The organism is Rhizobium sp. BK251 (genome assembly GCF_004345245.1).
Taxonomy (GTDB): Bacteria; Pseudomonadota; Alphaproteobacteria; order Rhizobiales; family Rhizobiaceae; genus Rhizobium.
Genome location: NZ_SLUQ01000005.1, coordinates 230,687 through 342,185, shown reverse-complemented (window position 1 = coordinate 342,185; position 111,499 = coordinate 230,687). Strand labels below are relative to the sequence as shown.

Annotated in this window: 115 protein-coding genes and 2 tRNA genes (2 of these 117 cut by a window edge); 60 read left to right on the top strand and 57 right to left on the bottom strand. The window is 62.5% G+C overall.

Annotation, left to right across the window (positions count from 1 at the left end):
• Together EV286_RS14470 and EV286_RS14465 are read left to right on the top strand one after the other, a co-directional pair.
• Nucleotides 1–894 carry the 3' portion of an aldo/keto reductase gene (locus tag EV286_RS14470; protein ID WP_132957835.1) on the top strand. 57 nt of this gene lie to the left of the window's left edge, so only the last 894 of its 951 coding nucleotides appear in the window; its start codon lies off the left edge, out of view; its stop codon occupies nucleotides 892–894.
• Between the two features lie 26 nt (nucleotides 895–920).
• The gene (locus EV286_RS14465; protein WP_132957834.1) at nucleotides 921–1,364 is read left to right on the top strand and encodes a GNAT family N-acetyltransferase; all 444 of its coding nucleotides are present in this window, start codon (nucleotides 921–923) and stop codon (nucleotides 1,362–1,364) included.
• Here the strand turns inward: EV286_RS14465 and EV286_RS14460 are convergent.
• Complete coding sequence (locus EV286_RS14460; protein ID WP_132957833.1) at nucleotides 1,354–1,971, bottom strand: hypothetical protein; 618 nt, start codon at nucleotides 1,969–1,971, stop codon at nucleotides 1,354–1,356. The genes EV286_RS14465 and EV286_RS14460 overlap by 11 nt on opposite strands.
• A 154-nt stretch (nucleotides 1,972–2,125) precedes the next feature.
• On the opposite strand from EV286_RS14460, the gene EV286_RS14455 reads away from it, so the two are divergent.
• From EV286_RS14455 to EV286_RS14445, 3 genes are all read left to right on the top strand, one after another.
• Nucleotides 2,126–2,620 (top strand): ferritin-like domain-containing protein, encoded by a 495-nt coding sequence (locus EV286_RS14455; protein ID WP_132957832.1) that lies wholly within the window; start codon nucleotides 2,126–2,128, stop codon nucleotides 2,618–2,620.
• Between the two features lie 226 nt (nucleotides 2,621–2,846).
• Nucleotides 2,847–3,140, top strand: a complete 294-nt coding sequence (locus EV286_RS14450; RefSeq protein WP_132957831.1) for a hypothetical protein — start codon at nucleotides 2,847–2,849, stop codon at nucleotides 3,138–3,140.
• A gap of 79 nt (nucleotides 3,141–3,219) precedes the next feature.
• Complete coding sequence (locus EV286_RS14445; protein WP_132957830.1) at nucleotides 3,220–3,594, top strand: nuclear transport factor 2 family protein; 375 nt, start codon at nucleotides 3,220–3,222, stop codon at nucleotides 3,592–3,594.
• 30 nt (nucleotides 3,595–3,624) lie between these two features.
• Here the strand turns inward: EV286_RS14445 and pheT are convergent, their stop codons facing one another.
• The 5 genes from pheT to infC all read right to left on the bottom strand — a co-directional run bounded on the left by pheT (nucleotide 3,625) and on the right by infC (nucleotide 8,832).
• On the bottom strand, nucleotides 3,625–6,048 hold the full coding sequence (gene pheT / locus EV286_RS14440) for a phenylalanine--tRNA ligase subunit beta (protein ID WP_132957829.1): 2,424 nt from the start codon (nucleotides 6,046–6,048) through the stop codon (nucleotides 3,625–3,627).
• A gap of 14 nt (nucleotides 6,049–6,062) precedes the next feature.
• Nucleotides 6,063–7,145 (bottom strand): phenylalanine--tRNA ligase subunit alpha, encoded by a 1,083-nt coding sequence (gene pheS / locus EV286_RS14435; RefSeq protein ID WP_132957828.1) that lies wholly within the window; start codon nucleotides 7,143–7,145, stop codon nucleotides 6,063–6,065.
• Nucleotides 7,146–7,285: 140 nt separating this feature from the next.
• A complete protein-coding gene (gene rplT, locus EV286_RS14430) occupies nucleotides 7,286–7,690 on the bottom strand; it encodes a 50S ribosomal protein L20 (RefSeq protein ID WP_132957827.1) in 405 nt (134 codons plus the stop codon).
• A 40-nt stretch (nucleotides 7,691–7,730) separates the two neighbouring features.
• The gene (gene rpmI / locus EV286_RS14425) at nucleotides 7,731–7,934 is read right to left on the bottom strand and encodes a 50S ribosomal protein L35 (protein WP_003570998.1); all 204 of its coding nucleotides are present in this window, start codon (nucleotides 7,932–7,934) and stop codon (nucleotides 7,731–7,733) included.
• A gap of 358 nt (nucleotides 7,935–8,292) precedes the next feature.
• Nucleotides 8,293–8,832: a translation initiation factor IF-3 gene (gene infC, locus EV286_RS14420; protein ID WP_132958066.1), complete on the bottom strand. Its 540-nt coding sequence runs from the start codon at nucleotides 8,830–8,832 to the stop codon at nucleotides 8,293–8,295.
• Between the two features lie 182 nt (nucleotides 8,833–9,014).
• Between infC and EV286_RS14415 the strand changes: the two genes are divergently transcribed.
• A complete protein-coding gene (locus EV286_RS14415; RefSeq protein WP_132957826.1) occupies nucleotides 9,015–9,818 on the top strand; it encodes an alpha/beta hydrolase in 804 nt (267 codons plus the stop codon).
• A 208-nt stretch (nucleotides 9,819–10,026) separates the two neighbouring features.
• Nucleotides 10,027–10,626: a transglutaminase-like cysteine peptidase gene (locus tag EV286_RS14410; RefSeq protein ID WP_132957825.1), complete on the top strand. Its 600-nt coding sequence runs from the start codon at nucleotides 10,027–10,029 to the stop codon at nucleotides 10,624–10,626.
• A 150-nt stretch (nucleotides 10,627–10,776) separates the two neighbouring features.
• Here the strand turns inward: EV286_RS14410 and mbfA are convergent, their stop codons facing one another.
• Nucleotides 10,777–11,760, bottom strand: coding sequence for an iron exporter MbfA (gene mbfA / locus EV286_RS14405; protein ID WP_132957824.1), 984 nt, complete (start codon nucleotides 11,758–11,760; stop codon nucleotides 10,777–10,779).
• Between the two features lie 170 nt (nucleotides 11,761–11,930).
• Between mbfA and EV286_RS14400 the strand changes: the two genes are divergently transcribed.
• Entirely contained in the window at nucleotides 11,931–12,398 is a 468-nt protein-coding gene (locus EV286_RS14400; RefSeq protein WP_132957823.1) for a truncated hemoglobin, read from the top strand.
• 43 nt (nucleotides 12,399–12,441) lie between these two features.
• Here the strand turns inward: EV286_RS14400 and recX are convergent, their stop codons facing one another.
• The 4 genes from recX to EV286_RS14380 all read right to left on the bottom strand — a co-directional run bounded on the left by recX (nucleotide 12,442) and on the right by EV286_RS14380 (nucleotide 15,210).
• Nucleotides 12,442–12,996 carry a recombination regulator RecX gene (gene recX, locus EV286_RS14395; protein WP_132957822.1) on the bottom strand — a complete coding sequence of 185 codons (555 nt, stop codon included), beginning with the start codon at nucleotides 12,994–12,996 and terminating at the stop codon, nucleotides 12,442–12,444.
• Nucleotides 12,997–13,003: 7 nt separating this feature from the next.
• Nucleotides 13,004–14,029 carry a histone deacetylase family protein gene (locus EV286_RS14390; RefSeq protein ID WP_132957821.1) on the bottom strand — a complete coding sequence of 342 codons (1,026 nt, stop codon included), beginning with the start codon at nucleotides 14,027–14,029 and terminating at the stop codon, nucleotides 13,004–13,006.
• Between the two features lie 73 nt (nucleotides 14,030–14,102).
• A complete protein-coding gene (locus EV286_RS14385; RefSeq protein WP_132957820.1) occupies nucleotides 14,103–14,621 on the bottom strand; it encodes a GNAT family N-acetyltransferase in 519 nt (172 codons plus the stop codon).
• A 19-nt stretch (nucleotides 14,622–14,640) separates the two neighbouring features.
• On the bottom strand, nucleotides 14,641–15,210 hold the full coding sequence (locus EV286_RS14380; RefSeq protein ID WP_132957819.1) for a helix-turn-helix domain-containing protein: 570 nt from the start codon (nucleotides 15,208–15,210) through the stop codon (nucleotides 14,641–14,643).
• A 118-nt stretch (nucleotides 15,211–15,328) separates the two neighbouring features.
• Here EV286_RS14380 and lepA point away from each other — a divergent pair, with 118 nt between their 5' ends.
• Nucleotides 15,329–17,161 (top strand): translation elongation factor 4, encoded by a 1,833-nt coding sequence (gene lepA / locus EV286_RS14375; protein ID WP_132958065.1) that lies wholly within the window; start codon nucleotides 15,329–15,331, stop codon nucleotides 17,159–17,161.
• A gap of 11 nt (nucleotides 17,162–17,172) precedes the next feature.
• Here the strand turns inward: lepA and EV286_RS14370 are convergent, their stop codons facing one another.
• Entirely contained in the window at nucleotides 17,173–17,853 is a 681-nt protein-coding gene (locus EV286_RS14370) for a hypothetical protein (protein ID WP_165932845.1), read from the bottom strand.
• 486 nt (nucleotides 17,854–18,339) lie between these two features.
• Here EV286_RS14370 and EV286_RS14365 point away from each other — a divergent pair, with 486 nt between their 5' ends.
• Together EV286_RS14365 and EV286_RS14360 are read left to right on the top strand one after the other, a co-directional pair.
• Nucleotides 18,340–18,537: a hypothetical protein gene (locus EV286_RS14365; RefSeq protein ID WP_132957817.1), complete on the top strand. Its 198-nt coding sequence runs from the start codon at nucleotides 18,340–18,342 to the stop codon at nucleotides 18,535–18,537.
• A 105-nt stretch (nucleotides 18,538–18,642) separates the two neighbouring features.
• Nucleotides 18,643–20,034, top strand: coding sequence for a hypothetical protein (locus EV286_RS14360; RefSeq protein WP_132957816.1), 1,392 nt, complete (start codon nucleotides 18,643–18,645; stop codon nucleotides 20,032–20,034).
• Nucleotides 20,035–20,050: 16 nt separating this feature from the next.
• On the opposite strand, the gene EV286_RS14355 is transcribed toward EV286_RS14360, so the two are convergent.
• The 5 genes from EV286_RS14355 to EV286_RS14335 all read right to left on the bottom strand — a co-directional run bounded on the left by EV286_RS14355 (nucleotide 20,051) and on the right by EV286_RS14335 (nucleotide 25,657).
• Nucleotides 20,051–20,854 (bottom strand): potassium channel family protein, encoded by an 804-nt coding sequence (locus EV286_RS14355; protein WP_132958064.1) that lies wholly within the window; start codon nucleotides 20,852–20,854, stop codon nucleotides 20,051–20,053.
• A 92-nt stretch (nucleotides 20,855–20,946) separates the two neighbouring features.
• Complete coding sequence (locus EV286_RS14350; RefSeq protein WP_132957815.1) at nucleotides 20,947–21,654, bottom strand: type 1 glutamine amidotransferase; 708 nt, start codon at nucleotides 21,652–21,654, stop codon at nucleotides 20,947–20,949.
• Between the two features lie 90 nt (nucleotides 21,655–21,744).
• The gene (locus tag EV286_RS14345; RefSeq protein ID WP_132957814.1) at nucleotides 21,745–23,697 is read right to left on the bottom strand and encodes a hypothetical protein; all 1,953 of its coding nucleotides are present in this window, start codon (nucleotides 23,695–23,697) and stop codon (nucleotides 21,745–21,747) included.
• Between the two features lie 37 nt (nucleotides 23,698–23,734).
• Complete coding sequence (locus tag EV286_RS14340) at nucleotides 23,735–25,048, bottom strand: hypothetical protein (RefSeq protein WP_132957813.1); 1,314 nt, start codon at nucleotides 25,046–25,048, stop codon at nucleotides 23,735–23,737.
• A gap of 156 nt (nucleotides 25,049–25,204) precedes the next feature.
• The gene (locus EV286_RS14335; protein ID WP_132957812.1) at nucleotides 25,205–25,657 is read right to left on the bottom strand and encodes a DoxX family protein; all 453 of its coding nucleotides are present in this window, start codon (nucleotides 25,655–25,657) and stop codon (nucleotides 25,205–25,207) included.
• 190 nt (nucleotides 25,658–25,847) lie between these two features.
• Here EV286_RS14335 and EV286_RS14330 point away from each other — a divergent pair, with 190 nt between their 5' ends.
• Nucleotides 25,848–26,141 (top strand): SelT/SelW/SelH family protein, encoded by a 294-nt coding sequence (locus tag EV286_RS14330; protein ID WP_132957811.1) that lies wholly within the window; start codon nucleotides 25,848–25,850, stop codon nucleotides 26,139–26,141.
• A 4-nt stretch (nucleotides 26,142–26,145) separates the two neighbouring features.
• On the opposite strand, the gene EV286_RS14325 is transcribed toward EV286_RS14330, so the two are convergent.
• A complete protein-coding gene (locus EV286_RS14325) occupies nucleotides 26,146–26,592 on the bottom strand; it encodes a BA14K family protein (RefSeq protein WP_207909839.1) in 447 nt (148 codons plus the stop codon).
• 311 nt (nucleotides 26,593–26,903) lie between these two features.
• On the opposite strand from EV286_RS14325, the gene EV286_RS14320 reads away from it, so the two are divergent.
• Nucleotides 26,904–26,990 (top strand) — tRNA-Leu (locus EV286_RS14320).
• Between the two features lie 50 nt (nucleotides 26,991–27,040).
• Here EV286_RS14320 and EV286_RS14315 read toward each other — a convergent pair.
• Together EV286_RS14315 and EV286_RS14310 are read right to left on the bottom strand one after the other, a co-directional pair.
• Entirely contained in the window at nucleotides 27,041–27,445 is a 405-nt protein-coding gene (locus EV286_RS14315) for a hypothetical protein (RefSeq protein WP_132957809.1), read from the bottom strand.
• 115 nt (nucleotides 27,446–27,560) lie between these two features.
• Nucleotides 27,561–29,159, bottom strand: coding sequence for a GumC family protein (locus EV286_RS14310; RefSeq protein WP_132957808.1), 1,599 nt, complete (start codon nucleotides 29,157–29,159; stop codon nucleotides 27,561–27,563).
• A gap of 190 nt (nucleotides 29,160–29,349) precedes the next feature.
• Between EV286_RS14310 and EV286_RS14305 the strand changes: the two genes are divergently transcribed.
• The 11 genes from EV286_RS14305 (at nucleotide 29,350) to EV286_RS14255 (ending at nucleotide 43,861) form a co-directional block, all read left to right on the top strand.
• Entirely contained in the window at nucleotides 29,350–30,381 is a 1,032-nt protein-coding gene (locus EV286_RS14305; protein WP_132958063.1) for a glycoside hydrolase family 5 protein, read from the top strand.
• A gap of 68 nt (nucleotides 30,382–30,449) precedes the next feature.
• A complete protein-coding gene (locus EV286_RS14300; protein WP_245500708.1) occupies nucleotides 30,450–31,709 on the top strand; it encodes a hypothetical protein in 1,260 nt (419 codons plus the stop codon).
• Nucleotides 31,710–31,742: 33 nt separating this feature from the next.
• On the top strand, nucleotides 31,743–32,750 hold the full coding sequence (locus EV286_RS14295) for an acyltransferase (protein ID WP_132957807.1): 1,008 nt from the start codon (nucleotides 31,743–31,745) through the stop codon (nucleotides 32,748–32,750).
• 220 nt (nucleotides 32,751–32,970) lie between these two features.
• The gene (gene purU / locus EV286_RS14290) at nucleotides 32,971–33,855 is read left to right on the top strand and encodes a formyltetrahydrofolate deformylase (protein ID WP_132957806.1); all 885 of its coding nucleotides are present in this window, start codon (nucleotides 32,971–32,973) and stop codon (nucleotides 33,853–33,855) included.
• A gap of 151 nt (nucleotides 33,856–34,006) precedes the next feature.
• The gene (locus tag EV286_RS14285) at nucleotides 34,007–36,934 is read left to right on the top strand and encodes an aminotransferase (RefSeq protein ID WP_132957805.1); all 2,928 of its coding nucleotides are present in this window, start codon (nucleotides 34,007–34,009) and stop codon (nucleotides 36,932–36,934) included.
• Between the two features lie 480 nt (nucleotides 36,935–37,414).
• Nucleotides 37,415–37,609 (top strand): hypothetical protein, encoded by a 195-nt coding sequence (locus tag EV286_RS14280; protein WP_132957804.1) that lies wholly within the window; start codon nucleotides 37,415–37,417, stop codon nucleotides 37,607–37,609.
• 221 nt (nucleotides 37,610–37,830) lie between these two features.
• The gene (locus tag EV286_RS14275) at nucleotides 37,831–38,838 is read left to right on the top strand and encodes a P1 family peptidase (RefSeq protein ID WP_132957803.1); all 1,008 of its coding nucleotides are present in this window, start codon (nucleotides 37,831–37,833) and stop codon (nucleotides 38,836–38,838) included.
• Between the two features lie 204 nt (nucleotides 38,839–39,042).
• Nucleotides 39,043–40,572 (top strand): ABC transporter substrate-binding protein, encoded by a 1,530-nt coding sequence (locus EV286_RS14270; RefSeq protein WP_132957802.1) that lies wholly within the window; start codon nucleotides 39,043–39,045, stop codon nucleotides 40,570–40,572.
• A 49-nt stretch (nucleotides 40,573–40,621) separates the two neighbouring features.
• A complete protein-coding gene (locus EV286_RS14265; RefSeq protein ID WP_132957801.1) occupies nucleotides 40,622–41,569 on the top strand; it encodes an ABC transporter permease in 948 nt (315 codons plus the stop codon).
• Nucleotides 41,570–41,571: 2 nt separating this feature from the next.
• A complete protein-coding gene (locus EV286_RS14260) occupies nucleotides 41,572–42,429 on the top strand; it encodes an ABC transporter permease (RefSeq protein WP_132957800.1) in 858 nt (285 codons plus the stop codon).
• Nucleotides 42,430–42,466: 37 nt separating this feature from the next.
• Nucleotides 42,467–43,861: an amidase gene (locus EV286_RS14255; RefSeq protein WP_132957799.1), complete on the top strand. Its 1,395-nt coding sequence runs from the start codon at nucleotides 42,467–42,469 to the stop codon at nucleotides 43,859–43,861.
• Between the two features lie 13 nt (nucleotides 43,862–43,874).
• Here EV286_RS14255 and EV286_RS14250 read toward each other — a convergent pair whose 3' ends face one another.
• From EV286_RS14250 to EV286_RS14235, 4 genes are all read right to left on the bottom strand, one after another.
• Nucleotides 43,875–44,114, bottom strand: coding sequence for a hypothetical protein (locus EV286_RS14250; protein WP_132957798.1), 240 nt, complete (start codon nucleotides 44,112–44,114; stop codon nucleotides 43,875–43,877).
• Nucleotides 44,115–44,182: 68 nt separating this feature from the next.
• Nucleotides 44,183–45,040, bottom strand: a complete 858-nt coding sequence (locus EV286_RS14245; RefSeq protein WP_132957797.1) for an NlpC/P60 family protein — start codon at nucleotides 45,038–45,040, stop codon at nucleotides 44,183–44,185.
• A 10-nt stretch (nucleotides 45,041–45,050) separates the two neighbouring features.
• Complete coding sequence (locus EV286_RS14240) at nucleotides 45,051–45,401, bottom strand: MarR family winged helix-turn-helix transcriptional regulator (RefSeq protein WP_132957796.1); 351 nt, start codon at nucleotides 45,399–45,401, stop codon at nucleotides 45,051–45,053.
• A 101-nt stretch (nucleotides 45,402–45,502) separates the two neighbouring features.
• A complete protein-coding gene (locus EV286_RS14235) occupies nucleotides 45,503–46,894 on the bottom strand; it encodes a M17 family metallopeptidase (protein WP_132957795.1) in 1,392 nt (463 codons plus the stop codon).
• Nucleotides 46,895–47,055: 161 nt separating this feature from the next.
• On the opposite strand from EV286_RS14235, the gene EV286_RS14230 reads away from it, so the two are divergent.
• Nucleotides 47,056–47,865: a tetratricopeptide repeat protein gene (locus EV286_RS14230; RefSeq protein WP_132958062.1), complete on the top strand. Its 810-nt coding sequence runs from the start codon at nucleotides 47,056–47,058 to the stop codon at nucleotides 47,863–47,865.
• Between the two features lie 180 nt (nucleotides 47,866–48,045).
• On the opposite strand, the gene EV286_RS14220 is transcribed toward EV286_RS14230, so the two are convergent.
• From EV286_RS14220 to EV286_RS14180, 9 genes are all read right to left on the bottom strand, one after another.
• Nucleotides 48,046–49,032, bottom strand: a complete 987-nt coding sequence (locus tag EV286_RS14220; protein ID WP_132957793.1) for a type II secretion system F family protein — start codon at nucleotides 49,030–49,032, stop codon at nucleotides 48,046–48,048.
• A gap of 13 nt (nucleotides 49,033–49,045) precedes the next feature.
• On the bottom strand, nucleotides 49,046–50,053 hold the full coding sequence (locus EV286_RS14215; RefSeq protein WP_132957792.1) for a type II secretion system F family protein: 1,008 nt from the start codon (nucleotides 50,051–50,053) through the stop codon (nucleotides 49,046–49,048).
• Between the two features lie 11 nt (nucleotides 50,054–50,064).
• The gene (locus EV286_RS14210; protein WP_132957791.1) at nucleotides 50,065–51,552 is read right to left on the bottom strand and encodes a CpaF family protein; all 1,488 of its coding nucleotides are present in this window, start codon (nucleotides 51,550–51,552) and stop codon (nucleotides 50,065–50,067) included.
• A gap of 32 nt (nucleotides 51,553–51,584) precedes the next feature.
• A complete protein-coding gene (locus EV286_RS14205; RefSeq protein ID WP_132957790.1) occupies nucleotides 51,585–52,862 on the bottom strand; it encodes a CpaE family protein in 1,278 nt (425 codons plus the stop codon).
• Between the two features lie 30 nt (nucleotides 52,863–52,892).
• Nucleotides 52,893–53,618, bottom strand: coding sequence for a CpaD family pilus assembly protein (locus tag EV286_RS14200; protein WP_245500707.1), 726 nt, complete (start codon nucleotides 53,616–53,618; stop codon nucleotides 52,893–52,895).
• Nucleotides 53,619–53,631: 13 nt separating this feature from the next.
• Nucleotides 53,632–55,101 (bottom strand): type II and III secretion system protein family protein, encoded by a 1,470-nt coding sequence (locus tag EV286_RS14195; protein WP_132957789.1) that lies wholly within the window; start codon nucleotides 55,099–55,101, stop codon nucleotides 53,632–53,634.
• Nucleotides 55,102–55,115: 14 nt separating this feature from the next.
• A complete protein-coding gene (gene cpaB / locus EV286_RS14190) occupies nucleotides 55,116–55,922 on the bottom strand; it encodes a Flp pilus assembly protein CpaB (RefSeq protein WP_132957788.1) in 807 nt (268 codons plus the stop codon).
• A 119-nt stretch (nucleotides 55,923–56,041) separates the two neighbouring features.
• Nucleotides 56,042–56,554 carry a prepilin peptidase gene (locus EV286_RS14185; protein WP_132957787.1) on the bottom strand — a complete coding sequence of 171 codons (513 nt, stop codon included), beginning with the start codon at nucleotides 56,552–56,554 and terminating at the stop codon, nucleotides 56,042–56,044.
• 151 nt (nucleotides 56,555–56,705) lie between these two features.
• Nucleotides 56,706–56,894 carry a Flp family type IVb pilin gene (locus EV286_RS14180; protein ID WP_132957786.1) on the bottom strand — a complete coding sequence of 63 codons (189 nt, stop codon included), beginning with the start codon at nucleotides 56,892–56,894 and terminating at the stop codon, nucleotides 56,706–56,708.
• A gap of 394 nt (nucleotides 56,895–57,288) precedes the next feature.
• On the opposite strand from EV286_RS14180, the gene EV286_RS14175 reads away from it, so the two are divergent.
• The 7 genes from EV286_RS14175 to EV286_RS14145 all read left to right on the top strand — a co-directional run bounded on the left by EV286_RS14175 (nucleotide 57,289) and on the right by EV286_RS14145 (nucleotide 62,916).
• The gene (locus EV286_RS14175) at nucleotides 57,289–57,705 is read left to right on the top strand and encodes a pilus assembly protein N-terminal domain-containing protein (protein WP_132957785.1); all 417 of its coding nucleotides are present in this window, start codon (nucleotides 57,289–57,291) and stop codon (nucleotides 57,703–57,705) included.
• A 188-nt stretch (nucleotides 57,706–57,893) separates the two neighbouring features.
• On the top strand, nucleotides 57,894–58,502 hold the full coding sequence (locus tag EV286_RS14170) for a TadE/TadG family type IV pilus assembly protein (protein ID WP_132957784.1): 609 nt from the start codon (nucleotides 57,894–57,896) through the stop codon (nucleotides 58,500–58,502).
• Between the two features lie 77 nt (nucleotides 58,503–58,579).
• Complete coding sequence (locus EV286_RS14165; RefSeq protein ID WP_132957783.1) at nucleotides 58,580–59,128, top strand: TadE/TadG family type IV pilus assembly protein; 549 nt, start codon at nucleotides 58,580–58,582, stop codon at nucleotides 59,126–59,128.
• A 168-nt stretch (nucleotides 59,129–59,296) separates the two neighbouring features.
• Complete coding sequence (locus tag EV286_RS14160; protein WP_132957782.1) at nucleotides 59,297–60,517, top strand: phosphopentomutase; 1,221 nt, start codon at nucleotides 59,297–59,299, stop codon at nucleotides 60,515–60,517.
• Nucleotides 60,514–61,482 carry an adenosine deaminase gene (locus EV286_RS14155; RefSeq protein ID WP_132957781.1) on the top strand — a complete coding sequence of 323 codons (969 nt, stop codon included), beginning with the start codon at nucleotides 60,514–60,516 and terminating at the stop codon, nucleotides 61,480–61,482. Before EV286_RS14160 ends, EV286_RS14155 begins: the two co-directional genes overlap by 4 nt.
• A gap of 118 nt (nucleotides 61,483–61,600) precedes the next feature.
• A complete protein-coding gene (upp, locus tag EV286_RS14150) occupies nucleotides 61,601–62,230 on the top strand; it encodes a uracil phosphoribosyltransferase (RefSeq protein ID WP_132957780.1) in 630 nt (209 codons plus the stop codon).
• Nucleotides 62,231–62,391: 161 nt separating this feature from the next.
• The gene (locus tag EV286_RS14145) at nucleotides 62,392–62,916 is read left to right on the top strand and encodes a TIGR02281 family clan AA aspartic protease (RefSeq protein WP_132958060.1); all 525 of its coding nucleotides are present in this window, start codon (nucleotides 62,392–62,394) and stop codon (nucleotides 62,914–62,916) included.
• Here the strand turns inward: EV286_RS14145 and deoA are convergent.
• The 9 genes from deoA to EV286_RS14100 all read right to left on the bottom strand — a co-directional run bounded on the left by deoA (nucleotide 62,906) and on the right by EV286_RS14100 (nucleotide 71,587).
• Nucleotides 62,906–64,231 carry a thymidine phosphorylase gene (deoA, locus tag EV286_RS14140; protein ID WP_132957779.1) on the bottom strand — a complete coding sequence of 442 codons (1,326 nt, stop codon included), beginning with the start codon at nucleotides 64,229–64,231 and terminating at the stop codon, nucleotides 62,906–62,908. The genes EV286_RS14145 and deoA overlap by 11 nt on opposite strands.
• Nucleotides 64,232–64,234: 3 nt before the next feature.
• On the bottom strand, nucleotides 64,235–65,008 hold the full coding sequence (gene deoC / locus EV286_RS14135) for a deoxyribose-phosphate aldolase (protein ID WP_132957778.1): 774 nt from the start codon (nucleotides 65,006–65,008) through the stop codon (nucleotides 64,235–64,237).
• Nucleotides 65,001–65,810 (bottom strand): purine-nucleoside phosphorylase, encoded by an 810-nt coding sequence (locus tag EV286_RS14130; RefSeq protein WP_132957777.1) that lies wholly within the window; start codon nucleotides 65,808–65,810, stop codon nucleotides 65,001–65,003. Before EV286_RS14130 ends, deoC begins: the two co-directional genes overlap by 8 nt.
• The gene (locus EV286_RS14125) at nucleotides 65,807–66,199 is read right to left on the bottom strand and encodes a cytidine deaminase (protein WP_132957776.1); all 393 of its coding nucleotides are present in this window, start codon (nucleotides 66,197–66,199) and stop codon (nucleotides 65,807–65,809) included. The genes EV286_RS14130 and EV286_RS14125 overlap by 4 nt, the downstream gene beginning before the upstream one ends.
• Nucleotides 66,200–66,202: 3 nt before the next feature.
• Entirely contained in the window at nucleotides 66,203–67,174 is a 972-nt protein-coding gene (locus EV286_RS14120; protein ID WP_132957775.1) for an ABC transporter permease, read from the bottom strand.
• Between the two features lie 10 nt (nucleotides 67,175–67,184).
• The gene (locus EV286_RS14115; RefSeq protein ID WP_132957774.1) at nucleotides 67,185–68,288 is read right to left on the bottom strand and encodes an ABC transporter permease; all 1,104 of its coding nucleotides are present in this window, start codon (nucleotides 68,286–68,288) and stop codon (nucleotides 67,185–67,187) included.
• A gap of 7 nt (nucleotides 68,289–68,295) precedes the next feature.
• On the bottom strand, nucleotides 68,296–69,807 hold the full coding sequence (locus tag EV286_RS14110) for an ABC transporter ATP-binding protein (protein WP_132957773.1): 1,512 nt from the start codon (nucleotides 69,805–69,807) through the stop codon (nucleotides 68,296–68,298).
• 84 nt (nucleotides 69,808–69,891) lie between these two features.
• Entirely contained in the window at nucleotides 69,892–70,884 is a 993-nt protein-coding gene (locus EV286_RS14105) for a BMP family ABC transporter substrate-binding protein (protein ID WP_132957772.1), read from the bottom strand.
• A 385-nt stretch (nucleotides 70,885–71,269) separates the two neighbouring features.
• Nucleotides 71,270–71,587, bottom strand: coding sequence for a hypothetical protein (locus EV286_RS14100; RefSeq protein WP_132957771.1), 318 nt, complete (start codon nucleotides 71,585–71,587; stop codon nucleotides 71,270–71,272).
• A 224-nt stretch (nucleotides 71,588–71,811) separates the two neighbouring features.
• Here EV286_RS14100 and EV286_RS14095 point away from each other — a divergent pair.
• The 3 genes from EV286_RS14095 (at nucleotide 71,812) to EV286_RS14085 (ending at nucleotide 73,242) form a co-directional block, all read left to right on the top strand.
• A tRNA-Ser gene (locus tag EV286_RS14095) sits at nucleotides 71,812–71,901 on the top strand.
• Nucleotides 71,902–72,326: 425 nt separating this feature from the next.
• Entirely contained in the window at nucleotides 72,327–72,638 is a 312-nt protein-coding gene (locus EV286_RS14090) for a hypothetical protein (protein WP_207909837.1), read from the top strand.
• Nucleotides 72,639–72,969: 331 nt separating this feature from the next.
• Entirely contained in the window at nucleotides 72,970–73,242 is a 273-nt protein-coding gene (locus EV286_RS14085; RefSeq protein WP_132957770.1) for a hypothetical protein, read from the top strand.
• Nucleotides 73,243–73,261: 19 nt separating this feature from the next.
• On the opposite strand, the gene EV286_RS14080 is transcribed toward EV286_RS14085, so the two are convergent.
• The 4 genes from EV286_RS14080 to EV286_RS14065 all read right to left on the bottom strand — a co-directional run bounded on the left by EV286_RS14080 (nucleotide 73,262) and on the right by EV286_RS14065 (nucleotide 77,340).
• Nucleotides 73,262–74,104: an ABC transporter permease subunit gene (locus EV286_RS14080; protein WP_132957769.1), complete on the bottom strand. Its 843-nt coding sequence runs from the start codon at nucleotides 74,102–74,104 to the stop codon at nucleotides 73,262–73,264.
• Nucleotides 74,105–74,107: 3 nt separating this feature from the next.
• The gene (locus EV286_RS14075; RefSeq protein ID WP_132957768.1) at nucleotides 74,108–74,986 is read right to left on the bottom strand and encodes a sugar ABC transporter permease; all 879 of its coding nucleotides are present in this window, start codon (nucleotides 74,984–74,986) and stop codon (nucleotides 74,108–74,110) included.
• Nucleotides 74,983–76,080: an ABC transporter ATP-binding protein gene (locus tag EV286_RS14070; protein ID WP_132957767.1), complete on the bottom strand. Its 1,098-nt coding sequence runs from the start codon at nucleotides 76,078–76,080 to the stop codon at nucleotides 74,983–74,985. Before EV286_RS14070 ends, EV286_RS14075 begins: the two co-directional genes overlap by 4 nt.
• 84 nt (nucleotides 76,081–76,164) lie before the next feature.
• Complete coding sequence (locus EV286_RS14065; protein WP_132957766.1) at nucleotides 76,165–77,340, bottom strand: extracellular solute-binding protein; 1,176 nt, start codon at nucleotides 77,338–77,340, stop codon at nucleotides 76,165–76,167.
• 224 nt (nucleotides 77,341–77,564) lie between these two features.
• Between EV286_RS14065 and EV286_RS14060 the strand changes: the two genes are divergently transcribed.
• The 3 genes from EV286_RS14060 to EV286_RS14050 all read left to right on the top strand — a co-directional run bounded on the left by EV286_RS14060 (nucleotide 77,565) and on the right by EV286_RS14050 (nucleotide 80,525).
• Nucleotides 77,565–78,287 carry a GntR family transcriptional regulator gene (locus EV286_RS14060; protein WP_132957765.1) on the top strand — a complete coding sequence of 241 codons (723 nt, stop codon included), beginning with the start codon at nucleotides 77,565–77,567 and terminating at the stop codon, nucleotides 78,285–78,287.
• Between the two features lie 54 nt (nucleotides 78,288–78,341).
• A complete protein-coding gene (gene uxuA, locus EV286_RS14055; RefSeq protein ID WP_132957764.1) occupies nucleotides 78,342–79,529 on the top strand; it encodes a mannonate dehydratase in 1,188 nt (395 codons plus the stop codon).
• A gap of 231 nt (nucleotides 79,530–79,760) precedes the next feature.
• Nucleotides 79,761–80,525, top strand: coding sequence for a DUF4239 domain-containing protein (locus EV286_RS14050; protein WP_207909835.1), 765 nt, complete (start codon nucleotides 79,761–79,763; stop codon nucleotides 80,523–80,525).
• 8 nt (nucleotides 80,526–80,533) lie between these two features.
• On the opposite strand, the gene pncB is transcribed toward EV286_RS14050, so the two are convergent.
• The 7 genes from pncB to EV286_RS14015 form a co-directional block, all read right to left on the bottom strand.
• Complete coding sequence (pncB, locus tag EV286_RS14045) at nucleotides 80,534–81,838, bottom strand: nicotinate phosphoribosyltransferase (protein ID WP_132957763.1); 1,305 nt, start codon at nucleotides 81,836–81,838, stop codon at nucleotides 80,534–80,536.
• Nucleotides 81,839–82,018: 180 nt separating this feature from the next.
• Entirely contained in the window at nucleotides 82,019–82,342 is a 324-nt protein-coding gene (locus EV286_RS14040; RefSeq protein WP_245500706.1) for a hypothetical protein, read from the bottom strand.
• A gap of 114 nt (nucleotides 82,343–82,456) precedes the next feature.
• Nucleotides 82,457–83,416 carry a glyoxylate/hydroxypyruvate reductase A gene (locus EV286_RS14035; protein WP_132957761.1) on the bottom strand — a complete coding sequence of 320 codons (960 nt, stop codon included), beginning with the start codon at nucleotides 83,414–83,416 and terminating at the stop codon, nucleotides 82,457–82,459.
• Between the two features lie 10 nt (nucleotides 83,417–83,426).
• Nucleotides 83,427–85,055, bottom strand: coding sequence for an ABC transporter ATP-binding protein (locus tag EV286_RS14030; RefSeq protein ID WP_132957760.1), 1,629 nt, complete (start codon nucleotides 85,053–85,055; stop codon nucleotides 83,427–83,429).
• Entirely contained in the window at nucleotides 85,052–86,200 is a 1,149-nt protein-coding gene (locus tag EV286_RS14025) for an ABC transporter permease (RefSeq protein ID WP_132957759.1), read from the bottom strand. The genes EV286_RS14030 and EV286_RS14025 overlap by 4 nt, the downstream gene beginning before the upstream one ends.
• A 1-nt stretch (nucleotide 86,201) precedes the next feature.
• Nucleotides 86,202–87,290, bottom strand: coding sequence for a microcin C ABC transporter permease YejB (locus EV286_RS14020; RefSeq protein ID WP_132957758.1), 1,089 nt, complete (start codon nucleotides 87,288–87,290; stop codon nucleotides 86,202–86,204).
• A gap of 148 nt (nucleotides 87,291–87,438) precedes the next feature.
• Nucleotides 87,439–89,283: an extracellular solute-binding protein gene (locus EV286_RS14015; protein ID WP_132957757.1), complete on the bottom strand. Its 1,845-nt coding sequence runs from the start codon at nucleotides 89,281–89,283 to the stop codon at nucleotides 87,439–87,441.
• Between the two features lie 352 nt (nucleotides 89,284–89,635).
• Here EV286_RS14015 and mepA point away from each other — a divergent pair, with 352 nt between their 5' ends.
• The 6 genes from mepA to EV286_RS13985 all read left to right on the top strand — a co-directional run bounded on the left by mepA (nucleotide 89,636) and on the right by EV286_RS13985 (nucleotide 95,637).
• The gene (mepA, locus tag EV286_RS14010) at nucleotides 89,636–90,679 is read left to right on the top strand and encodes a penicillin-insensitive murein endopeptidase (RefSeq protein ID WP_245500717.1); all 1,044 of its coding nucleotides are present in this window, start codon (nucleotides 89,636–89,638) and stop codon (nucleotides 90,677–90,679) included.
• Between the two features lie 99 nt (nucleotides 90,680–90,778).
• Nucleotides 90,779–91,159 carry a methylglyoxal synthase gene (locus EV286_RS14005; protein ID WP_132957755.1) on the top strand — a complete coding sequence of 127 codons (381 nt, stop codon included), beginning with the start codon at nucleotides 90,779–90,781 and terminating at the stop codon, nucleotides 91,157–91,159.
• Between the two features lie 34 nt (nucleotides 91,160–91,193).
• Complete coding sequence (locus EV286_RS14000; RefSeq protein WP_132957754.1) at nucleotides 91,194–92,219, top strand: glucokinase; 1,026 nt, start codon at nucleotides 91,194–91,196, stop codon at nucleotides 92,217–92,219.
• 123 nt (nucleotides 92,220–92,342) lie between these two features.
• Complete coding sequence (locus EV286_RS13995; RefSeq protein ID WP_132957753.1) at nucleotides 92,343–94,133, top strand: ABC transporter ATP-binding protein; 1,791 nt, start codon at nucleotides 92,343–92,345, stop codon at nucleotides 94,131–94,133.
• Nucleotides 94,134–94,152: 19 nt separating this feature from the next.
• Complete coding sequence (gene dapB, locus EV286_RS13990; protein ID WP_132957752.1) at nucleotides 94,153–94,977, top strand: 4-hydroxy-tetrahydrodipicolinate reductase; 825 nt, start codon at nucleotides 94,153–94,155, stop codon at nucleotides 94,975–94,977.
• Between the two features lie 24 nt (nucleotides 94,978–95,001).
• A complete protein-coding gene (locus tag EV286_RS13985; RefSeq protein ID WP_132957751.1) occupies nucleotides 95,002–95,637 on the top strand; it encodes a 2,3-bisphosphoglycerate-dependent phosphoglycerate mutase in 636 nt (211 codons plus the stop codon).
• A gap of 59 nt (nucleotides 95,638–95,696) precedes the next feature.
• On the opposite strand, the gene EV286_RS13980 is transcribed toward EV286_RS13985, so the two are convergent.
• Together EV286_RS13980 and EV286_RS13975 are read right to left on the bottom strand one after the other, a co-directional pair.
• The gene (locus EV286_RS13980) at nucleotides 95,697–96,209 is read right to left on the bottom strand and encodes a DUF6680 family protein (protein ID WP_132957750.1); all 513 of its coding nucleotides are present in this window, start codon (nucleotides 96,207–96,209) and stop codon (nucleotides 95,697–95,699) included.
• Nucleotides 96,210–96,323: 114 nt separating this feature from the next.
• The gene (locus tag EV286_RS13975; RefSeq protein WP_132957749.1) at nucleotides 96,324–96,740 is read right to left on the bottom strand and encodes a helix-turn-helix domain-containing protein; all 417 of its coding nucleotides are present in this window, start codon (nucleotides 96,738–96,740) and stop codon (nucleotides 96,324–96,326) included.
• Between the two features lie 87 nt (nucleotides 96,741–96,827).
• On the opposite strand from EV286_RS13975, the gene EV286_RS13970 reads away from it, so the two are divergent.
• Nucleotides 96,828–97,688, top strand: a complete 861-nt coding sequence (locus EV286_RS13970; RefSeq protein WP_132957748.1) for an oxidoreductase — start codon at nucleotides 96,828–96,830, stop codon at nucleotides 97,686–97,688.
• Between the two features lie 22 nt (nucleotides 97,689–97,710).
• On the opposite strand, the gene phnF is transcribed toward EV286_RS13970, so the two are convergent.
• Nucleotides 97,711–98,448, bottom strand: coding sequence for a phosphonate metabolism transcriptional regulator PhnF (gene phnF, locus EV286_RS13965; protein ID WP_245500705.1), 738 nt, complete (start codon nucleotides 98,446–98,448; stop codon nucleotides 97,711–97,713).
• Nucleotides 98,449–98,574: 126 nt separating this feature from the next.
• Here phnF and phnG point away from each other — a divergent pair, with 126 nt between their 5' ends.
• Genes phnG through EV286_RS13950 form a run of 3 tightly spaced genes read left to right on the top strand, consistent with a single transcriptional unit; the run spans nucleotide 98,575 to nucleotide 100,749 of the window.
• Nucleotides 98,575–99,027: a phosphonate C-P lyase system protein PhnG gene (gene phnG, locus EV286_RS13960; RefSeq protein WP_132957747.1), complete on the top strand. Its 453-nt coding sequence runs from the start codon at nucleotides 98,575–98,577 to the stop codon at nucleotides 99,025–99,027.
• Nucleotides 99,027–99,635: a phosphonate C-P lyase system protein PhnH gene (phnH, locus tag EV286_RS13955; protein WP_132957746.1), complete on the top strand. Its 609-nt coding sequence runs from the start codon at nucleotides 99,027–99,029 to the stop codon at nucleotides 99,633–99,635. Before phnG ends, phnH begins: the two co-directional genes overlap by 1 nt.
• 4 nt (nucleotides 99,636–99,639) lie before the next feature.
• Nucleotides 99,640–100,749, top strand: a complete 1,110-nt coding sequence (locus EV286_RS13950) for a carbon-phosphorus lyase complex subunit PhnI (protein WP_132957745.1) — start codon at nucleotides 99,640–99,642, stop codon at nucleotides 100,747–100,749.
• 5 nt (nucleotides 100,750–100,754) lie between these two features.
• On the opposite strand, the gene EV286_RS13945 is transcribed toward EV286_RS13950, so the two are convergent.
• Complete coding sequence (locus EV286_RS13945) at nucleotides 100,755–100,946, bottom strand: hypothetical protein (RefSeq protein WP_132957744.1); 192 nt, start codon at nucleotides 100,944–100,946, stop codon at nucleotides 100,755–100,757.
• Between the two features lie 47 nt (nucleotides 100,947–100,993).
• On the opposite strand from EV286_RS13945, the gene EV286_RS13940 reads away from it, so the two are divergent.
• The 12 genes from EV286_RS13940 to EV286_RS13885 all read left to right on the top strand — a co-directional run.
• Nucleotides 100,994–101,875, top strand: coding sequence for an alpha-D-ribose 1-methylphosphonate 5-phosphate C-P-lyase PhnJ (locus tag EV286_RS13940; RefSeq protein ID WP_132957743.1), 882 nt, complete (start codon nucleotides 100,994–100,996; stop codon nucleotides 101,873–101,875).
• Nucleotides 101,872–102,648: a phosphonate C-P lyase system protein PhnK gene (gene phnK, locus EV286_RS13935; protein WP_132957742.1), complete on the top strand. Its 777-nt coding sequence runs from the start codon at nucleotides 101,872–101,874 to the stop codon at nucleotides 102,646–102,648. The genes EV286_RS13940 and phnK overlap by 4 nt, the downstream gene beginning before the upstream one ends.
• A 27-nt stretch (nucleotides 102,649–102,675) precedes the next feature.
• The gene (phnL, locus tag EV286_RS13930) at nucleotides 102,676–103,395 is read left to right on the top strand and encodes a phosphonate C-P lyase system protein PhnL (protein ID WP_132957741.1); all 720 of its coding nucleotides are present in this window, start codon (nucleotides 102,676–102,678) and stop codon (nucleotides 103,393–103,395) included.
• 79 nt (nucleotides 103,396–103,474) lie between these two features.
• Complete coding sequence (locus tag EV286_RS13925) at nucleotides 103,475–104,092, top strand: DapH/DapD/GlmU-related protein (protein WP_132957740.1); 618 nt, start codon at nucleotides 103,475–103,477, stop codon at nucleotides 104,090–104,092.
• A 119-nt stretch (nucleotides 104,093–104,211) separates the two neighbouring features.
• Nucleotides 104,212–105,057 carry a phosphonate ABC transporter ATP-binding protein gene (phnC, locus tag EV286_RS13920; RefSeq protein WP_207909840.1) on the top strand — a complete coding sequence of 282 codons (846 nt, stop codon included), beginning with the start codon at nucleotides 104,212–104,214 and terminating at the stop codon, nucleotides 105,055–105,057.
• Between the two features lie 92 nt (nucleotides 105,058–105,149).
• Nucleotides 105,150–106,055: a phosphonate ABC transporter substrate-binding protein gene (gene phnD / locus EV286_RS13915; protein WP_132957738.1), complete on the top strand. Its 906-nt coding sequence runs from the start codon at nucleotides 105,150–105,152 to the stop codon at nucleotides 106,053–106,055.
• A gap of 66 nt (nucleotides 106,056–106,121) precedes the next feature.
• Entirely contained in the window at nucleotides 106,122–107,084 is a 963-nt protein-coding gene (phnE, locus tag EV286_RS13910) for a phosphonate ABC transporter, permease protein PhnE (RefSeq protein WP_132957737.1), read from the top strand.
• Between the two features lie 7 nt (nucleotides 107,085–107,091).
• The gene (gene phnE, locus EV286_RS13905) at nucleotides 107,092–108,432 is read left to right on the top strand and encodes a phosphonate ABC transporter, permease protein PhnE (protein ID WP_132957736.1); all 1,341 of its coding nucleotides are present in this window, start codon (nucleotides 107,092–107,094) and stop codon (nucleotides 108,430–108,432) included.
• A 135-nt stretch (nucleotides 108,433–108,567) separates the two neighbouring features.
• On the top strand, nucleotides 108,568–109,263 hold the full coding sequence (locus EV286_RS13900) for a DUF1045 domain-containing protein (protein ID WP_132957735.1): 696 nt from the start codon (nucleotides 108,568–108,570) through the stop codon (nucleotides 109,261–109,263).
• Nucleotides 109,264–109,273: 10 nt separating this feature from the next.
• Nucleotides 109,274–110,413, top strand: a complete 1,140-nt coding sequence (locus tag EV286_RS13895; RefSeq protein WP_132957734.1) for an alpha-D-ribose 1-methylphosphonate 5-triphosphate diphosphatase — start codon at nucleotides 109,274–109,276, stop codon at nucleotides 110,411–110,413.
• The gene (gene phnN / locus EV286_RS13890; RefSeq protein WP_132957733.1) at nucleotides 110,410–111,009 is read left to right on the top strand and encodes a phosphonate metabolism protein/1,5-bisphosphokinase (PRPP-forming) PhnN; all 600 of its coding nucleotides are present in this window, start codon (nucleotides 110,410–110,412) and stop codon (nucleotides 111,007–111,009) included. The genes EV286_RS13895 and phnN overlap by 4 nt, the downstream gene beginning before the upstream one ends.
• 17 nt (nucleotides 111,010–111,026) lie before the next feature.
• A protein-coding gene (locus EV286_RS13885; RefSeq protein ID WP_132957732.1) for a GrpB family protein crosses the window boundary here: on the top strand, nucleotides 111,027–111,499 show its 5' portion. It continues 46 nt past the right edge of the window; only the first 473 of its 519 coding nucleotides appear in the window; the start codon lies at nucleotides 111,027–111,029; the stop codon falls past the right edge of the window.

Sequence of the window (111,499 nt, the reverse complement as noted above, 5' to 3'; positions counted from 1 at the left end):
GGCAATATCTTCGGCTGGACCGCCGACGAGAAGACTTCCTTCGCGCTGCTGGACAAGTTCTTCGATGCCGGTTTCAACACGATCGATACGGCGGACGTTTATTCCGCCTGGGTGCCGGGCAACAAGGGCGGCGATTCCGAAGAGATCATCGGCAGGTGGCTGAAGCAGGGCCGCGTCGCGCGCGACAAGGTGATCATCGTCACCAAGGTTGGTTCCGAGATGGGCCCCGGCAAGAAGGGCCTCAAGGCGAGCTATATCGCCCAGGCCGTCGAGGCTTCGCTGCGGCGGCTGCAGACCGACCATATCGACCTCTACCTTTCCCATTGGCCGGACCCGGATACACCTTACGAGGAGACCCTCGGTGCCTATGCCCGCCTCAAGGAACAGGGAAAGATCCGCGCGATCGGCTGTTCCAATCTCGATGCCCAGCAGCTCCAGGATTCATTCGATGCGGCAAGGAAGGCCGGGCTGCCGCGCTATGACGTGCTGCAGCCGGAATACAATCTCTACGACCGGGCAGGCTTTGAAGGCGCTCTTGCCGATCTCTGCGTCAAGGAGGATATCGGCGTCATAACCTATTTCAGCCTTGCGGCGGGCTTCCTCTCCGGCAAGTATCGCACGAAGGCGGATACGGAGGGCCGGGCACGCGAGGGCCGCGTTTCCAAATATCTCGACGACAAGGGCCTGCGCATTCTGGCCGCTCTCGACAAGGTTGCCGCCGAGACCGGCGCGAAGCCGGCCGAAATCGCGCTTGCCTGGCTGTTGCGCAAGCGGGGAGTGACTGCCCCCATCGCCAGCGCCACCAGCCTGACCCAGCTGGATGCGCTCATCAATGCGGCAAACCTCACCCTGTCCGACGAAGCAATGGCACTTCTCGACAAGGCAGGTGCATGAGACGACTTGCAGGAGGGAGCTGAGCAATGACGGTGGTGATCCGCGATGCCCGTTTGGAGGACGAGACCCGCTGGCGCAAGCTCTGGGCCGACTACCTTGCCTTCTACCAGGTCGGGATCGACCCTGATATCACCGACCTGACGTGGCGCCGGGTCTTCGATCCAGCCTCCACGATCTTCATGCGGGTTGCGGAGGCCGACGGCAACGTCGTCGGCTTCGCCCTCGGCCTCACGCATGAGGGGACATGGATCCGCTCGCCCGATTGCTATCTGGAGGATCTCTTTGTCGATCCGGATGCGCGCGGCAAGGGCATTGGTCGGGCGTTGATGGACGATCTCGTTGTCCTCTGCAAGGCAAACGGCTGGGCTCGCCTCTACTGGCACACCAGCGAGGACAACGAGACGGCGCGGCGGCTCTACGACAGCTATGTCGAGACCGACGGCCATATCCGCTACCGCATCAGCTTTTGAGCGCCGGAAAGCCTTCGTAGAAGGCGGAGTGGTCTCCGCTCCAATTGGCCATGCCGGGCTTGGTCAGCATGCCGCGCGGGGCGACATAGCTCTGGATGACGCGGCGGGGTCGCTCGTGCCACTGGATGTTGAAGGCCCAGAGCTTCGGGAAGAACCAGAGCGAGGCATAGGGAAGGTGGTCGTGAACCCACCATGCGAGCTTCTGCCAGTCGCCTTCATGACGGTGGTTGTCGATGAGCCACGGCACGACGATGCAGGCGGTCGCGCCCATGCAACCGTCGAAATCCCGCAGATCCCAGATATGGTCCGCGGCCGTCGAAGCATTTGAGGAGCAGTTAAGCCCGTTCCTGTTGCCGAAGGCATTGACTTCGGCCGAGCGATAACCCGAGCGGATATGCAGCCGGCCGAACGTCTTCTGCAATGGCTCCAGCAACTCCTCGCAGAGCCTGCGGCCTGCCTCGACCGCAAGATCCGGATCGTCCGGTATGTTGGGGATGCGATAGAAATCGGCGATCTCCGAATGCAGAAAATCGCGCAGGAAGAAGTTTTCCGACAGCCGCAAGCGGCCGAGGTCCTCCAGTCCCTTCATCGAAGCCGGTCTTCTCATCGCATCTCCCTTCAAGCGCCTAGGCGGGGAATCCAATCACAACGGCGAAGCCTCCGCCACAAAATCACAGCATCGCGGAACAATCCAAGACCCCGTCGCTTCTCTAGAAGTCCACGTTCGATGTGGCGTCCACCCGAAAACAAGGAGAGGAAGCATGGCCAAGGAAAAGAATCTGGAAGACCTGTTCTACGATACACTGAAGGACATCTACTACGCCGAGCGGCAGATCGTGAAAGCCCTGCCCAAAATGGCACGCGGGGCACAATCCGCCGAGCTCAAGGCCGCCTTCGAGAAGCACCGCGAAGAGACGGAAGGCCATGTCGAACGGCTTCAGCAGGTCTTCGAACTGATCGGCAAGCGCGCCCAGGGCAAGACCTGCGAGGCAATCCAGGGCATTCTCGCCGAGGGCGAGGAAATCCTGGAAGAGTTCAAGGGCACGCAGGCCGTCGATGCGGGCCTGATTTCGGCGGCCCAGGCCGTGGAGCACTACGAGATGGCCCGCTACGGCACTCTGAAGACCTGGGCCCAGATGCTCGGTCACAAGGAGGCCGTCGCCCTGCTAAACCAGACTCTGCAGGAAGAGGGCAAGACGGACCAATCCCTCAGCAAGCTTGCGACGACCGTCGTAAACCAGAAGGCGGCTGCGTGAGCGAGGCACTCCAATGGCGGCCGGCGGGTGCCGGTCGCCTGAGGATTGCCAACGGCGAGTGGAGGCGGAGGGACTGGGAGATGGCCGAGAGTTTTTCCCTTCGCAGGCGCGCAGGGAAAACCGGCCGAAAGTCTTACAACTATTAGATTAACCTGAAATATTCACCCCGAGGACCTTCAATATTAGAGGGCGAACGCTAATGTAGGCCTTTGAAATGGAGGCTTTTATGGCATTGGGCAGGCAGGGTGGCAGCAATGGGTCGCGAGGCGATCTCGCGGCGATAGAGGGACGCATGCTCGTGCTCGAGGTGGTCGCCATGACCTCCCTCGCCATGGTCCTCGACACTTCCGACGAAGGCAATGCCAGGATTGGCAAGGGCGTGCTCAACCTCATACAGGAGGCTGTAGAGAACAAGTGCAGGGAGATGGGCGTCTCCCCGACCACCGCCGATGTCGCACAGTCCTATGTCGAGGAACTTGTCTCGACCGCCCTTGAGACGCTCTACCCGAAGCAGCATTAGAGTTCCACGATCCCCACTGCTTGGCGGGAAAGCGGAGCGCTACTATCTCTTGGATGAACGGAGACGAGGAGTTCAAGAAATGTCCGAGGCAAAGGAAATTGAAGCCGTCGTTCACCTCTACGTCGAGGGCATGACCTTTGCGAATGAAGCCGCGATGCGGAAGGCCTTTCATCCGCGCGCGGCAATCGTCGGCAATTACGACGGCGCTTTGGAGTGGCTGTCGCGCGACGAATTCATCAAGGCGGTCGCCGAAGAAGGCGGCGCGGAGCCGGGCACCCAGCCATACATGGATATTCAGATCATCGACATCGCCGGCGATGCCGCAAACGTAAAGGTCGTGGACGAATTCGCAGGAGCCCGCTTTACCGACTACCTTTCGCTGCTGAAGGTCGACGGACGATGGGCGATCATCCACAAGGTCTACTACCTGCAGGGACAAGCCCGGCCGTCGTAAGGGCCGGGCCGATTTTTCGGCATTCAATCCTCAGGCGCGCAGCACACCGCCCGTGAACTTCGCGACGCTCGCGACGATCTTCTGCGTCAGCGCGTCGAAGTCCTCGTCGGTCAGCGTACGCTCGGCCGGCTGGATCTGGACTTCGATTGCGACCGACTTCTTGCCTTCGCCAAGCGAAGCACCCTCGAAGACGTCGAAGACGTTGACGGCGGTCACCAGCTTGCGGTCGGCCCCCGAAGCCGCCTTGACGATGGCGCCCGCTTCCACGTTGCGATCGACCACGAAAGCAAAGTCGCGCTTCACCGCCTGGAAGGGCGAGAGCTCGAGCGGCGGCTTGGTGCGGGTGGCTTTCTTCTTCGGTTCCGGCATCACATCGAGGTAGATCTCGAAGCCGCAAAGCGCGCCGGCGACATCGAGCGCCTCGAGCGTCTTCGGATGGAACTCGCCGAAATAGCCGAGAACAACCTTCGGGCCCATCTTGATCGTGCCGGAACGGCCGGGATGGTACCATGCCGGACCGCCCTGCTCGATCTGGATGTTGCCCGTCGGGAGGCCGCAAGCCTCGATGACGGCGAGCGCATCGGCCTTGGCGTCGAAGACGTCGACCGGCTTGCCGCCGCCCTTCTGCGCATTCAGCCACATGCGGCCGGCGCCGGCGAGGGATTCGGTGCCGCGGCGAACGCCGCCGGCAACACGGCGCTGGCCTTCGGGCCTGTCGTTTTCATAGGTACCGGACACCTCGAAGATCGCGACGTCGCCGTAACCCTTGTCGGCGTTGCGCTGGACGGCAGTCAGGAGACCGGGCAGCAGAGAGGGCCGCATGTCCGACATGTCGGCTGCGATCGGATTGGCAAGCTTCAGCGCCTCGGAACCGCCGCCGAAGAGCTTTGCCTGGTCTTCCGCGATGAAGGACCAGGTGACGGCCTCCAGCATGCCGCGTGCGGCAAGCGCGCGCTTGGCGATACGGGTGCGGATCTGCAGCGTCGTCAGGATCTTTCCGTTGACCGCTGCATGGCCTTCAAGCGGCGTCGGCCTGATGTTGTCGACGCCATGGATACGCATGATCTCTTCCACGAGATCGGCCTTGCCGTCCACGTCCGGGCGCCACGAAGGAACGCTAACGGAAACCCGATCGCCGGAACCGGAAACCTTGAAGCCCAGGCGGGTCAGGATCGTGTTGCTTTCCTCGGTCGAGACTTCCAGCCCCGTCAGGCGCTTGACCTCGGAATAGGGGAAGTCGACAATCTTCGGCTCATAGCCCTTGTAGCCCACGACTTCTGCCTTGGCGGGCGTGCCGCCGCAGAGTTCGAGAACCAGTTCCGTCGTGCGCTCGAGGCCAGGGACCATGTATTCCGGATCGACGCCACGCTCGAAGCGGTAACGCGCATCGGTGATGATGCCGAGGCCACGACCGGATTTGGCAATGTTCATCGGATCCCAGAGAGCGGATTCGATCAGCACGTCCCGGGTATTCTCGTCGCAGCCGGAATGTTCGCCGCCCATGATGCCGCCGATGGACTCGACGCCATCTTGATCGGCGATGACGACGTTGTTCGGCCCGAGCTTGTATTCGCGCTGGTCGAGCGCCAGAACACTTTCGCCCGCCGCCGCACGACGGACAGTCAGGTTGCCCTTCACCTTGCCAGCGTCGAAGACGTGCATCGGCCGACCCTGGTCGAAGGTCATGTAGTTGGTGATGTCGACCAGCGCATTGATGGGGCGAAGACCGATCGCGATCAGCCGTTGCTGCATCCAGCGCGGGCTCGGCCGATTGTTGACGCCGCGCACGAGGCGGAGCGCAAAGCCGGGGCAAAGCTTCTCGTCATCGAGGTCGAGCTTCACCTTCACGGTGGTCTCGCCGTCGACGGCAAAGGACGGAGCGGTCCGCGTCTTCAGCGTGCCGAGGCCGGAGGCGGCAAGATCGCGCGCGATGCCATGGACGCTGGTGCAATCCGGCCGGTTCGGCGTCAGGTTGATCTCGATGACGGGATCGTCGAGATGCGCATAGGCGGCGTAGCTCGTGCCGACCGGCGCATCCTCCGGCAGGTCGATGATGCCGTCGTGATTGTCGGAGATCTCCAACTCCTTCTCGGAGCACATCATGCCGCGGCTTTCGACACCACGGATGTTGCCGACCGCAAGCGTCACGTCGATGCCGGGAACATAGGTGCCGGGCGCCGCGAATGCGCCGACGAGGCCGGCGCGCGCGTTCGGTGCGCCGCAGACGACCTGCACCGGAGCGCCCTGCCCCGTATCGACCATGAGCACCTTCAGGCGATCGGCCTGTGGATGCTTCTCGGCGGAGAGCACCTTGGCGATGACGAAGGGCCTGAACGCCGCCTTGTCGTCGACATCCTCGACCTCGAGCCCGATCGCCGTCAGGCGCTCGCAGATCTCATCGAGCGCGGCATCTGTTTCGAGATGTTCCTTCAGCCAGGAGAGCGTGAATTTCATTGTCCTATCCTCCCTTACGCGCTCAGACCGCCGAACAGCGTCGGCACGTCCAGCGGGCGGAAGCCGTAATGCGTCATCCAGCGGACGTCGGCGTTGAAGAAGTCGCGCAGGTCGGGCATGCCATATTTCAGCATGGCGATGCGATCGAGCCCCATACCCCAGGCAAAGCCCTGATATTCATCGGGATCGAGGCCGCCATAGCGCAGTACGTTCGGATGCACCATGCCGCAGCCGAGGATCTCCATCCAGTCGGTGCCCTCGCCGAACTTCACGATCGGCCCCGAACGGTCGCACTGGATATCGACCTCGAAGGAGGGCTCCGTGAAGGGGAAGAAGGACGGCCGGAAGCGCATGGTCACGCTATCGACCTCGAAGAAGGTCTTGCAGAACTCCTCCAGCACCCAGCGCATGTTGGCGACGTTTGCCTTCCGGTCGACGACGAGGCCCTCGACCTGATGGAACATCGGCGAATGGGTGGCATCGCTGTCCTGGCGGTAGGTCTTGCCGGGAATGATGATGCGGATCGGCGGCTTCTGCGCCTCCATGGTGCGGATCTGCACCGGCGAGGTGTGGGTGCGCAGCACCTTTCGCTCACCCTTCTCGTCCGGATTGAAGAAGAAGGTGTCGTGCATCTCGCGCGCCGGGTGACCCTCGGGGAAGTTCAGCGCCGTGAAATTATAGTAGTCGGTCTCGACGTCGGGGCCTTCCGCTATCGCAAAGCCCATGTCGCCGAAGATCGCGGTGATCTCGTCGACGATCTGGCTGATCGGATGGATGCGGCCGCGCTCGGCCGGCGAGGAGCGGACCGGCAGCGAAACATCGACGGTCTCGGCCTTCAGCCGTGCGTCGATCGCCGCCTCGCGAAGCTCCGACTTACGCGCGTTGACCGCCTCGGTGACCTCGTTCTTCAGCGCGTTGATGGCCGCGCCGCGTGTCTGCCTCTCATCGGGCGACATGCTGCCGAGCGTCTTCAGGAGATCGGAAACCGATCCCTTCTTGCCGAGGGCCGCAACTCGCACGGCCTCGATCGCCGGCTCGTCGCCAGCGGCGGCGATCTCCGTCAGAAGCGATGATTTCAGCGTATCGAGATCGGACATATCTCTTCTTCTTTTCTTCAGGGGCGGGGCAGGTTCAGGCACCGGACGGCGCGGGGAGCGTAGAGAAAGAAAAACCCGCGCCAGCCCAACCAGCGCGGGTTTCCCAATTTGATGAAGTGCAAAGCTTGGGAAGCGCTGGCTTAGTTGACCGCGCTTTCAAACTCGTTCTTCGTACCGGCGTCCTTGAGGTAGTCCAACGCCTTCTTTGCAGCAGCAACCAGGGCGCCGAACGCTTCCGGCTCATGGATCGCCATGTCGGAAAGGACCTTGCGGTCGACTTCGATGCCGGCCTTGTTCAGACCGTCAATGAAGCGGCCGTAGGTGAGGCCGAATTCGCGGACAGCGGCGTTGATGCGCTGGATCCAGAGAGCGCGGAAATTGCGCTTGTTAACCTTGCGGTCGCGATAAGCGTACTGCTTGGAACGGTCCACGGCCGCCTTTGCGGCGCGGATGGTGTTCTTGCGGCGGCCGTAGAAGCCCTTGGCAGCCTTCAGAACCTTCTTGTGCTTGGCGTGGGCGGTGACGCCTCTTTTTACGCGTGCCATGTCATGATCTCCTTAATCTTGAAGCGTGTCGCGAAAAGTCTCAGAGACCGTTCGGCAAGTAGTTCTTGATCACCTTGCGGCCATCGGGTTCTGCAAGAACCATGGTGCCGCGGGCGTCGCGAATGAACTTGTTGGTACGCTTGATCATGCCATGGCGCTTGCCAGCGGCGGCGGCCTTGACCTTGCCGGTCGCGGTGATCTTGAACCGCTTCTTGGCAGAGGACTTCGTCTTCATCTTGGGCATTTTGCTACTCCTTCCGTACCCCTCGCGCGCTTTATCAAAAAAGCCCTCCTGCGGGGCCGTTTCCGGTCTTCGCAAAAGGCGCGGGAGCGTTTGTTGTTGATCTGTGGCGACGGCGACGAACCGTTCCACAAGCATTCTGAACCGCCACGGCATGCCCTGCCGGTCGGTTCGGACGCGCGCTTATAACCGCAGTGCTGGAAAAGTGCAACGGGCAAGCCGGCGGAATTTGCCGCCGCTGCCACCTGCCTGTTCCGGCGCCGCATCGCTCCTTATTCCTGTTCGGGTCACGGAAACGAGGGAGCGGGCAAAAACAAAAAAGCCGTCGCGACGGACGGCTCCCGTGCTGACGAGATCCTGCTTATGCCTTCGGCGCCAGGACCATCATCATCTGGCGGCCCTCGAGCTTGGGCTCGGCTTCCACCTTGGCGATCTCCTGCGTGTCTTCCTTGACCTGCTGCAGAAGCTTCATGCCGAGTTCCTGGTGGGCCATTTCGCGGCCGCGAAACTTCAGCGTGACCTTGACCTTGTCGCCTTCTTCGAAGAAGCGGCCGATCGCCTTCATCTTCACCTCATAATCATGGGTGTCGATGTTCGGGCGCATCTTGATTTCTTTGACTTCGACGATCTTCTGCTTCTTGCGCGCCTCGGCGGCCTTCTTCTGGTTGGCATATTTCAGCTTGCCCAGATCAAGGATCTTGCACACTGGCGGCTCAGCATTTGGGGAGATTTCCACCAGGTCGAGGCCGGCCTCCTCTGCCATTCTCAATGCCTGGTCCGTGGCGACAACGCCCATATTCTGTCCATCAGCCGCGATCAGCTGAACTTTCGGTATGCGGATTTCCCGATTGGAACGCGGCCCTTCCTTGACGGGCGCGTCGGCTTTAAAAGGTCTGCGAATGGTCGTATTCTCCTCGAATTGTTTCGAAATAGTCGCAGCCGCGCTGTCCCGCCGGTGCAACTGGCGGAAATGTCGGTATTGCTGCGCTGAAGTCAATAGCATGGTTTATTGGAAAAATCACCTCCTGTCAGCCGCAGGACGAATCTGATTTAAGAGCCTGCGCCGCAACAGGAGTACGCCCCATGGCCGAAGCATCGAGCACGCCCGAACCCAGCTTCATCACCATCGGCGCCGGCGACCAGGCAAGATCGATCGCGATGCTGGTGCGCAAGGCTCGCGATGACGTCAGCGGCCCGACGCTCGTCTGGCTTTCGGGCTATCGTTCCGACATGGCGGGCACGAAGGCGGTGGAACTTGACGCGTTTGCCGAAAGGGAGGGGCTTGCCTCCATCCGTTTCGATTATTCGGGCCACGGCATTTCCGGCGGCCAGTTCACGGACGGCACGATCTCGCGATGGTTGGAGGAGGCACTCGGCGTCGTCGGCCACGCCGCGCCGCAGCGCATCGTCCTCGTCGGCTCGTCGATGGGCGGCTGGATCGCGCTTCGGCTCGCACAGGAGCTGCGCAAGCAGCCGAATGGCCCCAGGGTCGAAGGCATGGTGCTTATCGCACCGGCACCGGATTTCACCTACGAACTGCTTGAACCCGAGCTTTCCGATGCCGAACGTTCCTCGCTTGCCGAGCGCGGCTATTTCGAGGAGGTGTCGGAATACAGTCCGGAGCCGAACATCTTCACGCGCGCCCTTATTGAAGACGGCCGTGACAATCTCGTCCTCAAGGGGATCATCGAAACCGGTTGCCCCGTCCATATCCTCCAGGGCATGCAGGACGCCGACGTTCCCTGGTCGCACGCGCTGAAGCTCCTGGAGCACCTTCCCGCCGACGACGTAATACTTACTCTCGTGCGCGACGGCGACCATCGCCTCTCGCGTCCGCAGGACCTCGAGCGCATGCTCGATGCCGTCTCCGCGCTTGTCATTCGTTAACGGCGGGCTGTACATTCGCTGACGGCGCGCGGCACCAATTGCGCGAAATTCGGCCCAAACGACCGACTTTTGCGGGTTGTCCCGGGATTAGGTAGCATTTTAACCATATTTTCTGTAGGCATCCGTTAACACTTAAGTAACGATTGACTTCCTTTCCCATACATTCTTAACTCTTTGTTAAGGTCGGGGGTCACAGAAGGGAAGCGGCGTGCAGTTCAAGGGTGTTCTGTTGGCCATTACGGCCGTCTTTGTTATGTCTGCGGCGGCAACGCCGGCTCTTACAAAAAGCCAGTCAATGATCACCGGAAGCGGCACATCGCAGCCGATTGGTCATTATCAATTCTGTCAGTCGCACCGTTTCGAGTGCGGCCCGAACCGCAACACGCTTCCCGTAAAGATGACCGCTGGCAAATGGGCGACCGTTCGCTCCGTTAACTCGTCAGTCAATTCTTCCATTACTCCGATGACGGACAAGGAAATCTACGGTCGCGACGAAGTGTGGGCCTATCCCACGACCGCCGGCGACTGCGAGGATTTCGCGCTCCTGAAGCGCAAGCGACTGATCCAGCAGGGCTTTTCGGCGGCGGATCTCCTGATCACCGTGGTTCGCAAGCCCGATGGCGAAGGCCACGCGGTCCTGACGCTTCGCACGGCAGAGGGGGACTATGTCCTCGACAACCTCAACAATGCCGTCAAGCCCTGGTCCGAGACGCCGTATACCTTCATCAAGCGGCAGGCGAGCGCCAATTCCGGGCGTTGGGTCACGATCCAGAATGGCCGTGACGTTCTGGTCGGCGCTCTGAGATAAGGCACCACTGCAGCAAATTCGGAAAGGCCGGCGGTTCGCCGGCCTTTTCGTTTTGTGGGATTTCATGCGCGGCACCATATCCCGGCCCCTCGCTTCGACCCAGGGCGTTCGGCGCTGCAATCGATTGCTCGGGCTGCGCCCGATCGCGCCTCACCCATTGCCGATCAGAACGCCGGCGGCCAGGACGAGCGAACCGCCCACCACCACCTGGAAGGCCGCGCGAAGGAAGGGCGTCTCCATGTACTTGTTCTGGATGAAGGCGATTGCCCAGAGTTCGAAGAAGACGATGACCGCAGCGGTAATGGTTGCGGTCCAGAATTGCGGGATCAGATAGGGCAGCGCGTGCCCGAGCCCGCCAAGCGTCGTCATTATACCGCAGGCGAGGCCCCGCTTGACCGGCGAGCCGCGCCCGGAAATCTTGCCGTCGTCATGGGCGGCCTCGGTGAAGCCCATCGATATGCCGGCGCCGACAGAGGCCGAGAGGCCGACGAGAAAGGTCTGCCAGGTGTCCTGCGTCGCGAAGGCGGCGGCAAAGATCGGCGCGAGCGTCGATACCGAGCCGTCCATGAGGCCAGCAAGCCCCGGCTGGACATAGGTGAGAACGAACTGGCGACGCGCAGTCTCATCCTCGTCCTTCTTCACGTCATCCGGCCTGTGTTTTTCACCGAGCATCCTGGCAATATCCTCATGCCCCTGCTCCGCCAGCGCAAGATCGCCCAGAAGTTGCCTGGTCGAGGCATCCGACGTCCTCTTTGCTGCCTCGACATAAAAGCGATAGGCCTGCTCCTCCATTGCCTCCGCTTCTTCCCGCATCGCATCCAGGGAGAGGTTGTTGCGCAGCCAATCGGGCTTGCGCTCGTAGAAGCCCTGAACATGCTCCCTGCGGATCAGCGGTATCCGCTCGCCGAAGCGCTGGCGGTGGATCTCGATCAGCGACTTTCGGTGGGTATCCTCCACCTCGGCCATGTCCTCGAAGACCTTGGCGGATTGCGGATACTTGCCGCGCAGGCTATCGGCATAGGCGAGGTAGATGCGCGCGTCGTCCTCCTCGGAGGCGATTGCCAGTGCAAGAATCTCCTGCTCCGACAAAGACGAAAATGAACGTTTCGACGACCTGAAAAAGCGCGCCAGCATAATGAAATCTCCACATTTAGAATTATTCTAAATCTAAAGTGCAGCACTGCTTCGGTCAAGCGCTGACCCCCGCCGAATTGACAGATTGACGCAACAGGATTGCGAAGCCTTGGGTCCGGCGGAAAACTGCCTATATTCGGCGGCAATTGGCACTGCCGGGAGCACATTACATGGATAGGGAATTGTCGGGCCGCGCCGCCCATGTCGCCGAAATCCGCGAGCGTGCGGAAGCGGACATGCAACGGATCGGCGTCGACGCCGCCTTCATCGGGACGATGGTCGAGACCTTCTACGGCCGCATCCAGGCCCATCCGCGCCTCGGCCCTGTCTTCGATGGCAGGCTCTCCGGCCGCTGGCCCGACCACCTGGAAAAGATGAAGCGCTTCTGGTCGTCGATCGCCTTTCGCAACGGCGCCTATGGCGGCAAGCCTGTACAGGCGCATTTCGGCGTTGAGGGCCTGGCGCCTGAGCTCTTCAGCGAATGGCTGGCGCTGTTTTCCGCCACGCTGGACGACATCGCACCTTCGCGGGAAGCCCGGGACTGGTTCATGGTAACCGCTGAGCGCATCGCCAAGAGCCTTACGCTCTCGCTCTTCTACAATCCGGCGCTGGATGATCCGCTGCGCAAGCCGGCCTGAATATGCCTAAGGAGAGTGCCTAGGCTGCCCGCACTCGCTTGTTCTAAAGGCTTTTGCCGGCAGCGAGAATCTCTTCGGCTTCCTCCCGCGCCATGGCGAAGATCTTCCGGCCGATGTCGAGGCTGAAGCCGGTTCTTGCGAAAGCCGAAAGCTCCTTCGCACTGCGCTTTTCATCCAGTTCGCCGCGACGGAACGGGCCGAAGGCACGTTTGCGCGCCATCACGACGGCAGCGACAAGATCGTCGACATTTTCCAAAGCCTCTGACGCGATATCGGCCGAGACCCCTTTCTGCGACAGCCTCTGCGCGATCATGCGCCTGGATCTGCCGCTATTGACGCCCGATCGCGTGCTCATGGCCGCGAAGGCCGCGTCATCAAGCGCCTTCTGATCGTAGGCGAACTTGACGGCCGCATCCGCGAGTGCCCTCACCTGCGCCTCGCTGATCTCCTCGAACTTCTGCCGTGCCTTCCGCGTGATCGCGTCGAAGAGCTGCTTCTCCGTCATCATGCGCCGCTCCAGGCGATAGATGGTGGAGTTGCGCGCCCAGGAGAGCATGCGAGCCGTCGGCGTGTCGGATTGAGCCGTCTCGTCCGTCACAGGGTCGTTAAGCCTCGAGGCCCGTCAGCATGTTGGCGACATTGAGCCCGAGTTCCGGCACGCCGTAGCCGCCCTCCATGCAGGTCAGCACCGGCAGGCCGGCTGCCGCGATCATCGCGCCCATGCGAGTAAAATCCTCCGATGTCAGCTTGAAAAAGCTGATCGGGTCCCGCTCGAAGGTATCGACGCCAAGGGAGACGACGATCGCCTCGGCACCAAAGCCCTTGATGCGGGAAAGGGCGTCGGCGAGCGCCGCGGACCAGGCGGCCCAAAGCGCGCCGCGCGGCAGGGGATAGTTGGCATTGCAGCCCTCGCCCGCTTCCGCGCCGGTCTCGTCCGCGTAGCCCCAGAAATACGGAAAGGCATCGGCCGGTTCGCCGTGAAGGGAGGCGAAGAAGATATCGCCGCGGCGGTAGGTGATGTCCTGCGTGCCGTTGCCGTGGTGAAAGTCGACGTCGAGGATCGCGACCTTCTTCGCACCGAGATCGAGGAGGCGCTGGGCGGCAACCGCGGCATTGTTGATGAAGCAATAGCCGCCGAAGAGGTCGATTCCGGCGTGGTGGCCGGGCGGCCGGCAAAGCGAGAAGGCGAAGCGATTGCCGCCGTTCAGCCAGTCCGCACCGGTTACGGCGCATTGCATCGCGGCGATCGCAGCTTCATAGGTGCCGTCCGTGATCGCCGTTTCCGCGGCATTGGCATAGTAGCCGAGAAGGGCGTCGATATCGTTCGGTACCCGCAGCGTCGAGCGGCGGACCGGGAAGGACGTCGGGATCGCCTCGCCCTCTGCACCACTTGCCTTCCACATCTCCCAGGCCTTCGAAAGGAAATCGAGATAGCCGGCGTCATGCACTTTCAACGCCGTCTCGAGACCGTGGCGCTCCGGCGCGACGATATCCGAAAAGCCCGCCTGCTTCACCGCTTCCAGGATCCATTCGGCGCGGAACGGCCCCTCGAAGGGCTTCACAAGCAGGCCGCCATGCAGCTCCGTCTTGGCATCGCGCAGTTTGTGATCCTCGGAATAGATGACGCGCATCCGGTTGCTCCCTGATTTGAATGGTTCGGATAGGACGGAGCCTTCCGCGGCTTGTCAATGGCCCATCAGAGGCTCAGGCGACCCGCTTGTAGAAGAAGGTGGTGGCGCAAAGTCCGCCTTCGGGCCAAAGCGCGTAGTCCGGAATAACGCCGACGCGCTCCCAGCCGAGCCGCGGATAGATCGCCTCCGCATCGCTGCCGGTCGCCGTGTCGAGCACAAGGATCGTCTTGCCGCGGCGGGCCGCCTCCGCTTCCGCAGCCTGCATCAACAGGCGGGCGAGGCCGCGCCCGCGCGCGGCGCGATGCACGAGCAGCTTCTTCAGGTCGCCGCGATGCGGCTGGTTCGGCATTTGCGCTGCGCCGACCTGCACGGTGCCCAGTACCTTGCCCTCAGCCTCGGCGACGAAGAGCAGGGTAGCGCCTTCCCCGACCGCCTCAGCGACGCCTTCCCAATAAAGCTGGGCATCGGCCGGCCCATAGGGCTGCATGAAGCCGACGGAGGCACCGCCATTAACGCAATCGGCAAGCACTTCGCAAAGGTCGGGAATGGCCGCGCGGGCCTCGGTGGCGGAGAGTAGACGGATATTCGGCATGCTTTTTCCCTCGGATGAGTTAACGGCCGCCGCGATCCAGCACGACGCAATAGCGTGCCGGCGCGTGGCCCGGATTATAGAAGACGTGTCCCTCGCCCACCGGCATGAAGAGGCAATCGCCCGGCCTCAGCCGATGCACGGTCTCGCCGACGGTCATTTCCATCTCGCCGTCGAAGAGCCAGACGTGCTGGGTCATGCCGTGGCTCGCTGCATGGGGTGGAAAGCTGACGCGAGCGCCGGGTGGAAATTCGACGTCCACGATGTCGACGGTGGAACTCGTGCCGGGCGGCGAAACTGAACGGCGCAGATATCCGGTCTCCGGATCGCGCCAGACCTGCTGGTCCTGCCTCCGGGAAAGTGGCGAGGCCTCCTCGCCATCCTCGGCAAAGAAGGCCGAAAGCGAAAGACCGAGGGCCGCGCAGACGCGAGCAAGCAGTGAGGCCGTCGGGCTCGCCTCGGCGCGCTCGATGCGGGAGATCATGGCGCGGCTGACCCCCGAGGCAGTGGCGAGGTCGTCCAGGGTCAGCCCCTTCTCCATCCGCAGGGTGCGAATGCGCACACCGATCGCCAATTCGAGTTCCTGTTCCATCTTCCGATCCAGAAATTCTACTATAGGAGAAATACATTATCCGATGATGGAATCAAGTGGCTTCTCTCGCTGGGAAAGCTCTGCTTTTCCCCTTTGCGGCAAGGGGCGGCACTGCTATATGGCGCGCATGAGCACCAATCCGACGACTCCGCTTTCGCATATCCGCAATTTCTCGATCGTGGCCCACATCGACCACGGCAAATCGACGCTGGCCGACCGCCTGATCCAGACGACCGGCGGCCTCGCCGAGCGCGAGATGTCCGAGCAGGTGCTGGACAACATGGATATCGAGCGCGAGCGCGGCATCACGATCAAGGCGCAGACCGTCCGCCTGCACTACAAGGCAAACAACGGCGAGACCTATATCCTGAACCTCATCGACACGCCCGGCCACGTCGACTTTGCCTACGAGGTCTCTCGGTCGCTCTCGGCCTGCGAAGGTTCGCTGCTGGTCGTCGACGCCTCGCAGGGCGTGGAAGCCCAGACGCTCGCCAACGTCTATCAGGCGATCGACAACAACCATGAGCTCGTCACCGTGCTCAACAAGATCGACCTTCCGGCCGCCGAGCCAGACCGCATCAAGGAACAGATCGAGGAAGTCATCGGCATCGATGCCTCCGACGCGGTGCTGATCTCGGCCAAGACCGGCCTCGGCATCCCGGATGTGCTTGAAGCGATCGTCCACAAGCTTCCCGCGCCGAAGAGCCCGGGCGGCGAAAAGGCACCGCTGAAGGCGCTACTCGTCGACAGCTGGTACGACACCTATCTCGGCGTCATGGTTCTGGTGCGCGTCATCGACGGCGTGCTCACCAAGGGCCAGACGATCCGCATGATGGGGACGGACGCGAAATACCAGGTGGAACGCATCGGCGTTCTGACCCCGAAGATGGTCAATGTCGACAGCCTCGGCCCGGGCGAAATCGGCTTCATCACCGCCTCGATCAAGGAAGTGGCCGATACCCGCGTCGGCGACACGATCACCGAGGACAAGCGCCCGACGGCGCAGGCCCTGCCGGGCTTCAAGCCGGCGCAGCCGGTGGTGTTCTGCGGCCTCTTCCCGGTCGATGCGGCCGACTTCGAGGATCTGCGCGCCGCCATGGGCAAGCTGCGCCTCAACGACGCCTCCTTCTCCTTCGAAATGGAGAGCTCGGCCGCGCTCGGCTTCGGCTTCCGCTGCGGCTTCCTCGGCCTGCTGCATCTCGAAATCATCCAGGAGCGCCTGGAGCGCGAATTCGACCTCGACTTGATCGCGACCGCCCCTTCGGTGGTCTATCAGCTGACGATGACCGACGGCAGCGAACGCGAACTGCACAATCCGGCCGACATGCCCGACGTCGTCAAGATCAGCGAGATCCGCGAGCCCTGGATCAAGGCGACGATCATGACGCCGGACGACTATCTCGGCGGCATCCTGAAGCTCTGCCAGGACCGCCGCGGCATTCAGACCGAGCTGACTTATGTCGGCAGCCGCGCCATGGTGACCTACGATCTGCCGCTCAACGAAGTCGTCTTCGACTTCTACGATCGCCTGAAGTCGATCTCGAAGGGCTATGCCTCGTTCGACTACCATCTGGAAGGCTATCGCGAAGGCAACCTCGTAAAGCTGTCGATCCTCGTCAACGGCGAGCCGGTCGATGCGCTCTCCATGCTCGTCCATCGCGCGTCTGCGGAAAAGCGTGGCCGCGATATGTGCGAGCGGCTGAAGGAGTTGATCCCGAAGCACATGTTCAAGATCCCGATCCAGGCCGCGATCGGCGGCAACGTCATTGCCCGCGAGACCATTTCGGCCCTGCGCAAGGACGTGACCGCCAAGTGCTACGGCGGCGACGCCACCCGCAAACGCAAGCTTCTGGAAAAGCAGAAGGAAGGCAAGAAGCGCATGCGGCAGTTCGGCAAGGTCGAGATCCCGCAGGAAGCCTTCATCGCTGCGCTCAAGATGGGCGATGAGTAAAGGCTTGGCGGCTAATCGCCAAGCTTGCGAAGCCGAGAAATTTTGAAATCGAGATAGTCTCGAATGTATTCGTACCGCTGCTCTGAAGGCTTTCCTCGATAGAGGATACGAATCTCGTGACCGCTGTCATCAATGAGCTGCTCCTCAGTCCAGCCCTCTGTTGCGGTCGACGCATAAGTTGGACGCAAGTGCTGCTGTGGCGCGGCATCGGTCGATGACGCGCCATGTGGCCGAGATGGGGTAGCAATAAGATCGCTATGCGCTCCATACGGCACATCTTCTGGCGTCTCAGAGGCATCGCCGAGCTGTTCAACGCCGTCGGTTAGTTCTGCGAATTCCAAAGTGTCATCGTAGACTCGAAGAAATGTGCGCGCGGCGCTTTCTGTGAAGCCATGCTGCAAAACAAGCTCGTCTATGCGAACTTCATCGGGAACGCGTTGACCACCCCATATGCCCTGGAAGAGCTTGAACAGCTTCGGTTTAAGAGCTGCCTCCCGAATAACTTGCTTCTTAATCTGTTCTTGCTGCGCCCGTAAGTACGTACGAGCCTCATCAGTAACGACTGCTTTGCGATCCCTGGAAGCACCCTCATATGCCACAAGCCCGTAAGACTTTAGCGCGGCGAGCATCTGATGCGCTTGGCTACTGCCTTCCTTCATACCCCACGCGAGGCCGGCCTTGTCAGCGGGCACGGGGTACCTCCCAAATTTTTGATCGAGCGCGGCGAGTCGGCCGAGAGCCACTTTCAGTGGCACGAATGGAAATGAGGGACTTCGCTCTTTTGCAACCATTTCGTACGCTCCTTTTTAGGTGACCATCTCACAATGACATTGCCTCTTCAACAAAAATCTACGGTTTACGGCTTTGTTGAATCAACAGCATCGTTGACAGTGCCGTAAATACGTGGATTCTTAAGAACAGAAAGGAATCGAAATGAGCAGAAGAGCCATAGCCGACCGCGGCAACGAGCGCCGTCGCGGTTGGCTTTAACGAAAAGGGCCACAAGACACATCGAGTACCAGTCGATGTGCGATGTGACCCGTGGTGTCAGCGGACAAGCCCCGATCCGTTGGACGGACTAACTGGGAATGCCGATCTCTGGTGAGTTGACCTTTTCAGAATCGCACTTCCCGGTCTCCGTTTCAAGAGGGCATGTCTTTTGAAGTCAGGAGGTCATGATGACCAATGACAACATGCCGAGTTACGCGCTTACCTTCGATGACGCCGTCCAGATCTGGCTTCGTCACGGGAACGGCGAGTTCCAGAACCGGATCGCCGCGAGCTTCGATGTCAATCCGGGCCGAGTGAACGAAATTCTCAAGGAACGGAAATTTGTCGGTAGCCGAGAAGCAGCTCTCAAGCTGCGGGCCGCATGACGAAATGGACCAGCGCTTTCGAGCGCTGGTCGACTCGATCAGTATCCTTGCAGCCGTTGTGCTATCATCGGTCCATTGCATAGCGCGCGCGTGACGGGGGATGTCGTGGCAGATGATCTCGCGGTCGAGTTCTTCAAGACGGCACGGTCGCAGTGCGAACAGACCACCAGGTGGCATCTGATCGTGCTTGCGGCGCTCCTTTACTTCCACGTCGGGATCGTGGCGCCTTTTGCCACAAGAAGTGCAGAGAAGGCGGCGATCGACCGCGATCTTGCTGAGAAGCGCGCCGTCTCAGCGGCAGTTGCACCGGTTTCGCAGCTCACAAAGGCTCTTGCTGACAAGATTGATGCCTCCGCAAAGGCGGTCTCCGACACTCTTCTCTCCGATCTTGTCGAGCGCTTCGGCAAGCTCAACGAGGTGGTGGCGGGGCTCATCGGCATGGACGAGGAAGAGGCTGCCGGCCAGGCGGGCGATATGCTGTTTTCGCCGCCGGTCCAGCGACAACAGCAGCAACAGCAGATCCAGCCGCAGGGCATCAGCCTTCGGCCGATGGCGCCCGATCTCAGGCGCATGATCGCCCATTTCGGAACCAATGCGAGCGCAGTATCCCAGTATCAGGAGCCCCTGACGCAATACATCCAGGACGTGGTTGTCTCGCCGAGCTTCGAGCAGGCGAATGGGGTCTGGCAGGACCAGTTCCTGCCGGCGATCGACGACGATATCCAGGCGGCGACCGCCGCGATCGCCGAAGCGCGCACGAAGACCGGCGAAGCCGCGACCGAGCTCGCGGACCTCGAGAAGAAGATCGAGGGTCTGCGCAACCAGGTCGATGGCCTGCGGTTCACCGCACCCGCCGACACGGAGTGGTGGCGCACCGTCTCAGGAAAGGCGGGATCAATCGGGGCAATGATGGAGGCTCTGGCGGGAGGCATCCAGGATGCGGCGAAGTCCCAGGTCAATCTCGCAACGCTGCAGCAGAAGGCGTTGGAGGCTGCGCGACAGCAGGAGATTTCCTCTCAGGCCGTCGCCGCCGAACTGGCGCGGCTGGAGGAGGAGACCAAGGCGCTTCAATCCCAGCTGGGCGAATTCGGCGGTCCGCTGAAGATCGTGGCTCTTCCGCTTGCGACCCTTGCGCCGCTCTTGCCGATGATCATCGCCGTCGCCTCGGGCGTCGCCACGCTGTTGACCGCCGCGGCCCTGCGCAAGATGTGCCTTGCGGTTTCGCTGTCCGCAGCAGACGACCAGGCGAAGCTCAAGCCCTGGCTTGCCGATATCGCCGGGCGAAGCCTGCCATTCATGACGCTGAGGACAATCCTGTTTGCAGCGCTCATGGCTGGCTGGATCCTCTGGACGCTGAGGACCACTCGGCCGCTGCCGTCGTTCTTCGTCTCCGCCACATCGATGGTCGCCATGGCGCTCGTCCTGCTGCTCGCCTGCCGCATATGGCTCTGGCTGCAGGCCGCGCGTGCCCTGCGACAGGCACAGGAACCAGGTTGAGGCAGAAGCCCCGCACTCAGTGGCCTTCATCCGGAATATTGAGGACATGGCCGCAGGCCTTGCAGTGCACGGCATCGTAGTCATGCCGCTGCAGGCCGCATTGCGGACAGGGAAAGGCCACCTTGTGCGGTCGCACGATCGTCTGCGCCAGCCGCACGAAGAGGGAAATGCCGAAAATCATCGTCACGATCGAGGTGAGCTTGCCGAGCGTGCCGGGCAAGGTGATGTCGCCGAAGCCGGTGGTCGTGATCGTCGCCACGGTGAAGTAGAGCGCATCGACGAAACCGTCGATGCCCGCGTCCTTGTAGAAGAACGAGGTGTAGACGAAGCCGGTCACGAGGAAGAGGAAGGTCAGGAAGTTGATGCAGGCACGCACCAGATCCTCCCACTCCGCGCAGCGCGCGCGCTTGACGAGCAGGCTGAAGGCCTTGCTCTGGCTGAGCGACCAGATGCGAAAGGCACGAAGAAAGGCGAAGTTCGAAAGCAGCGTCGGCAGGAGCAGCGTCGCAAGCACGATGATGTCGACCCAGGTCATCGGCCGCAGTAGCCACCGCTTCAGATCCTGCGCGATCAGCGCCCTGACACCAAGTTCGCAGGCGATGACGAAAGCAATCGTGAAATCGACGATCAGATAGGAGCGTCCGGCACCGAGATAGGGGCCTACAAGGAAGAAGACGATGATCGCCACGTCGATAAGGCCCATCGCCACCTGGAAACGGATCGCGCTTGGGGTCGTGCCGAGATAGAGTCCCCTCAGCCGCGCGCGCAACGCGCCCAGGGCCTCATCGTCTCGACTGTCAGTTTCCGCGTGCTCCCCCATACAACCGAGATAGGTGCGCGCGCCGGGGCCTTCAAGTGTGCCACGCGCCGCGCCAAGAACCGGCGGTCGACAGTTCGCGCAAACTGGGCCGGTCACGCCGTCCTTATCGTCTTCACCCATGCCCGTGCGATCGCCCTGCCCGCCATGTCGGCGGCCCCCGAGTGCCTTTCTACGAGCTCGGCATAACGCTCCAGCCAGCCCGGCTCCATGCGCCGGATCGACTCTGCAAACTCGACCTTCCATGCCTCGACAACCGCCGAATCCGCCTCGAAGTGGAACTGCGTGCCATAGGCTGCCCGGCCGATACGAAAAGCCTGATTGGCCGCGACATTGCTCGACGCCAGCCGCTGGGCTCCGACGGGAAGGGAGAAGGTGTCGGCATGCCACTGAAAGATCGTGAAGTCGCCGCCAAGCGCCGAAAGCAGCGGATCGGCGGACGCCTCGGCGGTTACGGCCACCTGATGCCAACCGAATTCGAGCGCGGTGCCGAGCAGATTTTCGGCGCCGTAGGCACGCGCCAGCAACTGGCTTCCGAGGCAGATGCCGAGCACGGACTTGTCCGCCTCCTCGAAGCGCCGCATCAGTCGCGCGAGATCGGCCAAATAGGGATGCGCCTCGTCGTCCAGCGCGCTCTGCTCGCCCCCGAGCACGACGAGAGCATCATGGTCGTTGACATCCTGCGGCAGGCGGCCGTCGCGCCAGGGCTGGAACCATTCCGTCTCGGCGCCTACCTCGGCAAGCGCGACACCAAGCGGCCCGAGATAGGTGCCGTGCATGTTCTCGATGATTGCAACCCGCATGCCCGTGCCTTCCAAATGACCCTACGGCCGGACATCACCATGAGTGCCAAATCGACGCAAGCCGGCTCCACAGCTTTCGGGATATCAGCCCTAGCCGCGAACCGCCCGCAGCACCGCCATAAAGCCCTCGACCGAGACGAGAGAGCGGTTGAGCCCGTCGCCCGCGTAGTAGCTCTGGCCCGAATTGACTAGTCGATTGCCACGCCGCACCTGCTTCGGCACCGGCAGCGAAGCCCATTCCTTTGCCAGGTTCACACCGAAATCCTCGCTGGAGAGCACGCCGGAAAGGTAGCGGCCGAGACCGCGGCCCTTCATCAGCGCGATCGCCAGCTTGTCCTGGCTGCGCTCGTCGAAGCGATCACCGCCGGAAAGAACCCCCTGATCGCGCAGGCCGCCCAGCGTCTTTCGCAGGAACTGATACTTGCCGACGGCTGAAGACTTGCTGCCGCGCGCGATGAAATCCCGCTGCCAGGCCAGAACCTGGTTCACCGTCATGGTCGTGAAGGCGGGGTCATTCTTGTTTCGCGCATTGGAGAAGAAGGCGCTGTAGTTGCCGTTGCTTTCGAGTACACCGATGAGGTCCAGCAGCTTGCCGAAACGTTCGTCACTGGAGCCGGTGAAGGCGCTCTCAGCCCCCTTGGTGTCGCGCATGACCGCCGGGCTGAACCAGCGTATCGCTGCAATCTTCGACCGCGCAAACTTGGTCCGCGTCACCGTATCGCTTTGATTGCCGCCCAGGATCTCGACGAGGCTGTCGTTGTCGCCGAAGTAGCGACTGAAGAAGCCGACATGACCGGAACGCGCCGAACCCTTCTCCGGCGCAAGCACCACCACCGCTCCCGGAGGCACGTTGGGGTCCCCAAGCGGAATGGAAACATTCCCCCAGGATTTCCAGTTCGCCGCCCGGGCGGGTCCTTCCACCACCGTATCGGAGAAGGGCGACTCGGCCTTTTTCATGCAAAAACCGACAAAGGCACCGCACCAGGGCACGACCGATCCCGTCGCGAAGTTGATGGAGCGAAAATATTCAAGGACGCGCACCGTCCCCTGCGCCGTGCTTTCATTGATCAGGCTCTGTTCCCAATCCGAGCGCTCCCTGTCGGCAAATGCAAGCCATGGCGCCGTTCCATCGACCTTCGGCAGGTCCTCCGGCGTATTCTCGGAGATCAGCTTGTAGGCTTTCTGCAGCTCGGTATTCAGCAGGCTTTCCGCTTTGAGGAGCAAGCCGTCGATCGTCTCGATCTTGTCATTTGCATCCTTGAGCAGGGATGATCGAAAGGTGATCAGCTTGGCGAGATCCTCCGGGCTGAAATGGGCCGGCAGGATCGTATCGATGAACTTGCCGCCCTCGTCACGAAGCTTTGCCATGCGAACGTCGATGGCGGCCTTGGTGCCGATCAGATGAGCCAGAAGAACGTCCACGTAACTCGGTATGTAGGGGCCGGTCGGCCCCGAGGTTTCATCATCGCCATTGGCCACATCCTGTTGCGTGATGCCCTCGCTGATCGCCTTCATGGCTTCGAGCGCCAAAAAGGCAGCCCCGCACGTCTGGTCGAGCCCGTCGTCGCGATCCCCCGCGGAGAAATCCTTGCCGAACTTGGAATCGAGGAAGCGCTGCCAGTCGGCCGAGGTTATCTGAAAGGGCCCGGCACCGTCTGTCAGCGGGTTCTTTGGCAGGCTGTTCTTGAGTTTCGATTCAATGTCGGCCCAGGCGATCAGGTAGTCGGCCAGAACGAAGAAACCCTGCTCCTTGCTCTGCTCATTGATCCAGATCTCTGCGTCGACGCAGGACTTCAGGAACGCCCAGAGCGTGAAATCGGGCCGCGGCGGCGCCTCGACCTCCTGCAGGATATCGCCCAGATCGTTCCTTATCCTCACCCAGCCGGTTCGCTCCAGGCCAAGAATCTCCAGCTTATGCCAAACTCCGTCGGCGCTGGCTTCGATCTCGCGTCCGACGTCGTCTGCCAGCATCTGGGTAACAACGGCTTCATCCAGCGAAGGGCCGTTGCGCATATTCACGAATTGAAGCGCCTTGTAGAACATCGATTCCGATCCTCTGGCGTTTGCGCTGCGCTATCCACTAATCTTGCGGCTTTACCAGCGCGTTGAACAGGTCTGGCGTTATCTGATCCGTAAACATGCCTTCTGGACCGTTATCAAGCTTGAGGTCGTCCCTCAGCTTGGTGATCTGCGGTCTCAGCGAGGTAAAGCCAAGCGAATTGTCGGTGACGCTTGTCCGGTCGCGTATTGCCTTTGAGACCAGTGCACCCATTGAAGGATTTCTCGTCAGGAGCTGGTTCTCGACATAGTTCTTCGCGTTCGGCACGCATTCGGTTTTCAGGTCGTTTACCTGAGGAGGACTGAGATTGATCGTTGCGTTGCGCCAGTCGCTGGCTCCGAGGGGGTTCTGTGGCGAAATCGATTCGAATATCTTCAGCCCGGCCTGCGTCTTTGGCCCAAAGTTGCCGTCGACATCGCTGCCGGTCAGGCAGATCGCCCTTTGTATGGCCTTTGCGGTTGCCTCGTCGATGCGTATCTGGCTGGCCGTGGCCCAGCCCTCGGCAGGCGGCGGCCGACGTTCGACCACCCTCGTCGTCACCGGCGCAGTTGCCTGCAGAGGCGCCGCACCGAGCATCGGCGTGACAGCCGGGGACTGGAAGAGCGAGTTGTCGCTTCTCGGCAATTCGCGGCGTGCACCGAGCGTCGACAGATCATTGATCTGGCTCTCGATCGCGAAGGGCAGGCAGATGCGCAGATATGAGCGCAGGGCATATTCTGCCGCGGGCCGGTTCGAATAGGTGAACGTCTGCGTTTCACGCCGGAAACGAAAGCGCTCCTGGATAACCACCGAATTCACGGTCGAGGATTCGATCTCGAGCAGGAGGCGCGAATGGTAGTTCTCGATCGATCGCGTCAGGAGACCGAAGGCCTCGCCGACTATGGAGAGGGCGATCGCGGAATCCGGATTGGCGAGCGCCATGATCGTCGTCGTCGTGTTGCGTACGGCATTGACCTGGCTCAGCAGCGGCGCGCGCGACCGCTTCCTGTCGTCGAGCCATTCGAGATAGGCGTCGCAGCGGCGGTCGATATCGTTCATTCCCTGCAGAACGACGACCGTCCATGCTCTCTCGTCGAAGGCGGGCATCCGGCAACCGGTCCCGACGTCCGGCGAGGACGAAAGTCCCGCCTGGCTGCACAGCAAGGCGAAATACTGGTCGAGCGTCTGCGTGGAATTGCGAATATCGGCAGGCGCGAGCGAAGAGCCGATGCCGTTTCTCAGATAGTTTTCGCCGGCAGGCGCGCAAGCCGCGAGGACCAGCACGAGGAACGCGGCCAGGAGCCTGCCGCAAAGCAGAACTCCCTGGTGACCGCAGGCGGAATTTCCTGATCGCACACCGACACCCCCCGGCAAAGTTGTGCGTCAGTCTCAGCGGGGTGGCGATTCGTGGGAATCCCCACTGAAGTTTATCCACAGGCTTGTTTCTCATGAGGCATGCCCGACCTGCCGGCGGCGCGCCGGCAGGTGTCATCCAAAGGCAAGCCTGCCCGGTTAAAACTGCCTGCCGATCCTGGCGTCCACGGACTGGCGGTTTGCGCCGCGTATGACGAAGAAAAGCGTGATCGCCGCCCAGAGAATCGATTTCTCCGCGCCGCCAAGCCCCTGCGACTGCACGATCCAGTGGAAATAGACGGTGACGAGGAGCACGATCGTCGCCGCGAATGCGGCCGGTCGCGTGAGAAAACCGATCGCCAGGAAGATGCCGCCGAAGAATTCCGTCGCTGCGAGCAGCGGCGACCAGAAGATGCCGGGATAGAAGCCGAGCCCCTCGACCATGCCCACGGCGCCGAACGGGTTCAGGATCTTGCCGTAGCCGTGGACGGCGAGAAGCGCCCCGGAGACCACGCGGAGCAGCGTCTCCGCTGTCATCTGCAGGCCGGCATAGATCGAACCCAGCGCCGGAACGACGAGCGCGGGCCGCGAGGTGGTTTGAAAGTCGGTCATGATTTCCCTCTCATACTGCTTCGATCCGCCATCCTTTCGGCACCGGCTGGCAGGAGGCAAGGCGGCACCACGCCACATCCAGTAAAAATATGAGTTATCGAGTTGACTTTGCCGTGACCGCGACGTGATTGCGCATTGCGATGCGAGCCTGGGGCGCTTACGTGAAGGAGACGGTACAGGAGTTCACTTCATGAGCGAAAAGCCCCGCATCACCATACTCTACTGCACACAATGCAACTGGCTGCTGCGAGCCGGATGGATGGCGCAGGAACTCCTCCAGACATTCGGCGACAGCGTCGGGGAAGTGGCGCTGCTGCCTGGAACCGGCGGCAATTTCGAGATCCGGGTGAACGGCGAGCTCATCTGGGAGCGTAAGCGCGATGGCGGCTTCCCCGGGCCCAAGGAGCTGAAACAGCGCGTGCGCGACATCATAGAACCCGGTCGAGACCTCGGTCACGTGGACCGCCAGTCGTTCGAGAGCTGAGCAGTCATGTGCGCGGTGAACGGCACTCCACGTAGACGCCGCGAAAGCTGAGGTAGCTGTTCGTAGACGGGTCGTAGCTGCGGTAGCGGTTCGAGCACCATTCGATATGGCGCGTATCGCGGCTGACGGGCGCACGAGCACTGGGCGCCGGCGCCGGGGCTGGCTTGACGAGCTGTTGCGGATAGTAAAGGCGCGGCGGGCCGGCGTCGCGCGGCTGGTAGTAGATCGGCGGCGTGCCGGGCGGCTTGTAGTTCGGCTGGACGTAGCTTCGGCGATGCCATTGCTGCGGCCCGAAGCCAAAACAGCCGCGAGAGTCGCACTGGACCTGCGCCTCGATGACGAGCGGATTTCTCATCGTCGCGGCGGCAGGCAGAAGCGGCGCAGCCGCGGCCGGGAGGGAAAGGGCGGCACCAAGAAGGCTGCCAAGCACGGCTTTATAAGAGGCGGGCAAATTACGCTCCTGTTGCTGGTCCGCAGCGAAAGCCGCCGGATCGTTCCCGCGGCTGCCCGCGCTTCCCCCTGTGACGGACATCCACCGACCGGTTCCAACGTCTCAATCAGAGTACCATCCACAGCCGACAATTGCACGCCGCGGGCGCTCCCGGCGAGAGCACCATGTCCGGGCCCTCTCGCGCAGCAGATGGTTCGTGGCGTCCGAAAAGGCCGACCGTCGACGTGCCCGGGGCTTTTTCGAGGATCGACATGAAAACTTCAAAAAGCCTGTTGACACCAGAGAGCCACACCCGTACATGGCTCTCCGTCGCCCAGATGGCGGAATTGGTAGACGCGCCAGCTTCAGGTGCTGGTACCCGAAAGGGTGTGGAGGTTCGAGTCCTCTTCTGGGCACCATTCCCTTGTAATTTACGTTACTTAGCAACGGACCACTATTGGGCCGCTCTTCAGCGTATCGGCTGGTAGGGCAGGATCTTCGGCGTCTTCGTTCCCTTGAATATCACGCCGTCGCGCTCGCAGACATAGACGAGCCGGGGCATGCCGTCGAAGCGGTATTCGATATCCCGCCATCCACGGATCAGATCGACTTCGCTGCGGCAATCGTATTCGGGCGGCGGATTAATGCTCGGCGCCGTTACGCCGGGCAGATCCTTGTAGGGATAGCCGAGTTGCAGCGGCGCTTCCTGCGGCGGCAGCTTCAAGTTCGAAGCAGAGCCAGCGGCAGCCGGGGCGATACCGACAAGCACGACACCGAGAGCCGCGATCATCCTGTCAAAGCGCATCACCATCGATCCTCGAAAACCGGCCCAGCTTGACCCGACAATACCGCCCTGCTCCAGCCGCTCCTGCATCCGGCATACTCATGCCAACCGGACAGGGAGGGATAAGGCAGAGGCATCGTCTTTGGATTGACGTAGGTGGGGAGTCGCTGCTTATCAAGCGGCGCTCGCGCCGAATTGAAGAGGTTCAGGCAGACGGCCTGCGGAGATAACTCCGGATCAGGGGGTGGGTCGAAAGACCTGCCAGGATCGCGATGAAAGCGCCGATCGCCAGGCCGAAGCCGAAGCCACCGACAAGGCCCGCAACCATCAGCACCTTGCCGCCCGCTCCGTCCGCCTTGATCGGCGGCTCTGCCTTCGAGATGACGCGGATGTTGCTTTGCGCAACATTCTGCTCCTCGCTCGTCTCGCCCGAGCGCTTCATCACCGACTCGTAGATTTCCCTGGCAGCCGCCGCCTTGCGCTCGAGCTCCTTGAGCTCGATCAGCCTGTCCGAGCCATTGGCCTGCTGCGCCTTCTGGACGGCCAGTTCCTTGCCGATTGCCTCTTCCGCCTTGCGTGCCTGCTCATAATCGGCGCGGGCCGAACTTGCCTGCCGGCGCAATTCGCTGCGGATTTCGCCTGCGAGGCTCTCCAGCGAGGAGCGCGCGGCAAGCAGCCGCGGGTGACGGGAACCGAGCTGGCTTTCGAGGCTGCCGACCGTTGCGGCAAGTGAGGCATATTGCTGGCGCAGGTTCGCGAGCGTGGAGGAGACGCTGCCCTCCGGCTGCGCACCGGCAACGACCGTCTCGAAGCTGAGGTTCGAGGCGGCATCCGCCCTCGCCTTGGCCTGGATCGTGCGGCTCTGCGCGGTGACCAGCAGCTCGTTCAGCGAACTCAGGCGCTGGTCGGAAATGAGGTTGCCGTCCGCCGTCGCCATGTCGTTTTCGGCGCGGAAGTTTTCGACAGCCTGCTCGGCCTCCTGCACCCGCAGGCGCAGTTCGTCCAACCGGCCGTCGAGTGCGGTAGAGGTCGTCTTGTAGATGTCCGAGGAGGCGGCACCTTCCTCCTCCACGAAGGAGGAGACGATCTGGTTGGCGATGCGTGCTGATTTTGCGGGATCGTTGGTCGTCACCTTCAGGGAAACGACATAGGTGTTGCTTTCGCGGGCGACCGATACGGCCTTTTGCAGCGCCGCCGTGGCGACCGAGGGGCCGGCATTGCCAAACGCCGGGTCCTGCGAGAGCTTCAGCGCATCAGCGACCCGGCGCATGACATTGCCGGACACCAGGATCTGGACCTGGCTGTCGATCATGGAGGTGATCAGTTCAGGGGAGGCTGCCGCCTGCGAGGCGTCTCCCGTGCTTCCCAGCCGCGGATTGAAATAGAGGCTGGTCTCCGCCGTATACTTGCGGGGCAGGCTCGGGAGAAGGACAGCACCAAGCACAGCGCCGATCGCTGCCAGGACGACGATCAGCCGGCGCCGCTGCCAGATTGCCTGAACGGCGGAGCGGATGTCGAGAAGCGGGACCTCGCGTGCCGGCTCCTCCGTCTGGGGTTCGGGGACATCCGGCGCTGTGACCTTCACCTCATCCTGACGGACACGGGTCTCCTGCTCCTCGATGATCTCGGCGGCTGGTTCGGGGACGGGCGACACTGCCGCCGCGCGAGGCTTTCGGAGCGCCATGAATTCGGCAGGACTGACCACGGGGCCGCGCGGACGCACGCCTTCCACCGCAGGTGAATGCGGTTCGTTGCTGCGCCAGTTGGGCAGACGGCTTACCCTGTTCCTGTCGTATGAGCTCATCTCGGACTTTCGTCATCCGCCAGTGTTCCAACACCGGTAGAATTGCTACCGACTTTAGAAATTCTTAGCTAACGGACCGTTAAATTCGCCGCCAACGAGCATCGGGGAGCGACAGGAAGGAAGTGACGTGAGGGGCTGGCGCAAGAGGACTTCCGGGATTTGTCGCCAGCTTCCGCGCTGGAGCGCGGTCCTGCTGCCGCTGGTTGCGACGGGCCACGCCGCCGTCGCCGGATCCCCTGCGCTCTGCTATCAGGGCGTGAATCTCTCCGGCGCCGAATACGGCGACCGGAACGGTGTCTACGGTACCAATTACATATACCCCTCGGAACGGACGGTTCTGCATTTTGCCGCCAAGGGCATGACGATTATCCGGCTTCCCTTTCGGTGGGAGCGACTGCAGCCGAGGCTCGGCGCCGCACTCGATGCTAACGAACTGAAGCGGCTCTCCGACAGCGTCGCGCTGATCCGGAAGCACGGCATGGCAGTGCTGCTCGATCCGCATAATTTCGGCTACTACGACAAGGGCCAGGTGGGCAAGGCGCCTGCCACCAACGCCGCTTTTGCCGATTTCTGGGCGCGCCTCGCCGTCGAGTTCGCCAACCGGGAGGGCGTCGCCTTCGGGCTGATGAACGAACCGTACGACATCAAGGCCACCGACTGGCTGAAATCCGCCAATGCGGCGATCCGCGCAATCAGGATCGTCGGCGCGCGCAACCTCGTCCTCGTCCCCGGCACAGTCTGGAGCGGTGCCGGAAGCTGGGAGAAGGATGTCCTTGGCGGCGCGAACGGCACCGTCATGCTCGGCGTCAAGGACCCGCTCGACAACTATGGCTTCGAGGTCCACCAGTATTTCGACGTCGATTCATCGGGAACACACGAAAGCTGCGAAGGCGCGGACAATGCCGTCAAGGCAATCGCCGGCATGACCACCTGGCTGAAGCAGAACAACAAGCGCGGCTTTCTCGGCGAGTTCGGCGTTTCCTCGGAAGAGGCCTGCGTCGAGGCGCTTTCGAAGGTGCTGAAAACCATGGGCGACAATGGCGATGCCTGGCTCGGCTGGAGCTATTGGGCGGCGGGCGAATGGTGGCCGCCGGGCGAGGCCTATAACGTGCAGCCGCAGAACCGCAGGGAACGCCCGCAGGCAGTAGCGTTGAATGCGGCCCTCGATCCGAAGGTCGCCGCCTCGTCCGACTGCGCCATGGTGAAGCCGGCCACCAACTGAAAGCGTTTTGAGGCGAATCACGCGGCTGCTATCGTCGCGCGAGCCTCCTGCCCGTACATCGGACAATCATGCCTATCGCCGACGAGAACCAGCGCATCGACTATCCCATTCTTGCCCTGGCCGTGTTCTCGGTGCTCTACAATTGCCTGCTCGCCTTCGTGAACCACAACATCGTGCCGCTCTCGCTGTCGCATGTCGCGCTTTGCGAAGCGGTCATCATGATCGCGTCGATTGCCTATCTGCTCAATCGCGGCTTCTACGAGGCGGACCTTGGCGCCCTCTTCTATCTCTTCTTCACGCTCGTCGTGACGGTCTATGTAATCGCGCTCAACAGGCTCGTCTTCATCGATCATTTCCGCAACGTGTTGATCATGTTCTGCTTCGCCGGGCTCGGCACCTGGGCGAACGAAAGGACGGTGAAGCTCGCCTTCCGCTGGTCCTGTACGGCGGTGCTCATCTTCCTGGTTTGCGAAATCGTCGACGTGCAGCTCTATGTCGGCCTGTTCCACCCGTCGGACTATTTCGAGAACACGCGTGGCATCAAGCCGCTGAGCTTCAATACGACGGGCCTCTTCCAGAATGCGCTCGGCTTTGCGGAGCGATTCTCCTTCGGCATCATCGACCATCGCTCCTCTTCTATCTTCCTCGAGCAGGTGTCGCTTGCCAATTTCTGCGGCGTGATCGCGATCTATCTCGTCACCTTCTGGCCGATGCTCGGCCGGCGCGACCGAATGCTGTTCATCGCGACCGCGGTGTTGATCCTGCTCACAAACGACACCCGCACGATGCTGATCTTCTGTTTCGCCTGCATCGTCGGCTATTTCGCCTTTCCGAGGATACCGAAGCTTTTCAGCCTGCTGCTGATGCCGATGATCGTGGCGACGGGCTTTGTCGTCTATATCCTCAAGCCGGATGCCGATGGCGACAACTTCACCGGGCGCATCAGCCTGACGATCCGGAAGCTGATGGACCTCGACATCCCCTCCACGCTTGGCCTGTCGATCGACCGCGTCGCCGAGTTTGGGGACAGCGGCTATGCCTATCTCATCTACGGCACGACGATCTTCGGTCTCCTGGCCTTCTGGCTCTTCGTCTGCCTCTACCCGGCAGGCGACACGGCACCGCAACGGCGCTGCGCGCATTCACTTTCTCTTTTCCTTTTCCTGAATATGATGATCGGCGGCACTGCGATCTTCTCCATGAAGATCGCCGGGCTTTTGTGGCTCCTCGTCGGCTACATGCGGTTCTCGGAAAAGCCGCGGGCGGCGCTGGGACACCTGGCAAATGTAGCGAGTAGCAAGGTGCCGGAGAGGGCAAGGTCAACCTGAGCCTCCCGAACCATCGAGGGAGCAAGGCGCCCAATGCTTGTCCAGCTTCAGTATCTCCGCGCGATCGCTGCGCTGATGGTCGTCTATTTCCATGCGGTGCTGCAGTTCCAGAAGGTCGATCCGTCCTTCGACCCCGAGCGCTATCTCTTCGGCGAGACCGGCGTCGACATCTTCTTCGTGCTGAGCGGCTTCGTCATGTGGCTGACCACCGCCGGCCGGCAGATTTCCCCGATGGAGTTCTACCGCCGCCGCATCCGGCGCATCGTGCCGCTCTATTGGATGGCGACCCTGTTTTCCGCGGCCGTTGCCTTTGCCGTGCCGTCAATCCTGAAATCGACGGTCTTCGATGTTCCGCATCTTCTCGCCTCGCTCGTCTTCCTGCCATGGGTCAACCCCGCTGATACCAGCATGATCGTGCCGGTCGTGGTGCCGGGCTGGACCTTGAACTACGAGATGTTCTTCTATCTCGTCTTTGCGGCGCTCCTGACCGTGCCGGAAGAAAGGCGCCTGGCCGGTCTCGTCGCGGCCTTCGTCCTCATCCTCGCCGTCTGCCACCTGCTGCCGGCAACAACAGCGACCACCTTCTATGGTAATCCGATCATCCTGGAGTTCCTGGCCGGCGCCCTGCTGGGGCGCCTCTACATGCAAAAGATCCTCCTGCCGCAGCCGGCCGGCTGGGCGGCCCTGGCCCTCGGCTTCGCCTTCCTCGTGATCAACGAGTTCCTCTGCGACGTGACGATGCGCTCCTACATGTGGGGCATTCCCGCGCTTTTCATCATCTACGGCGCCGTCTCGATCGACTTCTCGAAATTCCGCACGATCGGATGGCTGAATTATCTCGGCGACGCTTCCTACAGTATCTACATCACGCACGCCTTCACGCTCGCCTTCCTGCGGATCGTGAACAACCACTTCCACATCGGCATCCTCCAGAACGCATTCATCTTCATTGCGCTTTGCCTCGTCCTGTCGTCGGTCGCCGGTGCGCTCATCCATGAGCTGACGACGCCGCGACGCAGAAGAGTGGCACTCGCCGCCTGACAACGGCGGGGATACGCGGCTGGAAGGCGCAACCGGAACGGAATTCCTGCCGCACCCGGTCTTAAGCTGCGTCTGCGTGACGGCAATTTTGCAAGTTTCGTGCGGGATCCTGATGGCGCACGGAGGCGATTGTTGCATGAATGAAAGTGCCCCGGCCTTCCGAGGACTTTCCGTTTGATCTAAGCAGGGCACAGGCTACCTGCCGCAAGAGGGGAGAGACATGAAGAGCTACGTATTGACGGTTTCCTGCAAGTCGACGCGCGGGATCGTAGCGGCCATTTCCAACTATCTCGCCGACCAGGGCTGCAACATCGTCGACTCCTCCCAATTCGACGACCTCGACACCGGCAAGTTCTTCATGCGCGTGAGCTTCATCTCGGAGGAAGGCGTTCCGCAGGACGCACTGGCGGAAGGCTTCAAGCCGGTCGCCGAGAAGTTTGGGATGGATGCGGAGATCATCGATGCGGCCAAGCGCATGAAGGTGCTGCTGATGGTGTCACGCTTCGGTCACTGCCTGAACGACCTGCTCTATCGCTGGAAGATCGGCGCCTTGTCGATCGACATCGTCGGTGTCGTCTCTAACCACTTCGACTACCAGAAGGTCGTCGTCAATCACGACATCCCGTTCCATTACATCAAGGTCACCAAGGACAACAAGCCGCAGGCCGAGGCCCAGCTTCTCGACCTCGTGGAGCAGAGCGGCACGGAACTCGTCGTGCTGGCGCGCTACATGCAGGTGCTGTCGGACGCACTCTGCAAGAAGATGTCCGGCCGCATCATCAACATCCACCACTCGTTCCTGCCGAGCTTCAAGGGCGCCAACCCGTACAAGCAGGCCTATGAGCGCGGAGTAAAGCTGATCGGTGCCACCGCCCATTACGTCACCTCGGATCTCGACGAAGGCCCGATCATCGAGCAGGACACGGTGCGCGTGACCCATGCCCAGAGTGCCGAGGACTACGTCTCGATGGGCCGCGACGTCGAAAGCCAGGTGTTGGCGCGTGCCATCCACGCCCATATCCATCATCGCACCTTCATCAACGGCAATCGCACCGTCGTTTTCCCGGCCAGCCCGGGCAGCTACGCATCCGAACGCATGGGCTGACCGACCCCTGCTGCAGAAACGGCGCCAGCGCGAAACGGCGCTTTTTTAGCCGCAGCGGGCCTTGTGCGGGCCCGCCGCGGCATCTTCTGCTTGCCGACGGCACAGCTTCCCTTATCTATTTCTCGAGATCGAATCGTCCTTGGGGGGAGCCATGACGGACGCAGCGCTTCTTGACCGCATGGATCTGCCGCGGCCCGACGTCGCCGTCACGGATGCCGAAGATATACTCAAGACCCACTATGGACTGTCCGGCACCCTTACCGATCTCGGCAGCCAGCAGGACTGCAATTACCGCGTCGACACCGGCGATGCGAGCTATGTGCTGAAGATTTGCCACGCGGATTACGCCACCAGAGAGCTGGAGGCCCAGAACGCGGCAATCCACCACCTCGAAGCCACGCCCGGAGCGCCGCGCGTGCCGAAGATCGTCGCGGCGACAAGCGGCGAAGAGATACTGTCGCTCACCGTCGGCGAGCAAGCCTGCAAGGTGCGCCTCCTCGAATATCTGGAGGGGCAATCGCTGACCAGCCGCAAATATCTGCCGGCGACCACCATCTCGGCGCTTGGAGCGCTCTGCGCCCAGCTCGCACAGGCGCTTGCCGATTTCGACCATCCCGGCCTGGACAGGAGCCTGCAGTGGGACCTGCGCAAGGCCGGACCAGTGGCAGTGCAGCTCCTCGCGGCGATCACCGACCACGAGGCCCGCGACCGCATCGCCAAGACGATGGTGATGGCCGTGCGGCGCATCCAGCCGCTTGCGGGCAGGCTGCGCGTCCAGGCGGTGCATCATGACGTGACCGATGACAACGTCGTCAGCCACAGCGATATCAACGGCCAGCTGATACCCGATGGCGTAATCGATTTCGGCGATATCATTCGCGGATGGCTGGTGGGCGACCTCGCCGTGACCTGCGCATCCCTGCTGCACCACGCCTCCGGCGATTCCTTCTACATCCTGCCCGCCGTCAAGGCCTATCATGCGATCTATCCGCTGAACGAGCAGGAGCTGCGGGCCCTTTGGCCGCTGATCGTCGCGCGGGCGGTCATCCTGGTTGCAAGCGGCGAGAAGCAGCTCTCGATCGACCCCGGCAACGAATATGTCCGCGGCAACCTTGCCCATGAACGCGAGATCTTCGAGACGGCGACGTCGGTGCCGTCCGAGCTCATGGAAGTCGCGCTGCTCCAGACGGCCGGAATTGCCACCACGCCCGTCGACGCGGCGGACTTGTCACCCCTGTTTCCCGATGTCGGCCCGGAAAAGATCGCCTACACGGATCTCGGCGTGACGAGCCCCCTTTTCAGCGCCGGCAACTGGCGGCGGGAGGACATGGACTGGCGCCTTCTCGCGAGAGAGGCAGCCGAAAGCGGTTTTGCGGCAACCCGCTATGGCGAATACCGGCTATCAAGGTCAATGCAGCTCAGCGGAAGTCCGTCGGCGACTTTCGCCCTGCATGTCGACGTCTGCCTGCCGGCCGGAACGGTGGCAGCAGCACCTTTCGACGGGCGCATACAGTGGCGGGGACAGCATCTCGTGCTCGTCGGCACGCAGGTCTGCCTCCATCTCGACGGACTTGACTGCACATTCGTGGAAGGCGCCGAGGTCGCCAGGGGCGAGCCGCTCGGATCTGTCGCCGGCGAACCCGGCTCGATCGGCGGCCTCCGCGTCCAGCTCTGCCGTGTCGCGACGATCGAGCCGCCGCTTTTTTCCCATGCGAACCAGGCGAATGCCTGGGCCGACATATGCCCCTCGCCCACCGGGCTGCTCGGCCCCGGCAGCGAGGCGCCGCAGCCGGCGAGTGCCGAACTGCTTTCGCGCCGGCGCGAGCATTTCGCGGCATCCCAGAAGAACTACTTCAAGAAGCCTCCCCAGTTCGAACGGGGCTGGAAGGAGCACATGTTCGACGTCGAGGGTCGCAGCTACCTCGACATGATCAACAACGTCTCAACTCTCGGCCACGGACATCCGCGATTAGTTTCGGCGATCAGCGCGCAATGGTCGCGGATCAATACCAATTCGCGTTTCCACTATGCGGCGATCACCGAATTTACCGAGCGGCTGGCGGCCCTGGCGCCTGAGGGGCTCGACACGGTGTTCCTGGTCAACAGCGGTTCGGAGGCAAACGACCTCGCCCTGCGGCTTGCCTATGCCCATACGGGCGCACGAAACATGCTCTGCCTGCTCGGCGGCTATCACGGCTGGTCGATGGCAAGCGACGCCGTCTCCACTTCGATTGCCGACAATCCTCGCGCCCTGACCACACGGCCGGACTGGGTGCACGCATCCTTCTCGCCCAACACCTATCGCGGCCAGTTCCGCGGGCCTGATTCGGCGACCGACTACGTGGAGACGATCCTGCCGATCCTGGAAGCGATCGACGGAAAGGGCGAGAAGATCGCGGGCTTCATCTGCGAGCCCGTCTACGGCAATTCCGGTGGCATGGTTCTACCCGACGGCTACCTGAAGCAGGTTTACGGGCTGATCAGGGCCAGAGGCGGGCTGTGCATCGCCGACGAGGTCCAGGTCGGTTACGGGCGCCTTGGACATCATTTCTGGAGTTTCGAGCAGCAGGGCGTCATTCCCGACATCATCACGATTGCGAAGGGCATGGGCAACGGACACCCGCTCGGCGCGGTCATCACCCGGCACGACGTTGCCCAGTCGCTTGAACAGGACGGATATTTCTTTTCCTCCGCCGGCGGCAGCCCGGTCAGCTGCGTCGCCGGCCTGACGGTGCTTGACGTCATGGAGGAGGAGGCGCTGCAGGAAAACGCCCGCGAGGTGGGCGATCATCTCAAGGCCCGCCTTGCCGCCCTGATCGACCGTTTTCCGATCGTCGGCGCCGTGCATGGTATGGGTCTCTATCTCGGCGTCGAATTTATCCGCGACCGCGAAAACCTCGCGCCCGCCACGGAGGAAACCACTGCGATCTGCGACAGGCTCCTGGAACTCGGCGTCATCATGCAGCCGACCGGCGATCACCTTAATGTGTTGAAGATCAAGCCGCCCCTCTGCATCAGCCGGGAAAGTGCCGATTTCTTCGTCGATACGCTGGAAAAGGCACTCGACGAGGGCTGGTGACGTGTTGCGGCCGGCCCCCGCGACAAATTTTCCACTACGCCGGCATTGCCGAATACTGGTATGGTTCCTATGTCAGCGCGGTGTTCGACTGGTGCTAACGGCGCCAGCCCGAATGACAAAAGTGTGACAATTTGTTTCGAAGATTCGATCTAAAGCGGAATTTAATTTTGCGAACCGCCGATATTTTGACATCATTCGGAATATGTTTGTAGCATCATCTCCACTATATTCTACAAGATAAGTAGACTATTGTGGGCCAAACCGGTTCGCCAAGCGAACCTTGAGTGCAACGCCAACTGAGGAAAAGTGACATGGTTGAACATGAAGTCATCGCTTCAGTCCTTGGGTGGTCTGTGCTCGGCTCTGACCGTTCGGGCGCGCTCTCCCGCCCGTGCTGTCGAATGTGACGTTCGCCTCCTAATTCCAGGTCAAGATTGTCAGTTCGCCATGACTGCGCCGTGCGCAGTGGGAGTGTTTATAATGAAGAAGCAAGTAATCGAGTATGCAGGCGTTCCTGTCGGCATCGTCGTTCCAGACGAGGACCGGCTGAAGTTCATCGCCGTCAAATTTCATGTTCACGATCTCGACGAGCAGCGTTTCAGCTCGACGGACGAAGTGCGCCTTGCCATCCATGATCTGATGACCAAGCGCATTCCGAAACCCATTCATGCCTGATGTCGGTCCCCTCGCCTGCTGCGAGGGAGGCAGGCCGCTCGCAAGCTGCAGATGTTCTTGATTCGGCCCGGCACCGCTCGGGCCGATTATCATTTTGCCTCATGCTCCCGCTCTACTCCCGCTTGGTTGCGATCGGGATTTCTTTCGGTACAGTCCGCTGAAATCAGCCGATGCCTACCCCTTATAAACGGGACGGCGTGGCGCGAGGGAAGGACGTTCCGTTGACTGAAGCACTCAATCTTCTGACCGATATCGACGGCATCTCCGTGGGTCATTGCACCGATCCAATTCTCGCCTCGGGCGTGACCGCCATCATCTTCGACGAACCGGTGATCGCTTCCGGTACCGTTCTTGGCGGCGCGCCCGGCGGGCGCGATACGGGCCTGCTCGACCCGGCGATGACGGTGGACAGGGTCGACGCCTTCGTGCTTTCGGGCGGGTCCGCATTCGGGCTCGATGCCGCAGGCGGCGTGCAGGCAGGCCTGCGCGAGACTGGCCGTGGCCTGCAGGTGGGTTCTGTTCTCGTACCGATCGTGCCGCAGGCAATCCTGATGGACCTTCTGAACGGCGGCAACAAGGAATGGGGTCGTCACTCGCCGTATCGCGACATGGGCTACGACGCATTCGTCGCGGCCCGCAAGGGCGCCTTCGAGCTAGGCACCGCCGGCGCGGGGACCGGCGCAACGACAGCAACCTTCAAGGGCGGCCTGGGTTCCGCTAGCGCCACGACATCGTCGGGCCATCGGATCGCTGCCCTCGTCGCCGTCAATGCGCTGGGCTCGGCGACGATCGGAGAAGGACCGCATTTCTGGGCAGCGCCCTTTGAGAGGAACCGCGAATTCGGCGGGCTCGGCCTTCCGCCCATGATCAACGACGCCGACACGGCGATGCGAATCAAGGGCGTGAAGGTCACAGCCACGACCATCGGGGTTATCGCAACGGACACCACGCTCACAAAGGCCGAAGCCCACCGGCTTTCGATCATGGCGCATGACGGGCTTGCCAGGGCGCTGCTACCGGCACATCTGCCTTTCGACGGCGACACGATCTTTGCCGCAGCCACTGGTGCACGCCCGCTCGATGGGATGCCCGACTTCATGGAACTTTGCCATCTGGCGACAAGCGTGATGGCGCGGGCAGTGGCACGCGGGATATACGAGGCAACGGCGCTGCTGGTCGACGGAGCGCAGGCTGCTTGGCGCGACCGATTCGCGGGGGCGAGCAACTAGGCAGGTCGGCGTGCGCACCGCAGCGCGCGGCGCGAAGCTGACGTCAATGTCTCGGGAAAGGAATGACGCGACCGGCCGCGCCGATCCAAAGCGTAGCCACTTCGGCTACAGCGAGCCACAAATTCGCAATTTTGTGAATGTTGGGGTAGTGACACTATTTTAGTAAAAGGCCGGGTGCGCCCTCGGCCCGGCAAGGGGGATAGCATGATCGCGTTTTCAGGTTCGCACTGGCTGCGAATTTTTCGGCAGGCGTCCTTCGCGGTCGTCTCCTCGGCGGGCCTGCTTTTGGCAGGGCTCACCCAAGCCGAAGCGGCGAAAACGACACTCGCCCTAGGAATGAGCGTCGAGCCGACCGGACTTGACCCCACGATCGCCGCGCCCGTCGCCATCGGGCAGGTTACCTGGCAGAACGTCTTCGAGGGTCTCGTCGCAATTGACGAGAATGGCAGGATTCAGCCCCAGCTTGCCAAGACCTGGAATATCTCCCGCGACGGCCTCATCTACACGTTCCAGCTCCAGAGCGGCGTGAAATTCCATGACGGCGAGGTTTTCGATTCCTCCACTGCGAAGTTTGCGCTCGACCGCGCCCGCGGCGCGGACTCCGTCAATCCGCAAAAGCGCTTTTTCGCCTCCATCGCCTCGATCGATACGCCCGACTCCGAAACGCTCATCCTGCGCCTGTCCGCCCCGACGGGAAGGCTGCTCTACTGGCTAGGCTGGCCGGCCTCCGTGATGGTCGGAACGAAATCCTCTGCCAACGACAAGACGACGCCGATCGGCACCGGCCCGTTCAAGTTCGTCACCTGGGCGAAAGGCGACCATGTCGAGCTCGAAAGGAACCGCGACTACTGGAACAAGGACCGGCAGGCCAAACTAGACAAGGTTACCTTCCGCTTCATTTCCGACCCGCAAGCGCAGGCCGCGGCCCTGCAATCCGGCGATCTCGACGCCTTTCCGGAATTCGCAGCGCCGGAATTGATGAGCTCTTTCGAGGGCGATCCGCGGCTGACCACGAGAATCGGCAATACCGAGCTCAAGGTCGTGGCGGGCATGAACAATGCGCGCAAGCCTTTCAGCGACAAGCGCGTACGACAGGCGCTGATGATGGCGATCGATAGGCAAACGCTCATCGAGGGCGCCTGGTCCGGCCTCGGCACGGCCATCGGCAGCCACTACACGCCCAACGATCCGGGCTACCAGATCATGACCGGAGTTCTGCCCTACGACCCGGAACAGGCGAAGGAGCTGCTTGCGGAGGCTGGCTATCCGCACGGCTTCACCTTCACCATCAAGACGCCGCAGATGGCCTATGCGCCGCGCAGCGCCCAGATCATACAGGCGATGCTGGCCGAAGTCGGCGTCACCATGAACATCGAGCCGACCGAATTCCCCGCGAAATGGGTACAGGACGTTTTCACGGGCAGGGACTACGACATGACGATCGTCGCCCATGCCGAGCCGCTGGACATCGATATCTATTCGCGCGATCCTTACTACTTCAACTATAACAACCCGGCCTTCAACGACATCATGAAGAAGGTGCAGGAAACGGCCAATACCGAGGAGCAGAACAGGCTCTACGGTGAGGCCCAGAGGATTATCGCGGAAGACGTGCCCGCTCTCTATCTCTTCGTGATGCCGAAGCTGGGCGTCTGGGACAAGAAGCTAAAGGGCCTTTGGGAAGACGAGCCGATCCCCTCCAACGTCCTCAGAGACGTCTCCTGGGAAGAATAGCTCCTTAGCCGACTTCCTTGCCATGCTTTGATCTCGGGAATGGGATGGAATGATCGCTCTTCTATCGCGTAGGATAACGAGCCTGCTGGTGACGCTCCTCGCCGTCTCGCTGCTGGTCTTCGTCATCATGGAGCTTTTGCCGGGCGATCCTGCCTCGATTATGCTGGGTACCTCGGCAACGCCGGAAACGCTTGCCGCGCTGCGCCACGATCTCGGCCTCGACCAGCCGCTCATCCTGCGATATGGGCGTTGGCTTGCCGGCGCGCTCAGCGGCGATCTCGGCCAGTCCTATACCTACGGCGTTCCGGTCGCCGGGCTGCTTCTTGAAAGGCTCGCCGTCACATTGCCCCTCGCGGTGATGGCCATTGTCCTCTCGCTTCTTGTCGCCGTGCCGTTCGGTGTCCTTGCGGCTTCGCATCGCGGGCGCCTGCTGGATGTGGCAGCCTCGATATTTTCCCAGGCGAGCGTCGCGGTCCCCGCCTTCTGGGTAGCGCTTCTGCTCATCATCCTGTTTTCGACAAGGCTCGGCTGGATGCCCGCAGGCGGCTTTCCGGGATGGGAGGCAGGAGCGCTGCCGGCATTTCGCGCCCTTCTTCTGCCCGCGATCGCGCTTGCCCTGCCCCAGGCCGGAGTGCTCACCCGCGTCACGCGCTCGGCAATGCTCGACACGCTTCACGAGGACTTCGCACGTACAGCGCTCGCCAAGGGCCTTTCCCCTTCCTTCGTGCTGTGGCGCCACGTCCTGCCGAATGCACTCGTGCCGATCCTGACGATCCTCGGGCTGCAATTCACCTTCCTGGTCGCCGGCGCCGTACTCGTCGAGAACGTGTTCAACCTTCCCGGACTGGGGCGGCTTGCCTACCAGGCGCTGTCGCAGCGCGACGTTATCGTCATGCAGGACGTGGTCCTGCTCTTCTCCGGTCTCGTCCTCATCGTGAACTTCCTCGTCGACCTCTCCTACCTCGCGATCGATCCGCGAATGAGAAGCGGGACCTGACCATGGCGCCGCTCTTCGACGTACCGACGATCAATCGGCTTCACATGCTGAGCCGCCGCCCGGGGCTTGTCGCCGGCGCGGCCATTACAGGGATGCTCGGCTGCATCGCATTGCTTTCTCTCGTCTGGACGCCAGCCCCGCCGGCAAGGATGCAGATCATCCACAAGCTGCAGCCGCCCCTGTCCTACGGCCTGCTTGGCACTGACCAGTTCGGGCGGGACATGCTTTCGATGCTGATGGTCGGGTGCTGGAATTCGCTGTCGGTATCGCTGGCGGCCGTCGCGATCGGCGGAACAACAGGCACCATTCTCGGTCTCGCCGCGGCCGCAAGGCGCGGCCTCTTCGAAGGCCTGCTCATGCGCGCCTGCGACGTCATCTTTTCCGTACCGCCGATCCTCTCCGCCATGGTGCTGGGCGCCTTCCTCGGCGCGGGCCGGCTCACCGCAATCGCCGCCATCGCGACCTTCATGATTCCGGTCTTCGCCCGCGTCTCGCTTGCCTCGGCGTTGCAGGCCTGGAGCCGGGAATATGTGACGGCGGCGCGCGGCATCGGCGACAGCCAGTTCACCATCTCGGTGCGCCATGTCCTGCCCAATGTCGCAAGCCCGCTCATCGTGCAGGCGACGATCCAGCTCGGGCTCGCTATTCTGACCGAGGCGGGACTTTCCTTCCTCGGCCTCGGTCTGGCACCGCCCGCCCCGACATGGGGGCGAATGCTGGCGGAATCCCAGACGTATCTCTCGCTTGCGCCGTGGCTTGCGATTCTCCCGGGACTTGCAATCGCGATCTCCGTCCTTGGCTTCAACCTCCTTGGAGATGGCCTGCGCGACCTCCTCGATCCGCGAGAGGTCCGGCGATGAGGATATGCTCTAGGACGACGGATTTGAGAGATTGCCCATGACCGAAACGGATATTTCGATCCTCGAACTGCGCCGGCACTTCTCCAAGCGGGATCTCTCGCCGCTGGAATACTGGCTCGCCCTGGAGCCGCATATCGCTGCGTGGGAGCCGAGCATCTGCGCGCTTTACGCCTATGACCCGGAAGAAGCTCGCAGGCAGGCCCAGGCATCGACAGAGCGCTGGGCAAAGCGCCGGCCAATGGGTCCTCTCGACGGTATACCGGTGACCCTCAAGGAACTGATAGCAACGCAAGGCCAGCCGGTCCCGCTCGGCACCAGGGCGGTCGAACTCGTCCCGGCGGATGCCGACGCACCGATCGCGGCACGGCTGCGCGAGGATGGTGCCGTGATCTTCGCGAAGACCACCTGCCCCGACTACGGCATGCTCACCTCGGGGCTTTCCAGTTTCCACCACCTCAGTCGAAACCCATGGGACATTTCACAGAATCCGGGAGGATCGAGTGCGGGCGCGGCAGCGGCAGCGGCGGCAGGATACGGCCCCCTGCATATCGGGACGGACATCGGCGGCTCAGTCCGGCTGCCGGCCGGCTGGACAGGCGTTTTCGGCTTCAAGCCGAGCCATGGCCGCATTCCCGTCGATCCCTACTACGTCGGACGATGCGCCGGCCCGATGGTACGCAGGGTCGAGGATGCCGCCTATTCGATGGCAACGCTCTCGCGGCCGGACTGGAGGGATGGTACAAGCCTGCCGCCGAACGAGATCGACTGGATGGACCTCTACATCGATGTGCGCGGCATGCGGATCGGGCTGATGCTCGACGCCGGCTGCGGCCTGCCCGTCGATCCAGAGGTGCATGAGGCTGTGGTCGCCGCGGCAAAGCTCTTCGAACGAGCCGGTGCCGTCATCGAGGAAGTCCGGCCGGTATTGACCCGGGACATGCTGAATGGGCTCGACAATTTCTGGCGCGCAAAATTCTGGGGCGACATCGCCGGTCTCAGCGAGGAACGGCGCTCGATGATCCTTCCCTATATCCACGAATGGGCGCGCCGTGGAGCCACGCTGACAGGCCTCGAAGTGGTTCGCGGCTTCAACCAGACTATAGAGATGCGCAAGGCCTGTGGCCGGCTGTTCACGACGGTCGACGCCGTGCTTTCGCCGACCAACCCCATCGTCTCCTATCCGGCGGATTGGGCATCACCCACCAACGATCCGGAGCGGCCCTTCGAGCATATCGGATTCACCGTGCCGTGGAACATGTCGGAGCAGCCGGCCTCCTCGATCAATTGCGGCTTCTCGAAATCCGGCATGCCGATCGGCCTGCAGATCGTCGGGCCGCGCTTCGACGACATGCGCGTGCTGCGGCTCTCGAAGGCCTTCGAGAACTGGTGGGGTGGCGCCGACAGATGGCCGCAACCGCCGACTGCTTGCTGAGGGCAGCTCGTCTTCAGAGCGTCGCCGCCCCCTTTTCCTCGCTATCGGCGCCGAGCTCCTGCAGAGCCTTCTCCACCATCCGCAGGTCGTCCTGCAGACCGTCATCCGCTGCCATGGGGCTTTCGGTCGCGGCGCGCTGCACGCCGCGCGCCTCGCTCTGGAGCGTGCGGAGACGGTCAATCTTCGCACCAATCGCCTGGCTCTTGTCGCCGAGGATTTCCCGAACCTTCTGCTTCATCGAAGAAATCGCCATGACATTGCTCCTCTCAAGCGTTCCGATGTCTTGAGATGCAACGGGCTCGGCGAAGGATGGTTCCGGGCTCAGATACGCGGGCGACGATAGCCCGTCGGCTGCGCGTACAGCCAGCCGATCCGCTTGACGGCGGCCTCGAAGTTCTCGCGCGCCACGCTCATGGTGTGACCGCTGGCATGGAGGATGGTGCTCTCGTCCTCCATGATCGCGACATGCCCCTTCCAGAAGACCAGATCGCCGCGTCCGAGCTGCGTACGGCCGATCATCTCGCCGAGACCTTCCGACTGCATGTCGGTGTCGCGCGGGGCGGCCCTTCCGGTCATCAGCAGCGAAAGCTGTACGAGGCCCGAACAGTCGATGCCGAGGCCGGATCGCCCACCCCAGAGATACGGCGTGCCCAGAAAGCGCGCCGCGATCTCGACATAGTCAGCACCGTCGAGCGCGCCGAGCGGCTGTACGTGCTTCGCAAAGATCGCGGTCCCATCCTCCAGCACGACATAGTGGTTGCCGCGGGTTTCAGCCTCGCCGGCGATCCTTACGCGGCTGCCCATCGAGAGGGTTCGGGAATAGGGCTTGCGCAGTTCCGGCTCCGGATAGACGAACGTGCGCTGCACGGTAACGATGTGAGTGGGCGCCGCGCCAGGCTCTTCCAGCGCGTCCTGCGGCAGGTATCCGACATAGCCGTCCGACACCGCCTTCACCCAGCACCAGCCGTCGGCGCGGTCGAAGACGGTCACCTCTTCGCCGAGGAGTAATTCAGTGTCGATTCCGGTGGCGAGATCCGGCTTCGGGCGCAGCGCCACGACCGGAAGGGCGACCCGCGCCGGCGTTCCGCTGACAAAGCGTTGCGCATCGACCTGGTCTTGAAGCGCCATCTCCGCGAGGTCCGGGCGGAAGGCATGCAGGCGGCGATCGAAGTTGGTCATTTCATTCCTCTCAAACCGGAAGACGGCGGCCCTGGTCTCGCACGAGGTCGCAGAGCTTCTCGAGATAGAGCGCGCCCGCGACCGTCCGCTTGATGACGACATTTCTGCGGTCGCTGTCATCGCGTACGCGATCGACCAGCCCCAATTCGCCCATCGTGTCAAGCGCCCGCGTGATGACCGGCTTGGTGACTTCGAGCGTCGCGGCAAGCCCGCGGACGGTATGCGGCGGCGGCACGAGATAGATATGCAACAGGATAGCCATCTGCCGCAGGGTCAGATCCCGCCTGTCCTGCCGGACTTGCTCCAGCACAACGCCATGCCACAAACCAAGCGCCTGCGAGGCGGTCAACTCAATGGGCAACAGGAACTCCGAAACCGTTACGCTGACGTTCCATTTTTCCGCAACTCGCCCGCAAGGACAAGAGGCGGCGCAAAGCGCCGCCTTTCAAGGTGAATAAAATTCTAACGAACGCTGTTTCGAATGTGATGGTAGAGGGCCCGGATCGCCTGCGCCTCGCCACCGCCGGGTGAATGCGGCCGTTCGGATTGCGCCCAGCCGTAGATGTCGAAATGGACCCAGCTCGGCGTCTTCGTGACGAAGCGTTTCAGGAAGAGCGCCGCGGTGATCGAGCCCGCCATTCCGCCGGAAGGCGAATTGGTGATGTCGGCGAACTTGCTGCGGATATCCTTGTCGTAGCCCATATAGAGCGGCATGCGCCACAGCGGATCGTCCGTTTCCAGGCTCGCCTCGGTCAGGTCGTGCGCAAGGCCGTCGTCATCCGTGTAGAAGGGCGGCAGATCGGGGCCGAGCGCCACGCGGGCGGCTCCCGTCAGCGTCGCCATATCGACCATCAGGTCAGGAGCTTCCTCATCTGCATAGGCGAGCGCGTCGGCGAGGATCAGCCTGCCCTCGGCGTCGGTGTTGTCGATCTGGACGGTCAGGCCCTTGCGGCTGCGGTAGATATCGCCGGGACGGAAGGCGTTCGAGGAGATAGAGTTCTCGACCACCGGGACGATGACGCGCAGGTCCACCTTGAGCTTCGCATCCATGATCATCAGCGCCAGGCCCATGACGTTGGCGGCGCCACCCATGTCCTTCTTCATCAAAAGCATGGAGGCCGCCGACTTGATGTCGAGGCCGCCCGTATCGAAGCAGACGCCCTTGCCGACCAGCGTCACCTTGCGATAGCCCTTCTTGCCCCAGCGCAGTTCCAGGAGGCGCGGCGCGTCTGCGCTGGCGCGGCCCACCGTGTGGACCAGCGGGAAGTTCTCCTTCAGGAGATCATCGCCGATGATGACCGACATCTCCGCCTTGTAGTGCTCGGCAAGGCCGCGGAAGGCGGCCTCGAGCTGCTCGGGTCCCATGTCGTTCGTCGGAGTATTGATGAGATCGCGAGCAAGGAAGACACCCGCCAGTTGGCGCTTGATGTCGGCCGCATCGGCATCGCGCGGGATCAGCAGTGTCGGCGCCGCGGTCTTTTCGGACTTGTAGCGATCGAAACGGTAGCTGCCGAGCCCGAAGCCCAGCGAAAGGCGATTTGCGGTGAGCGGTGCGGTCTCGATATGCCAGTCGCCGGCCGGCAGGGTGCGGGCGAGCTTGCCGGTGAGGAATGGCTGTTCTGAAGGATTGGCACCGAGGCCGAAGAGCGCACCGCCGAGGTGGCCGCCCTCGGTCGGGATCAGGAGAAGCGAGCCGCTGTCGGCCTTGTAGCCGGCCTTGTGCGCCCAATCGAGCGCGATCGGGTCGATCGTGCCGGTCTCGATGTGCGCAGGCGTCACGGCAAAGATCGGGAGAGTCTTGCTACCTTTCGTGTTGAAAGGGGTCGGTCGTTCGATGTACTGATAGGGGGCCATAACAATCCTTTGGTCATGCAAAGCGGAATCGGGGCGATTAACTCTCTGTTAGGCTTAACAGATTATTGCTTGAGTGGAGATTGCGTCAAACCTTCCCTGTTCCGCTTTGAGGCCAGGCGCACGAATCGGGACCTCGGGAACACGCAATGACTTCCAGGATAATGCCGTCCGCGCTCAAGATCCGCGTTCTGCAGGGCGCCAGCGCCGCGCTCGTCGCGATTGCACTTTCCGGGTGCTCGACCACCAGCGACAAGATCACGACCGGCACAATTCCCAAGCTTTCCAAGCCAGCCGAGGAAATGAACACGACGGAACTCAGGTCGGCGACGGACCGCATGGGCGCCGCCTATGAGAAGAACCCGAAGGATCGCGACGCCGGGATAGGCTATGCGAACCTCCTGCGCATGAGCGGCCGCGATGCCCAGGCGCTCGCCGTGATGCAGCAGGTGGCGATTGCCAATCCGCAGGACCGCGGCGTGCTGGCCGCCTACGGCAAGGCACAGGCCGCAGCCGGGCAGCTCGAGCAGGCGCTCGACACCATCACTCGGGCCCAGACGCCGGACCGCCCGGACTGGAAGCTCATCTCCGCCGAAGGCGCCATCCTCGACCAGCTCGGACGCAGCAGCGAGGCCCGCAGCCGCTACCGCGACGCGCTGGATATCCAGCCGAACGAACCGTCGGTCCTTTCCAACCTCGGCATGTCCTATGTGCTGACAAACGATCCCCGTACGGCCGAAACCTACCTGCGTTCGGCCGCCGACCAGCCCGGCGCGGACAGCCGCGTGCGCCAGAACCTCGCCCTCGTCGTTGGTCTCCAGGGCCGCTTCCCGGAAGCCGAGGAAATTGCCCGCCGCGAGCTTTCTCCCCAGCAGGCGGACGCCAATGTCGCCTACCTGCGCGCCATGCTCTCCCAGCAGAATTCCTGGCAGAAGCTCGCGAGCAAGGACCAGCCGACCCCAGCCGTCAACTAGAGCATTTCGTTCTCTTCGAATTACAGAAACGCTCTGTCGCGTTGTTTTTGAGCAATTTCGGACGCAAAACCGCTTCGCGTTTTTGCTGGAATTGCTCTGGCGCCTTCCACCCTTGCGGGAAGTGCTGCCGTGGCGCGATGAGCCGCGTCATCTCGCTCGCCGACGCTCCTGAAAGCCCTATCAGAACTTGTCGGAGACCTGGATGCCCGCGGGGCCAAGGATGACGGCGATGAGAACGGGCAGGAAAAACAGGATCATCGGCACGGTGAGCTTCGGCGGCAGGGCGGCCGCCTTCTTTTCGGCTTCGTTCATGCGCTCGTCACGCCCTTCCTGGGCCAGCACACGCAGCGCAGACGCGACCGGCGTGCCGTATCGGTCTGCCTGGATGAGCGCCTGCGTCACCGCCTTGACGATATCGATCTGCGTGCGCGTGGCGAGATTGTCCAGTGCGGCGCGGCGATCCTGGAGGAAGGAGAGTTCGGCCGTCGTCAACACCATTTCCTCGGCGAGCGCCGGCGACTGTTCGCCCATCTCCTCCGAGACGCGACGCATGGCAGCCTCGATCGAGATACCCGATTCGACGCAGATCAGCATAAGGTCGAGCGCATCCGGCCAGGCACGCTTGATCGAGTGCTGGCGCTTGCCCATGCGGTTCGAGACATAGATGTTCGGTAGGTAGAAGCCGACGTAAGCGGCTCCAACAACGGCCAGCACGCGGATGCCGAAGGCCTTTTCGGCAAGATTGCCGAGCCCGAAAACCCAAATCCCGGCGGCCGTAAGAAAGATGAACGGCAGGAGGAAGCGCGCCACGAGAAACATGTTCAGCGCGTTTTCCGAGCGGAAGCCCGCCGCGCGCAGGCGGTTGACCGTGTTGGCGTCGGCGAGCGCCTGCTTGAGGTTGAAGCGGTCGACGATCTGGCGGACTGGACGACTGTTCTGGCTTCTGAGCGAGGCCTTGTTGGCTCCGCCCTCCGTGTTCAGCTTGGCGCGCTCGCGAGCGCGGATAAGGTCGCGTTCGGTCGACACCGCCTTCATGCGCTTGCTGAGGTCGCCTCGCTCGAAGAACGGTATGGCAACCGTATAGAAGGTTGCGAACACGGCGATCGCCACGAAGACGGCAATCAGCATGCCCGGCTCGGTCAGTCTGGCGGCAAGCTCTTGTGACATTCTCAGCCTCCGGTCAGATTTCGAAATTGACCATGTTGCGCATGACCATGATGCCGATCGACATCCATACCCCGGAGAGACCCAGGATCAGGTGGCCGCGGGAATCGGTGAAGAGGATCGAGATGTATTGCGGCGACGTCAGGTAGACGAGCAGCGCGACGATGAATGGCAGCGCGCCGATGATACACGCAGAGGCCTTGGCCTCCATCGACAGCGCCTTGATCTTGGCCTTCATCTTCTTGCGCTCGCGCAGAACCCTCGAAAGATTGCCGATCGCTTCGGAAAGGTTGCCGCCGGCCTGCGACTGGATGGCGATAACGATCGCAAAGAAGTTCACCTCCTGAAGCGGCATGTAATTTATCATGCGTGCGCAGCCATCCGCGACGCTGAGGCCGACCTGCTGGGACTCGACCACGCGCCGAAACTCACTCTTGACGGGCTCGCGCGCCTCTGAAGCGACAAGCCGCAACGCGTCGTTGAGCGGCAGGCCCGAACGGATCGAACGGACGATCACATCAAGCGCATTCGGAAGCTCGTCCAGGAATTTGTTCTGCCGGCGCTTCACGAGGAAACCCAGCACCCAGCGCGGCAGGCCGAGCCCGACGGCGATTGGAAGACCGAGGACGACGACAAGCGGCGCACCGGCAATGAAGGAGACGGCAAGAACGAAGAGACCCAAGACGGCGCTGAACACGTGAAATTTCGCGGGCGTTACGGAGAGGCCCGCCTGATTGAGCCGCGACTTCAGCGATAGCGTGCTCTTGGATTTTTCGAGATGGCGCTTCTCGATATCCTTCAGCGAATCCTGCACCGACTTGCGCCGCTTCGACATTTCCTGCACGCGGTCGCGGGCGGCCTTGACCTTGACGCGATCGGTTTCGGCCGACTTGACGCGATTGACGCGGCTTTCGGCCTTCTTCTCCGTTTCGATCCTGGAAAAGAGCACGACATAGCACACCGCCGCCGCGGAAACGGCAGCGAGCGCGACTATGGCAAGCACGATCGGATCGATCCCGAACATTGTAGTTCTTCCTAGTTCGACTTGGTTTCCATCTCGTCCAGTGCCGCAGCCAGACGCTTTTCCTCGTTGTAGTAGCGGGCGCGATCCCAGAAGTTCGGTTTGCCGATCCCTGTCGAGATATGACGGCCGATGATGCGGCCGTTCGCATCTTCGCCCTCGATCTCGTAACGCATGAGATCTTGGGTGATGATCACGTCGCCTTCCATGCCGATCACCTCGGTGATCTGCGTGATGCGGCGCGAGCCGTCGCGAAGACGCGCAGCCTGGATGACGATGTCGACCGAGCCGGAAATGATTTCTCGGACAGTCTTCGCAGGCAGCGAGAAGCCGCCCATGGCGATCATCGATTCCATACGGCTCAGGCACTCGCGTGGCGTATTGGCGTGGATCGTCCCCATTGAGCCGTCGTGGCCGGTGTTCATCGCCTGCAGAAGGTCGAAGACCTCCGGTCCGCGCACTTCGCCGACGATGATGCGTTCGGGACGCATGCGCAGGCAGTTCTTGACGAGGTCGCGCATGGTGATCTCGCCTTCGCCTTCGATGTTCGGCGGGCGGGTTTCGAGGCGCACGACATGCGGCTGCTGGAGCTGCAGCTCGGCGGTATCCTCGCAGGTGATGACGCGTTCTTCCTTGTCGATATAGTTGGTCAGGCAGTTCAGAAGCGTCGTCTTGCCCGAGCCGGTACCGCCTGAAATGACGATGTTGCAGCGGACGCGGCCGATGATCTGCAGCAGCGTCGCGCCCTGCGGCGTGATCGCACCGAAGCGCACGAGCTGGTCGAGCGTCAGCTTGTCCTTCTTGAACTTGCGGATCGTGAGTGCCGGCCCGTCGATGGCAAGCGGCGGCGCGATGACGTTAACGCGCGAGCCGTCGGGCAGGCGGGCGTCGCAGATCGGGCTCGATTCGTCGACGCGGCGGCCGACCTGGCTGACGATCCGCTGGCAGATCGACAGCAACTGACCGTTATCACGGAAGCGGATGTCGGACTCGATCGTCTTGCCGCCCACTTCGATGAAGGTCTGGCCGGCGCCGTTGACCATGATGTCGGCAATGTCGTCGCGAGCCAGCAGCGGTTCGAGCGGACCATATCCGAGCACGTCGTTGCAGATGTCCTCGAGCAGTTCCTCCTGCTCGGAAATCGACATCGCGAAGTTCTTGATCGTGATGATGTCGTTGACGATGTCGCGGATTTCCTCACGCGCGCTTTCGGCGTCGAGCTTCGAAAGCTGCGACAGGTCGATCGTATCGATCAGCGCGGAAAAGACCTGCGACTTGGTATCGTAATATTCCTCGGTGCGCGCCGGGCGGCGGCGCTGTGCTGCGGGCGCAGGGGGTGGCGCCAGCGGCTGGCGCGGCGCGGTATCGCGAGCCGCATCGGGAAGGATGCCGGGTGACGGTATCGCGGCGGCCGGGGCAGCCGGAATTGGTGGCGGGACGGGAGACACGCTTCCGCCGAAGCCACCCTGGCCAAATCCTTCGTTTCCACGCTTTCCAAACATACCAGCCTGTCCAGTCTAACCCATTGTCCGGTTCATCTGCGCTTGAGCAGGCCAAGCAGGCCGCCCTTTTTCGCCTTTTTCACCGCCACGCGACCGGTGACGATATGCGCGACCTGAGAAAAGGTCTCGGCCACGGGGGATTTCGCATCCATCTCCGAGATCATCCGTCCGCTATTGGCCGCATTGCCGAAGAGATTGATGTCGAAGGGAATGATTGCGATCGGATCGGCCTCGAGCGGCTCGCAGAATTCGGAGGGAGCGATCTCCGGGCGCTTCGGCATTCCTACCTGGTTGAGGATCAGGTGCGGAGCCTTGTCGTTCGGCCTCAGCCGCCGCAAGGCATCGAGCATGTTCTTGGCATTGCGCAGGTTCGCAAGATCTGGAACGGCGCAGATCACCACTTCGTCCACCGCGGCCAGCACGGAACGGGTCCATTCCGACCAGGCATGCGGCACGTCCAGCACGGAAACGGGCGCGCTGCGCTGGAGGACGTCGAGAACCGGCTGGAAGGCGCTCGCTTCGAAATCATAGGCGCGGTCGAGCATCGAGGGAGCTGCAAGCAGCGACAGATGCTCGGAGCATTTCGTCAGCAGGCGATCGAGAAAGACCTCGTCCAGCCGCTCGGGCGCAAAGACTGCCTCGGCAATGCCCTGCGCGGGATCCTGGTCGAAGTCGATGTTTGCGGTTCCGTAAGGCAGATCCAGATCGGCAAGGATCGTCTCGGTCGAAAAGAGATTGGAGATGCCGAAGGCGCAGTTGTGCGCGATCGTGGAGGCGCCAACCCCGCCCTTGGCGCCGATGAAGGCAATACTGCGGCCGAGCGGCTCGGCATCCGGATCGATGAATATGGCCGCCATCGCCGACAGGATGTCCTGCATCGACACCGGCTGGACGATATATTCCGAGATGCCGTTGCGGATCAGGTCGCGGTAAAGCGCGATGTCGTTGTGATAGCCGATGATCACGACCTTCGTGCTCGGGTCGCAGACGGCAGCAAGCGGGGCGAGCTCCGCAAGAAGAATCGCTGGATTTGCTCTTGTTTCGAGGACGATCAGGTTCGGCGTCGGAGCGGCGGCAAACATGTTCGCCGCCGCGGCAATGCCGCCGCTTGTGATACGGAGGCTCACCTTTGCCATGCGGCGGTCACCGCCGCAGCGCTCCATCAATTGCTGCAGCGCCTCGCTCTCGCAGAAGGCGTGGACGGAGATGCGCGGCAGAGGACGCATGTTCTCCAGGTCGCCGAGGCGCGGCATCTCATCCGGCTCCCGGAGGCTCTGCGGGCTGGCGAATTCGTAGTCGATCGCGCTCATTTTTTCCTGTCCTGAATGCAGCCGGTCCGGTCAGAAGCCGGTCGCACTAGCGCCTCTGTAGGTCTCGATCACGTTGCTGCGTTGCTCCGCATCGATCGGCGTCATTGCGCGCGGCCCCATGAGGTCCGTCGGATTGGCGATCTGTGCGGCAAGGTTGCTCTGCGATGCGCAGCCGAAATTCTGCCAGTTCCTGTTCTGGTAGAGCCCGGCGTTCATGTCCTCCGGCCATTGTCCGCACGGCGCGGTCATCGCGGTCGTCGCCACGAAGCTGAGCCGGATGGGTGCTGCTACCCCCGGGTTCGACGGGACGTAGCTGGTATCGACGATTCGCGTGGAGGGCACACCGGCGCCGACAAGTTCGCGCCGAACCTGTTTGCGCACGGCGGAAGCGGAGGCGGCGTTGGGCGAACCCTGCGGGATAAGGATATGGACGGTCCCGGAGGCACTACTGGAGTAGTTGTTGGCAAAGCCCCGGATTACGTCGCGCGTGCCGATCGTCAGGCTTCGCTCGCCGACCGCGACCGGAATGTCCAGCGTGTGCTCCGCATCGGCAAGGACGATCGGATGCCGCAGGCGATAATCCTCGGGGATGGCGCCGGTCGTCAGCTGGTCATTCGCGCAGGACTGAAGCAGGCAGGCGACTGCGACAACCGCGGCCGCGACGGCAGATCTCCTCAGGCCCGGTCGGGCGGCGTTTGCGATGTGGCCGGTCATCTTGCGGTCTTTCCCTGCTCCATTGGTCTCGGTGAGGATCATGTCTTCCTCCCGGTCACTTGTAGATGAACCCGACCGCGCCGTGGTACTGGCCCACGGCAACCGGGCGTTCCGCCTGGCCGTAGATCCTGTTGACGCGATTGAGGAAGAAGGTGGCCGCATCATTGTCGGGCGCGAAGTTGTCGTCCGGCCGGGACAGCTGGTTGCGGGCGACGGGCCTTACCAGATAGGGCGTGGCGATGATGACGAGCTCGGTCTCGTTGCGCTCCAGGCTTCGGCTGCGGAACAGCGCGCCGAGAACGGGGACCTTCCCGGCGATGGGCACGCCCTGTATCCCCTGCTGGACATCGTCGCGGACAAGGCCGGCTAGCACGATCGAACCGCCGGAGGGCAGTTCCACGGAGGTATCGGCCTGGCGCTGGCGCACGTCGGTCGCTCCGGTCGTCGTCGTCGGCTCGGAAACCTCGGTGTTGATCCTGAGGCTGATGCGGCCGGCGGAGAGGACGACGGGCGTGAAATCAAGCCTGATGCCGTACTGGAACGACTGGTAGGTGACGGTGCCGTCCGTCTGGACGACCGGGTAGTAGCGTGTACCGCCGGAATTGAAGGAGGCGCTCTGGCCGGAAATCGCCGTCAGCGTGGGCTCGGCGAGCGTCCTGACGGCATTGGCCTGCTCCATCGCGTTCATGAAGCTGTTCAGCGTATAACGGCCCAGCGAAGTGGTCAGTGAGCCGGCGATGCCACCGCTTGCAATATTGGCGGCATTGTCGAGGGTCAACACATCAAGGCCGGAGCGGTTGGTGACGGAATGGTCGAAGCCGAGTTGCTTGAGGACTTCGCGCCGCACCTCGGCGACGGTGATCTTCAAGGTGACCTGGTCTTCGCCATCGATCTTCAGAAGGTTCACGATCTGGGACGTCTGGCGGCCCTCGGCGAAAAGCGCGACCGAGCCGTCGCCGCCATTGCTCGTCGCCGTCTCGGTCCTTGTGGTTGCCTCACCGCCCTTCAGGAAGGCAAAGGCAAGTCGTTCCGCTTGGGCTGCATCCTGGGGTGTACGCACCGTGCCTGTTAGCACGATGTTGTCCGACACGATCTCGATCTTGATGTCTGAATCGGCAATGAAGCGCCTGAGGTTCGCCTGAAGGCCGGCGATGTCGCGCTCGATCTCGACATCGAGGCTCACGATCTCCTGCCCGTCGGCGCCGAAGATGAAGATGTTGGTCTGCCCGACCGTCTTGCCGAAGAGATAGATGCGACGGGACGTGCGCGTCACCGCATCCGCCATTTCCGGATCGGAAACGAGAATGTCATGAGCGTCCTCGGGCAGATCGACGACCAGTGCCTTGTTGAGGCCGAGCTTGAGACGTCGATGCGTGCCGGGCCCGCTCTGGGAGATCCTGACGATGCCATCGCCCTCGGCATGGGCCTGCGGCAGCGCGAGCCCCGAGGCCAGGTCACAGAAAGCGAGGGAAAAGGATAGGCACCCTGCGAGGAGAAGCCTTGTATTCTTCATGATCGACTGCATTGCCCCGCTTCCCCTTACTGCGCCTTGACCTTCGCGCCGGTAACAATCTGACCGGACTTGATGACCTGAACGATCGCGCTTCCATTGTCGCCGCTGAGCAGGTAGTCCGCGGCGGTCGTATCCTGCTCCTGGGCATCGGCGACCGAACGAAGCGCAAGCGAGAGGCGGGTCGCCATCTGCTGGGCGACGGTCAAAACCTTTGTCTGGTCGGGCGTCAGCTCAAGCGTCGCCGTCGTGCCGACGACGGCTTTCGAACCATCCTCCTTCTCCTGGATCTGCTGGTCGATCGCGAGGACGCGGACGTTGCTCAATACGGTCTCGGTCAGGAACTTTCCGGAATCGCCCTCCCTGACCATGATCACGTCGACACGGTCGTTCGGGAGGATGAAGCCGCCGGCGCCCGTCGCGACCGATATCTCCGTCGCAACCGCCCGCTTGCCGGCAGGCAGGAGCGACGACATGATCCGCCCTCCCGCATCCGCTATCTTTTCAGCCCGGATCGGTTCGCCCTCGAACAAGGGAAGACGCACGACGGCGCCGTCAAGCTCCTTCAGTGCATCGGGCCGATCGCTCTCGGTTACATAGCCTTTCACGAGGCCGGTTTGTGGCCAGGCCGCCCAGCGCATCGTCTCCGCGCTCAGGCGCGTACCAACCGGCAAGTTGGCGGACGAGACCAGCACGTTGACGCTCGGTTCCTTCTGCACGATCGCCTTGACGCTCGGTGCTATCCCACCCCGGCCGGCCAGCCGCATCGCCAACAGCCCGGCAAGCCCGGCCGCGACTATGGCGACTGCGAGAATGGCGATGCGAGCGGGTTTCATTGATCATTCCTCGAGGCGTGAGAATCTCTACCCGCAGAATGGTCAGCAATTGGTGTAATTATAGTTAATGAGATGCTTACAATTGAGGTTAACCAAGCGTGAACGGCAAGGCGCGCGCTTCAGTTCAATCTCTCGAGTACCGCAATCATCAAGGGCGAGTTCGGATAGGCCATGAAACCGCCGATCGCGATGGCAATACCATAGGGGATCTTCTTCGCCATCAGGATGGAATTCGGCACCGGAAGCCCGAGCGCCAGGATCGTGGTTGCCCGCCAGCGGACGGCAAGAATAAGCAGGGTCAGGGCACCCCCGACATAGGCGACATCAATCAGGAAGATGAGGAGTGACGATGTGAGACCGAACCAGACAGCCGCAGCACTCAGAAGTTTTGCATCGCCCCCGCCCATCACATTTAGTGCGAACAAGCAGAAGCAGACGGAGAGGACGATCAGACCACCGAGAAGGTGCATGCCAATCACCTGGTAGCCGAGACCGAGGAACGGGGCGACGACCAGGAAGGCGGCAACCAGGATCAGCGACACGCGATTCGGGATCGTCATGGTGAAGAGATCGAAAAAGGCCGCGACCGCCAGGCAGAGCGGAAAGATGAGGAAGACGGCGGCTGAGATCATCGGGCTTCTCCGAAGGGGTTTAAGGCGAGAGGCTACGGCAAATTGCCTAAAGGAATATTTCTCACCTTCCCCACATCCTGTGGCCGTGCAAAAGAAAACCGCCACCGGTGACGACCGACGGCGGCTCCTGATACTCTCCGAATTCCGGGGATCAGTCGTCGAGTCCTGCCGTCGGGTCGTTCATCGTGTTGGCAAGATTGGAGAACTGGTTGTTCAGCGCGCCGCCGAGGGTCGATGCGCCGGCGATCAGCGCGACGGAGATCAGGGCGGCGATCAGGCCGTATTCGATGGCGGTTGCGCCGGATTCGTCTTTCAGGAAACGGGCGAAAAGCTTGGTCATGGGTAACTCCTACTCCACTTGGTTGTCAGCACTTCCGCCAACTGTTGCCGTTGATCGGATCGCTTCAAACTAATCAAAGGGCTGTTTCCATCACCTTAAGGTTTAGAGTTACCAGGTCGTAAATTCTAAAATACACCCTCTATGGTGATCGCAAGGTTAATCGCATCGCTGCAATTCGACCAATCCAGCCAACCGGGAAGACGCTGATTCAAAAGCCGAACTTTCGATGCGCAGGGCAAAGCCGTTCCATATCGAGGCTGCCCGTTCGCTTGAATCCACCCGGCACGGTCCGCCGGCCCCGCCTACGCACATTTCAAGCGCTTAACGCTTCATTCACCAATCTTTTCCATTATTGTGCGCGTCGCTTCCGCACGAGCCGTTCAAGGGGTCCACAATGTCCAACCGCGGCAAGATCGCCGTCCTCGCCTGCGCCATCATCGCCGCGGGCTTCGGAAACGCATGGGCGGGTGGCGAGGACGACATGCTGCGCGTCTACATGGATCATGCGCGCGTGCTGAAGCTCGACCGCCCCGTCAGCAAGGTCATCGTCGGCAATTCCAAGGTGGCGGACGCGACGGTCGCCGATGCCAAGACGATCGTGCTCACCGGCCGCAGCTTCGGGACGACCAACCTCGTTCTCCTCGACATCGACGGCAATGCCATCCTCGACGAACGCATCCTGGTATCGATCGACGAAGGCAACACCGTGCGCGTCTTCCGGCAGACGGAACGCTCCGTTCTCTCCTGCACGCCCAATTGCGAGCAGCATACCCAGCAGAACAACAATCCCGGCGACGGCGAAGCCCCCTAGTCTTGCGCCAAGTCTCAAATTGAGGCGACCGCCGAAACGGAAAATCAAGAAACGTCCGATAGTGTGGCGTGCAGGCGCGTCCGAAAGCACCGTTCGCTGTTGGCTGGTTTGGCGGATCTGCACCTGGGTCTCGAGGTTCAGCCATGGCCGTGCGCGGCGGTGGCAATTTGCAGGATGCTTCCGGCACGATGGCAATTGATCATGATGATGCAGGCAGCCTGCCCCCATCCGCACCGGCCCGAAAACTGCGCCTTCGCCGGTTCTTCCGCTCGCGGGAAGGATCCGCGGCCATCGAATTCGCGCTTCTTGCCATCCCCTATTTCGTTATCATCTTCGCGACCGTCGAGACCTTCGTCTGCTATGCCGGCGAGCAGCTCGTCGCTAACGCAGTCGACAAGCTCTCGCGCCAGATGCGGACCGGCCAGATCGCCGCTACGATAACCAAGGAGCAGTTCCGCCAGGCATTCTGCAACGAGATTTCGATTCTCATCAAATGCTCGCCGACCGAGGTCAACACGCCGGAGAAGCTCTTCCTGGACGTGGAACACTACAACGACTTCTCGGACATCGTCCCTGAAATACCGCGAATGTCTTCCGATCCGCGTGCTCCGCTCAATACATCCGCACTGAAATTCTCGCCCGGCGGCCCGGAAACGATCAACATGGTCCGCGCCTTCTACCGTTGGCAGATCGTGACTGATCTTGTTCGCCCTTTCCTCAGCGACGAACACCGTCCCGACGGCTCTATGGACTATCTGATGATTTCCACGTCGACCTTCAAGAACGAGAAATACTGATGGCGGCGCGCGAACTCCCCGGCCTTGCAGGTATTGGGCAATCACCCTGGGACGGCACGGGACCGTGCAGGGGGTTTATGTCGGTGTTCTCCCGTTTCCTTCGCGACAAGAGCGGGATCGGGGCGATAGAATTCGCAATCATCGCGCCGGTCCTCCTGATCCTCTACATTGGCGCGCTGCAGGTCACCATCGGCTTGAACTTCGCGAAGAAGGCGAGCCGTGCAGCCGGCACGGTAGCAGACGCCGTCACCCGCGCGGAAGCAACGGTCAACAAGGCATTCTTGGCTCAGATGCCGAATGCCGCGCGCAGCATCTTCGCGCCGTTCGGTACCGACGGCATGACGGTCAAGATCACCGGCATCAGTGTCGATGCGGCCTCGAACGCGAAGGTCGCCTGGTCATGGTCGGAATCCGGACCACCCTATGCTGCAAGCAGCGCGGCCTCGATGCCGAATGATATGAAGAAGCCCGGCACCTTCCTCGTTCACGCCGAACTGACCGTTCCTTACAAGGTCTTCGAATTCGGCGCGGATTTCCTCCCTTCCACGATGAAGGAGATCACCATCAAGCGTGACTACTATTACTGGCAGCGCGAGGGAAAAGCCATCAGCTGCAGCGATTGCTGATACCACGCACGCCGATCCGATAGCTCGGCTCCAGCGCAGATGCAAATTGCCAATGAACAAAGCGCGATATAAGGACAATCCCTGAAGCAACAAACAGCGTGGCAAACGCGCGACAGGCGTGGCACGCATCCATGCATGCAGTCCCCATGCATGCAGTCCGGGGGGAAAATGGCTCGCGCCTTTCTTTTGGTCCTTGATTCATTCGGTGTCGGCGGCGGCCCTGATGCCGAAACCTATGGCGACGGTGGCGCCGACACACTCGGCCACATCGCCGAGTTCTGCGCTGCCGGGGCTGGCGACCGCGAGGGACTGCGCGAAGGCCCGCTGGTGCTCCCCAACATGTCGGCGCTCGGCCTGATGCAGATCGCCAAGGCCGCATCGGGCCGTTATCCCGCGGGCATGCCCCTGCCGGAACGTATCTACGGGCTCTACGGCTCAGCCAACGAAGTCTCGCGCGGCAAGGATACGCCATCCGGCCATTGGGAAATTGCCGGCACGCCGGTGATGTTCGACTGGGGATATTTTCCGGCCGAGGGCGACGCGTTTCCCGCCGAGCTCGTGCAGTCGATCTGCGAGGCCGCCGACCTGCCAGGCATTCTCGGCAATTGTCATGCCTCCGGCACGGAGATCATCGCGCGCCATGGCGAAGAGCACATCCGCACCGGCAAGCCGATCTGCTACACATCGTCCGACTCAGTCTTCCAGATCGCCGCGCATGAACGCCATTTCGGCCTCAAGCGGCTGATCGCACTCTGCCAGATCGTGCGGACCTTACTCGATCCGTACAATATCGGCCGCGTGATCGCGCGCCCCTTTGTCGGCGAGACGCGCACCACCTTCGAGCGCACCGGCAACCGGCGCGACTTTTCCGTCCTGCCGCCGGAGCCGACGTTGCTCGACCGCTTGGTCGCCGCCGAACGCAAGGTCCATGCGATCGGCAAGATCGGCGATATCTTTGCGCATCAAGGCGTATCCGAAGTCATCAAGGCCAACGGCAACATGGCGCTGATGGACGCGACTCTTGAGGCAATGGAGACGGCAGACGAAGGCGACCTCGTCTTCACCAATTTCGTCGATTTCGACATGCTCTATGGCCATCGCCGCGATGTTCCGGGCTATGCGGCAGCGCTCGAGGCTTTCGACGCGCGCCTGCCGGAAATCCACCGCAAGCTCAAGCCGGGCGACCTGGTGATCCTGACGGCCGACCACGGCTGCGACCCCACCTGGCGCGGCACCGACCACACGCGCGAACGCGTCCCGATCCTCGCCTATGGCCCGGGGATGCGCTCGCGCCCCATCGGCATCCGCTCGACCTATGCCGACATCGGCGAGACCGTCGCGCGCCACCTCGGCATTCCGACTGGCAAGCACGGAAGGAGCTTCCTGTGACCTCGCACTTGAAGAAGGTTGAGCTGCACTGCCACCTGGAAGGCGCAGCACCACCGGCGCTGACCAAGAGCCAGGCACTGAAATACGGCGTCGACACCCACGACTTCCTCCGCGATGGCATCTACGTTTGGGACGATTTTGCCGCCTTCCTGCAGTGCTACGACAAGGTCTCGGAAGTCTTCCGCACGGAGGAGGATTATGCGCTGCTGACCGAAACCTACCTGGAGGAACTGGCATCGATCGGCACGATATACAGCGAGCTGATCGTTTCTCCGGACCATGGCGACCGGATTGGCCTCGGCGCTAATGCCTATATTGCCGGGGTCTGCGCAGGAATTCGGGCAGCCAAGGCAAAGACTGGCATCGAGGCCCGCCTCATCATCACCGGGGAGCGCCATTTCGGGCCGGCGAGCGTGGTTGCCGCCGCCGAATATGCGGCAAGGAGCGACAATCCGCTCATCACCGGCTTCAACCTTGCGGGCGAGGAGCGCATGGGCCGCGTCGCCGACTATGCTCGTGCCTTTGACATCGCCCGTGAGGCGGGCCTCGGCCTCACCATCCATGCAGGGGAGGTCTGTGGCGCCTTCAGCGTCGCCGATGCGCTCGACGTCGTAAGACCCTCCCGTATCGGCCATGGGGTGCGTGCGATCGAGGACATCGATCTCGTCGCGCGGCTCGCCGATCTCGGTACGGTGCTCGAAGTCTGCCCCGGTTCGAATATTGCGCTCAGCGTGTTCCCGGATTTCCAGTCGCACCCCTTGCGCAAGCTCAGGGAAGCAGGCGTGCGCGTGACGCTCAATTCGGACGACCCGCCATTCTTCCACACCTCTCTGGAACGCGAATACGACCTAGCCTCCAGCGCCTTCGGCTTCGGTGACGATGAGATAAATGCGATGACAAGGACGGCGATCGAGGCCGCATTTGTCGACGAGGAAACACGACGGCGGCTGATGGCCCGTCTGTAGCGGACGAAACCCACAGATCAGGGGGAAGATGCGCGTAAAACCGCCTCTCCTCTTGCAGGCCGGGCGATTTCCATGGAAGAAACGATCGACAGACACGAACTACCGGAAGGCTGATATCATGGACGGCGTCACAGTCATTGATCACCCGCTCGTACAGCACAAGCTGACCATCATGCGCCGCAAGGAGACCTCGACCGGAAGCTTCCGCCGACTGCTGCGGGAAATTTCGACGTTGCTCTGCTATGAGGTCACGCGGGATCTCGAATTGACGATGGAGACGATCGAAACTCCGCTCCAGGAGATGCAATCGCCGATCCTGGAAGGCAAGAAACTGGTATTCGCCTCTATCCTGCGCGCGGGCAACGGCTTGCTCGAAGGCATGCTCGACCTCGTGCCCTCGGCGCGAGTCTCGCACATCGGCGTCTATCGTGATCACGAGACGCTGCAGCCGGTGGAATATTACTTCAAGGCACCGGAGGATATCTCCGAGCGGCTGATCATCGTGGTGGATCCGATGCTTGCGACCGGCAACTCCTCTATCGCGGCCATCGAGAAGCTGAAGGAGCGGGGTGCGCACAATATCCGCTTTCTCTGCCTGCTGGCAGCGCCGGAGGGTATTCGCCACTTCCGCGACGCCCACCCCGACGTGCCGGTCTTTACCGCCGCGATCGACAGCCATCTCAACGAGAAGGGCTATATCGTTCCCGGCCTCGGCGATGCCGGCGACCGGATGTACGGTACGAAGTAGCTTTACGGGCTGTTAACCGGCCCTTCAATTGCCGGTGGAATGATTGGCGCTACGTGCGCTCTTCGGCACCGGCCTTAGGAACTTGTCAGCAAAGATGCTGTAGGGATCGAACCTGAACTGCTCCCGCATGAGGCGGGGGAACAATGCAGGATATTCGTTCCATGCTCGTGCGCAGCCTGATCTTTGCCGCCGTCGTCGCGGTCCTTGCGACCCAGATCCCAGCACTTTTCCAGAGTTTTGAGCCAGGCGCCGCGAGCGTAACGCCCATGGCGGCTGCCGTTGACGTCCCGCTATCGACGTCATCGACGGGCGGATATGGCAGCGTGCGCCTCGAGCCCGATGCCCGCGGACACTACACCGGCAGCTTCAAGATCAACGGCAAGCCGGTCGACGGGCTGATCGATACGGGCGCCACCTATGTGGCGCTCAACGAAAGCACCGCGCGCCGCCTTGGCTTCAGTGGCAACCAGCTCGACTTTCGCTACGCCGTCAACACGGCCAACGGAGAAACGAAGGCGGCACATGTCACGCTCGACCGCATCGAAATCGGCAGCATAAAGGTTCGCGGCGTCGAGGCCTTCGTGCTGAAGGATGCCGCGTTGAGCGGAACGCTTGTCGGCATGAGCTTCCTCCAGAAGCTTGCCTCCTACACCGTTGCTGACGGCTCGCTCAGCCTCAGTCAGTAAGATCCGCTGCAACGCGGCCGGCAATGACCGGCGGAAGCGCGGGCGGCACCTGATCGATCCGATAGGCATCGCGCAGGACAGCAGCCGCTCGTTCGAAGCCCGCTTCGTCCGCGGCGTGGATGACGGCGATCGGTTCGCCTCTCGCCACCCTCGTTCCGAGCGGCAGCAAGCCGCTGAAGCCGACACGATGATCGATTCGATCGTCCGGATGCCGACGTCCACCGCCAAGATCGATGACGCCCATACCGATACCGCGCGCATCGCAGCCTGCAAGCCAGCCATCATCGGAGGCCACGACAGGGCGCTCGATCGGAGCCCTGGGCAGATACTTTTCCGGGTTCTCGACGAAATCGGCGGGCCCGCCGAGAAGACGCACCATGCGGGCGAAGATTTCCGCAGCCCGGCCCGAGGCAAGCGCCTCCCCCGCCAGCATCTCGCCGTCGGCAGCCGTTTTGACAAGACCTGCCTGCAGGAGCATTTCGGCCGCAAAGGCAAGCACGACCGTCTCCAGCCTCGTGCCCTTCTTTCGGCTGGCCAGAAAGTCCAGGCAATTGCGGATCTCGACGGCATTGCCGGCGGCATCGGCGAGCGGCTGGTTCATGTCGGTGATCAGCGCGGAGGTATTCACGCCCGCGCCGTTGGCGACTTCCACCAGGGATCGCGCAAGCGTCTCGGCCTCTCCGCTGCCCGTCATGAAGGCACCGTTGCCGATCTTCACGTCAAGGACGAGGCTATCCAGGCCCGCGGCGAGCTTCTTCGAGAGGATCGAGGCCGTGATCAACGGAATGGAATCGACCGTCGCGGTAACATCACGCACGGCATAGAGCCTGCGGTCGGCCGGCGCCAGCACGCCCGTCTGCCCGATGATCGCGCAGCCGGCTTCGTTCACCGTACGGCGAAACAGCGCCGCATCAGGCATGATGTTGTAGCCTGGAATTGATTCAAGCTTGTCGAGCGTCCCGCCTGTATGACCGAGCCCCCGCCCGGAGATCATCGGCACGGCGAGGCCGCAGGCTGCAGCAATTGGGGCAAGCATGAGGGAAACGTTGTCGCCGACGCCGCCGGTCGAGTGCTTGTCGGCGATCGGTCGGTCGATACCGGGCCATGAGAGCGTGTCGCCGGAGCGCGCCATGGCAAGCGTGAGTGCCACGGTTTCGTCGCGGGTCATGCCGCGAAACCAGACCGCCATCGCGAAAGCGCCGATCTGCCCTTCAGAAAGCTCGTCCTTCGCGAGAGACGAAATGAAAGCCTCGATCTCCACAGCCGACAGGGCGCCGCCGTCACGCTTGCGGCGGATGGTCTCCTGCGGCAGCATTTGTCAGTATCCCGCCGACGCGCTGCTTGAAGGACCGCCGTTCAAGACGGCAAGAATATCGTCGAGCACCCTCGACGCCCCGAAGCGAAAGGTCGAAGGCATCGGCCAGTCGGGCGCCATGATGGTTTCGGCAAGGCGCAGGTAAAGTGCTGCGTCCGAGACCGAGCCAATGCCCCCGGCAGCCTTGAAACCGACATTGCGGCCGCGTTCGCGGATCGTCCGCAACATGATGTCGGCGGCTTCCAGCGTCGCGTTGACGGCGACCTTGCCGGTCGACGTCTTGATGAAGTCGGCTCCGGCGTCGATCGCCAGTTCGGAGGCACGGCGGATCAAGGCCGGCTCCTTCAATTCGCCGGTCTCCAGGATGGTCTTCAGGATAACGGGCGCAACGCATTCGGCGCGCACGGCCTTCACCATGTCGGTAACGGCCTTCTCGTTTCCGGCGATCAGCGCATGGTAGGGAATGACGAGATCGATCTCGTCCGCACCGTCGGCGATCGCCTCGCGCGTTTCCGCGGCGACATCGGCAATTTCCATGTCGCCGCCGGGAAAGTTGACCACCGTCGCGATCCGCACCGGGTGTCCGGCACCTAGGATGCCGCGCGCATGCGCCACGAAACGCGGCCAGATGCAGATCGCCGCACTGTTGCCGAAGGGCGTCTGGGCACGCGCGCAGAGGACTTCGATTCTCTGATCCGTGCAATCGTCCGTCAGATCGGTCAGATCGAGAAGCGACAGGGCGACTGCAGCCGTCTCCCTGAGCAGATGATTATTCATTACCGCCATCTCCACCTGTGATCATCTCCTTCAGCATGGCCGCGAGACGGGCGCCACCCACCGGCGCCATGTCCTTCGTTTCCTCGTGGCTCAATTCGCCACCAGTCATTCCAGCCCCATAATTGGTGATGACGGAGGCCGCTGCAACCCTCAGGCCGAGGAAGCGTGCAATAAGCACCTCCGGCACGGTCGACATGCCGACCGCATCGGCGCCGAGAATACGCGCCATGCGGATTTCCGCCGGCGTTTCGAAGCTCGGACCGGAGAACCACATGTAGACGCCCTGCGACAGCGGGATCTGCAGCTTCTCCGCGGCCGCACGCATGCGTGCCGCCAGTTCCGCATCATAGGCGTTGGTCATGCCGACGAAGCGCCTGTCGCTCTCCTCCCCGATCAACGGGTTCATCCCGGAATAGTTGATGTGGTCGGTGATCTGCATCACCGATCCCGGGGGAATATCCTCCCGCAGCGAGCCGGCCGAATTGGTGAGGATCAGGGCCTCGATGCCGAGGCTCATCATCGCCTCAATCGGCGGGCGCATCGCATTGGCGTCGCCCTTTTCGTAGTAGTGGACCCGGCCGGAGAGCATGACCACCGGCTCGTCGGCGAGATAGCCGGCCACAAGCTCGCCGGCGTGGCCGGATACCGAGCTGACAGGGAAGCCTGGGAGATCGCGATAGGATATCCTCACCGCATTCGTCAGCTCGCCGACGAGCGAGCCAAGCCCGGAACCGAGGATGATTCCGTAGCGCGGCGCCAGCCCGCCGATTCTTTCAGCGAGCAGATCGATGACCGCGGTCATCCGAGGATCTCGGTCTCAAAACTGAAGGGCAGGAGTTCTTCCATGGTCATCGTCTTCTTCACGCCAACCTCGTCACAAAGGTAGATGCGCGTATCCTTGTTTGCGAATTCGGCGATCTTCTGACGGCACCCGCCGCAGGGCGGGCAAAGCGGCAGTTTTTCGGCGATGACCGCCATCTCGACTATCTTCTTGGCCCCGCCCATGATCATGGCGCTGATCGCGGTGGGTTCCGCGCACCAACCCTGAGGGAATGACAGGTTCTCGATGTTGGCGCCGACATAGACCCTGCCGTCCTCGGCGCGGATCGCAGCACCTACCGGGAACTTCGAGTAGGGTGCGTGGGCCAGGGCCATGGCGTTGCGCGCAGCCTCGAAAAGCTCATGCGACATGTCTCAGCGCTCCTTGGTATAGGGCACGCCACCGGCCTTGGGCGGGGTGGCGACGCCGATGAAGCCTGCAAGCAGGATGCAGGTCAGGATATAGGGCAGTGCCTGGAATATCTGGACCGGCACCTCGCCGATCAGCGGCACGGACTTGCCCTGCATGAAGTTCGAGAAGGCATCGAGGAAGCCGAAAAGCAGGCAGGCGAACATCACCGGCACCGGCTTCCACTTGGCAAATACAAGGGCGGCGAGCGCGATATAGCCCTTGCCGGCCGACATGTCCTTGATGAAGGCCGCGGACTGGGCGATCGCCAGATAGGTGCCGGAAAAGCCGCACAGGATGCCGGCGCAGATGACGGCGCGATAACGCAGCCAGCTGACCGAAATGCCGGCGGTATCCACCGCGCCCGGATTCTCGCCGACCGCGCGCAGCCGGAGGCCGAACCGCGTGCGGTAGAGGATCCACCAGGAGAGCGGGACCGCGAGGAACGCCAGATAGGTAAGCAGGTTGTTGCCCGAAATCACGTTCGCATAGAGCGGGCCGATGAGTGGCACGCCCCTGATGGCGTCGGCGCCCGGCAGGACGATCGGCGAAAAGCGCGCGTCACCAGGAAGCTGCGGCGTGCGTCCGCCCTGGCCGAACCACGCCTGGCCGAGCACGATGGTGATACCGGCCACGAAGAAGTTGATCGCAACGCCGGAAACGATCTGGTTTCCGCGGTTGGTGATCGAGGCGAAGCCGTGCACGAAGCTCAACGCCACGGACGCCACGATACCGGCAAGAAGGCCGAGCCAGGCGGAGCCGGTGATATACGCCACGCAGGCGGCGGCAAAGGCCGAAGCCAGCATCTTGCCCTCCAGCCCGATGTCGAAGATGCCGGCGCGCTCCGAGAACAGCCCGGCGAGCGCCGTGAAGATCAAGGGGATCGACAGGCGGATGGTGGAGCCAAGGATGCTGATCAGGATGTCGTAGAAATCCATTGGTCCAACCTCACGCCGGTGCGAATTGCTGATAGGCGCGCACGAGCGCGGGGCGGAACATGTACTCAAGAGCGCCGGCGAAGAGGATCACGAGCCCCTGGATCACGAGGATCATCTCACGGGTGATGTTCGGCATGTCGAAGGAGAGTTCCGCGCCGCCCTGGTAGAGGATGCCGAACAGGATTGCGGCGAAGATTATGCCGACCGGATGATTCCGTCCCATCAGCGAGACCGCGATGCCGACGAAACCGGCACCACCGACGAACTCCACCTGAAGGCGCGCCGAAGCGCCCATCACCGGATTCAGCGACATCATGCCGGCCAGGCCCCCGGAGATCAGCATGGCGATGATCACCGTGCGGGCATAGGGAATTCCGGCATAGCTTGCCGCCGTCGGGCTCACGCCCAGCGTACGCATCTCGAAACCGAGCTTGGTGCGCCAGATGAGCAGCCAGACGAGAAAGGCCATCACGAGCGCGATGAGGAAGGAGACATTGAACGGCGCGGCCCCCAACCTCATGCCGAACAACGCCAGGAGCCAGTCGAGCTTCGGCAACTGTCCGCCCTCGAGGAACGTGCGGGTCTCCGGCGCCATCTTGCCGGGCACGATCAGCACATGCACCAAGAGATAGACCATCAGTGCCGCGCCGATATAGTTGAACATGATGGTGGTGATGACGATGTGACTGCCGCGCTTGGCCTGGAGCCATGCCGGGATGAAAGCCCAGGCCGCGCCGAAAATCGCGGCACCGATCACGGCGAACGGCATCGTCACGTACCACGGCACGTAATGGTCGAGGGCCAGCGCCACCAAGGCGCAGCCGAGGCCGCCGAGATAGGCCTGACCCTCCGAACCGATGTTGAAGAGGCCGGCATGGATCGCCACCGCGACGGAAAGCCCGGTGAAGATGAAGCTCGTGGCATAGAACAGCGTGAAGCCGATGCCCTCGCCGCGGCCGAGCGCGCCCTGCAGCAGCAGCACGAGCGCATCGAGCGGGTTCTCGCCGATCAGCCATACGACGAAGCCGGAGATCAGGAAGGCCACCAACAGGTTCAGGATCGGAATGAGACCGTAGTTGATCCAGTTGGGTAGCGGTACGGAAGCAGTGCTCATCAGGGCCTCACGCGGCAATGCCGGCCATCATCAGGCCGAGTGTCTGTTCGCCGGCATCAGCCGTCTTCTCGCCGACGACATGGCCGGCAAACATCACGAGGATGCGATCGGAAAGCGCGCGGATCTCATCGAGTTCCACGGAGACCAGCAGGATAGCCTTGCCGGCATCGCGCATGTCGATGATGCGCCGGTGGATGAACTCGATGGCGCCGATATCGACGCCGCGGGTCGGCTGCCCGATGATCAACATCTTTGGGTCGCGCTCGATTTCCCGGGCGACGACGATCTTCTGCTGGTTGCCGCCGGAAAAGTTCGCCGTCTTCAGCCGTGGGTTCGGCGGGCGAATGTCGTATTTCTCGATCTTCTCCATGGCATCCTTGCGGATCGCCTCGAGATCGAGCAGCGGACCCTTGCTGTATTGCGGCTCGCGGTGATAGCCGAGCACGGCGTTCTCATATTCCTCGAACTTGAGAACGAGACCCATGTGATGGCGATCTTCCGGGATATGGGCAAGCCCCAGTTCGCGCAGGCGCGCGGGATCGGCCTTGTCGATTGATTGACCATCAAACAGGATTTCGCCGGAGGTAGGCTTGCGGATGCCTGCGATCGCTTCCAGCAATTCGGACTGACCGTTGCCGGCGACCCCTGCAATGCCGACGATCTCGCCGGCACGGACGTCGAAGGAGACATTGTCCACCATCGTGACGCCGCGATTATCCTTGACGGTGAGGTTTCTGACGGAAAGCACGTTGGCGCCGGGATGGCCCTCGCCCTTCTGCACTCGCAGCAGCACGCGCCGCCCGACCATCAGTTCCGCCAGTTCCTCGACCGTCGTCTCCGAGGTCTTGCGGGTCGCGACCATCTCGCCGCGGCGCATGACCGACACGGTGTCGGTGATCGCCATGATCTCGCGCAGCTTGTGGGTGATCAGGATGACGGTCTTGCCCTGGTCGCGCAGCACCCCGAGAATGCGGAAAAGGTGATCGGCCTCGGCCGGCGTGAGCACGCCCGTCGGCTCGTCGAGGATCAGGATCTCGGCGCCGCGATACATGGCCTTCAGGATCTCGACGCGCTGCTGCAGGCCGACGGGCAGTTCCTCGATCAGCGCGTCCGGATCGACCTCCAGTCCGTAGTCGGTCTCCAGCCGTTTCAGCTCGGCGCGCGCCGAAGCCACGCCCCTTGCAAGCAGGGCTCCACCCTCTGCGCCAAGCATGACGTTTTCGAGGACCGTGAAATTGTCGACCAGCATGAAGTGCTGGTGCACCATGCCGATGCCGGCACCAATGGCTGCCTGGCTGTCCTTGATAGTGACCGGCGCGCCGTTGACACGGATCTCGCCGCTGTCGGCGTGGTAGAAGCCGTAGATGATCGACATCAGCGTCGATTTGCCGGCGCCGTTCTCACCGATGATGCCGTGGATGGTTCCCTTGGCGACGGTCAGGTCGATGTTCTTGTTGGCGTGGACGGCACCGAATTTCTTGTCGATGCCCACGAGTTCGATTGCGGGCGGTTGGCTCACGAGGGCGCTCCAGAAAACCTGACCTTGGATATGGAAAGGGCGTATGCCGGACCCTGTCCGCCATACGCCCCTTTCACTGTCAAATCACTTCGGGCAGGAGTTGTCCGACATGTAGTCGTGGACCTTGACGGTACCGGCAATGATGTCGGCCTTGGCCTTCTCGACCGCTGCCAGCATTTCCGGCGTGATCAGCGGCTTGTTGTTGTCGTCATAGGCCCAGGTCACGCCGTCTTCCTTGACGCCGAGCTCCTGAACGCCGGGAGTGAACTTGTCACCCTTGGTGTCGGTGAAGGCGTTGTAGACGGCGAGGTCGACGCGCTTGACCATCGAGGTCAGGACCGAGCCCGGATGCAGGTAGTTCTGGTTGGAGTCGACGCCGATCGAGAACTTCTGGTTATCGGCAGCCGTCTGCAGCACGCCGAGGCCGGTCGCGCCGGCAGCCGCGTAGACGACGTCCGCGCCCTGGTCGATCTGGTTCTTGGTAAGCTCGCCGCCGCGAACCGGGTCGTTCCATGCCGCGCCCGTGGTGCCGGTCATGTTCTGGAAGACCTCGATATCGGCCTTGGCTGCGCGCGCGCCCTGCTCGTAGCCGCATTCGAACTTGCGGATCAGCGGGATGTCCATGCCGCCGACAAAGCCGACCTTGCCGGACTTGGAGGCCAAGCCTGCGAGGACGCCGACGAGATAGGAGCCTTCATGCTCCTTGTAGACGACCGAACGGACATTCGGCTTGTCGACCACGGCGTCAACGATGATGAACTTGGTGTCGGGATATTCAGCGGCGACCTTTTCGATGGCCGACGTCCATGCGAAGGAAACGGCAACGACCGGATTGAAGCCACGGCTGGCGAAGTTGCGGATCGCCTGCTCGCCCTGCGTGTCGCCCGTCGGCTCGAAATCGCGATAGGCAATGCCGGTCTCGGCCTTGAACTTCTCGGCGCCGTTGTAGGCTGCCTCGTTGAAGGACTTGTCGAACTTCCCGCCGGTTCCGTAGACGAGCGCCGGCTTGATGTCGGCGGCAAGTGCCGTTGCCGACATAGCGGCCAAGGCAAGGAGAGTCAGAACAGATTTTTTCATAATGCAGCCCTGTTGTTGCTATGATCTTTGTTGGGTCCTCCCGCAAGCCTTCTGCGAGGCATGTCTGCGGAACCACCGACCTCCCCCCGGAGGCCTGGCTGGCGCGCATCCTTGCATGGCTCAAGGAAAAATTCACCAGAAATTTTTCGGATGGTAAAGATTTGTGGGAATTGGCAAAAAGCTTTCTTGAGGGACTTATTTTTGGTCAGGGCGCCTCGAAAAGTGCCTAACAACTAGCCAGTCGCCCAGCCCGCCCGGATGCCGCCCAAGCCACGATCACGACCCGCGGCCGCAGCCCGATTTACCGCGCTGGCGACCCTCATGCGCCTGCCCCCAAAGCCACCCATCGCCGCCTTCGGCCGGCCCGGCAAGATTGCAAACAGGCTCAAGCGGTAAAGCGGCCCGCCACCGGCGGCTTCCTGTAGGCCACCATCCACAGAAGCAGGGAGATCACCAGGAAGACCACGAAGGTCGGCTGGAACAGGACCCACTGCATCGCGATGTCGTAGAACCACGGATGGATGTAATAGGCGATCGACGACTGGAGAGCCGAAAGTGTGGAAGGACTGAGATCCGACCAGGCATCGCCAAAGGGGGTGAGGATCACATCTGATGCTGCAACGGACTGGATCGAATCGACGGTGCCGGCAATGACAGCGATGACCAGCGCAACGAGGCTGGCTAAACGCAACAAGAAACGCATCAATCCTCCTGCACGCGGCACACGGGCCCTTGGGGCCTCAGTTCGACTTCTCCCATTAGCAAATTAGATACTTGTCCGTCGGCAAAAGAGCAATGGAAGACACACGGACAGTTTTATGCCGACAAGTCAAAAATCTGTTAGATTTAGGTTGATCGCGGAAAATTCATCGGTATATATCGCGCCGTTCCAGCGGTTTGCCTCCAAAGAGCGCGAGCCGGCAGGATGGACAGGTGGCCGAGTGGTTTAAGGCGCACGCCTGGAACGCGTGTGTACGTGAAAGCGTACCGAGGGTTCGAATCCCTCTCTGTCCGCCATTGAGCACTATCGATACACCAAGCCATCGAAATGTGATGTCGCCGATGTGGCGCAGGCGGTTGGACCATCAATTTCGCCGCATCATCGGAACGTTGCTCGGCTGCATGGAACCCCCGCACCATGGCATTGCGTCGCTCAGACGATGGAAGCTTGCGCAACCTGTGCTCAGCATAGCACAACCACGTCGATGGCTCTTCGGATTCTAATATTCCGCTGCTGTGTCGGGGCTGCTGCCATTGTCGATGCGCAGGGACATCCTAGTTCCCTTCCCAAGGCGCGCCTTCCTCCTCAAAGGCGGGCCTATCGGCAGGGCGGGCGGCCATCACTCCCACGGCACGTTTCAACAAGAACGCCGCGTGTCCATTCGATATTGACTCAGGGCGAGGCGTTGCAGCTATATTAGATCACGGTGATGGAGGCAGTTGTGGCAAACTACGAAGAGGTTCAGCGTTATCATTGCCAGGGTCGATCCGGACGTAACTACGTCGTCATCGAGCAGATGAAGACCTCCGGCGCCGGATACCGCCTCACCACGAGGCCGGCCAAGGACTACATGACCGCCGACGGCGACGTTGCCGAACGGCTGGACGACGAGAATTTCCTGCTGCTGCTGTCCGATGAGGTGGTGCACATCGAACGCACCATACCGCCAAGCAAATCGAAAAAGCGGCGGCCGGCCAAGAAGCAGCGCCACACAGCAGCCACGACCAAAGACGACCTGCCGCGGGAGCTATGAGCGTATAGCGCGCTGCAGGCTTGGCCGCACCCTTCTTCAGTAACCGCAACAAACGGAGCCGGCAACTAAGCCGCCGGTGCTGTGCGTCCCCGCCGTCCAGACGGGGCCTTTCCTTATGGCCGGGAGGAAAGCACAACAGGTCGACATCCCGATCGCGCAAATTGCCCGGTCCGGTCGGCGGTAATACAAAATCGTTTTGCGGGCTTCCTTTCGGCAGCGCGGTTTCGCGCCTATATACTCAATGCGGCGCCTGCCGATATTTTTCGCGATTTTCATTAGATCGATGATCAAAAGGCCTTTTCTCGGCGGCAAATTTCGGAGGAGGATTCTCATGCGTCACCTGTTGGCGGGACTGCTTTGCATCCCCATGCTTGCCGGCTGCAATCTCACGCCGGGAGGCCTCGAGCCCATCCCTGGCAGCATCACCTACCATGGCCAGCCGCGCACGAAGCTCACCAAGGCGCCAATCGGCAGCATCGTGTCGCACTACTTCATCGCGGAGGATGGCCGGTCGGTTTACGAGAACTACATCATCCAGCCCGACCGCAGCCTCTATCTGGCCAGCCGGAGGTGGCGCCCGTGGTTCCAGCTTCACGAGCGGTGATCAAGCGATCGACGGACGATCAATGGGCAGACTGCTGCTTTGCCCTGGCGACGATCTGTGTCGGATTGACGAATTGCAGCGCGAGCACCAGCCAGAAGAGCGTCGTCACCATGTAGATCACCGCCATGGCGTCGATCGACTGGCCGGCGCGTACGCCTGAGGCGAAGACCGCGTAGTAGAGCGAAACCACCAGCGTCTGCGTCGTCGGCCCGGCAATCAGGAAGGTGAGCTCGAACATGGCGATCGTCCGCACCAGCACCAGCAGCAGTGCGGCAAGCATGCCAGGCAGCAGCAGCGGCAGGAGGATGCGGATGAAGAGGCTTGTGGTGCCGGCGCCGAAGACGCGGGCGGCAGCCTCGATGCGCGGATCGATCTGCTCGATGAAGGGGATCATCACAAGGACGACGAAGGGTAGCGACGGCACGAGGTTGATCAGCACGACGCCCCAGAAGGTGCCGCCGAGGCCGAACTGATAGAGGACGGTCGCAAGCGGGATGCCGTAGGTGAGAGGCGGAATAAGCAATGGCAGCAGGAGCAGGAGGACGATCGCCCGCTTGCCGGGAAAGTCCCGCCGCGCCAGTGCATAGGCCGTCATGACCCCGAGAATGCCGGAGATGATGACGACCGTGAAGACAACCTCGAAGGTGACGAGCACGACGCTGGAAAGCTGGAATTCCTTCCAGGCGCTGAAATACCAGCGCGTCGTCCAGCCCACCGGCAGCCATGTGCCGAGCCAGCGGGTCGCAAAAGAGTTGATGATGACGGCGGCGATGACAGCAAGCAGATTGAGGACGAAGAGCGTTGCCAGCGCCCAGATGGCGAACCGCCAGATTTTCGATGTCAGTCCCTGGTCGCGGATCATGTCTCAGCCTTTCGTGCCGCCGGCGGGGCCGCGATAGAACAGCGAACGCGCGCCGAGGATGGCGACGACGACGATGAGCTCCACCCCACCCATGATCAGCGCGATCGCCGAACCGAGGGAGTGGTCGTACTGTTCGAACGCGGCCTGATATGCAGCGATCGAGATCACCCGCGTCGGGCCGGCGGGCGCGCCGAGCAGGACCGCGGAGGGGAACACCGCGAAAGCCTGCACGAAGGCAAGGCAGAAGGTGACGGCGAGGCCCGGAACCAGCAGCGGCAGGAACACGCGGAAGAAGCGCTTCGCCGGCCCGGCGCCGAGCGTTGCGGCGGCCTGCTCGATCGCCGGGTCGATGCCGGTGATGTAGGAAAGCGTTAGCAGGAAGGCGAAGGGAAAGCCTGTTATCAGCAGCGAGGCGAAGACGCCCCAGTAATTATTGGTGAGCTTGACCGGCGCATCGAGAATGCCGAGCAGAAGCAGCGTATCGTTGAACCAGCCGCGCGGCCCGAGAAAGGTCAGGAGGCCGTCGGCGACAAAGACGGTTCCGAGCGTGATCGGCAGGACGAGGATGGTGGTGAGCAGCCGCTGGCGCCGCATCAGACGGACGCGGAAGGCGACCGGAACGGCAAAGGCCAGATTGATGATCGTCACCGGCAGAGCCAGCCACAGCGTGGCGCCGATCGTCTTGTACTGGAACGGGTCGGTGAAGAACTTCGCATAGTTGGCGTACCAGGCGCCCTCCTTCGGCATCAGTGAATCGACGACGCCGTAGAGGAAGGGATAGACGAAGAGCGCGACCATGAAGATCAGGCCGGGCAGCACCAGCAAGGTCGTGCCGTCGAGCCCGCGCGCGGAAAGCCTGTAGCGCAGCGACGGTCCGCTCATGCAGCCGCCCCCTTGAAGACCAGCGCCCGTCCGGCCACCGGCTGCAGGAAGGCCGACGAGCCGCGCGGCAGGGCATCTTCGGAGCGGAAATAAAGCTCGGCGCCCTCGGCGGTGTGTGCCAGGCCGAAGAAGGCCCGGCCGCGATATTCCGTGCTTGCAACGGTAGCCGGTATGCCCTCGCCCGTTGCCGTTGCGACCAGATCCTCGGGGCGCACGGACAGCACCGCTGCGTCACCTGCCTTGAGCGGCATGCGCATCGAACCGCTCATCCGCGCGCCTGCAGCCTCGATCTCCGCCTCACTGCCGGAGACCGAGACGACGCGGCCAGCAATGCGGGTCCGGAAGCCCATGAAATCTGCGACGTCGAGGTTGACGGGCCGCTGATAGAGATCCTGCGGCGAGCCGATCTGCTGGATATGGCCCTGGCTCATCACCACGATACGGTCAGCGAGCGACAGCGCCTCATCCTGGTCGTGGGTGACGTAAATCGTCGTCGAGCCGATCTGGTCGTGAATCCCGCGGATTTCAGCGCGCATTTCAAGGCGCAGCTTGGCATCGAGATTGGAAAGCGGTTCGTCCATCAGCACGACCGGCGGGCGGATGACGATGGCGCGCGCAATCGCCACGCGCTGCTGCTGGCCGCCGGAAAGCTGGCCCGGGAGTTTGTCGACCTGGCTTTCGAGCCGCACCAGCGCCAGCGCATCGGCAATACGCTTGTCGGCCTCGCTGCCCTTGATGCCCTGCATGGCAAGGCCGAAGCCGACATTCTTGCGCACGCTCATGTGCGGAAAGAGAGCGTAACTCTGGAAGACCATCCCGAAGCCGCGTTTTTCCGGCTCGAGCTGGTCGATACGCGTGCCGCCGAGACGGATCTCGCCGCCCGAAAGCGCAAGCAGGCCGGCAATGCAGTTCAACGCCGTCGACTTGCCGCAGCCGGAGGGTCCGAGCAGCGCGATGAACTCACCGGGCTCGATCGCAAGATCGATGCCGTCGAGCGCGTGATAGCTGCCGAAGGAACGGCGCAGGCCGTCAAGCTCGAGGCGCGCACTCTTAGGCGAGGCAAACGCCGTTGCGTTCTGAACCGGAAAAGTCAAACCCAATCTCCATCCGTCGGCACGGCATCAGCCGCTGCGGGGCCGGTGCCGACCAGGGGATCGGCACCGGTTCCATCTTGTCGATCAGCCCTTCTTGGAGCCGATCTTTTCGTCCCATATCCGGAAGGCCTCGACGAGCTGCTTCGGCTCCAGCGGAACCTCGAGCGGGCTGTTGGCGATCCAGTCAGCATATTCGGGCCGGCCGAACTCCTTGATGATGTCCTGGCTTTCCTGCGGCGCCATTTCGAGCGTCACGTCCTTGACGGCCGGACCCGGATAGAAATAGCCGGCGTCATAAGCGATCGCCTGCTGCTGCGGCTGGTAGATGAAATTCAGGACGTCGATGAGGACGGCGATCTTCTCGTCGGAGACGCCCTTCGGGATGGCGGCGTAATGCGCGTCGGTGACCCAATGGAAGCCGTCGAGCTTCTGCACCTTGGCTTCGGCCGGAACGATGCCGAGCGCCCGCGGGTTGATATCCCAGCCGGTGGTCGTCGCAACGATATCGCGGGTGCCTTCGCCGAGTTCCTTGAACACCACCGCGGTACCGGTCGGGTAGTACTCGATGTTCTCGCCGAGGGCCGCCAGGTATTCCCAGGTCTTCGCCCATCCGTTGGCCGGATCGCGCGGATTGCTGTCGCCGAGCAGGTAGGGCAGGCCCATCAGCAGCGTACGGCCGGGACCGGAATTGGCCGGGCGGGCATAGAGGAACTTGTTCTTGTTCTGCTTGGTCCAGTCGAGCAGTTCCTGTGCCGACTTCGGCGGCGTCGCCACCCTGTCGGGCATGTATTCGATCAGCGGGCCGGACGGATAATAGGTGATGACGACACCCTGGTCCTTGGCAAGCGCCTGCATCTTGAAGGCCTGCGGCTGGAGAATGCTTTCGAGGTTCGGAAGCTCGGCCTTGTGTGCCGAATAATCGATCCAGAGACCCTGGTCGACGCCGGCGGAAAGCGCGTCCGTGCCGGTCAGCACCAGGTCGATGTCGACCTTGCCGGCAGCCTGCTGCGCCTTGATCTTCGACGGCAGTTCCGGTGCCGGTGCCTTGGTGAAGGCAAAGCTCGATACCCATCCCGGCTTGGCGGCAGCATAGTTCTCGAACATGCCCTGGGTCAGGGCAAGGTTGCCCGCGACGTCGACGACGGTGATCGTTACCGGGCTTGCCGGTGGCTTTGCCTGCGCCCAGCCCTTCATCGGGATAAGGCTGGCACCGGCCATGCCGGCCACCCCGCCCACAAATGTCCTGCGTGTGATTTCCATGATTTGCTCCTCCTCCTCGTGCGGTGCCGGTCGCCGACAATCCGCGCCTTTGCATCGCAACTTCCCGTGACCTGCAGCTGCTCGACGCCCGGCTCGAGCCGGCGCGGAAACTGCACCCCTGTCTGATATCCTCCATTTGCCCACCGGTTCCTCCAACCGGCATCTTGGCAACTGGTCCTAACTGATATACTAGTATGCACAAGAGTGTCAACGCCGGACATGCCATGCCTGAGACATTGTCGAACCAAGCGTTCCCCTTTCCGACCGCCGAAAGCGGCGCCGGAAAGATACGCCGGATGACGACGGCGGCGGCGATCTACGAGCGCCTGCATGCGGATATCGTCGCGCTGAAGATGCCGCCCGGAATGCCGTTGCAGGAGAAGCGCATCGCCGAAGAATTCGGCGTCAGCCGGACGCCGGTGCGCGAGGCGCTGCTGAGGCTGTCCGAAGGCGGGCTGGTCGACATCTATCCGCAATCGGGCACCGTCGTGTCTCGCGTTCCGGTCTCGGCAATCCCGGAGGCTGTCGTCGTTCGCAAGGCATTGGAGGGAACGACGGTCGAGAGTGCTGCTGCCCACGCGACTGCAGAGGACGTCGCGCGGCTTGACGCCATCATCGGCCGGCAGAAGGCCCATGCGGCGGTCAACAACGCCTCGAGCTTTCACGAGGAAGACGAGGCTTTCCATGAAGCGATTGCCGCCATAGCCGGTTATCCGGGCATCTGGACCATCCTGAAGACGGTCAAGGTGCAGATCGACAGGGCACGCAGGCTCACGCTTCCCGTGCTCGGCCGCATGGACAACGTCGTCGGCGAGCACGTCACCATACGCGATGCGATCGCCGCCCATGACGTGGCGGCCGCGCGCGAGGCGATGATCCATCACTTGAGCGCCGTCATTCCCGATGTTGCGGAATTGCGGGCGCGCTATCCGGACTATTTCTGCTGAGACCGCAGAGGTCGAGCTTACGTCCGGCAATCGAAAAGCAGGGAGGAATTGAGAATGCGGCAAGGTTGGAGATGGTTCGGGCCCGAGGCTCCCGTGACCTTGGACGAAGTCCGCCAGACGGGCGCGACCAACATCGTCTCCTCGCTTCATCAGGTGCCGATCGGCAGGGCATGGACAGAGACGGAGGTGCGCGAGCGCCAGTCGCTGATCGAAACCACACCGGCCGGACGTTCGGCACTCACCTGGTCGGTGATCGAGAGCATTCCCATTCCGGATGCGGTCAAGCGCAAGGGCGGCGAGGCCAAGGCGGAGATCGAGTCCTGGATCGCCAGCCTTGAATCAGTGGCAGCCTGCGGCATCGGCATCATCTGCTACAATTTCATGCCGGTGGTCGACTGGACCCGCACCGAACTCGACTTCGTCACACCCACCGGCGCGACAGCCATGCGCTTCGACCATGAGCGCTTCGCCGCCTTCGATCTCTTCGTGCTGCAGCGGCCCGGAGCGGAGAAGGAATATTCTCAGGCCGACCGCGAGCGCGCCCGCGTTGTGTTCGATGAGATGAGCGAGGCGGAGATCGCCGAGATCACCCGCATCATCACCTCTGCCCTTCCCGGCTCCACCACCGAACCGCTGACCATCCCGCAGTTCCGCGAGAAGTTGGTGGCCTATGATGGCATCGACGCGAAAAAGCTGCGCCAGCATCTGGTCGAATTCCTCGAAGCGGTGACGCCGGCTGCGGAAGCGCGCGGGGTGAAGCTGACGTTGCATCCGGACGATCCGCCGCGCTCGCTCTTCGGCCTGCCGCGCATCGCCTCGACCGCCGATGACTACGCGGCGCTCTTCGACGCCGTTCCATCTGCAGCTAACGGCATGTGCTACTGCACCGGCAGCCTCGGCGTGCGGGCCGGCAACGACCTCCCGGCGATCGCCCGGCGCTTTGCCTCGCGCATCCACTTCGCCCATCTGCGTGCCACGACGCGCGAGGGCGACGGGCGGACCTTCCACGAGAGCGCGCATTTGGAGGGTGACGTCGACATGGTGGCGGTACTGAAGGAGCTCGTCGCCGAAGACCGCCGCCGCGGCCCCGAGGATACGATCGTCTTCCGCTCGGACCACGGACACCGCATGCTCGACGACCTCGAGAAGACGGTGACGCCAGGCTATCCGGCGATCGGCCGCCTGCGCGGCCTTGCGGAGCTGCGCGGCATCCTGCACGCGCTGGGCGCGGTCCCGACTTAAACGACTGCAGCGACGACCGGCACAGGCATTTCGGAACCACCCCCCGGAATGTCTGCAAGGCGATGAAATCGCCGCGCTATTGCCTACCGGGGGCGGCCATATATGATCGCCGCGATCAGGCGATCGAGGGAGCGGGCTGCTCCGGCGAGGAAAGAGCCTGACAGCTTCCATCCGGTACTGGCGCTTGTGGGCTCGGTCCGGACTGGCGGCCTCCAGTGACAGGGGATCGGCTTGGGTTCGCTCGTGCTCGGCGCTATCGTGTTTCTCTGCCTATGCGCCGCGACGGCGCTTGGAATGTTCGTTCGTGCTCGTTTGCCGGGCCATCATCTCCAGACGGATTCCACCGACGTGATCCGGCTTGCGACCGCGGTCGTCGGCACGCTTTCGGCGCTTGCTCTCGGCCTGCTGATCGCCTCGGCGAAATCCTCCTATGACGAGGCAGAGGAAGGGCTGAAGACCTCGATGGCCCGCATCGTGCTGCTGGATCGGCTGGTCGATCAATATGGGCCGGGGACGGGCGATACCCGCAACCTGCTGCGCAAGATCATCGAGGCACGACTCGAGAGGGGCTGGAATGTGACGGTGGTCGACCGGGCCTCAGGCAATCTGGTGGGTGAGTACAACTATATCGAATCCGTCCAGAGCAATCTCCGATCGCTTACCCCGGAAAACCAGGTCCAGCAGCTCATCAAGACCAGGGCTCTGGAAGTGAGCGGCATGATTGCCGAGGCGCACTGGCTGCTCGTCGAAACCGAAAGCGAGGGCCTGCCATGGCCTTTCCTGCTGGTGCTGGTCTTCTGGCTCGCCCTTCTCTTCGCGACCTTCGGGCTGCAGGCTCCGCCCAACGCAACGGTTGCCGCCATCCTCGTCGTCTGCGCCATCTCGGTCGGCGGCGCGGTCTTCCTGATCGTCGACATGGCCCAGCCCTATATCGGCGTAATCCATGTCTCCGACGCGCCGTTGCTTTCGGCGCTCGATCGGCTTGGTCAGCGTTAATCCGGGCGTTACACCATCACCGCCTGCTCGACGCGGTCCGCCGAGCCGAATACCCTGAGATAGCGCTCGACCTCCGCCGGCTCGCCTGTCGCCTTCTGCGGATTGTCCGAGAGTTTCACGGCCGGTCGGCCATCGGCATCGGTGACCTTGCAGACCACCGAGATCGGGTTGAGGCTCTTTATTTCGGTCGGCGCGCAACCGGCGAAATCATTGGTCAGGTTGGTGCCCCAGCCAAAGCTCATCCTGACGCGACCCTTGAAATGATTGTAGGTGTCGATGATCGCATCGACATCCAGACCGTCGGAGAAGATTAGAAGCTTCTGGCGCGGATCGCGGCCCATCTTCTTCCACCACTCGACGATCTTCTCGCCGCCTTCGACCGGCGGCGCGCTGTCCGGTCGGAAGCCCGTCCAGTCGGCGACCCATTCCGGCGCATCACGCAGGAAGGCGGTCGTGCCGAAGGCGTCCGGCAACACGATCAGCAGGTTGCCACCGTAAAGGCGGTTCCAGTCGCGCATGATCTTGTAGGGAGCGTTGCGCAGCTCCTCGTCGGTCTGGGCGAGTGCGGCCGCGACCATGGGCAGTTCGTGCGCGTTCGTCCCGACGGCCTCGAGGTCTGAATCCATGGCGAGCAGCACGTTGCTCGTCCCGGTGAAGGCCGGTCCGATGCCTTCCTTGAGCGCCTCGACGCACCAGCGTTGCCAGAGGAAACTGTGGCGGCGGCGCGTGCCGAAATCGGAAATGCGCAGGCCCGGCAGTTGCCTCAGCCTCTCCACCTTTTCCCACATCTTGGCCTTCGCCCGCGCATAGAGAACGTCGAGCGTGAACGGACCCAGCGCCTTCATCGCAGAGCGCGAACGCAGCTCGTTGATGATCGCGAGTGCCGGAATTTCCCACATCGTGGTTTCCTTCCACGACCCGTGGAAGTCGAGGATGAACTGGCCGTCCTTCCGGGAAAGCTCGTATTCCGGCAGCTGGAAATTCGCGAGCCACGACAGGAATTCAGGCTCGAAGATCTGGGCGCGCCCATAGAAGCTGTTACCAGCAAGCCAGATCATCTCCTTCTTGGAAAGCCGCAGCGTGCGGGCGTGATCGAGCTGCTCGCGTAGCGCACCCTCGTCGATCTCCTCCGCCAGCCGGACGCGCTTCGTCCTGTTGATCAGCGAGAAGGTCGCGTTCACGTCCGGATAAAGCTTCCAGATCATCTGCAGCATGAGGAGCTTGTAGAAGTCCGTATCGATCAGGCTGCGGATGATCGGATCCAGCTTCCAGGTGTGATTGTAGACACGTGTCGCGATATCGGTCTTCGTCATCTGCTCCCGCCCTCGTCGCAATCCGGTCAGAGCGTTGGCGCCAGGTTTTGGGCGGCGCGGACCAGTCTTGCGCCTTCTTATCGAAAAATGTGACCCTAAAGTCCATAGTTTCGCTCAAAATTAAACGCCCTGCCAAGTTTTCTGAGCAGGGCGTTGCAAATCCGCGCAAAGCCGATCCGTCTACTGCTGGGCCGGGGTCGCCGGCTGTGCCGGGGTCGGCGTCGCGGCAGCAGCATTGCCGTTCTGGAGCGAGGGCTCCGCGTTTTCGGCCGGCTGCTGCGTCTGCAAGCTCTGGCCGGCCTGCTGCGGGGCTGCCTGATCCGCTTCGCGCTTGCCCCAAAGCTCGACGGGGATCCACACGATGAAGGCGAGAACGAGGGCGACGATCAATACGGTGAGTACGCGGTGCCCGAAGCGTCCCTGACGCGCCTGGCGGGCAGTTATCTGCTGTTCCTCGTGCAGCTTGTAGTCGGATTCTTCCCAGCGTTCGACGCGCTGTGCCATCACGATCTCCTTCCGCTGTCCATGGCTCCCAGACCTCGAAGCGTCCATGAGGCCGGCTTGGTCACTCAGGCGAGAACGGTTCGCCTGACGGAAAGTTCCAGATCGGCAGGTCTGTCAGTAGCCCGTCTTACGGTCCACGACATATTGCAGGGGATCGCCACGCTCGAAACGGGCGATCTGCGTCTCGACATGGCGGAAGAGCGCATATTCATCGGAGACGGCAGCGTCGTGCGGCGTGATGACGACGTTCTCCTGCCGCCAGAGCGGATCATCGGCGGGCAAGGGTTCGACCTCGAACACATCGAGAGAGGCGCCGCCGAGAATACCCTTCTCCAGCGCCTCGACGAGATCGGCCTGCACCTGGCTCTTGCCGCGACCGGCATTGATGAAGACGGGCTTTCCGAGCGCTCCGCCGCTGCGGAGCTTGCCGAAGAGCCGCCGGTCGTAGATGCCCGTGGTCTCCGGCGTCAGCGGCAGCAGGCCGACCAGGATATCCGTCCGCGCCAGAAATGCGTCAAGCCCGGCGGCATCGAAGGTCTCCATGCCCTCGATCGCCTTCGCCCGACGCGACCAGCCGATGACATTGAAACCCATGGCCCTGAGCTTGGCTGCGGCGTCCTGCCCGAGCACGCCGAGCCCCATCATCCCGACGGTCACCTCCGCGGCCTCCGGCGCGGTCGGCGCGCCCCAGAATTTCTCGCGCTGATGCTTTTCGTGCACCTTCACGCCCCGCAGATGCATGAGGCACTGCATCACCACCCACTCGCTCATGCGTACCGTCAGGCTGCGGTCGGCGAAGCGCACGATCGGCACCTCAGGCAATCCCTCCATCGCGACGATGTGGTCGACGCCTGCGCCACCCGAGAAGATCACCTTCAGATTCGGAGCGCGTCTGAAGAGGTCGGGATCCGGCCGCCAGAGCAGCGCATAGTCGATGCCGCCCAGGTTGCGATCGCGGTTTTGCGGATCCCCGAGATTGATGCTGCCGCGATCGGGAAAGGCCGTCTTCAGGGCTTCTGCAATCGCTTCCGGCTTGGATTTTATGTCGACGAGAACAGGACTTTTCGCCTGCATGACCGGACCCTTACTGATTGATGGCGGCCGTGTGGACGGCCTCGATGTTGAAGGCGGCCGCGATCAGCGCCCTCGTGTAGTCGTCTTTCGGCGCGTGAAAGATATCCGCGGACGGCCCCTGCTCAACGACCTTGCCGAAACGCATGACGATCACGTCATTGGCGAGTGCTTTCACCACCTTCAGGTCGTGGCTGATGAAGAGATAGGCGAGATCGTGCTTCTTCTGCAGGTCGCGCAGCAGATCGACGACCTGCGCCTGCACGCTCATGTCGAGCGCCGAGGTCGGTTCGTCGAGCATGACGAAACGCGGCTTCAGCACCATGGCGCGGGCAATGGCGATGCGCTGGCGCTGGCCGCCGGAGAATTCATGCGGGAAACGCCAGCGGGTCAGCGGGTCGAGCCCGACCTCTTCCAGCGCCCAGCGCACGCGGTCGTCACGCTCCTCTGGCGACAGCCCGGGCTCATGAACCTTAAGACCCTCTGCGATGATCTCACCGACCGACATGCGCGGGCTCAGCGAGCCGTAGGGATCCTGGAAGACCACCTGCAACTGGTTGCGGAGCGGCCGCATTTCGCGGAACGAATAGCCGGCAATGTCCTTGCCGACGAAGCTGATACGTCCCTGCGACGATATCAGGCGAGCAAGCGCGAGCCCGAGCGTCGTCTTGCCCGAGCCGGATTCACCGACGACACCGAGCGTCTGGCCGGCCCTCAGGCGAAGGTCGATGCCGTCGACCGCCTTGACGTGGTCCACGACCTTGCGCATCAGACCCGCCTTGATCGGGAACCAGACGCGGATATCCGACCCCTCCATGACGAGCGGCTTCGAGGCGTCGGCCAGCGGCGGCTCGCCCCTCGGCTCGGAGGCGAGCAGATGGCGCGTATATTCGTGTTGCGGGTTGGCGAAGACCTCGCCGACCGTTCCGGTCTCGACGATGCGCCCCTTGGTCATGACGCAAACGCGGTCCGCGAACTTGCGGACAATGCCGAGATCATGGGTGATGAACAGCATCGACATGCCGTGGACGCCCTTCAGGTCGCGCAGCAGCTCGAGGATCTGCGCCTGCACAGTGACGTCGAGGGCCGTCGTCGGCTCGTCGGCGATCAGCAGTTCGGGACGATTGGCAAGCGCCATTGCGATCATCACGCGCTGGCGCTGGCCGCCGGAGAGCTCATGCGGATAGGCCTTCAGCCGCTTTTCGGGCTCGCGGATGCCGACCTGGTTCATGAGTTCGAGGATGCGTGCCCTTGCGGCTGCGCCGACGAGACCCTGATGCAGCGCCAGGATCTCTCCGATCTGCTTCTCAATCGAGTGCAGCGGATTGAGCGAGGTCATCGGCTCCTGGAAGATCATCGTGACATCGTTGCCGCGCACGGCACGCAGCGCGTTGTCGGATGCCTTGAGAAGGTCCTTGTCTTTGAAGAAGATCTCGCCGGAGGGATGGCTGGCTGCAGGATAGGGCAGCAGCCTGAGGATCGAATTGGCCGTGACCGACTTGCCCGAGCCGGACTCGCCCACGAGCGCCAAAACCTCGCCCTTCGCGATATCGAAGGAGACACGGTCGACGGCAAGCGTCGTATCGCCTCCCTGGTGAAAGGCGACGGAGAGATTGCGAACGGAAAGCAACGGCTCGGTCATTGGAACGTCTTCCTGGGGTCGAACGCATCGCGCACCGCCTCGCCGACGAAGATCAGCAGGGAGAGCATGATCGACATGCTGAAGAAGGCGGTCAGGCCAAGCCAGGGTGCCTGCAGGTTGGACTTGCCCTGGGCGATCATCTCGCCGAGAGACGGCGAGCCGGGCGGCATGCCGAAGCCCAGGAAATCGAGCGAGGTCAGCGTGGTGATCGAACCGGAGAGGATGAAGGGCAGGAAGGTCAGCGTCGCGACCGTCGCGTTCGGCAGCAGATGCCGGAACATGATGGTGCGGTTGTTGACGCCGAGCGCGCGGGCCGCCCGGACATATTCGAAATTGCGCGCCCGCAGGAATTCGGCACGCACGATGCCGACGAAGCCGACCCAGGAGAAGAGCAGCATGATGCCGAGCAGCACGAAGAAGCCGGGCGGCAGGATCGCGGCGATGATGAGCAGGATGTAGAGCACCGGCATCGACGACCATATCTCGATGAAACGCTGCATCAGGAGGTCGGTCCAGCCGCCGAAATACCCCTGCACCGCGCCGGCCGTGACGCCAACGATGGCCGAGCAGATCGTCAGCACGAGGCCGAAGAGAACCGAGACGCGGAAACCGTAGATGATCCTGGCGAGCACGTCTCGCGCCTGGTCGTCCGTGCCGAGCCAGTTGAGGTTGCCGAGAATACAGCCAGGATCGGCGGCGCCTTGCGGATAGGCCGAGCAGCGCTCGGCCTTGCTCATCAGCCAGAAGGGCGGCGTCGGCGCCGAATGCGGAATGTCGGAATTGACCGTGCGGTAGGAGTAGCGCACGGGCGGCCAGATAATCCAGCCGTTGGCGTTGATCTCGTCGGATATGAAGGAGGAGCGATAGTCCGTCTCGGCAAGGAAGCCCCCGAATTTCTCCTCGGGATAGTCGACGATGACCGGAAAGAGGATCTCGCCCTTGTAGGAGGCGATGATCGGCCGGTCGTTGGCGATGAGTTCCGCAAAGAGGCTCAGCAGGAACAGCGCCATGAAGAGCCAGAAGGACCAGTAGCCGCGTCGGTTCGCCTTGAAATTCTTCCAGCGGCGAACGTTGACGGGCGACAGAAGCCCCCGGCGGGGCGGCCTTGCGGGTGCGAGCGCGGCGGGATTGGCGGGCTTGTCCAACTCAGACCTCCCTACGCTCGAAATCGATGCGCGGATCGATCCACGTATAGATGAGGTCGGAGATGAGGCCGACGAAAAGGCCCATCAGCGAGAAGATGTAGAGCGTCGCGAAGACGATCGGATAGTCGCGGTTGACGACCGACAGATAGCCGAGGCGCCCCAGGCCATCGAGTGAGAAGATGTTCTCGATCAGGAGCGAGCCGGTGAAGAAGGCCGAGATGAAGGCGCCGGGAAAGCCGGCGATGATGATCAGCATCGCATTGCGGAAGATGTGGCCGTACAACACACGCCGCTCCGTCAGCCCCTTGGCCCGCGCCGTCACCACATACTGCTTCTTGATCTCCTCGATGAAGGAGTTCTTCGTCAGGAGTGTCGTGGTCGCGAAGGCTGCGAGCGAGAGCGAGATCAGCGGCAGGGTCAGGTGCCAGAAATAGTCGAGGATCTTCTGCCACCAGCTGAGCTGGGCGAAATTGTCGGAGACCAGTCCGCGCAACGGGAACCAATCGAAGAACGAGCCGCCGGCGAAAAGCACGATCAGCAGGATGCCGAAGAGGAAGCTTGGCACGGCATAGCCAATGATGATGACGCCGGAGGTCCAAACATCGAAGGTCGATCCATCCTTCACCGCCTTGCGGATGCCGAGCGGTATCGAGATGCCATACGAGAAGATCAGGATCCAGACGCCGAGGGAGGCCGAGACCGGCAGCTTGTCGAGGATGAGGTCGATGACCGAGGTGTTGCGGAAGAAACTCTCGCCGAAATCGAAGCGGATATAATTCCACATCATCTCGCCGAAGCGCGTCAGCGGCGGCTTGTCGAAGCCGAACTGCTTTTCCAGCTTGGCGATCAGCTCCGGGTCGAGCCCCTGGGCGCCGCGATAACGCGAGGAGCTGTCATCGAAATTCTGCTGCGCAAGGTCGCCGCCGCCCGAAAGCCGCTGGTCGGCACCGCTGGCCTGGCCGGTCAGCTGTGCGATCACCTGCTCGACGGGCCCGCCGGGAGCGAACTGCACGACAATGAAGGAAATGGCCATGATGCCGACGATCGTCGGTATCATCAGCAGCAGGCGACGAAGAATATAGGCTCCCATCAGTCCCTGCCGATCCCGAAAACGTGCGGTCTACCGCGACGTTCAACTTCCGCCAATCCAACTTTCCTTTCCGTCTCTGCACCGCGAACCAATACCTTGATTCGCCGATCCACTTTGAACGCTCAGCCCTCGCCGTGGCAAGGCCCTGTCATTTCTGCGCGCTTGTCGACCACCAGACCGAAGGCATGCCGAGCGAGAATTCGGGCAGGTTCGGCAGGTGGGTGATCGTATTCCAGTAAGCGAGGCGTGATGTCTTCGACCCGTAGCTCGGCACGACGATGTGATGGGCGAGCAATACGCGGTCGAGGGCATGCGTGGCGGCAACAAGATCCTCGCGGTCCTTGGCGAAGATCACTTTGTGGACCAGCGCATCGACACCCGGATCGCTGATGCCGCTGTAGTTCTGCGAACCGTCCCGCTTGGCGGCATCGGAGCCCCAAAATTCAGCCTGCTCGTTGCCGGGATTTATCGTTTCCGCCCAGCCGCTGTACATCACGTCGAAATCGCGCGAGCGCCAGCGATTGGTGAACTGCGACGGCTCGATGCTTCGCACCGTCGCCTCGACGCCGATCTTCCTGAGATTCTGGGAGAAGGCGAGCGCGACCGGTTCGATCGTCGGGCCGTTCAGCAGAATTTCGAACGACAGCGGCTGACCGGTCTTCGAATTGACCATGCGGTTGCCCTTGAGCTCGTAGCCCGCCTCCCGCAGGATGCCGATCGCGGTGCGCAGGTTGTCGCGCAGCTTCGCCGGGTCGCCGTTCACCGGGTTCTTGTAGGGCGTGGTGAAGACTTCCGGCGGAACCAGATCCTTCACCTCGTTGAGGATTTCCAGCTCCCGCCCCTCGGGCAGTCCGGAGGAGGCAAGTTCGGTGCGGAAGAAGAAGCTGTCGATGCGATCATAGGAGCCGTAGAAGATCGTGCGCTTCAGCTCCTCGAAATCGAAGGCATAGTTCAGAGCCTCTCGCACGCGCTCGTCGGCGAACTTGTCGCGACGCGTATTGTAGATGAAGCCGACCATCACGCCGACCTTGCGGAACTCGTTCTCGACCTCCTCGCGCTTCACGCGCCCGTCGGCAACGGCCGGGAAATTGTAGGCGGTCGCCCAGCGCTTTGCCGCGTTCTCCCACCAGTAGTCGATATTGCCGGAGCGGAACGCCTCGAACATGACGTCGCGGTCGGCGAAATAGCTGTAGGTGATGGTCTGGAAGTTGTCCTGGCCGACATTGACGTTGAGGTCCTTGCCCCAATAGTCGTCCCTGAGTTCGTAGCGGATCGTGGAACCGGGCGTCACCGCTGCTATCTTGTAGGGGCCGGAGCCCATGGGAATCTCGAGCGTCGTGCGCGAGACGTCGCGCGGCTTGCCGTCCGCCCCGTTTGCCTCCCACCAGTGCTTCGGCACGATGACAAGCTGGCCGACGATCTGCGGCAGTTCGCGGTTGTTGGCCTCGTCGAAGGTGAAGGTCACCTCTCGTTCACCGGTCTTTTCCGCCGATTTGACGTGGCGATAATAGAATTCCTGCTGCGGGTCGTTCTTCTTCGACTGCTCGAAGCTGAAGACGACATCCTCCGGCGTTACGGGCTGGCCGTCGGCCCACTTCGCTTCCGGGCGCAGGCGGAAGGTCACCGAGGAGAAATCGTCGGGATATTTGATCGCTTCGGCGAGCAGGCCGTACGACGAGGACAATTCGTCGAGCGCAGGTGTCATCAGCGTCTCGAAGACCTGCCCCAGGCCTGTGCCCACCTCACCTTTCGCCAGGAGCGGGTTGAGCGTGTCGAAATTGCCCTCGTCGGCAAGGCGGAGCGTGCCTCCCTTCGGCGCGTCCGGATTGACATAGTCGAAATGCGCAAAGCCGTTGGGATGCTTGAGTTCGCCAATGGTCGCAATGCCCGGCCGCCAGCCATCAGGGTCCTGTGCCATCGACTGAACCGGCACCAACGCGGACAAGGTAAGGAGGTTCAGCGCCAAGGTAGCGCAGAGCTTTGCCAACCGCATATTTTTACCCCAGTTATTTTTATGGGATTCGAGAATAAGCAAAATCAGGGCGAAAAACAGAACATTGTTTGGCTTTGTGACACTGTCGATTTTTTATGTATGATTTCCGTAATTTAGCCTGTCATTTCGTCATCGTCCGTACCGCGCCGCACCATTTCGGTGGAGGCCGCGCCAAATCAGCCGCCGCGGGCCAATGATCTGCCGGCCACAGAACATCGATTCAACAGAATCACTTTTCACGATAGATTCGAGGCGCAAATCACTTCGGCATGAGCCGTCAGCCCTGAGAAGGAACGGTATGGAACTCCGCACGCTCTCCACCCTCGCAGCAAAGACCCTGAAACGCGCCGGCATGTGGGCCGCCGCGCTGGCGATTGGCGTGGGCGTCGTCGCGGGAGATGTGGCGGCCCAGCAGACAGCGCCTTCGCCGGGAAGCGCCAAGGCGTTGTTCGGCGCGGTCGCGCTGCCCACGACCGGGTCGACGCAATCTGTCGGCTATTACGCCAAGGGTTGCCTGGCAGGCGGCGAAGCGCTGCCGACAGATGGTCCGACTTGGCAGGCGATGCGGCTTTCGCGCAACCGGCGCTGGGGCAATCCCGAGATGATCGCGCTTCTGGAGCGGCTGTCGCACGACGCTGCCCAATATGATGGCTGGCCGGGGCTGCTCGTCGGCGACATTTCACAGCCGCGCGGCGGGCCGATGTTCAACGGCCATGCCTCGCATCAGGTTGGGCTCGATGCGGATGTGTGGCTGACGCCGATGCCGCCTCGCACTCTGACGGCGGAGGAGCGTGAGGCGCTGCCCTTCACGACCATGCTGCAGAAGAACAAGTTCCTGACGGTCGATCCCAACGTCTGGACCACCGCCCACGCCCGGCTGCTGATGCGTGCCGCGAGCTATCCGCAGGTCGAGCGGATCTTCGTCAATCCGGCAATCAAGAAGAAGATGTGCGACAGCTGGACGGGCGACCGCTCGAACCTCGGCAAGCTGCGCCCGGAATACGGGCACGACTCGCACTTCCACATCCGCCTGCGCTGCCCGCCGGGCGCGATCACGTGCAAGCCGCAGGCCCCGGTTGCTGCCGGCGACGGTTGCGACAAGTCGCTCGCGTGGTGGTTCACCAAGGAGCCCTGGGCTCCGCCGCCGAAGCCCAAGCCGAACGCGAAGCCGGTGAAGCCGCGTGAGACGATGGTATCCGACCTGCCCAAGGCCTGCGCCGCCGTCCTGGCCGCCCCTTCGGTCGCCTCGGTGCGCGAGGCGACCTTTGGCTACGACACCGCCACGCCGGCAGCCGCCACCGCGATGGCGCCGGTCGTGCCGGTGTCCGGCTTCCAGCCGCAGGCGACGCTGCCGGACGCCGGCCCGATCCCGGCCCTGCGCCCATCGTCCAACTGAGGATCGGCGCTTCTTGCGTGAAGGCCCGTCTTTCAAAGCCGCGGCAGTTGCTATAGAAGGCAGGCAAATCGATTTACGTCCGCGAGGGGTTTGAGCTTCATGGCCGGCGAAAAGTGCATTGCCCTGATTGCGCATGACGAAAAAAAGGATGCCATGGCTGCCTTTGCCCGGCGCAATCGCGACACGCTCGCAAGGCGGAAGATCGTTGCCACGGGCACGACCGGCGGCCGTGTTCTCGATGCCGCTCCAGATCTCGACGTGACCCGGCTGAAGAGCGGACCGCTCGGCGGCGACCAGCAGATCGGCGCGATGATCGCCACCGGGCAGATCGACACGCTCATCTTCTTCGTCGATCCGCTAACGCCGCTGCCGCATGATGTCGACGTTAAGGCCCTGATGCGGCTTGCGATCGTCTATGACATCCCGATGGCGCTCAACGAAGCCACCGCCGAGAAACTGATTTCGACACTCAACGACTGACCTGCCGTCCAGTCGCCAGAAGATGGAACCGGCCATGCCCAAGCCCAGTAACAGCGAAGCTCCCCTGCCCTTTCCGATCCTGATCGGTGATATCGGCGGTACCAACGCCCGGTTTTCGATCCTCGTCGACGCCTATGCGGAACCGACGCAGTTTCCGAACGTGCGCACGGCGGACTACGAGACCATCGACGAGGCGATCCAGAAAGGTGTGCTGGACAAGACCTCCTTGCGGCCCCGCGCCGCCATCCTCGCCGTCGCAGGCCCGATCAAGAGCGACGAAATTCCGCTGACGAACTGCGACTGGGTCGTCCGCCCCATGCAGATGATCACCGGCCTCGGACTGGAGGACGTCCTCGTCGTCAACGATTTCGAAGCACAAGCGCTTGCGATCGCGGCACTCTCCGACGAGCATCGGGAACGCATCGGCGATACACCTGATGGCCTGATCGCGTCGCGCGTCGTGCTCGGCCCGGGCACCGGCCTCGGTGTCGGCGGCCTCGTCCATGCCCAGCACACCTGGATTGCGGTCCCCGGCGAAGGCGGCCATGTCGATCTCGGCCCGCGCAGCAAACGCGATCTCGAGCTCTTCCCGCACCTCGAGGCGATCGAGGGCCGGATTTCGGCCGAGCAGATCCTTTGCGGCCGCGGCCTCGTCAACCTCTACCACGCGATCTGCACGGCGGACGGGATCACCCCGACGCTCAAGGAACCTGCAGACGTTACGAGCCACGCCCTTGCGGGCACGGACAAGGCGGCGGAAGAAACCGTCTCGCTGTTTTCGACCTATCTCGGCCGCGTGGCGGGCGACATGGCGCTCATCTTCATGGCGCGCGGCGGCGTCTATCTCTCCGGCGGCATCTCGCAGAAGATCATTCCGGCGCTGAAGAAGCCGGAATTCCGCGCAGGCTTCGAAGACAAGGCCCCGCATACGGAACTGATGCGCAGCATTCCGACCTATGTCGTCACCCATCCGCTCGCAGCCCTTGCCGGCCTAGCCTCCTACGCAAGGATGCCCACGAGCTTCGGTGTCGCTACGGAAGGCCGGCGCTGGCGCGCCTAGTCAAGCCACGGTCGCAGACGATGTAACGAGGCTATGGCCAAAACCATCTCAACTGTCTATAGAGCCGCAGGCGCCCTCTAAGGGACGGGCGCCTTCTCGAATTGCGACAGGAAAGCTCGGCTTTTGCTATCTTCAGAAAGAAGACACGGCTCGGTCAATACGGATACCGTAACCGGTATCCTGAGGCGCATCATCGCTGAAAACGGCCGTGCTCATGTTCGCGGCTATGTCTTTGCCATTTTCTGCCTGGTCATCGTCGCGCTCTCGACGGCCTTCACCGCCTGGATCATGGAGTCGGTGATCAACGAGGCCTTCGCCAAGCAGCGTGCCGATGTGGTGCTCATCATCTGCGGCGCGATCTTCGCCGCCTTCGTGCTGCGCGGGCTTGCGACCTACGGCCAGGCGGTTGCCCTTTCCAAGATTGGCAACAACATCGTCGCCACCTACCAGCGCCGCCTCTACCATCACCTGATGACGCTGTCGGTGGGCTTCTTCAACGAGTCCCGCTCGGCTCATCTCGCCGCGCAGATCAGCCAGAATGTCGACGGCATCCGCGACGTGCTGAACCTGACCGTCACCTCGACCGCCCGCGACCTCCTGACCCTAGTCTCGCTGATCATCGTCATGGTGACGAAGGATCCGGTGCTGGCGCTGATCGTCTTCGTCGTCGCGCCGCCGCTCCTCTATGCGCTGCGCTACGTTTCAAAGCGGCTGCGCTCGGCGACACGCGAAGCGGTCATGCTGAACAGCCACGTTCTCGGCGCCATCCAGGAAACGATCCAGGGTATCGCCATCGTCAAGGCCTTCACGATGGAGCGCGAGCTCGGCGACAAGGTCGACGGGATCATCAGGGCTGCCGAAGGCCGCGCCAATCGCATTGCGCGACTGACGGAGCGCACTGCGCCGCTGACCGAGACCTTTGCGGGCTTTGCCATTTCCGGCGTGCTCGCCTACGCCGCCTTCCGCTCGATCTATGGCGGCGTGCTGCCGGGCGCCTTCTTCTCCTTCGTTACCGCCCTGCTGCTTGCCTACGATCCGGCGCGGCGTCTTGCCCGCCTGCAGGTGCAGATGGAGCGTGCGACCGTGAATGCGCGGATGATCTACGACATCCTCGACATGGAGCCGCGCCAGCGCGACCTGCCCGATGCCAAGGACCTCGTGGTGACGGATGCGCGCATCGAATTCCGCGGCGTGACCTTTGCCTATGCCAGCGGCGAAACCGTGCTCAACCGCGTCGATCTCGTCGCCGAAGGCGGACAGACGACTGCCCTCGTCGGCCCGTCGGGCGCCGGCAAATCGACGGTCATCAGCCTCATTCCCCGGTTCTACGACCCGAGGGAGGGCCAGATCTTCATCGACGGCCAGGACATCGCCCATATCACCAAGCAATCGCTGCGCCAGCACCTCGCCTATGTCTCGCAGCAGCCTTACCTGTTCGAAGGCACGATCCGCGACAATATCCGCTATGGCCGGCCGGAAGCGACCGACGCCGAGGTCGAAGACGCGGCAAGGCTCGCCTATGCCCACGACTTCATCCTGGCGCAGCCCCAGGGCTACGATACGCCGGTCGGCGAGAACGGGGTCACGCTCTCGGGCGGCCAGCGGCAGCGGCTTTCGATCGCCCGCGCGCTGGTGCGCAACGCCCCGATCCTGCTCCTCGACGAGGCGACCTCCGCCCTCGACACGGAATCGGAAGCAGCCGTGCAAAAGGCGCTCGACGAAGCGATGAGCGGCCGCACCGTCGTGGTGATCGCGCACCGGCTTTCGACCGTGGTGCGGGCCAACAAGATCGTCGTCATGCAGCAGGGCCGGGTCGTCGAGCAGGGCAACCACGAGAGCCTTGCGAAGGCAAACGACGGTCTTTACGCTCGCCTCAACAACCTTCAAAGACCTTCCGCATCCGACGCAATGTAAGAATGGGCACCGAACGGACATGAGCGAAGCTGCAATGAAACTGGTCGTGGTTGGTGCGGCGGGCCGCATGGGCCAGACGCTCATCCGCCTGATCCATTCGACGCCGGCAACGGTGCTGCACGCAGCAATCGAGAGGCCCGGATCGCCCTTCCTCGGCAAGGATGCCGGCGAGGTGGCCGGGCTCGGGCCGATCGGGGTTGCGATCACCGAAGACCCGCTGGAAGCTTTCCTGCATGCCGAGGGCGTGCTCGACTTCACTTCTCCCTCGGCAACGGTCGGCTTTGCCGCGCTCGCCGCGCAGGCCCGCATCGCACATGTCATCGGAACGACGGGATGCTCGTCCGAGGACGAGGCGAAGATCGAGGCCGCCGCGCGTCACGCCCGTATCGTGAAATCCGGCAATATGAGCCTCGGCGTCAATCTCCTGGGCGTGCTCGTCGAGCAGGCTGCACGCGCGCTCGATCCCGCCGACTGGGACATCGAGATCCTTGAAATGCACCACAAGCACAAGGTGGACGCGCCCTCGGGCACCGCGCTCCTCCTCGGGCAGGCTGCCGCCCATGGCCGCGGCATCGACCTTGCCGGCAATTCGGTGCGGGTTCGCGACGGACATACCGGCGCGCGAGCAGCCGGCGCGATCGGCTTTGCGACGCTGCGCGGTGGCTCCGTCATCGGCGAGCACTCGGTCATCCTTGCCGGCGAAGGCGAGCAGGTGACGCTGTCGCACAGCGCCAACGATCGCTCGATCTTCGGGCGCGGCGCACTCAAGGCGGCATTGTGGGCGCGGGACAAGAAGCCCGGCCTCTATTCCATGCTCGATGTTCTCGGGCTTTCCAGCAACTGACGGTCATATCGAAGGAAGTTTTCAATGAGCGGAACCCTCGTCCTCGTTCGCCACGGCCAGAGCGAATGGAACCTGAAGAATCTCTTCACAGGCTGGAAGGACCCGGACCTGACCGCACTCGGCGTAGAGGAAGCCGAGACCGGCGGCAAGGCGCTCGCCGATTACGGGATCAAGTTCGATATCGCCTTCACCTCGGTTCTGAAGCGCGCGCAGCGCACCTGCACCATCGTGCTCGAAAAGGTCGGCCAGCCGAACCTCGAGACGATCTTCGACGCCGCACTCAACGAGCGCGACTACGGCGATCTCTCCGGCCTCAACAAGGACGACGCCCGCGCCAAGTGGGGCGAGGAGCAGGTGCATATCTGGCGCCGCTCCTACGACGTACCGCCCCCGGGCGGCGAGAGCCTGCGTGACACCGGCGCCCGCGTGTGGCCCTACTACCTGACCGACATCCTGCCGCGCGTACTGCGCGGCGAGAAGGTACTGGTCGCCGCCCACGGCAATTCGCTCCGCTCGCTCGTCATGGTGCTCGACCGGCTGACGAAGGAAGAGGTGCTGAAGCTCAACCTCGCGACCGGCGTGCCGATGGTCTACAAGCTGAAAGCCGATTCCACCGTCGCCTCGAAGGAAGTGCTGGGCGACATGTCCGGTGCGCACTGAGCACTAATACAATCAGCATCCGGGCTCCAAATGAGGCCGGATGTTTCTCTCAGGCAATGTCACTGAGAATCAGGCATCGACCTAATTTCGATGGGAATGCCAGCCTGACCGCTGAATACACGCGTGAGACCCTCACGAATAATTTGCTGCTCAATCTCCACCTGCCCGTGGGCCTTTGGAGCATATATTTCGTTGCTGATCTCAAGCTTTGAAAATTTATAGCCAACTGTAGGAGCCATTTTGAACAGGAGTTCCACAAACAGGTCCTTCCTTTTTTGACTCCACACAGCAAAATCAATGTTATCTTGCGACAGCAGATCCAAGTAGTTTTTCCAAGCATCGACTACGTCGCGAAATGAGCGTCTGTTGCCGTAGAATTCGAGGGCGATGGCATTCAATGCTTCGACATGAGAAGCTGATAACGACGCTGCTCGAGTTGCCATAAGCGTCCGAAATATCCAAAGACGCCGCTCCTTGGCCTGTCGGCTTCTCTCAACAATTTTCTGCGCCTGAACAGCCAGAATTGGTCCTGCCAACGTTGCAAATGCGATTACCCAATCCGACGCCGTCATCACTCACCTGAGAAGCCAAATTCGCATTTAATGCTATCACCAGTTGATAGGCTAAAGTAGGCAACGCTGGGCTCGTCAACATAATTATCGCCATCCAGTTGACGACTAGCGGCACTATTTCGTGTCTATCAACCGCTGTTCGTCCTTATGTTTGGCCTTTGCCGCCTCGAACGCCGGCAGGCGATCGGCGATCCAGCTCCAGAGCCGCACCACCTCCACCAGAAGTTCGCCGCCGAGCGGCGTCAGCTCGTATTCGACGCGCGGCGGCACCTGCGGGTAAAGCGTGCGCGTGACGAGCCCGTCATTTTCCAGCGCCCGCAGTGTCTGTGTCAGAACCTTCTGGCTGATCCCTTCCACTCGTTCCAACACCCGCGAAAATCGCAGCGGGCCCTTCGCTTCCGCCAGGATATGCAAGACTCGTAGCGGCCATTTTGCGCTGGCGCGCTCCAGCATCTCGCGGGCAAGCGCATCCTGCTCGTCCGTCAGCGTTTCGCAGAAATCAAAAGTACGGCTGTCTACAATAGTTACCATACGGTATGTATAGCTCCTTCGGGTACCTTCTTTCAATATGAAACTATGCGCTCTATATGGCTGTCGGTCCACTAGAAGGAGATAGTCATGACGAAAGTCTGGTTGGTAACCGGCAGTTCCCGCGGCCTTGGAAAGTCGCTTTGCGAAGCTGTCCTCGAACAGGGCGACAGATTGGTCGCTACAGCACGAAACCCCGCTCAGCTCGATGCCCTGGCGGAGCGCTTCGGCGATCGCGTCCGCTGCATCGCGCTCGACGTGACAGATGAAAACGCCGCGGCAGCCGCCGTGCAGACCGCAGTCGACGCCTTCGGCAGGCTCGACGTCCTCGTCAACAATGCCGGTTACGGCAATATCGGTTCAGTCGAAGATACGAGCCTCGCCGAGTTCCGGGAACAGATCGAAACCAACCTCTTCGGCACGATCATCGTCACCAAGGCAGCCATCCCGGTCATGCGCGAGCAAGGGTCCGGCCACATTCTCCAGTTCTCGTCCGTCGGCGGCCGTGTCGGTGCCATGGGACGCGCGCCCTACTCGGCCGCCAAGTGGGGCGTGGAGGGCTTCTCCGAAGTGCTCGCCAAGGAGGTCGGTCCCCTCGGGATCAAGGTGACGATCATCGAGCCGGGCGGCTTCCGCACCGATTTCGCCGGCTCTTCGACGACGATCCGCGAGGGTCGCCCCGAATATGACGCCACCGTCGGTGCGACTGCCCGCTTCCAGCGCGACTACAACGGCAAGCAACCCGGCAATCCCGAAAGGGCGGCAGCAGTCATCGTCCACGTCGCGGGCCTCGACCAGCCGCCGCTGCGACTGGCGCTCGGCAGCGATGCGGCAAAAGTCATTGAACAGGCCGACCTGGCGCGCCTGGAAGCCGACAGGGCGTGGCGCGAGTTCAGCCTTTCCACCGATTTTGCGGCGAGCGGCCAAGCCTTTCCGTGGGAAGGAAAGTAGAGGCGAAATCCTCTTTGGGGGTTCAGTTCTCGATCGTGAACTGGACCCTGTCGGCCGGAAAGCGCGTGATCGCATACTGTACCGGCACCCCGTCGAGATCGGTGTTGACCGCCCGTGTCACCAGCACGATCGCACCGGGCGACAGTCGCAGATCGGCAAGATCGGCATCGTCCGCATGGGTGGCTGTGATCTCGGTCGTGAGGCGGACGTAGTCCGCAAGCCCAAGTTCGCGAAATGCCTTGGTGATCGAACCACTCTCTCGATGCCTTTCGCCGATTCCGGCGAAACGATCCGCGGGAAACCAGTTCGTTGCGCGTGACACCGGCCTTCCATCCGCCTGGCCGGTCGTTTCCAGACGAATGACGGGCGCGCCGACCCGCAGTTTCAGATTGCGCGCAATTTCCGTATCGGCGGCCTCCTCGAAGACGCCTAGCAGTTCACTGCGAGCCTCCCGCGCCTGGTCGCCGACGCCCTGGGAGAAGCGCGTGCGCTTCGAGATCGGGAAGTTCAGCCTTTCCTTGCGCTCCACCATGGTGCCGCGTCCCTGCATGGCGCGCACGATGCCTTCCTGTGCGAGCGCTGCCAGCGCGCTCCTGACCGTATGACGGTTGACGCCGAACTGCAGCGCGAGCATCGTTTCGGGCGGAACCATGCCTGTCGCGTCATAGTCTCCGCGCCCGATCGCCTCCCGGATCCGATCCGCGATCTGCCGCCATAGCGCTACGCCTGTCTGCCTCTGCACCTGCTTCAACGCGATCACCTTTTGCACCTCAGCCCGTCATACGCTTGTCACGTCGTGTCCTTATGGATAGTCTTAGCTTGTATAGTTGTCTATATCAATAGACATTTCGAGGTCAGAGCGATGAAACCAGACAAGAAAGCCGCAATGCAGCCGAAGGACACAGCCGAACGCAAGCGAGTCGCCGACCTGCTCGCGAGGGCGGAGATGTGCGAGCTGTCGCATGCCTGGTCCGTGTTGGCTGAAGAGCCGATCGTCCAGCCCGTACGCGGGCCCGAGACCGGCCTCGTGATGGTGCGCGGCCGCATCGGCGGTGGTGGGGCGCCCTTCAATCTCGGCGAGGTGACAGTCACCCGCGCTACCGTGCGGCTGTCCTCCGGCGCGATCGGTCACGCGCATCTGCTCGGCACCGATCGCGAGCGTGCCCGCATGGCGGCCATCTTCGACGCGCTTTGGCTCGAGGAGGGAACGCGGGGCTTCGTTGAGCGCATGCTGCTCGTGCCGATCGCCGCGCGTCTCGAGGAAGCGGAACGAAACAGGGCAGAAGAGACAGCGGCGACTCGCGTCGATTTCTTCACCATGGTGCGAGGAGACAATTGATGAGCCCGAGGACCGACACGCTGACCGGCGGCTTCACCGAGCCGGTCTTTCATTCGCAAAGCGTATTTCGCGCGATCATGGACGGCATGGCCCGCCCCGGCTCGATACAGACCGTCACGCCGGATGTCGCCCCGCCCTCGCCTCTCGGCACCGCCGCGGGCGCGCTGGCGCTGACACTCTGTGACCACGACACGCCGGTCTGGCTGTCGAGTGGTCTTGCGAAATCGGCGGTGCCGGAATGGCTCGGCTTCCACACCGGCGCGCCGGTGACGCCGGAAAAGGCCGAAGCACGCTTCGCCTTCGCCGAAAGCGGTTCCATGATCGCCTCCTTCGGCCTTTTTGCAGCCGGGACGCAGGAATATCCGGACCGCTCGACGACGATCGTCATCGAGCTCGCAGCTCTCGAAGGCGGCCGTGAACTCGCCCTGATGGGGCCTGGCATTCTCGGCGTCACGACGATTGCGCCCATCGGCCTGCCGGAGACCTTCAACCGCCTCTGGGTCGAGAACCGTACGCTCTTCCCGCGCGGCATCGACATCGTGCTGACGGCGGGGCGCTCGCTCCTCTGCCTGCCGCGGACCACCAAGATCACCGCAACGGAGATGTGATTTCATGTATGTTGCCGTCAAAGGGGGCGAGGCAGCCATCGCCAATGCCCATCGCCTGCTTGCCGATCGCCGCCGCGGCGATCGCTCCCTGCCTGCGATCGGCATCGAGCAGATCGTGGCGCAGCTCTCGCTCGCGGTCGACCGCGTCATGGCAGAGGCCTCACTCTACGACCGGTCGCTTGCTGCCCTTGCAGTCCGCCAGTCCCGCGGCGACATGATCGAGGCGATCTTCCTGCTGCGCGCCTATCGCACGACGCTGCCACGCTTCGGCTACTCCCGCCCCCTCGACACCGGCGTGATGCGGATCGAGCGGCGCGTGTCGGCCACCTACAAGGATCTCCCCGGTGGCCAGCTTCTCGGACCGACCTTCGACTATACGCATCGCCTGCTCGATCCTTCGCTCCTCAGCGACCAGCCAGTCGACGAGCCCGCCCACCGGCCCTCGGAGGAAGGTCCCGTGATGCGCGTTTCCGAGATCCTTGCGCAGGAAGGGCTCATCGAGGCCGACGGAGAACTCCCCGAGGACCATGAGACCGGCGACCTGACGCGCGAGCCGATGGAATTTCCGATGACCCGCGACCTTCGCCTGCAGGCGCTCGCCCGCGGCGACGAGGGCTTCCTCCTGGCGCTCGGCTATTCCACGCAGCGCGGCTATGGCCGCAACCATCCCTTTACGGGCGAGATCCGCATCGGCGAAGTCTCCGTCGAAATCGACGTTCCCGAACTCGGCTTTGCCGTCTCGCTCGGCGAGATACAGGTCACGGAATGCCAGATGGTCAACCAGTTCAAGGGTTCGGCCAAGGCGCCGCCGCAGTTCACCCGCGGCTATGGCCTGGTCTTCGGCCAGAGCGAGCGCAAGGCGATGGCGATGTCGCTGGTCGACCGGGCGCTACGCGCCGAGGAGCTGGGCGAGGACATCACGGCGCCTGCCCAGGACGAGGAATTCGTCATTTCCCATTCCGATAACGTGCAGGCGACCGGCTTCGTCGAGCATCTGAAATTGCCGCACTACGTCGATTTCCAGGCCGAACTCGATCTGGTTCGCCGCATGCGCAGCGAATTCGAAGCCGCCCGAAACGGCGGACAGGACGGCATCAGGGAGGCCGCGGAATGACGCGATCAATCTCCGCCGCCGTCACCACCTCCACCGTCGCCGGCATCGCACGCGCTGTCGCCGTCGCCAAAGCCGGCGTCAACGCCGCTTTCAGAGGCTGCGCCCTTTTTCTTCGGCTTGAGGAGGAAGGGAATGACAACGAAGCAGGCCGTCGCGGCCAGGACCACAAGCAATCCGTCCGAAGCCTCGGCTTCCATGGCAGCCTCCCTCCTGTCCGGCTCCTGCAATCACAGGTTAATCCAAGATGACCGACCTCGCCACCTACAACTTCGCCTACCTCGATGAGCAGACGAAGCGGATGATCCGCCGTGCCATCCTGAAGGCGATCGCCATCCCCGGCTACCAGGTGCCCTTCGCCTCCCGTGAAATGCCGATGCCCTATGGCTGGGGCACCGGCGGTGTCCAGGTGACGGCCGCCATCATCGGCCCGGAAGACGTGCTCAAGGTCATCGACCAGGGCGCCGACGACACCACCAATGCCGTCTCCATCCGCGCCTTCTTCCAGAAGGTGGCGAACGTCGCCGTGACCACGCACACCAAGGATGCGACGATCATCCAGACGCGCCACCGCATTCCCGAGGAAAAGCTGGGTGAAGGCCAGGTGTTGGTCTACCAGGTGCCGATCCCCGAACCGCTGCGCTTCCTGGAGCCGCGCGAGACCGAGACCCGCAAGATGCACGCGCTCGAGGAATACGGCCTCATGCACGTGAAGCTTTACGAGGACATCGCCCACAACGGCCGCATCTCCACGACCTATGGCTACCCGGTGAAGGTCGCCGGCCGCTATGTCATGGACCCGTCGCCGACGCCGAAGTTCGACAATCCGAAGATGCACAGGTCGGATGCGCTGCAGCTTTTCGGCGCCGGCCGGGAAAAACGCATCTATGCCGTGCCGCCCCATACCGACGTCGTCAGCCTCGACTTCGAGGACCATCCCTTCGAGATCCAGCGCTTCGGCAAACCCTGCGCGATGTGCGGGGCCGAGGAGGTCTATCTCGACGAGGTGATCCTCGACGACAAGGGCGCCCGCATGTTCGTTTGCTCCGATACGGATTATTGCGAAGACCGCCGGGCCCACGGGCATTCCGGCGCAATGCTCGCCCCCAGCCAGGAGGCCGCGGAATGAACGACAAACCACTCCTCAAGGTCAATGACGTCTCCAAGTTCTACGGCAACCGCATCGGCTGCCGGAACGTCTCCTTCGATCTCTGGCCGGGCGAAGTGCTCGCCATCGTCGGCGAATCCGGCTCCGGCAAGACGACGCTGCTCAATTGCATCTCGACACGGCTGATGCCGACCACCGGCAGCGTCGAATACCACATGCGCGACGGCGGCTACCGCGACCTCTACCACATGAACGAGGCCGAACGCCGGTTCCTGATGCGCACGGACTGGGGCTTCGTGCACCAGAACCCTGCCGACGGGTTGCGCATGACGGTCTCGGCCGGCGCCAATGTCGGCGAGCGGTTGATGGCGATCGGCGATCGGCACTACGGCAACATCCGCTCGACCGCCGTCGACTGGCTGACCCGCGTCGAGATCGACACCGGCCGCATCGATGACCAGCCCCGCGCCTTTTCCGGCGGCATGCGCCAGCGCCTCCAGATCGCCCGCAATCTGGTGACCGGTCCGCGTCTGGTCTTCATGGACGAGCCGACCGGCGGCCTCGATGTCTCGGTGCAGGCACGCCTCCTCGATCTCGTGCGCGGCCTCGTTCACGACCTCGGCCTTGCCGCGATCATCGTCACCCACGATCTCGCCGTGGCCCGGCTCCTCTCCCACCGCATGATGGTGATGAAGGACGGCTACGTCATCGAGCAGGGCCTCACGGACCGCGTGCTCGACGATCCGCACGAACCCTACACGCAGCTGCTGGTCTCCTCGATCCTGCAGGTCTGAGACTTTATCGATAGGAAGAATAGCACCATGGCAACGCCTCTCGTCGTCTCCGAAGTCTTCAAGAGCTTCACCATGCACCTGCGCGACGGTCTCCGCCTGCCGGTTGTGGCCGACGTCTCCTTCTCGGTCGCCTCCGGCGAATGTGTCGTCCTCGGCGGTCCCTCGGGCATCGGAAAGAGCTCTCTGCTCAAGATGACCTATGGCAACTACGCGGTCGATTCCGGACAGATCCTCGTGCAGCACAAGGGCCGCATCGTCGATCTCGCCTCCGCCGATCCCCGCACCGTGCTCGATGTCCGGCGCGAGACCATGGGCTATGTCAGCCAGTTCCTGCGCACCGTGCCGCGCGTCGCCGCGATCGACGTGGTCGCCGAGCCGCTTCTCGCACGAGGCACGCCGGCCAATGAAGCCCGCGAAAGGGCAGCCGAACTGCTCTCGGGCCTCAACCTTCCCCGGGAACTCTGGTCGCTGCCACCCGCAACGTTCTCCGGCGGCGAGCAGCAGCGCGTCAACATCGCCCGCGGTTTCATCACCGACCATGCGATCCTTCTCCTCGACGAGCCGACCGCGTCCCTCGACGCGACGAACCGTGCCGTCGTCGTCGAGATGATCGCGGCGAAGAAGAAGGCGGGTGTCGCCCTTCTCGGCATCTTCCACGACGAGGAAGTGCGCGAGGCGGTCGCCTCCCGCATCCTGGACGTCTCCAGATTCTCCCCGCGGCGCGCACCCGCCCCGGTTGAGGCGTAGCGGCCAGCACCTTTTAGCTTCACGACCGATCCCGCCTTCGGGCGCCTCCCCCTCGAACCATTGCAGGGAACCCTTTCGCATGAGCAAGAACCTGGGCCTGGAGCCCCTCATCCACCCGACCGCCACGGTGAATAATACGAGCCTCGGCCGCTATACCGAGGTCGCCGAACGCTGCCGCATCGACGAGGTCGAATTCGGCGACTACTCCTACATCATGCAGGACGGGTCGATCTGGTGCGCCACGATCGGCAAGTTCGTCAACATCGCAGCCTCTGTCCGCATCAACGCCACGAACCATCCGACATGGCGGGCGACACTGCACCATTTCACCTATCGCGCCGCCAACTACTGGCCGGACGCCGACATGGAGACCGACTTCTTCGCCTGGCGCCGCGACCACCGCGTCGTTATCGGCAACGACGTCTGGATCGGCCATGGCACGACGATCCTGCCCGGAGTGACGGTCGGCAACGGTGCTGTCATCGGCGCCGGAGCGGTGGTCTCCAAGGACGTCGCCCCCTACACCATCGTCGGCGGCGTACCGGCAAAGCTCATCCGCGAGCGCTTTCCGAAGGACATCGGCGAGCGCATGGATCGGCTCGGATGGTGGGACTGGGATCATGACCGGCTGCGCGAGGCGCTGCAGGATTTTCGCGCGCTTTCGGCCGCGGATTTCCTCGACCGCTACAGTGCCTGAGCGCCACGCGGCAATGCACTCAATTGTGACAGCAGTTACACAAATCTGACATCGAAGGTTCATCCAGCGGGACTAATGGCAATCTCGCGTCTGGATAAAACTGTGAAAGAGAAGGCATGATGCTCGCGCTCAGGAATGTCACCCGCCGCTTCGGAAACAAGCTTGCAGTCGATTCGGTGACGTTGGACATTCCGCAGGGCCAGATGGTCGGCGTCATCGGTCGTTCGGGCGCTGGAAAGTCCACGCTGCTTCGCATGATCAACCGCCTCGCGGAGCCGACCTCCGGCTCCATCCAGTTCGCGGGCGTCGAGGTTTCTGCCCTGCGCGGACAGGCGCTGCGCGACTGGCAGCGCGACTGCGCGATGATCTTCCAGCAATTCAATCTCGTCGGCCGCCTGGATGTGCTTACAAATGTCATGCTCGGCCGGCTGAACCATCGCCCGACCATGCTGAGCCTGCTCAACATCTTCAGCCACGAGGAACGCATCCATGCGATCGCGGCGCTCGAACGCCTCGGCATCGAGCAGACGGCAATGCAGATGGCTGGCACGCTTTCAGGTGGACAGCAGCAGCGCGTGGCGATTGCTCGCGCCCTGATGCAGAAGCCGAAGATGGTGCTGGCCGACGAGCCGATCGCCTCGCTCGATCCGCTCAACGCCAAGATCGTGATGGACGCACTGCGCGACATCAACGAGTGCGAGGGGATCACCGTCATCACCAACCTGCACACGCTGGATACGGCGCGCAACTACTGCGAACGCATCGTCGGCATGGCTGCGGGGCGCGTGGTCTTCGACGGCAAGCCGTCCGAGCTGACGGCTCCCGCAGTCACGGCGATCTACGGTACGGACAAGGATGGCGCCGGCATCGACGAGACCGTGACCTCGACCAGCATCAACATTCCCGCGCATGCCGCGGCAACCCAATCTGCCACGGTACAGCCGCTGGCACTGGCCGGTCTCTGATCGGGACGGCCCGGATCGAAGGCCCGCGTCAAGGGCAATCAGCTTCTTAGCAGGAAGACACCCGGGGACACCGGTAAATCAGGAGAGAACCCATGTTGAAGAAAGCCCTTTTTGCAGCCACAGCGCTTCTGGCGCTCGCTGGCGCCGCTGCCGCTGAAGACCTCAAGGAATTCCGCGTCGGCATCCTCGGCGGCGAGAACGAAGCTGACCGCCTGCGCAACTACGCCTGCCTGGCCGATCACCTCAAGAAGGAATTCGGCTTCGAGAAGGTTTCGCTGTTCCCGGCCGCCGACTATGACGGCGTCATCCAGGGCCTTCTCGGCGGCACGCTCGATTTCGCAGAGCTCGGCGCTTCCGGCTACGCCGCGACCTACATCAAGGACCCCAAGGCCGTAACGCCGATCCTGACGACGCAGCAGGAAGACGGTTCGACCGGCTACTACTCGATCGGCCTCGCGCTGAAGTCCTCCGGCATCAAGTCGATCAAGGACGCCAAGGGCAAGACGCTCGGTTATGCCGACCCGGACTCCACGTCCGGCTACCTGATCCCGCTCACGCAGATCCCGAACGATACGGGCATGCCGAACGACCAGTACTTCTCCAAGACGCAGTTCAACGGCGGCCACGAGAACAACCTGCTCGCCGCCTATGACGGCAAGGTCGACATCGCCGTGGACGATTCCTCGGGCATCGGCGATTTCATGGACGGCTTCACCTCCGGCACGTTCCACAAGGCCGTTGCCAAGGGCACTGTCGACCCGAACAAGCTCGTCGAAGTCTGGCGTTCGCCGCTGATCCCGAACGGCCCGCTGGTCGTTCGCACCGCGCTCGGCGAAGACTGGAACAAGAAGCTGGCTGACTTCTTCACGGCCCTGCCGGAGAAGGACGCACAGTGCTTCAGCGCCATCGAAGGCGGCGACTACAAGGGCTACGTTCCGGTGAAGCCGGAATTCTACCAGGCCATCATCGACGCCCGCAAGGCGGCGATCGGCGGCTAGTACCGTTCGTTTTCATGCAGGGCGGCCGGCAACGGCCGCCCTGTTGCTTTGACCGCGGAGCTACCGATGACAATTGCCGAAACGCAGCCGCATATTCAGCCGCACAGTGCCGAGGTCGCAAAGGCCTGGGACAGGATGGTCGCGCGCCGGCGTTTCTACACGTTGCTCGGGCTTGCCATACTCGTCGTCGCCTTTGTCAGCTCGGTCCGGTTCGCCGACGAGAGCAATGCCGGCCATTTTTTCGAGCGCCTGCCGCACCTCTTCGATTTCGTGAGCTGGCTCATCCCGAAGGAGTGGAGCGACGTCTGGCGCGCGCTCTTCGACATCGCCAGCCCCAATGCCGGAGGCGGCGAGGAGTTCAACTTCGCGGAGGGCCGCGTCTATATCTGGGGCGGTTTCTACATCCCGGAATATTTCGAGCTGATGATCGTGACGATCAACATCGCGATCCTTTCGACCATCATCGGCTTTGTCTTCGCGGCCCCTCTCAGCTTTCTTGCGGCGCGCAATCTCTCGCCTTCCAATCCGCTGCGCATTGTCGTCAAGCGCTTCATGGAATTCCTTCGCGCCTTTCCGGAGATCGTCATCGCCGGGCTGTTCTCGGCGGTTCTGTCGATTGGGCCCGTGGCCGCCATCATCGCGGTCAGCCTCCATACGATCGGCGCGCTCGGCAAGCTCTTCTACGAAGTGGTTGAAAACATCGACATGAAGCCCGTGGAGGGCATCAAGTCCGTCGGCGCCAGCTGGACCGAGCGCGTCCGCTTCGCAGCGCTGCCGCAGGTCATGCCGAATTTCATGTCCTACGCCCTTCTGCGGCTCGAGATCAACGTGCGCGCTTCCACCATCATCGGCGCCGTCGGCGGCGGCGGCATCGGCGAGGAACTCAAGCTCTCGATCTCGCGCGGCTTCGGGGCCAAGACGCTGGCGCTCGTTCTCCTGCTCTTCATCACCGTCGTCGCCGTCGACCAGTTCTCTGCCTGGATCCGGCGCAGGCTTGTCGGCGAACACGCCTTCCTTTTGCAGCATTGAGGTTGCCATGACGGTCATCGACGCACGCCGCATGCAAGAAATCGAAGCCCGCTATCCGGACTATTTCCGGCGGTCATTCACGCGACGCTTCGGCGGGCTCATGATCGCGATCGGCACGCTCCTCTACTGCATGTACGCAGTCTGGTTCTTCGATCTGCCGAGGCTTGTCGCCGAAGCGCGCTGGGAGCGTGTCGGTCTCTACCTTGTCCAATGGGTGAGCTACGACGTGCAGCCGGAATTCCGCGTCTCGGGCGACGCAATCACGGTCAAATATCCACGCTTCTCGCCGCTTGGCGACAACCCGCATCCGGACTGGATCGTGAACCGCCCCGACGGCAGCGTCGCCGTCTCCGTCAGCGGCAGCAGCCGCACGATCGAGATCAGCAAGAGCGAGGTGCTGCTGACGGCACACGGAATGACCGTCCCCGTCGATATCTCTGGCGACACGCCAAAGGTCGAGGGCGCCGTGCCTGCCTGGATGACTGTCTACGACGACAATGTCATAGCCAATATGGGCATTTCTGGCGAGGTCAGCATCGCGGCGCATCGTATTAAGATCCGCAAGAAGTTCTTCGGCTGGCCGAACTTCATCTTCGATACCCGCTCGCCCTTCTTCGACAAGCCGGCCGGCGATGTCATCAGCATGATCGTGTCGGGCCCGCGCATCGAGCCGGACCAATCCAATCTCTCGCTGGCTTTCGACAATATCTGGAACAATAGCGCCTGGCAGCATGGCGACGTCTGGACCAAACTCTTTCAGACCATCGTGATGGCGTTCCTCGGCACGCTGCTCGGTGCGCTCGCCGCCTTCCCGCTGGCCTTCATCGCTGCGCGCAACATCACGCCGAACCGCTTCTTCAATCAGCTCCTGAAACGCTTCTTCGATTTCCTGCGTTCGGTCGACATGCTGATCTGGGCCCTCTTCCTCACCCGCGCCTTCGGCCCCGGTCCGCTGGCAGGCTCGGGCGCGATTTTTCTCACGGAGACAGGTACGCTCGGCAAGCTCTATTCCGAAGGCCTTGAAAACATCGACAACAAGCCGCGCGAGGGCATCAAGTCCACCGGCGCGTCTCCGATCCTCGTGCACCGCTTCGGCATCATGCCGCAACTCGTGCCTGTCATCGTCAGCCAGACGCTCTACCAGTGGGAATCGAACGTGCGCGGTGCGACGATCATCGGCGCGGTCGGAGCGGGCGGCATCGGCCTCAAACTCTGGGAGGCGATGCGTACCAATTCGAACTGGCAGAACGTCGCCTACATGGTCGTCCTGATCCTCATCGTCGTCTTCCTGTTTGACATGGCATCGAATGCGCTGCGCCACCGGCTGATGGGAACGAACTCGCGCTGAGAAAAAACCCGGCGGCGCCACAGTCGCTTCATCATTCTGTCACGGAAATCTTTTAGCCGAAGCCTGCTTGCGGCTTGCCGCCAAATCACCGCACATTGCGCTCCCTGTCCGGAAGATTTCCAAGGATTTTCAGCCTTGCGCTACGCTCTCTATTTCACGCCGCCGAAGGACGATCCTTTGACCGGGCTGGCGGCCCGGTGGCTTGGCCGAGACGCCTTCACCGGCAGCGCCTTTGCCGTGCCGGAGCATGACGGCCTCTCCGTGGGCGACCAGTTCGAGCTGACGGCTGATCCGCGGCGCTACGGCTTTCATGCGACGCTGAAAGCGCCTTTCGCACTCGCCGCCTCTGTGCGCGAGCGCGATCTCCTGGAGGTTGCGGAGGATTTTGCTGCGCGCACGCATGCTTTCGAGATTCCCGAATTGGTGCTCGGCCGCATCGGCCGGTTCTTCGCGCTTGTTCCCGGCTCGCTGCACCAGCCGCTGCAGGATTTTTCCGCAAGCGTGGTCAAGGCCTTCGAGCCCTTCCGCGCCGCGCTTTCCGAAGCCGACGTCGCGCGGCGCAAGCCTGAAAGGCTGACGGAACGCGAGCGCGCCAACCTGATGCGCTGGGGATATCCCTATGTCATGGACGAATTCCGTTTTCACATGACCCTGACCGGGCAGGTTCCGCCCGAGCATTCGGATGCTATGAATGCTATTCTGACCGAGCGCTTCGCGGCCCATACCGGGCGGCCGCTTGCCATCTCCGGGCTCGCCGTCTTCGTCGAGGAGACGCGCGGAGGCCCCTTTACCGTTCATTCCTGGCTGCCGCTTGCCGGCGCCCAAAGCTGAAAGACCTGACATGACGAAGGAAACCGTCTTCTCCAACGCCCGCATCGTCCTCGAAGACGACGTGATCTCCGGCAGCGTCCTCATTCGCGACGGCAGGATTGCGGATGTCTCCGAGGGACATTCGACTGTCGGCGAGGATTTCGAAGGCGACTACCTGATCCCGGGCCTGGTAGAGCTGCATACGGACCATCTGGAGGGTCACTACCAGCCGCGTCCCGGCATCCGCTGGGACAAGACGGCCGCCATCCAGGCCCATGACGCCCAGATCGTTACCTCGGGCATCACCACCGTCTTCGACTGCCTGCGGATGGGTGCCGACGAGGACGGCGGCTTCGAGCATGGCGAGATGCGCGACATGGCAGACGCCATCGAGGCCGCCGAGAAGCAGGGCCGCCTGCGCGCCGAGCACCTGCTGCATCTTCGCTGCGAGGTCTCAGCCGACAACGTGCTGCAGCACTTCGCCGACTTCGAGAACGACACGCATGTCCGCCTCGTCTCCCTGATGGACCACGCTCCCGGCCAGCGCCAGTTCCAGACCATGGAGAAGTACGTCTACTATTACCAGAAGAAGCGCGGCCTCTCTGACGAGGTCTTCGCCCGTTTCGTCGAAAAGCGGCTCGAGGAATCGGCCCGCAACTCCACGCCGCATCGCAATGCGATCGCCGAGGTCTGCGCCGCGCGCGGCATTACCGTCGCGAGCCACGACGACGCGACGCTGGCGCATGTGGACGAGGCAATCGGCAACGGCGTACGGCTTGCTGAATTCCCGACCAGCGTCGAGGCTGCAAGAGCCTCCCACCGCGCCGGCATGAGCGTCCTGATGGGTGCGCCGAACATCGTGCGCGGCGTTTCCCATTCGGGCAACATCGCCGCCCGCGAGCTTGCCGAGATTGATGTCCTCGACGTGCTTTCGTCGGACTACGTACCGCTCAGCCTCCTGCACGCGCCGTTCATCCTTGCCGACGAGATCGAATCCATTTCGCTCCCGAAGGCGATCGCCATGGTAACGGCGACGCCCGCGCGCACCGTCAGCCTCGACGATCGCGGCCGCATCGCGACTGGCCTGAGGGCCGATCTCGTGCGCGTCCATCGCGATCACGGCGTGCCGGTGACGCGTTCGGTCTGGCGCGAAGGACGCCGGGTGGCATGACGAGCACGGCCCAAAGCCAGCCCGAGCGGCAGGATGCCGTCGGCGTCATGGTGGTCGTCGTCGGCCCGTCCGGCGCCGGCAAGGACACTCTGATGTCGCTCGCGGCACGCCATTTTGACGGCCGCCCCGATGTTCACTTCGTCCGCCGCTTCATTACCCGGGACGGCGAGGCCGGCGGCGAGGAACATATCGGCGTTTCCGACGCCGGATTCACGGCGATGGAACAGGCAGGCGCCTTCGTCGTCTGGTGGGAGGCCCATGGCCTCAGATACGGCATTCCGGCGGAGGTCTCCGTCGCGCTGTCGCGCGGCGATCTCGTGATCGCCAATGGCTCGCGTTCTGCCCTGCATCATTTCCAGGCCGCTTTCCCACGCCTGAAGGTGATCAATGTGACGGCCCGCCCCGAGGTGCTCGCCAAGCGTCTCGAAGCGCGTGGCCGCGAGACGCACGAGGACATCATGGCGCGCCTGGCACGCGGTCCCCTGACCGTGAGGGGCGACTACGACGTAATCGATATCGACAACAGCGGCTCCCTCGAAGAGGCCGAACACAAGATCATCGAGGTGCTGGACAGCTTCCTCGGCAGGACCGATTAGCCGGCTACGGAGATTACATGGCCATCGTCGTCGTTCCCTACGATCCCGAATGGCCGCAACTTTTCGAACGCATCGTCGAGGAACTCAGGCCGTTGCTGTCAGACCTCTCGCCGGTCTTCCATCATGTCGGCAGCACCTCGGTGCCGGGGCTATCGGCCAAGCCGAAGATCGACCTTCACGCGGTCTTTGCGGGCGATGATTTGCTCGGCCCTGCGGTCGACCGGGTGAAAAGCCTCCAGGCCTATACCTTCCACGGCGACAAGTACGGCCAGCAGACCTTTACCTTCACCAGCGGCAGGGGCTCCTATGGCGCGCGGCTCTATCTCTGTACTGCAGACAACGCCGTGCTCAGGGACCGGATCGCCTTTCGCGACTATCTCAGAACACATCCCGAGCGGGCGGAGGCCTATGCGGCCCTCAAGCTCCGGCTGATGCGCGAGGCCAATGGCGACTGGGACACCTATACCGGCGGCAAGACGGACTTCGTCCG

Excerpts from the sequence above, each read along its gene's own strand:
- EV286_RS14345 (WP_132957814.1), bottom strand. The coding sequence starts at position 23,697 with ATGTTCTACAAGGCGCTTCAATTCGTGAATATGCGCAACGGCCCTTCG.
- phnL (WP_132957741.1), top strand. The coding sequence starts at position 102,676 with ATGGCAACGCCTCTCGTCGTCTCCGAAGTCTTCAAGAGCTTCACCATG.
- EV286_RS14315 (WP_132957809.1), bottom strand. The coding sequence starts at position 27,445 with ATGCAGGAGCGGCTGGAGCAGGGCGGTATTGTCGGGTCAAGCTGGGCC.
- EV286_RS14125 (WP_132957776.1), bottom strand. The coding sequence starts at position 66,199 with ATGTCGCATGAGCTTTTCGAGGCTGCGCGCAACGCCATGGCCCTGGCC.
- EV286_RS14455 (WP_132957832.1), top strand. The coding sequence starts at position 2,126 with ATGGCCAAGGAAAAGAATCTGGAAGACCTGTTCTACGATACACTGAAG.
- phnE (WP_132957737.1), top strand. The coding sequence starts at position 106,122 with ATGACAATTGCCGAAACGCAGCCGCATATTCAGCCGCACAGTGCCGAG.
- EV286_RS14350 (WP_132957815.1), bottom strand. The coding sequence starts at position 21,654 with ATGCGGGTTGCAATCATCGAGAACATGCACGGCACCTATCTCGGGCCG.
- EV286_RS14330 (WP_132957811.1), top strand. The coding sequence starts at position 25,848 with ATGAGCGAAAAGCCCCGCATCACCATACTCTACTGCACACAATGCAAC.
- EV286_RS14165 (WP_132957783.1), top strand. The coding sequence starts at position 58,580 with ATGTCGGTGTTCTCCCGTTTCCTTCGCGACAAGAGCGGGATCGGGGCG.
- EV286_RS14000 (WP_132957754.1), top strand. The coding sequence starts at position 91,194 with ATGCCCAAGCCCAGTAACAGCGAAGCTCCCCTGCCCTTTCCGATCCTG.
- EV286_RS13970 (WP_132957748.1), top strand. The coding sequence starts at position 96,828 with ATGACGAAAGTCTGGTTGGTAACCGGCAGTTCCCGCGGCCTTGGAAAG.
- EV286_RS14300 (WP_245500708.1), top strand. The coding sequence starts at position 30,450 with ATGCCTATCGCCGACGAGAACCAGCGCATCGACTATCCCATTCTTGCC.
- EV286_RS14460 (WP_132957833.1), bottom strand. The coding sequence starts at position 1,971 with ATGAGAAGACCGGCTTCGATGAAGGGACTGGAGGACCTCGGCCGCTTG.
- EV286_RS14260 (WP_132957800.1), top strand. The coding sequence starts at position 41,572 with ATGGCGCCGCTCTTCGACGTACCGACGATCAATCGGCTTCACATGCTG.
- rpmI (WP_003570998.1), bottom strand. The coding sequence starts at position 7,934 with ATGCCCAAGATGAAGACGAAGTCCTCTGCCAAGAAGCGGTTCAAGATC.
- deoC (WP_132957778.1), bottom strand. The coding sequence starts at position 65,008 with ATGAATAATCATCTGCTCAGGGAGACGGCTGCAGTCGCCCTGTCGCTT.
- EV286_RS13950 (WP_132957745.1), top strand. The coding sequence starts at position 99,640 with ATGTATGTTGCCGTCAAAGGGGGCGAGGCAGCCATCGCCAATGCCCAT.
- EV286_RS14235 (WP_132957795.1), bottom strand. The coding sequence starts at position 46,894 with ATGGCCCCCTATCAGTACATCGAACGACCGACCCCTTTCAACACGAAA.
- EV286_RS14105 (WP_132957772.1), bottom strand. The coding sequence starts at position 70,884 with ATGAAAAAATCTGTTCTGACTCTCCTTGCCTTGGCCGCTATGTCGGCA.
- EV286_RS14205 (WP_132957790.1), bottom strand. The coding sequence starts at position 52,862 with ATGAGCGCGATCGACTACGAATTCGCCAGCCCGCAGAGCCTCCGGGAG.
- EV286_RS14030 (WP_132957760.1), bottom strand. The coding sequence starts at position 85,055 with ATGACCGAGCCGTTGCTTTCCGTTCGCAATCTCTCCGTCGCCTTTCAC.
- EV286_RS14385 (WP_132957820.1), bottom strand. The coding sequence starts at position 14,621 with ATGCCGAATATCCGTCTACTCTCCGCCACCGAGGCCCGCGCGGCCATT.
- EV286_RS14265 (WP_132957801.1), top strand. The coding sequence starts at position 40,622 with ATGATCGCTCTTCTATCGCGTAGGATAACGAGCCTGCTGGTGACGCTC.
- EV286_RS14120 (WP_132957775.1), bottom strand. The coding sequence starts at position 67,174 with ATGGATTTCTACGACATCCTGATCAGCATCCTTGGCTCCACCATCCGC.
- EV286_RS14170 (WP_132957784.1), top strand. The coding sequence starts at position 57,894 with ATGGCAATTGATCATGATGATGCAGGCAGCCTGCCCCCATCCGCACCG.
- EV286_RS14005 (WP_132957755.1), top strand. The coding sequence starts at position 90,779 with ATGGCCGGCGAAAAGTGCATTGCCCTGATTGCGCATGACGAAAAAAAG.
- upp (WP_132957780.1), top strand. The coding sequence starts at position 61,601 with ATGGACGGCGTCACAGTCATTGATCACCCGCTCGTACAGCACAAGCTG.
- phnG (WP_132957747.1), top strand. The coding sequence starts at position 98,575 with ATGCAGCCGAAGGACACAGCCGAACGCAAGCGAGTCGCCGACCTGCTC.
- EV286_RS14310 (WP_132957808.1), bottom strand. The coding sequence starts at position 29,159 with ATGAGCTCATACGACAGGAACAGGGTAAGCCGTCTGCCCAACTGGCGC.
- EV286_RS14400 (WP_132957823.1), top strand. The coding sequence starts at position 11,931 with ATGGATAGGGAATTGTCGGGCCGCGCCGCCCATGTCGCCGAAATCCGC.
- purU (WP_132957806.1), top strand. The coding sequence starts at position 32,971 with ATGAAGAGCTACGTATTGACGGTTTCCTGCAAGTCGACGCGCGGGATC.
- EV286_RS14065 (WP_132957766.1), bottom strand. The coding sequence starts at position 77,340 with ATGGAAATCACACGCAGGACATTTGTGGGCGGGGTGGCCGGCATGGCC.
- deoA (WP_132957779.1), bottom strand. The coding sequence starts at position 64,231 with ATGCTGCCGCAGGAGACCATCCGCCGCAAGCGTGACGGCGGCGCCCTG.
- EV286_RS14335 (WP_132957812.1), bottom strand. The coding sequence starts at position 25,657 with ATGACCGACTTTCAAACCACCTCGCGGCCCGCGCTCGTCGTTCCGGCG.
- EV286_RS14185 (WP_132957787.1), bottom strand. The coding sequence starts at position 56,554 with ATGATCTCAGCCGCCGTCTTCCTCATCTTTCCGCTCTGCCTGGCGGTC.
- EV286_RS13940 (WP_132957743.1), top strand. The coding sequence starts at position 100,994 with ATGACCGACCTCGCCACCTACAACTTCGCCTACCTCGATGAGCAGACG.
- EV286_RS14035 (WP_132957761.1), bottom strand. The coding sequence starts at position 83,416 with ATGCAGGCGAAAAGTCCTGTTCTCGTCGACATAAAATCCAAGCCGGAA.
- EV286_RS14085 (WP_132957770.1), top strand. The coding sequence starts at position 72,970 with ATGCGTCACCTGTTGGCGGGACTGCTTTGCATCCCCATGCTTGCCGGC.
- EV286_RS14060 (WP_132957765.1), top strand. The coding sequence starts at position 77,565 with ATGCCTGAGACATTGTCGAACCAAGCGTTCCCCTTTCCGACCGCCGAA.
- cpaB (WP_132957788.1), bottom strand. The coding sequence starts at position 55,922 with ATGAAACCCGCTCGCATCGCCATTCTCGCAGTCGCCATAGTCGCGGCC.
- phnC (WP_207909840.1), top strand. The coding sequence starts at position 104,212 with ATGCTCGCGCTCAGGAATGTCACCCGCCGCTTCGGAAACAAGCTTGCA.
- EV286_RS14020 (WP_132957758.1), bottom strand. The coding sequence starts at position 87,290 with ATGGGAGCCTATATTCTTCGTCGCCTGCTGCTGATGATACCGACGATC.
- EV286_RS14200 (WP_245500707.1), bottom strand. The coding sequence starts at position 53,618 with ATGATCCTCACCGAGACCAATGGAGCAGGGAAAGACCGCAAGATGACC.
- EV286_RS14280 (WP_132957804.1), top strand. The coding sequence starts at position 37,415 with ATGAAGAAGCAAGTAATCGAGTATGCAGGCGTTCCTGTCGGCATCGTC.
- EV286_RS14220 (WP_132957793.1), bottom strand. The coding sequence starts at position 49,032 with ATGTCACAAGAGCTTGCCGCCAGACTGACCGAGCCGGGCATGCTGATT.
- EV286_RS14195 (WP_132957789.1), bottom strand. The coding sequence starts at position 55,101 with ATGCAGTCGATCATGAAGAATACAAGGCTTCTCCTCGCAGGGTGCCTA.
- phnH (WP_132957746.1), top strand. The coding sequence starts at position 99,027 with ATGAGCCCGAGGACCGACACGCTGACCGGCGGCTTCACCGAGCCGGTC.
- EV286_RS14210 (WP_132957791.1), bottom strand. The coding sequence starts at position 51,552 with ATGTTTGGAAAGCGTGGAAACGAAGGATTTGGCCAGGGTGGCTTCGGC.
- phnN (WP_132957733.1), top strand. The coding sequence starts at position 110,410 with ATGACGAGCACGGCCCAAAGCCAGCCCGAGCGGCAGGATGCCGTCGGC.
- mbfA (WP_132957824.1), bottom strand. The coding sequence starts at position 11,760 with ATGCTGGCGCGCTTTTTCAGGTCGTCGAAACGTTCATTTTCGTCTTTG.
- EV286_RS14145 (WP_132958060.1), top strand. The coding sequence starts at position 62,392 with ATGCTCGTGCGCAGCCTGATCTTTGCCGCCGTCGTCGCGGTCCTTGCG.
- EV286_RS14180 (WP_132957786.1), bottom strand. The coding sequence starts at position 56,894 with ATGACCAAGCTTTTCGCCCGTTTCCTGAAAGACGAATCCGGCGCAACC.
- EV286_RS14270 (WP_132957802.1), top strand. The coding sequence starts at position 39,043 with ATGATCGCGTTTTCAGGTTCGCACTGGCTGCGAATTTTTCGGCAGGCG.
- EV286_RS14465 (WP_132957834.1), top strand. The coding sequence starts at position 921 with ATGACGGTGGTGATCCGCGATGCCCGTTTGGAGGACGAGACCCGCTGG.
- EV286_RS14380 (WP_132957819.1), bottom strand. The coding sequence starts at position 15,210 with ATGGAACAGGAACTCGAATTGGCGATCGGTGTGCGCATTCGCACCCTG.
- EV286_RS14215 (WP_132957792.1), bottom strand. The coding sequence starts at position 50,053 with ATGTTCGGGATCGATCCGATCGTGCTTGCCATAGTCGCGCTCGCTGCC.
- pheS (WP_132957828.1), bottom strand. The coding sequence starts at position 7,145 with ATGTCCGATCTCGATACGCTGAAATCATCGCTTCTGACGGAGATCGCC.
- EV286_RS14080 (WP_132957769.1), bottom strand. The coding sequence starts at position 74,104 with ATGATCCGCGACCAGGGACTGACATCGAAAATCTGGCGGTTCGCCATC.
- EV286_RS14015 (WP_132957757.1), bottom strand. The coding sequence starts at position 89,283 with ATGCGGTTGGCAAAGCTCTGCGCTACCTTGGCGCTGAACCTCCTTACC.
- EV286_RS14355 (WP_132958064.1), bottom strand. The coding sequence starts at position 20,854 with ATGGGGGAGCACGCGGAAACTGACAGTCGAGACGATGAGGCCCTGGGC.
- EV286_RS14230 (WP_132958062.1), top strand. The coding sequence starts at position 47,056 with ATGCCGTCCGCGCTCAAGATCCGCGTTCTGCAGGGCGCCAGCGCCGCG.
- rplT (WP_132957827.1), bottom strand. The coding sequence starts at position 7,690 with ATGGCACGCGTAAAAAGAGGCGTCACCGCCCACGCCAAGCACAAGAAG.
- EV286_RS14295 (WP_132957807.1), top strand. The coding sequence starts at position 31,743 with ATGCTTGTCCAGCTTCAGTATCTCCGCGCGATCGCTGCGCTGATGGTC.
- lepA (WP_132958065.1), top strand. The coding sequence starts at position 15,329 with ATGGCGCGCATGAGCACCAATCCGACGACTCCGCTTTCGCATATCCGC.
- EV286_RS14130 (WP_132957777.1), bottom strand. The coding sequence starts at position 65,810 with ATGACCGCGGTCATCGATCTGCTCGCTGAAAGAATCGGCGGGCTGGCG.
- phnD (WP_132957738.1), top strand. The coding sequence starts at position 105,150 with ATGTTGAAGAAAGCCCTTTTTGCAGCCACAGCGCTTCTGGCGCTCGCT.
- EV286_RS14250 (WP_132957798.1), bottom strand. The coding sequence starts at position 44,114 with ATGGCGATTTCTTCGATGAAGCAGAAGGTTCGGGAAATCCTCGGCGAC.
- EV286_RS13945 (WP_132957744.1), bottom strand. The coding sequence starts at position 100,946 with ATGGAAGCCGAGGCTTCGGACGGATTGCTTGTGGTCCTGGCCGCGACG.
- EV286_RS14115 (WP_132957774.1), bottom strand. The coding sequence starts at position 68,288 with ATGAGCACTGCTTCCGTACCGCTACCCAACTGGATCAACTACGGTCTC.
- EV286_RS14285 (WP_132957805.1), top strand. The coding sequence starts at position 34,007 with ATGACGGACGCAGCGCTTCTTGACCGCATGGATCTGCCGCGGCCCGAC.
- EV286_RS14100 (WP_132957771.1), bottom strand. The coding sequence starts at position 71,587 with ATGCGTTTCTTGTTGCGTTTAGCCAGCCTCGTTGCGCTGGTCATCGCT.
- EV286_RS13985 (WP_132957751.1), top strand. The coding sequence starts at position 95,002 with ATGAGCGGAACCCTCGTCCTCGTTCGCCACGGCCAGAGCGAATGGAAC.
- phnK (WP_132957742.1), top strand. The coding sequence starts at position 101,872 with ATGAACGACAAACCACTCCTCAAGGTCAATGACGTCTCCAAGTTCTAC.
- EV286_RS13975 (WP_132957749.1), bottom strand. The coding sequence starts at position 96,740 with ATGGTAACTATTGTAGACAGCCGTACTTTTGATTTCTGCGAAACGCTG.
- EV286_RS14450 (WP_132957831.1), top strand. The coding sequence starts at position 2,847 with ATGGCATTGGGCAGGCAGGGTGGCAGCAATGGGTCGCGAGGCGATCTC.
- mepA (WP_245500717.1), top strand. The coding sequence starts at position 89,636 with ATGTGGGCCGCCGCGCTGGCGATTGGCGTGGGCGTCGTCGCGGGAGAT.
- phnE (WP_132957736.1), top strand. The coding sequence starts at position 107,092 with ATGACGGTCATCGACGCACGCCGCATGCAAGAAATCGAAGCCCGCTAT.
- EV286_RS13895 (WP_132957734.1), top strand. The coding sequence starts at position 109,274 with ATGACGAAGGAAACCGTCTTCTCCAACGCCCGCATCGTCCTCGAAGAC.
- EV286_RS14245 (WP_132957797.1), bottom strand. The coding sequence starts at position 45,040 with ATGACCAACTTCGATCGCCGCCTGCATGCCTTCCGCCCGGACCTCGCG.
- pheT (WP_132957829.1), bottom strand. The coding sequence starts at position 6,048 with ATGAAATTCACGCTCTCCTGGCTGAAGGAACATCTCGAAACAGATGCC.
- pncB (WP_132957763.1), bottom strand. The coding sequence starts at position 81,838 with ATGACGAAGACCGATATCGCGACACGTGTCTACAATCACACCTGGAAG.
- EV286_RS14255 (WP_132957799.1), top strand. The coding sequence starts at position 42,467 with ATGACCGAAACGGATATTTCGATCCTCGAACTGCGCCGGCACTTCTCC.
- EV286_RS13980 (WP_132957750.1), bottom strand. The coding sequence starts at position 96,209 with ATGACGGCGTCGGATTGGGTAATCGCATTTGCAACGTTGGCAGGACCA.
- dapB (WP_132957752.1), top strand. The coding sequence starts at position 94,153 with ATGAGCGAAGCTGCAATGAAACTGGTCGTGGTTGGTGCGGCGGGCCGC.
- EV286_RS14175 (WP_132957785.1), top strand. The coding sequence starts at position 57,289 with ATGTCCAACCGCGGCAAGATCGCCGTCCTCGCCTGCGCCATCATCGCC.
- EV286_RS14445 (WP_132957830.1), top strand. The coding sequence starts at position 3,220 with ATGTCCGAGGCAAAGGAAATTGAAGCCGTCGTTCACCTCTACGTCGAG.
- EV286_RS13925 (WP_132957740.1), top strand. The coding sequence starts at position 103,475 with ATGAGCAAGAACCTGGGCCTGGAGCCCCTCATCCACCCGACCGCCACG.
- EV286_RS14365 (WP_132957817.1), top strand. The coding sequence starts at position 18,340 with ATGACCAATGACAACATGCCGAGTTACGCGCTTACCTTCGATGACGCC.
- EV286_RS14160 (WP_132957782.1), top strand. The coding sequence starts at position 59,297 with ATGGCTCGCGCCTTTCTTTTGGTCCTTGATTCATTCGGTGTCGGCGGC.
- uxuA (WP_132957764.1), top strand. The coding sequence starts at position 78,342 with ATGCGGCAAGGTTGGAGATGGTTCGGGCCCGAGGCTCCCGTGACCTTG.
- EV286_RS14040 (WP_245500706.1), bottom strand. The coding sequence starts at position 82,342 with ATGGCACAGCGCGTCGAACGCTGGGAAGAATCCGACTACAAGCTGCAC.
- EV286_RS14075 (WP_132957768.1), bottom strand. The coding sequence starts at position 74,986 with ATGAGCGGACCGTCGCTGCGCTACAGGCTTTCCGCGCGCGGGCTCGAC.
- EV286_RS14390 (WP_132957821.1), bottom strand. The coding sequence starts at position 14,029 with ATGCGCGTCATCTATTCCGAGGATCACAAACTGCGCGATGCCAAGACG.
- EV286_RS14415 (WP_132957826.1), top strand. The coding sequence starts at position 9,015 with ATGGCCGAAGCATCGAGCACGCCCGAACCCAGCTTCATCACCATCGGC.